Raw genomic sequence first — 115,343 nt, forward strand, 5'->3', positions numbered from 1 at the left:
AACGGTGATCATCCCTTTCAGCTTAAAGGCATCATCCACCACCAACAAACGCTCCAAACGGTGTTCGTGCAACAGTTCCAGCACCACCTCACGTTTTTCCTTTTCCTTCACCGTCACCAAACGGTCCTTCGGCGTCATAATTTGCGAAACCGACTGGGAAACATCGTCCACATAACGTAAATCACGGCTGGTGACGATGCCGACCAGATCATCGCCATCCATCACCGGCGCCGAAGACACGCGGTTTTCTAGTGTTTTGTCTAATACGGTCTGCACGGTATCGTTCACCTGTACGGTAATCGGTTCCAAAATCACACCATGCTCGTACTTCTTCACTTTGGTGACCACATGCGCCTGTTCGGCAATCGTCATATTCTTATGCACGATCCCGATTCCGCCTTCCTGTGCCATCGAAATAGCCAACCGCGCTTCGGTGACGGTGTCCATAGCCGCAGACACGAATGGAATATTCAATTCAATATTACGTGACAATCGTGTTTTCAACGACACGTCGGATGGCAACACATTCGAATGAGCGGGTACCAATAAAACGTCATCAAAAGTGAGGGCTTCTTGCAGGATGCGCATATATCTATCTACCTTTATAAATTTTATAGGCCAATTAGTATTTTTTGCGTAACCCCGGCCAAACGGGCAAAAACACCAATTTAACTATTTATTTCAACAACTTAAATGAAATAACCAGTTAAAAAACCTAAATAAAACATGAATTTTAGCTGAATAGTGTACATTATAAGGATTGACAGTGTCGGGGTAAACTTAATAAGTTATACACCCATACGAAAAATGTAAAAAAACGGGGCTGATTCAACGTTTTTTCGCTTTTATTCGTTCAGATTTGTGATTAGAATAATACCGAGCTTAGAAATCTTACAAAAACAAGCTTATTTTCGAACTTGGAGGATATACATGAAAAAATTATTTGTGAGTGCTGCTGTTGTTGCAACCATGTCGCTAGCCGCGTGTTCAACTAACCAGACGAAAGACCTTTCTTCTTACGACGACATCATCGGAGAAGCCGCTTCCATTCATGCCGAAGCTGCTAAAGACGGTTATGTCTGGAAACAGAAAGCCATGAAAAAAGCGTATGTTGATCACTACATCGCACTAGCTGAAGAAGCCAAGAAAAAAGGCGACGACGCGACGGCCATGAAATATGCGAAAGAAGCACTTAAATCCGCTAACGCTGAAATGAACCAAGAAGTGAAGTACGCGGACATCCAACCAGGTTGGATTAAAAAATAAGCTTGGCACTCAGCCGAACTGAATAAAAAAACCGCCAGGCCTGGCGGTTTTTTTATGTCTGAAGTAAATAATTGGCATAATATTTCTACCCACTATTTTCCATTCAAATATTGCTCATCGGTAAAGCAGCTCACCCATTCGGGCTTCATCAATACCAGCGCCAGAATCAACATGCCGTTCACAAACCCTTCCGGTATCGCCATTAAGGGGATATATGGGATAAACGAGCGTTCCAACGTCTCCAAACTCTGTACCCCGCTGAACCCCATCACCGCGGCGGCCACCAACAACGATACCACCGAGCTGATACCCGCTGCGAAAAAACCGTTCAACAACACAAACACAAAGAAATTACGATCCAGATATTTGTACGCCAGAATGGCAATCCACCACACAATCAAAATCGGCACCACCCCCATCATGACCATATTCAGTCCGTAAGCCATCCAACCGGCATTCCCGAGAATCGTCACGCCCAGTAATGCCACGCTCATGCATAAAATGGCGAACTGCGCACCGAACATCAAGGTTGTCAGAGCCGCCAGTAACAGATGAAAAGTGATGCCACCACCGAGCGAAGCTCCGGAATTCCACAACAACAAGACGATGACCGTCATCCCCAAAAAGACATGCTGTGCTTCCTTGTCTTGAATTTTGTACCAAGGCGCGGTACGCACCGCCCAAAACAAAGCCGCCGCGCACAACAAGCCGCCACCGGCCAGCCAACCCCACGCCAATCCCGCATCTTGCAGATTCATATCGCCCCCTGTACCACCTTCGGTCGTTTCCGGCCATCCGGCCTCTTTTCAACAATCTTTACTGAGAAAAGTCGTCAAATCGATTATTATTTTACCCTCGCAGAATCAACCTGGGGTCAAAATGCGTCCTTTTAAAATCATTTTTGCCTTTTTATACGACTTACTGTTACTGTGCGCCGTCTGGTTTGTCGCCGCCATTCCGTTCGTTATCTGGCAAGGGCCGGGCTTTGAAAAAGAGACGGTCAAACTCGTGGCCTTTCAAGTGTACTTACTGGCCATCACCTATGTCTACCTCAGTTATTTCTGGGTGCTCAACGGCCAAACGCCCGGCTTACGCGTCTGGCACCTGCAAATCTTACGTCAGGACGGTTACATCATGACCCGCCACAATGCCAATCTGCGTTTTTTAACCGGCATACTGCTGTTTCCCATCGGCTGGCTGGGGCTATTCATCGGGCCCCAAAAGCAAACTTTGCAGGATTTACTCGCACAGACTAAAATAGTGCCCACTCAAAAAACGGAACCCAATCAATGACGATCATCATTCATGAAAACGCACTCACTTACGAGCAAAGTAAAGAGCTGTCCCGCACCTTCGGCACACCGGAAAAAAACCAGAATCATTTCAGAATCCACGCCGAGCAAGTCGACCTGGATAAACTAAAAAGCCTTTCCGACAAATGGCAGATTGACATGAATATCCTGCCGGAAACATTCGATCCAACCAACGTCAAACTGGTCATCAGTGACATGGATTCCACCTTGATCGGCATCGAGTGCGTCGACGAAATCGCCGACATGATGAACATCAAACCACAGGTTGCGGAAATCACCGAAGCGGCCATGCGCGGTGAATTGAACTTCGAGGCCTCATTGACGCAACGCGTTCAATTACTGGCGGGACTGGAAACCGACGCCTTGCAAAAAGTATACGATGAACGCCTCCTCCTGAATTCCGGCGCCGAAACCTGGCTCAGCGGATTGAAAGAGCAAAAAATCGCTTTTGCCTTGGTTTCGGGCGGTTTCACCTTTTTCACGGAACGGCTACAAAAAGAACTCGATATCGATTTCACCCGCGCCAATGTTTTGGAGGAGGAAAACGGCCGTTTGACAGGCAAAGTCAAAGGCAGCATCGTCGGCGCGCAAGCCAAAGCCGATTTTTTACAGGAGCTGTGTGACCAGCTCGACATCTCGTTAAATCAAACCATCGCCATTGGCGACGGGGCCAATGATTTGTTGATGATGACCGAAGCGGGCCTCAGCATCGCTTATCACGCCAAACCGAAAGTGCAAGCCCAATCCAACGTGGCACTGAACTACGGCGGGCTAGACAAAGTCCTGGACTTTATTGGTTAAGCTTTCGTTCACATCACCAAACCGGGTGAAAGGCAATAAAAAAGCCCAACATGTGTTGGGCTTTTTTATGTTAAGTTGAAAGCCGTTAAAAATCAGAACATGTTCTTTTCATATTCTTGAACCGCGACAACGACATATTTCCCAAGCGTGGATTCATAGCCCGGCCATTGACTGGCAGTATCCTTCATGAACGGCTCTTCCATCAGCTTCGGTTTGATTTCGAAATCCGACATTCCTTCATCGTAGTATTCGCCCGTCTTGTTATAAACCACTTCACAGAAGGTTTTAAAATCCGTAATCAGCTTCTGTCCGTCGTGTTTGCCATGCCCGGGAATGAATTGCTTCGCCGGCAACGCCGCCAATTGATCCATCGCGTCAATCGAGCCCAAGTAAGAACCGTCCGCCATATTGGCGATACGGCGCATCATCATGTCGCCGGAATAAACCGTCTGGTCCTCGACCACTTCCACGGCCAAATCGGCCACGGTGTGCACTCGCCCAAAATGATGGATTTTCAAAGTCGTATCACCGACTTTCATCACTTCACCACCCTTCAACACTTTTGTCGGACTGGTCGCGACCGTACCGCTGATGGCATTATCGGTATTACGCTGCATGAAACCGATCCAGAATTCTCCGGAACCGTTCTTAATCTGATCGATCACTTCCTGATGAGAGTAAATTTCCACGTCTGGATTAGCTTTTACGAACGCATGATTCCCTAACCAGTGATCGCCATGGAAGTGAGTGTTAATGACCTTGATGACCGGCTTATCCGTAACGGTTTTGATCTGACGCAAAATCATCTCACCGATCTGTACCGAACCACCGGTATCGATCACAACCACCCCTTCCGACGTCACAATAAAGCCCGGATTACTGAAAAAACCAAAGTTTTGCGGTGAGGGTTCCGGGTCTTGAGCCAACAGGTAATAACACCGATCCGATACTTTCGTCACCGGCACATCCGGAACGTCAGGGCCACGGATAATCATTTCATCACTGGCATACAGAGGCTTCAGCGCGGACATTCCGACCAAACCGGCCGTCAGACCAAAAGCCCTTTTGAATAAATCACGACGTCCCATTGAACTCATATCGTCTTCCTTTTTGTTCTTTTACAATTCGATTTTCGAAGGTTCGCTATTATAATCAATGCTTTCCGCAACCGCCATTGATGTTTTTTATCACGGTTCCGGCAGGGTCAACAACCTTCGGATAGATACAGCCTGCCACCGGCATTCAAGGTTTCTTAAAAATCTTCGATGGCTTATCTTATATAATGCTTGCGTTAAAGAATTCAACCTTACTCGAAAAATTGGCAAATATTATGGAACTACTGAAATCCTACCTTGATATCACCGTATTCAGCTTACTGGGGCTGATGAGCTTTATCATGGTATGGCTCACCATCGAACGTAAACTGTTTTTTTCCCGCTTAGACCTTTCCCAGTTTGACAGTTTGGAAGCGCTTAAAATCGCCACCACCAATAACCTCACCACCATCGCCAGTATCGGCTCCAATGCGCCTTATGTCGGTTTATTGGGCACTGTCCTCGGCATTCTGGTCACGTTTTATGAACTGGGCCTCAATAATCAAATCGAAACCGGCCAGATCATGATGGGCTTGGCGCTGGCTTTAAAAGCCACCGCGGGCGGTATTGCCCTGGCGATTCCCAGCATCATTATCTACAACGGGTTACTCCGCAAAGTGGATACGATTGAACTGGAATACCTGGCGATGCAAAAGCGCCAAACCCAAGCTTAAACTGCTGGAGCTGAGGCCATGAAACGATTCGACCAAATCAATGTCATCCCGATGATTGACGTCATGCTGGTACTGCTGGCGATCGTGCTGACCTCGGCCAGCTTCATCGTACAGGACAAGCTGGGCATTGACCTGCCCGAAACCCAGGAAACCCAAAGCTATCAACCGCCTGAAACCATCGACATCCGCCTGGCCATTGATGCCGACAACCAATTTTATCTGAACGACAACGCCATTACGCTGGCTGAGCTGGAAAACGCGTTGTTGTCGGCCAACCCGGACAAGCCTATTGAAATCCGAGTCGATCGCGCCACCGATTTCGGTTACTTCACCCAGTTAATCGACCTGCTGAAAAAGCACCAGCTACACAACCTGAACATTCTGACAAGGAAGCAGAATGGCTAAACCGGGCCGCTTGGCATTTTTCATCACCTTTACCCTTTACGCGGTGCTCGGTACCTTTTTATGGAAATCATTGAAAGTCCCGGCATTGGAAACGCAACTGGCACCGGTGGAAGTGACCACCGCCATGTTCCAATCCTTGCCGGAGCCGGAACCTAAGCCGGAACCTAAGCCGGAACCTAAGCCGGAACCTAAGCCGGAACCAAAGCCGGAACCAAAGCCGGAACCAAAGCCGGAACCAAAGCCGGAACCAAAGCCGGAACCAAAGCCGGAACCAAAGCCGGAACCTAAACCGGAACCTAAACCGGAACCTAAACCGGAACCTAAACCGGAACCTAAACCGGAACCTAAACCGGAACCTAAACCGGAACCTAAACCGGAACCTAAACCGGAACCTAAACCGGAACCTAAACCGGAACCTAAACCGGAACCTAAACCGGAACCTAAACCGGAACCTAAACCGGAACCTAAACCGGAACCTAAACCGGAACCTAAACCGGAACCTAAACCGGAACCTAAACCGGAACCTAAACCGGAACCTAAACCGGAACCTAAACCGGAACCTAAACCGGAACCTAAACCGGAACCTAAACCGGAACCTAAACCGGAACCTAAACCGGAACCTAAACCGGAACCGGAATCCAAAACCAGTCAAACGCCGCCGCCAACGTCTCCTCCGGCCAAAGAACTGGCGCCGCAACCGCCGAAATATTCGGTGGCCGAACGCATCAAAGCCGAAGAACGCTATATGGCGGAGCTCAATCAGCAACTGGCGATGCTGGCGCAAGAGCATTATCCACGTCGTGCCAAACGTCGCCATCAACAAGGCATGGTGACGCTGCGATTCACCTTGCATGCCGACGGACGCATTACTGAAGAATCCATCGCGACACCCAGCCACTACGGGCTTTTGAACGACGCCACCCTGGACATCATCCGAACGTCACTCAACCATCGCTACAAACCGTTTCCGGAAGAAATGGGCACCTCACCGAGAGTGATTGAAGTGCCGATTGAATACATTTTGCGTTAGCGTAAAGTAGTTCGCCGGCCAAGGCTGGTTTCAGTCGACATTTTTGATAAAATGGCGTTTCGCAAAAACTGAGTGGACACTATGAATTATCAACCCGCCGAAAAATCGATTGCCGACGTCCAAGCCGACTTGGTCAAACGCTTCACCCATTTCGACAACTGGAAAGACCGTTACAAATACCTGATCGACATGGGCAAAGTGTTACAAAAAATGCCGGACGAATACAAAACCGAAGACAATCGTATTCACGGCTGCCAATCGCAAGTCTGGATTCACATTGAAGAGAAAGATGGCGTGCTTTATATGGAAGCCATGTCCGATGCCGCCATCGTTTCCGGGCTCATTGCCTTGTTGTTGAAAATTTATAACGGCCGCACACCTAAAGAAATCAAAGAAGCGCCGCTCGACTTCCTGGCCGACATCGGGCTACTACAACATTTGTCCGCCAACCGCTCCACTGGTTTGTATCACATGATCAAACGCATCCAATCGGAAGCCTCGGCTCGCCTGTAATCTCAAAGAGTACTTCTCACCAGGCCTGGCCATTTTCAGCAAAACCAGCGGATAATAAAAAAGGGCTCTGAGAGCCCTTTTTTAATGCCTTGACGCTTAATCTTTCAACCCATCAACTCAGTCATTGATATTTTCATCGTAATTGTCAATGAAATCGGCTTTCGAGACATCATTAATCATGATCTCAATCTCCTGACCGTTTTTGGTATTGGAAGCATCAATCGTCACTTTCAGGTCGTTTCCATCGCCTTCGCCGTCGGAGAAGTTCAAGTAGGTCTCCAAGTTCGCGGCATCCAAGTCAATGGAATCTTTCAAAACTTCCGACAAATCCAGAACGTCCACACCATCTTCAAAGTCGGTGATAGTGTCCATACTGTCTTCGTCCTGAGCGATTCGGAAGGTATCGGCACCCGCGCCACCCGTCAACTCATCGCTGCCGGTTCCGCCGACAAGGACATCATCCCCTTCACCGCCGAACAAGAAGTCCGCACCGCCGAGACCGTAAATCACATCATTACCGTCGCCTCCGACCAGTGTTTCACCATCGGCCGAACCATCAATGGAACCGCTTGAATCCACCGTCACATCCGGAGTGACCGTTGTGGAGGACACAGTGGAAGTCTCTTCCGTATCGGTCAAGATGGAATACGCTTCCACCGTCACCGTTGGGAAATTGCCATCCACCGAACCGGTCACCAGAGAAATACCGGACGATTGCAGATTGGCAATCGCCGTCGTGTAGTCCGGAGTGGTCGGTTCGGCCAACGTAATCACCCAATCGGTTCCATCCTGTTCCAGCGTCGCGCCCGGCAAATTGGAAATATCCACCGTCGAAACACTCGAGCCCATGCCGGATAACTTGATGGCCAGGGCTTCCGAACCGTCATTATCCAACAAATCCAATCCGGCCAACAACACCGGAATACTGTAACCCGAACCGACAACCGTTTTATCGGCAACCGAGGTTACCGACGTCGGGCCGGTCACACCACTGGCTTTAGACTCCAAACGCATTTCGAAAGTACCGTTCGTAGAGCTGACACTTCCATCGGCATTGTGGTTATTGGACGATTCCACCGTCCAGGCGGTGACATCGATATCATGCGAACCTTTAAAGCCAACCGGCGGCGTAACGGCAATATCGTTGACTTTGTCATAAGCCACACCCGTCACCGTGTAAACGCCCGAATCATAAGTCACGTTGCCGTAAGCCACGCCATCCACCGTAAAGACCATACCATCCGGCAAAGTCTCGCCATTACCGGTTAAGGTAAAGCTCACGGTTTCCGAACCGTCGACATCGTCCAGGTTCATATTCAAGTTGATGGCGACCTCACCACTTTCGTCTCCAAAGGTAGCGGTTGGGTTCATGCTGATGATATCGTCGGCCTGGGCAATGAACTCGACAGCCACATCGATTGTCTGAGTATTACCGGAACCGCCTTCACCGCTGGAAACGCTGAGCGTAATGTCTTCCAACGTTTCGCTGACATGTTCGACCGTTGGTTGAATGCCGATTTTTTCCAGGTCTGCCACATCCGATACATTAAAACTGTAATCGTAAATGAAATTACCATCCGCATCTTTTCCGGAAACTTGACCGGTTTGTTTCACACCTTCATAGTAAACTTCATAACCAAACGGAACCCCACTGAGCGTTGCACTGGAAACCGATTCCGTTGCATCTACCATAGTACCGCTGGTAACCGACAGCATCGCCATCTGGTCTTCCAAACCGGACATTTCGGCCGTAAAACCACTGATTCCATCATCGACCGGTGTGACATTGACGACTTGTGTAATACTGGTCGTTTCCGGGCTGGTCGTATAGCCGGAAGTCCCAGCGTCTTCCTGAGTCGTTACCTTGGCGTCAATGGTCAAGGAACCGTAATGATTCGCCGGTGGTGTATATTCAAAGACCACATCCGTATCCAAGTCATTGATATCGATGATTTCGATGTAACCGTCGCCATTCACCGACAAGGTCGAAACATCCACGCCGTCATAAGTAATCGTACCGTGCGTAGAAGGATCGCCATCGGTATAGCTTTCGGCAAACTTCACATAAACTTTACCATCCTGAATAATAGTGCGTGCACCGTCCGCGGCATTGTTCAAGTCCAACGTAATGGTTTGCGCAACTGGGGTAGCGCTTTCCGCGACATTCGTCGCATCGACCGAAATGGTCGTCGCATCGGAAACCGGCGCCAGCTCGGCATCGAATCCACCAGCACCGCCATCCACGCTGTAGGCGTTTTGACCGCTTGGGTCCTCGCTGACATACGTTACCACTTCGATATCAAAATCGACTTTTTCGACATCCAGAGTATTTTCATTACCACTTGGCGACACCGTCACTGAGGCCAACAAATTGTTGATGTCTGTCACATCCCCTTCGCCGTAAATGACGTAATAGGTTTCGCCATCCACCACTTGCGTTTCGGTGGTGCCAGAAACACTGTAACCACTCGGCAGATTCGAGACCAGAATCGCAAACTTTGAACTGTCGCCTGTTGTAGCGCCATCGGTCGCCACCACCAAATCACTCAAGTTAAAGCCCGTGTCTTCCGTCAACTGAACGGTTTTCGGCGTGAGCGCCAAGTCCATCGGAGTGCCTGTCTCGTTTTGAACGCCGCCGGCGCCCGTTCCATCAAAAGCAGGATCCGCAATCAGTTCGAACGTTTCCGAATTCGTTAAGGTCGTCGAGCTACCATCCTGATGCGACACCGTAATGGTGATCTCGCCATTGGTGGTAATGTTATTAAAATGAACCGCTTCACCATTGACTAGGAACTGAATCGTGTTTAAAGCACCATCCGCATCCAGCGCCAAGTCGGAGGCATTGACGGTCCAATTACCGGAATTAACAATGATTTTATTGCTCGAACCGTCATCCACGAGCGTATCACCGGAATAAGTTCCGCCGACCACTTCAACACCTTCCGGAACACCGCTAATGGTAATGGCCGTAATTTGTTCACTGCCGTCATCATCGGCACCATTATCTTCACTGGCCATGTCGTCCGGAATCAAACTGAAGGGTACATCAATCGTGGTATTCGTTTGATCGACAGTGACGGAGTAACCATTGACATCATCACTGGAAACCGACAAGTGTGCATCGGCATCGTTCGCACTGATACCGCTGATCGAAGATGTCGCCATATCGGTCACACCATTGACAGTCACATTATAAGTGGCCGTAATATAGCCGGTATCGGCATCGTCATATCCGCTTGCGCCGGATGTATCCAGATAACTCGTACCATCGGCCGTTTCATCAACCGTTTTATAACGTACGTCAAAGCTGTAATCATCGTCTGAATCGGCCGGAATGGAAGCCGTCACACTATCCGTGACATTTCCGGACGCATCCACAGAAAGCGACACCCAACCGCTGCCGATTGGGGTACCGTTAATGGCCAAACCAACACCGGCCGGAATCGTATCCGCATTGATCCAAACCTCCGTCAACAGTTCATCGGAATCCGAACTGGTAAACGAAAAGTCCAGAGGTTGCACCGTGTCTTCATTTTGGGTCGCTGACGTATTCAAGGAACCGTCGCCACTCAACTCCGGTGTAATCAGTAAATTAAACGGAATCGTATCCACGGCGGATTTGTCACCGTCGTTTTCATACGTTTGCACTTGCAACTCAAAATCCACTTCACCACTGTAATGGGTCGGTGCCGTCATCGACACACCGGACAATTCACTGGACTCCACCACCCACTCACGGGCTTCGCCGGTGGCCGATGCGTCCAACAAGGTGGCGCCGGTAATAGAGAATCCATCCGGGACATGGGTAATGGTGACAAAGACGGTTTCGGAGCCGTCACCATCGACCGATTGAATCGGATTGACGACCTGGTCTTTCAGTAAGCCACTGAGAGAAATCGCGCCCGAATCCTCTTGGACGATGGCATGATAATCATGCGTTACGCCGTCGGTATCCTCAATGGATGTGGTATCAACCGGATCTTTATTGATGGCTTCATCCGCATCACCGGTGACTTTGATGGTCATATCCAATGGACTCGACCAACTACCGGTATCGGTCACACTCGAACCATTCACCATCGCCGTATCATTGGAGCGCCCTTCAATTTGAATATCGACGTCTTCATTCAAGTCGTGCACCGGAATGAATTTAAAGTCCGTTGCATTCGAGTAATCATCGATTTGAAGAGACCATTCCGCGCCATTCTGAACAAGGGTGAAATTGCCCAACGAATCACCGGAAGCCATGGCTGTGACAGCACCACCTGGTGCGGTGATTTGGCCGTATTCGATTAGATAACCATCATAATAAATCGCTGCATCTTGTGGCAAAACGGACAGTTTGACATCAAAACTTTCGGAACCGTCTTTATCAGACGTGGTGATGGACCCGGACAAGTCGATGCCATTGGCTGCGGAAGCCAGCGTGATGCTGCCGTCGGCTTCCCGGCCATCGTCTTCATAACCGAATGGTTGTTTGATGGCAATGGTCACATCGTCGGCCACCGGGTTCACATAGACATTGAAGACATCGTATTCCGTCGATTCGATTGTCGACTCGGAATTGTCGGCGGCATCGTCATCGACATCGGTTGAAATCACCGTCATATTAATCGCGATATCACCACTGAAACCATCCGGCGCTTTGAATTCGACCGTCGCCAAATCCGCCGCATCAATGGTCACGCCTTTGGTGGCGTCGGTCACCGTCAGAACGGTTGCACCACCATCCACGGTAAACGTCGAACCGACCGGGGCGTTCCACAATTTTACCTGCAGAGATTCATTGCTGTCTTCGTTCGTCACCGACAAGGCGCCGGCACTGTTTAGATCCAACCAACCGCTGTCTTCATCAATGGCGGCAAAGGTTTTATCACCTTGCGTGACAATATCGTCATTACCGTCACCGTCCGTATCGTTATAGGCATTATTGTTGTCTTTGTCATACTGTTCAGCGACGGGTTTGACCACAATGGTATGGGTTTCAGTTACAAAACCGGTCTGACCTTGGTCATCGGTTTCGAAGACATAATCCAATTCCATATCCAAACTGCTGTGCGGCGGCGGCGTAATCAAAGCATTCGCGTAATCGTCAAACACATAATAGTCCTGACCGTTGAGCGTGGCCGTTGAATAGGTCGAACCGGAAATCACCGCGCCATCGGTCATCAAGGCATCCAGATCGGATTTCAGAATACCGGCACGCGTCAACGTTTCACCACCGGCATCCGCATCGGAAATGGTAATCGTCCCGAACAAGTGAATGGCAGAATCTTCCAGGCCTGGCGCCGGCGTCGACATGGACACGTCACCGCCCACGGGCGTCACGTGTAAATCCAAATAAACCTCGGTGGTTTCAACAGAAGCGGTTCCGACCGAATCCGAATCGGTATCCTGCACATTCAAGGTGATGACGACGTCTTCCATGTCCCCACTGTAGTTACCCGGCGGCGTAATTTTGAAGGTTGGGTTTTCCGACAGTTCATCAATGGTGATTTTATGACCGGAAGAACTGATATTGCCCGACGCATCCGCCGTATAGGTGTGCGAACCGATTTGAACCTGTGTGCCCTCTTCCAAACCGGAAATGGCGTACCACATTTTTTCCGAACCATCGGCATCGACAAAGCTTTCCTGTAAGGTTGATGTCAGGTCAAAGGTTTGATCTTCTTCAATCCTCAAATCAATAGTATCGTCTGCACTATATGTCTCTTCCAACGTCACTTCCGTCGCCGAACCATCCAACGTCAAGGTTGGTGTATCGGTTACGGCTTGCACATCCACTGTGACGCTGGTCGAATTATCCACGCCGCTGACACCGGATAAAGGCGCTCCGGAGGCATCCACTTCATATTCTGTCACGCTCATGGTCACATCGAAGTTATCACCGGAGTTGGCTGGCGCCTGCACTTTAAGCCCTTCAAAGTCGGTACTGGACATGGACACATCCGCTGACACGGTGGAAATGTGCTCACCATCGGTCAATTCGATGGTAAATTCATCACTTTCGCCGGAAGAGGTGAACAGAACCACACCTGTGGCGCTCATAATCACCGCGCCATCCGGCAAACCGCTCAAGGTAATTGGCCCCAGTTTTTCGGCATAATCCTCGGCGCCGGTGCTCAAATCAGTGTCATCCGACACCTGCGGCGCATTCAAGCCCAACGCAATGGACTCATCTTCATTGACCAACACCGTATCCGCATCCACGCTGAGCGTGGCCGCGTCAGAAATCGGCGTCACCGTGATGTCCAATGTACTGGTAGCCGTATCGCCATCCACATCCGTCACACTGTAGGCAATCGGTGGAATCGTGCCGCTGAAATCGGCTGCCGGTACAAAGGTGAAGGTACCGTCACCATTATCAACAATGCGTCCTAAAGCCTCATCCACCGCATTAGTGCTCAAAGAACCGTCCGCTTGGATGTATGCCTTGCCGTTATCGAAACTGGCAACGGCAACCCCGCCCAGCGTCGAAGCCGACGAATCGACATTTTCACCGGCCAATTCAAACACGGTTCCAGCACTGTCTTCATCCACCGTCAAGGAGACGCCATCCACATCCGGGACGGAATCCTCCACATTGACCGTGACAGAACTGGTGGTCGAAGCACCACTGTCGGTATCAGTAAGCTCGAAACCGAACGTCAATTGCTCAATGTTTTGACCATTGCCAGCAATATGATCAATTGGCTGGTGCAGTACGAATTCATAGGTTTGAGTGGCTTTATCAATCGTCACAACAAACACGGTCTCGGAAGTGTTTGGCACAGCTCCAGCCGTACCGGTATGCCCGGTCAGCGTCATACCATCGGCTGACAAGGTGTAATTCACAGGCGTGCCATCGGCCGTTGTCACCAAAGGATAAGGTGTATCCGTATTTTCAAACGTCAAGGTATAATTTGGCGTACCCGCAACGGTTACACCCAACGATTTAGGGCCGTCGGTATCGGTCGAGTCATTGCCGGACGCATCTCTTAAATCATCTTCCTGGACATTGGAAGCCGTGCTGGCACCCACCGACAAATCATCGTAAATGGTGGTGGCCACCGAATCGTCTGTTCCAATGGCCACCGCTTCAAATTCACCATCCGTATCGGTGATTCCGTTCAGAGTGACGGTATAGACTTCGCCAGCCGCCCCTTCGTCGGTAAAATCATCCAACGTATCCACCGAAAATGTCGATTGACTGGTACCTCCGGCAATGATAACCGTCGTCGTGGAAGTGTTTTGATTGTAATCGACGCCGTCCGTAGCATCATTTGTTCCGGCGTCTGTATCCACGCCATACACAACGGTCACGGCGACACTGCTGCCTGTCGGAACGGTCACCGGATTGCCATCACTGTCGACCAGTTTAACGGTATAACCGGCCTGCTCGCCTTCCGTTACCGTCGCATCGCCGGTAATGATGGCGTACACCGTATCTTCGGTGCCCACAGATGTATCGTCTTGAATGGTTGCTGTGCCCACCGCCGGAGTGGTATTGGTCACCGTGCCCGAAGTCACATCCGCTTGTAACGTGATCGTTTCATCGCTTTCGTCCAAGTAGTCGTCCACCAGTTCGGTACGGATTTGAACACTGGTCTCGCCGGCTGGAATCTCAACCCCGGCCGCCGGAACACTGACCCAGTTGGTGCCGTCATAGTATTCCAATTGCGCCGTGGTTCCGGTATCGGCTCCGACCGTACCGCTTCCATCGTGCAAAGTAGGGGTAAAGACGACGGTTTCATCACTTGGATTACTGAGACTAACGGTGAATTCAATATAGCCGTCAGTGCCTTCGGTCACGGTTTCGTCACTGACACTTAAGGTTGGTCTGTCGTCGTTGTTGTTGCCTTGGTCATCGTTCGTGCCGTCATCGAGAATGGTACCGACACCGGTTGCATCGGCAATGGTCGCCGAATTGGTTGGGTTTGATAAGGTCACCGTAAAGGTTTCAGGGCCTTCGTAAACCGTATCCTGTGTGGTTTGTACCGTAAAGGTTTTTGTGGTCTCGCCTTGGGCAAAACTCAAAGTCCCACTCGCTGGAGTAAAGTCGGTCGTTTCCGCTGTATCTCCTGTCAAAATCCCCGTTGTAAAATCAACGCTCTGAGTGGCTTGTGCATCCCCAGTACGTGTCACCGTAAAGGTCATTAAGCCACCTTCATGAATGGTGACATCACCCACGCTGAATTCAGTCGGCGCATCATTGTCTTGAATGGTTGCTGTGCCCACCGCCGGAGTGGTATTGGTCACCGTGCCGGAGGTCACATCGGCTTGCAAGGTGATCGTTTCATCGCTTTCGTCCAGGTAGTCGTCTACCAGTTCGGTACGGATTTTTACACTGGTCTGACCCGCTGAAATTTCCACACCAGCCGCCGGAACTGGAAGCCAGTTGCTGCCGTCATAGTATTCCAGTTGCGCTGTGGTTCCGGTATCGGTTCCGACTGTACCGCTGCCATCCTGTAAAGTTGGGGTAAAAACGACGGTTTCATCACTTGGATTACTGAGACTAACGGTGAATTCAATATAGCCGTCAGTGCCTTCGGTCACGGTTTCGTCACTGACACTTAAGGTTGGTCTGTCGTCGTTGTTGTTGCCTTGGTCATCGTTCGTGCCGTTATCCAGAATCGTGGCGGTGCCGCTGGCATCGGCTAGGGTAATGGTAGTGCCACTATTGTCAACCAAACTACCGCCGGCGGTCAGAATCACCGTTTCTGGTCCTTCGTAGACGGTGTCGTCGGTGGTGTCGATGGTGACATTTAGCTCGGTGATGCCGGCTGGTACGGTGACGTCTCCGCTGCCGTTTGGGGTTAGGGTTTGGGTAACACCACTACCGTCAACATAGGTGACGACCATGTTGCTGTAGTCGTTGCTTTCGGCGGTGTCGTTGCTTAATGCTAAATTAATGGTGACGTCGTTTTCCGTGGCGTTGGATAGACTGACTTCATAGGAGGCTTGATTGCCTTCGGCGACGGTGACATCACTGACGCTTAAGGTTGGTCTGTCGTCGTTGCTGCGACCGGCGTCATCGATTGTGCCGTTATCCAGAATCGTACCCGTTCCAGTATCAGTTACCAGAACACCATCAACTGTGGTCCCTGCAACAATATCAAATGTTTCCGGGCCTTCGTAAATCGTATCTTGATTCGTGGAAACCGCGACATCCAAGTCGGTAACACCCGCAGGAACGGTAACATTTCCGGAAGCATCGACCGGCAAGGTCTGAGTTACGCCCGAACCATCAACATAGGTCACAACCATATTGCCATAGTCTGCCGATTCAGCCGTTCCATTACCCGGTTTTAAGTTAACAACCACATCAATTTCGGCCGCTTGGCTTAGGCTGGCTGTAAAGTGAGCGGTCTCCCCCTCTGCAACGATAACATCATCAATCGTGATGGTAGGGGTGTCATCTACACTGCCATGGGTACCATCATCGTAAATTGTCGTGGTAACAGGCGTAGAATCGAACACTGTGTTTTCGAACTGACCATTATCATTCAAGGCGGAAATTGCAATCGAAAAATCTTCAGGACCTTCCAAAACCGTATCATTAACAGTAGGAACAGCGAAACTATAGACAGATTGTCCCGGAGAAAAAGTCTGAGTCACGACTTCGGTAATATCCGCACCCTCTGCCGTTTGATAGGTATAGGAAAATGTTACCGTGGCAGGCTGCGCTAAAACAAGGGGAGAGCCATTACCATCGGTGACTGTGACACTGTAAACAGCATTCTGGCCTTCTGCTACTGAAGCATCCCCCGTTAAGGCAAAATGCGCCGTATCCGCAGGACCTGTACCGGAATCGTCTTCCGAGCTTCCATCGGTAATGGTGGTCGAGACAGGCAAAGGCAAGTCTGGCTGAATTGAATACCCGCCACCTTCCGTAGAGACGACAGAAACTTGATAGGTTTCGTCACCTTCTGCGAAAGCGTCATCATTGGTATTAACGACAAACGTCGCTGTCGTTTGACCTGCTTCAAAAGTGACTGTTTGAGTCGATGCTTGATAGTCTGAATCGGATGCCGTTCCGTTAGTGAAAGCCAGCACAACGGTAAAAGGTTCCAGTGGCGGAGTATCCAATGTCAGTGTATAGGTGGCCACGCCTCCCTCTGTTACCACGGACAAGCCGGTCAATTCAAGATTCGTAAAGTAACCATCCTCATCTTTTCGACCATCCTCTTCTGTTTCATCCTCAATAAGCGTGGCTGATGTAGTTGTATCATACCCTGCAGTCACTTCACCTTCTGCCGCCGTTCGAGCATAAGTTTCCGCTTCATCATTAGACGAGCTGATCGGTTCTTGCTCTTCTTTTTCACTCAGTGACTTGGAGCGGTCTTCCAGGATTTTGGCAATTTCCGGTGGTAATTCATCACCAGCTTGCTGAAGTTCATCGAAATTCCCTTCCTCAACGGCACGTTGCAAGGTTTCAAAACTGGTGGCCTGGTCTTGTGTCATGGAGTTGATGGAACTAGCCGGAATGACATCATTATCAAGCACCATACGACTATCACGTCCCAAAGCGATGACATTTCCATCGATCAACTGAACCGATACCGAAGCATTGTCCGACGTCACAATGATTTCATTCGGATACAGCTTTCCTTGCGGCCCTAACCCACGCGTTTGTCCAGTTTCCGTATCAACGACCTGAACATTACCTTCCACACCAATTACTTCACCAACTGCAATCGCCATAATGGTTCTCCTGAGTGCATACTGTTGTTTTCTATGTGAAGCTAACTATAGTGAGATATGAAAATAATTCCTATTGTCCCTAGGGTCACTTTTTACGTGTTTTTGATAAAAAATAATCGGAAATAAAAAAGCCCTCAAAACGAGGGCTTTCAGAAAAGAAGATTTGTGATTGAAAAATCAGGCGATTTTCAATTGTTCTTGACTGGTCGCACGCAAAGCTGCGATACGATCTTCCAAAGGCGGATGCGAACGGAACAGATCACCGAAGCTGGACGCTTTCGCAGAAATCCCGAACGCCGCCATTTGATCCGGCAATTCACCCGGCTGCATGGTTTGCAAACGTTGCAGGGCTGCAATCATATTTTCTTTACCGGCCAAATAAGCACCACCGTTGTCGGCATGGAATTCACGCTTACGCGAGAACCACATAGTAATCATACTGGCCAGAATACCGAACAGGATTTGCGCCACGATGTCTACCACGATGAACACAAAGCTATGACCTTCGTTTTCGTTCTTCAGCACCACTCGATCCACAACGTAGGCTACGATCTTAGCGAAGAAAATAACAAAGGTGTTCACCACGCCTTGCAACAACGCCATGGTGACCATGTCACCGTTAGCGATGTGCGCGACTTCGTGCCCCAATACCGCTTCGACTTCGTTTTGACGCATATTGCGCAACAACCCGGTCGATACCGCAACCAAAGCGGAATTTTTAGTCATCCCGGTGGCAAAAGCGTTTGGCTCCGGCGAGTCGTAAATCGCGACTTCCGGCATGCCGATACCGGCTTTTTCCGCTTGACGACGCACGGTTTCCATCAACCATTGCTCATCGGCATTACGAGGTTGCTCGATAACTTGCGCCCCTACCGACATTTTCGCCAGCCACTTCGACATGGCAAGAGAGATAAACGAACCTGCAAAACCGAAAATGGCCGCGAAGGCAAACAGGTTACCCAGGTCCAGATTCGTGCCCTGCATATAGTTGCCGACACCTAACAAATTCATCGTAATCATGGCCACAGCCAAAACCGCGATGTTTGTTAATAAAAATAAACCGATTCGTTTCATTCAAAACCTCCAATGGTTACCAAATCGTCTGTTGTTGAGAGTCCAGTCACTGTTTTAACACATTAACTGTAGATAATGACTAATATAAGGTTTTTTTATAGAGTTTCAAGCGAATTTTAGACAAGATTCAAACTGCCTTAATCTTTTCACATTTCCGCCCACCTAAAATAAAAAACCGCCAGGCCTGGCGGTTTTGATGATTTAAGACTGTAGCTTCTCTTTCAGTATCTGATTGACCTGAGCCGGATTGGCTTGGCCTTGCGAAGCTTTCATCACCTGCCCGACAAAGAAACCGAACATCTTTTCCTGGCCGCCTTTATAGGCTTCCACTTGAGATGGGTTGTTCGCCAAGACGTCATCAACCATCGCCTCAATCGCTGAGGAATCGGTGATTTGCTTAAGGCCTTTCTGCTCGATAATCGCATCGGCGTCGCCTTCGCCCGCCCAAATGGCGTCGAACACCTGCTTGGCAATCTTACCGGAAATGGTCTGATCCTGAATACGAGCAATCAAACCGGCCAACTGCGCCGCGGAAACCGGGGAATCGGCAATATCCATGTCGTTTTGGTTCAACGCTTTCGACAGCTCCCCCATCACCCAGTTGGCAGACACTTTGGGTTCATTGGTTTCCGCCAACACGGCTTCAAAGTATTCCGCCATGGCACGAGAACCGGTTAAGAACGCCGCATCGTAATCCGACAACCCGAAGTCCGCGACGTACCGTTGACGCTTAGCCTCTGGCAACTCCGGCATATCGGCCCGAATCGCTTCAATGTCTTCGTCGGTAATCACCACTGGCAACAAGTCCGGGCATGGAAAGTAACGGTAATCGTTCGCTTCTTCCTTTTCACGCATGGAACGGGTTTCGTTTTTATCAGCATCGTACAAACGGGTTTCCTGCACGACTTGGCCGCCGGATTCCAAAATATCGATCTGGCGCTGAATTTCATACTCGATGGCTTGCTCAATGAACTTAAACGAGTTGATGTTTTTCAACTCGGCACGTGTTCCAAACGGAGTACCCGGCTTATGAATCGAGACATTGGAATCCACCCGGAAAGAACCTTCCTGCATATTGCCGTCGCAAATCCCCAAGTACTGCACCAGCTCATGCATTTTCTTGGCATAAGCCACCGCTTCCTGAGCCGAACGCATGTCCGGTTCGGACACGATTTCCAACAGCGGCGTCCCGGCACGGTTCAAATCCACCCCGGTTTGCCCTGGAAAAGCATCGTGAATCGATTTACCGGCGTCTTCTTCCAAATGAGCGCGCGTGACACCGATTCGCTTGGTTTCACCGTCCACCTCAATATCCAAAAAACCACCTTTATCAACGATGGGATACGAAAACTGCGAGGTCTGATACCCTTTCGGCAAATCCGGATAAAAATAGTTTTTACGGTCAAAGACCGAGCGTTTACCGATTTCGGCACTCAAGGCCAAGCCCAAGCGAATCGCTTTCGGAATCACCGCTTTATTCAAGACCGGTAATTGCCCCGGCATCCCCAAGTCCAACAAGTTGGCCTGGGTGTTCGGCTCCGCACCATAAGCAATGGATGAGCCGGAAAAAATCTTTGTTTTGGTGGTTAATTGAGCGTGAATCTCTAAACCAATCACAACTTCCCAAGTCATTGTCCATTCCTTCCTTATTGATAATCCGCAGGCATTTGTTGATGCCAATCGGTATTTTGTTGATATTGGTGTGCCACTTTCAAGAGCGTCGGCTCGCTGTGATACGGACCGACCAAGTGCAGGCCAACCGGCAAACCATCGGCAAAACCGGCGGGAACGGACATGGCCGGCAAGCCGGCCAAGTTGACAGGAATGGTGTAAAGATCCGCCAGATACATACTGACCGGATCATCGGATTTTTCACCGATCTTAAAGGCCGGTGACGGCGCAACCGGCCCGACAATCACGTCACATTGCTCAAACGCTTTGACGAAATCGTCACGCACAATGCGGCGCAGTTTCTGGGCTGTCAAGTAATAGGCATCGTAATAACCGGCCGACAAGGCGTAAGCGCCCACCATGATACGGCGCTTCACTTCGGCACCGAAACCTTCGGAACGGGAACGCATATACAGGTCCTGTAAATCCTGCGGGTTGTCGCAACGATAGCCATAACGCACACCGTCGAAACGCGACAAATTGGACGAGGCTTCCGCCGGGGCCAGCACATAATAAGACGGTACCGCCAAATCCTTGTTCGGCAAACTGACTTCGACGATTTCCGCCCCCAACGCTTCCAACTGGGCAATCGCGTCGCGAACCGCTTTTTCGACGCCTTCATCCAGGCCGTCACCGAAATATTCTGCCGGAACACCGACTTTCAGACCTTTGATGTCTTGGCCTAATTCGGCCTCAAAATCAGGCCTGGTCATTTCGATACTAGTGGAGTCTTTTTCGTCAAACCCGGCCATGACATTCAACAACCAAGCCGTTTCTTCGGCCGAACGCGCCATTGGACCGGCCTGATCAAAACTGGATGCATAAGCAATCATCCCGTAACGCGAAACCGCACCATAGGTCGGTTTAATCCCAGTCACGCCGCAAAAAGACGCCGGTTGACGAATCGACCCACCGGTATCGGAACCGGTCGCCAAAGGCGCCAGGCCTGCCGCGACCACCGCCGCGGAACCGCCCGATGACCCCCCCGGTACGGTTTGCAAATTCCAAGGGTTTTTCGTCGGCCCGAAGTAACTGCTTTCGGAAGACGAGCCCATGGCAAACTCGTCCATATTGGTTTTACCCAAAATCGGCATACCGGCTGCTTTGATTTTTTCCACAATGGTGGCATCGTAAGGCGCAATAAAGTTATACAGCATTTTCGAGCCGCACGTCGTTTTGACGCCGTCGGTACAAAAAATATCTTTATGGGCCACCGGAATACCGGTCAAAGGCCCGCCTTTCCCTTCGTCCAGCATCGCGTCGGCCGCTTTGGCCATTTCCATCGCCAATTCCGGCGTCACCGTCACATAGGCATTCAACTCCGCATCGTAGCGTTCAATACGGTCCAAATAATGCTGCGTCAGCGCAACGCTGGTAATTTCACGTTTTTTGAGCTTGTCGCTCATTTCTTTAACAGATAAAGTGTGCATCTGAAGTCTGTCTCTTTTAGTCAATTACTTGCGGCACAAGGTACATGCCATTTTCCGCGGCCGGGGCCAGCTTTTGATACTTTTCATGCTGATCCACCTCGGTGACCACATCGTCACGCAAACGCTGCACCTGATCCAACGGATGCGACATCGGCTCGACCCCCTCCGTATCCACGGCCTGCATTTGCGTGAAGATATCCAGAATACTGGACAATTTATCCGCCAAAGGCTCGACTTCGGACGCTTCCACCGAAATGGCCGCCAAGCGCGAAATTGACTCGACGTCAGTTTTATTCAAGGACACTTCGACTCTCCATTAAACCAAAAATTAAAACCTTATTAAGTTACCACATTTCGAACTTTTCAAAAAGAGACAAACCGGAAAAAGGCCGACAAAAACCCGGAATAAAATCACAAACAAAACACTCGTTTCCGGGCGAAAAGCCCATAAACGGAAATTTAAGGTTTTATACGAATTTCTATGACAAATAAATGACTTTTCATAGCGAGTTTGATATAAAATGTTTGGGTTATTTCTGGGTTCATTTTCCAGCTCAATCAAAGACGATTGAAAAAGTGGCTTTCACCAACACCAATCACTTTGACAAAGCGCCCATTCGGCGACGAAAAACCCATTAATTGAAACCAACGAAACAAGCTATTTTAAGGATTTGCCTCAATGTTGCGTAAAATCATCGGACTCTTTTCTAACGACCTTTCCATCGACCTCGGTACCGCCAACACCCTAATTTATGTCAGAGGAAAAGGCATGGTTCTGAATGAACCATCCGTCGTGGCGATCATGAACAACCGTCAGGGTTCCAACTCCCGTTCGATTGTGGCCGTCGGTGAAGGCGCGAAACAGATGCTTGGGAAAGAGAACCAGAAAATTCAAACGGTTCGTCCGATGAAAGACGGCGTCATCGCCGACTTCGAAGTCACCGAAAAAATGTTGCAATCCTTTATCCGAAAAGTACACGAAGCCCGCTTCTTCCAACCCAGCCCTCGTGTTTTGGTGTGTGTGCCTTGCGGCTCCACTCAAGTCGAGCGCCGCGCGATCCGTGAATCCGCTGCCGGTGCCGGCGCGCGTGAAGTCTATCTGATTGAAGAACCGATGGCCGCCGCCATCGGTGCCGGCATGCCGGTCAGTGAAGCCACCGGCTCCATGGTCGTTGATATCGGCGGGGGCACCACCGAAGTCGCCACCTTATCTTTGAACGGTATTGTTTGGTCGGATTCAGTTAAAGTGGGCGGCGACCGCTTCGATGATGCCATTATCAAATACGTGCGTCGCAATTACGGCATGGTCATCGGTGAAGCCACCGCCGAGAAAATCAAAAAAGAAATCGGCACCGCTTATCACGAAATCGAGCCGGACACACTGGAAGTCCACGGTGCCAACATTGCCGAATCGGTACCACGACGTTTTACGTTGAACAGTAATGAAATTCTGGAAGCCCTTCAAGAACCGCTTTCTGCGATTGTCAGTGCGGTTCGTACCGCTTTGGAACACACGCCACCAGAACTCGGTGCCGACATTGCCGAGCACGGTATCGTACTGACTGGTGGTGGCGCTTTGCTTCGCAATATCAACACCATGCTATCTGAAGAGACCGGCGTCCCAGTCATTATTGCCGATGATCCGTTAACGTGTGTGGCGCGCGGCGGCGGCCGAGCGTTGGAATTGATGGATGAAAAAGGAATTGACGTTTTTTCATTTGACTGAGATGTTTTTTACACACTCTAACCGCTTTTCGATTTCATCCGGCCTTCTTGTCGTAAGGAGGCTACCATCAACCTGAGCTCCACCTCGCCCCAAAAAGAAGGCACTCAGTTCGTCGCTTTTTTCATTCTCTGTATCGCTTTGATGGTCATGGACCATTACAGCCACCTATTGTCCAATTTCCGCAACCTGCTGCTGACCACCATCGAACCGATTGAGCGCACCGCCACCCTGCCGCTCGACATCTATAACTGGATGCAGAAAGACTACACCACCATCAACCAGTTGCGTTTACAGAACCAGCAACTGCAGACGGAAAACCTGTTACTCAAGGCCCAACAGCAACAAATGGCCAAGCTCAAACTAGAAATCGATCGTTTGAACCGTTTGCTCGGCACCGCCAGCCAATTGGATGCTTCAAAAATCCAAATCGCCACCGTGACCGCTTACAGCCAAACCCCATATGCCCAGTTCTATACACTGAATAAAGGTGCTCTCGACGATGTCGACATCAACCAAACCGTCATCGACGCCAAAGGACTCATCGGCCTGATCACCTATATGACACCGACCTCCAGCCGAGTGCAACTCATCACCGATCCCGATATTCAGGTGCCCGTACGCATCCAACGAACCGGACAGCGCGGCATTCTCAGCGGCCTGGGGCACGACCAGCTGTCCCTGATGTTCATTCCCAATTCCAGCTCGGTACAAGAAGGCGATTTACTGGAAACATCAGGCCTGGGCAATATTTTCCCTGAAGGCTACCCGGTGGCGAAAATCTCTCAGGTCAGTAACCTGAAAGACGAGCCTTACTATGAAATTTCCGCTGAACCCATGGCAGATTTGAACCGTTCGCAAAAAGTGCTGATCCTTTCAAACCAGATTGGAGAAATCGATGTCCGATAAAGTGTTTTCCCTTCGGGTATCCGACATCAAATGGCTACTGCTGTTCAGCTATCTGCTGAGCATGGTGCTCGACAACATGATGATTTTGAGCTTCAAAATCAACTTCATCCCATATTTGACCGTCTTAATGTTATTGTTTTGGACTACCCAAATCCTCGACAAAACCCATTTGTTGTCGGCGTTTTTGCTCGGCCTGATCTTCGATGCCTCGCTCAACACCCCCTTGGGCTCTCACAGCTTGATTTTTATCACCTTGACGTTTCTGATGCTGCGCTCCCGCTTACGATTCAAGGGTTATCCGCTCTGGCAACAATCCTTAATTATCGGCACTTACATTGCGCTGTTTCAAGTCATGAACTGGTTTTTATTTCATCCGGTTCTTGTCGGGCATGACCTTTTCTACTTCTGGGCCGAACCGTTCATTGCCGCACTCATCTGGCCGTTTTTCTCAACGATCATGCAGCGCCTGACGCAACGATTCGTATTCAGCTAAATGCCATGAGACATCACCACCACCTGTACCAAACGGAAAACGAAATCAGCCAACAGAAACGACTTTTCCGTGCCCGCATCTACTTTGCCCTGGCCTTTGCCATCCTTTTCTTTTTGGTACTGTTGGGGCGCATGACTTACCTGCAGTGGATTGGCTACAATCATTATCATTCCATGGCGGAAGGCAACCGGATATCCGTGGAACCCATTCCGGCGGTGCGTGGCCGTATCTACGACCGTAACCACATTCTACTGGCGGACAACCAACCTGTTTTCGTCCTGAAGTTTTCCAAAGATAAAATCGAAGACATCACCGAAACCATCAACCGGTTACACGAGATTCTGCCAGACCTGCCCGAGCAAAAACTCAACAAGTTTGAAGAACGCTTGAAAGTTTCGAGCAAGTATCGGCCAATCTATTTACCTTATACCCTTTCGGAAAATGAAGCCGCACGCTTTGCCGGTAACAGCTACCAATTCCCTGGCATCACACTGGTCGCAAAACTCAAACGCACCTATCCTTTCGGCTCCGCGGCGGTGCATGCGCTGGGCTATGTCGGTAAAATCAATCAGCAGGAATACGACGGCCTGAACGAATCCCGTTACGCGGGTACCGACGTCATCGGGAAACTAGGCGTGGAAAAATTCTATGAACCCGTTCTCCACGGCTTTCCCGGTCTGCAGCAAGTGGAAACCAATGCACGAGGTCGCGTCATTCGAAAACTGGAAACCATTCCGGCCAAACCGGGTAAAGACATTCAGCTCACCATCGACATCCGCTTACAGGAATACATCGAAAAATACCTGGACGGTAAAAAAGCCGCCGTCGTGGTCACCGACCCGAAAACCGGCGACATCCTCGCGTACATCAGTTCGCCCGGTTACGACCCGAACCTATTTGTGGACGGCATCAGCCAGACCAACTATAAAAAACTGCTGTCCAACCACAACCGCCCCCTCATCAACCGAGTTTTGAACGGTCAATACCCACCCGGCTCCACCATCAAGCCGTTTGTGGCCCTGGCTGCCATTGAAAACAACATCATCTCACCGCAAAAACAAATCTACGACCCTGGCTTTTTCGAGTTCAAAGACCACCGCTATCGCGACTGGAAGCGCCAAGGTCACGGCTTGGTCGACATGAACGATGCCATCGCACAATCCTGCGATACCTACTTCTATGAACTCAGCCTGGATATGGGCATCGACCTGATCCACGACTCGCTATACCCTTTTGGTTTCGGACACCACACCGGAATTGACCTTTTCAACGAATCCGTCGGCATCCTGCCCTCCAAGGCCTGGAAGAAAAACACCAAAGGCGAGTCCTGGTATAAAGGTGAAACCATCATCGCCGCCATCGGACAAGGCTATTTCCTCGCCACGCCACTGCAATTGGCCAAGGCCGCGTCCATTATGGCCAACCGCGGCGAAGTAGTGGAACCGCATCTTTTAAAAGGCATGGACGAACCGGAAAAAGAACAGATTCCGATTCAAAAAATCCGCAACTGGGAAGAAGTCATCCAAGCCATGGTCGACGTCATGCATGGTTCACGCGGCACCGCACGGCAATATGCCCGCGACCTGCCATTTAAAATGGCCGGAAAGACTGGTACCGCTCAAGTTTTCAGCTTGAATGAAGCCGAATACGATGAAGAAAACATCAAAAAAAGCCTGCGTGATCACTCGCTGTTTATCGGCTTTGCGCCGGTGGAAAAACCGAAAATCGCCATCAGTGTTATCATAGAAAACTCCACGCTCAAGGCTGCTCCCGTCGCCGTGGACATCATCAAATATTACCTGACCGAGTTGCACGATGAGAATTGATTTACCCGCCAAGGAAAAAGTCTACCGCCAGAACAAAGGGCTCTTGGTGTCGCTGCACATCGATGCATGGCTTCTGTTGGGCATTCTCGGGTTAATCGTCATCGGCAGTCTGATTGTATTCAGCGCTTCCGGCGCCGACCCCGAAGTCTTATCACGCCACCTGCTCCGTGTCGGGTTCGCGTTTGCCTTGATGATACTGTTCGCGCAAATCCCACCCAATTTGATGATGGTTTACACCCCCTGGATTTTTGCCATCGGCACCATCATGCTCGCCAGTGTCCTGCTGTTTGGCGACATCGGTAAAGGCGCCAAACGCTGGCTGGATCTGGGCTTTTTCCGCTTTCAGCCATCGGAGATCATGAAACTGGCCTTGCCGATGATGATTGCCTGGCTATTCGCACACGACACCTTACCGCCCTCCAATAAAAAAATGCTGGTCGGGATTGGCCTGGTTGGCTTGATTTCGGGCTTGATTATCGTTCAACCGGACTTAGGTACCTCTATCCTGATTGCCATGAGCGGACTCTTTGTGCTGTTTTTCGCCGGCTTGTCCTGGAAGTTTATCCTATCAGCCATGGCGGTGGTCGCCGCCAGCCTACCGATTATCTGGAATTTCTACATGTATGATTATCAGAAACAACGTGTTCTGACTTTCCTCAACCCGGAATCCGACCCGCTCGGTACCGGCTACCACATCATTCAATCCAAAATTGCCATTGGCTCGGGCGGCATTGAAGGCAAAGGCTTTATGGGCAGCACCCAAGCGCACTTGGAATTCCTCCCGGAAAGCACCACCGACTTCATCTTTTCGGTACTGGCCGAAGAATTCGGTTTGATTGGGGTCGCAATCCTCTTACTGCTTTATTTACTGGTCATAGCGCGCGGTCTCTACATCGCCTACCAAGCCCAGGAAAATTTCGCTCGCCTGACCGCGGCCAGCCTTGTGATGACGCTCTTCGTGTACGTATTCGTCAACATCGGCATGGTCAGTGGCTTACTGCCGGTTGTCGGCTTGCCTTTACCCTTATTGAGCTATGGAGGAAGTTCACTGGTCACCCTGATGGTCAGCTTCGGCATTCTCATGTCGATCCACACCCACAAACGACTACTTACCTCTTAACAAAACTTGAAAAAACCGGTTTTACCTCCATTATCTTTCCATTGTTTCAATCAAGATAACACTCGGGGTTCCCTTTCGGTTTCACCCCGTTTGTGTTAAATTATCAAAATTATTAATTGCTAAAAAAGATACTGATATCTCATGGTTAAGACGCTTGGTTTTATTTTCACTTTCTTTGCATTTCTCAGCCCGGTTTGGGCCGACAGCATTCAAACTCCGCCTCCGGCCCAACCGGTTCCGCACGTTGTTCCATCACCGCCAAAAACAGCGGCCGAAGCCTATATCCTGATCGATTACAACAGTGGCAAAATCATTGCCAGCCAAAACGCTGACATGCGCGTCGAACCGGCCAGCTTAACCAAAATCATGACCGGTTACGTCGTCATCAACGAATTGAGCAACGGCAATATCAGCCTGGACGACATGGTGACGATTTCACCGAAAGCCTGGAAAATGCCCGGCTCCAAAATGTTCATCGAAGTCGGTAAAAAAGTCTCTGTCCACGACTTGATCAAAGGCATGGTCATCCAATCCGGTAACGATGCCAGTGTGGCGCTGGCTGAGCACATTGCCGGCAGCGAAGAAGTCTTTGCCGAACTGATGAACAAATACGCCGAATCTCTGGGAATGACGCACACTCATTACATGAACGCCACCGGCTTGCCCAACCCGGATCATTACACAACCGCGGAGGACCTGTCTATTTTGGCCCGCGCACTCATCAACAAGTTCCCGGAAGAATATGAGTGGTATGCCCAGAAAAAATTCACGTTCAATGGCATCACCCAATACAACCGCAACAAATTGCTTTGGCAAGACCCTTCCGTGGACGGTTTAAAAACCGGGCACACCGAATCGGCTGGCTATTGCTTGGTAACATCGGCCAAACGTGATGACATGCGCTTGATTTCCGTCGTACTGGGAACGGACAGCGCCAAACAACGCATTCAAGAAAGCCAAAAACTGCTGAATTACGGCTTCCGTTTCTTCGAAACCCACAAACTGTACCAAGCCGGTCAACGCTTGAATGACGCACGGATTTGGGAAGGACAACAAGACACTGTCGGACTGGGCCTGGAAAACGACCTTTACGTCACCATTCCGCGTGGCCAATACAAAAACTTGAAAATCGAATCCACCATCGACCCGAAAATCACGGCCCCGGTAAATGCCGATCAGCCACTGGGTGAATTGACCGTTTCACTGAACGATGAGACCATCTCCCAGAAGCAGCTGGTCAGCTTATCTCCAGTCGAAGAAGGTTCTTTCTTTAAGAAAATCCTGGACCAAATCAAACTGTTATTCAAAAGTTTGCTGGGGTTCCTGGGCCTTTAATTGAGGACAGCCTATGGGAAAATCCGGACAAATCGCCTACCTGAACGGCGACTTCATTCCCATTGAAAAAGCCCAAATCTCCCCCCAGGACAGGGGGTTTTTATTTGGTGACGGGGTTTATGAAGTCATCCCCGTTTACAGCAAACGGCTGTTCACTTTCGAACCGCACCTGAAACGCCTCAAAAACAGTCTCGCCGCCACGGACATTATGAATCCCCTGGACGACGCCGGTTGGCGCAAACTTCTGCAGAAACTGGTCGATATGCATCCCTGGCCAGACCAATTCATCTACCTTCAAGTCACACGCGGCGTTCAAATGCAGCGCGACCATTTGCCCGCCGACAACTTGACCCCGACGCTCTACGCCTACACCAATGAATTAAAACCGGTTTCGGATGACATTCAAATCCATGGCATCAAAGCCGTCACACTGGACGATTTACGCTGGCAGCATTGCGACATCAAAGCCATTACACTGCTGCCCAATATCCTGATGAAGATGACCGCCAAACAACAAGGCGCCGACGATGCCATTCTCCTTGACCGAGGCGGTTTCGTGACTGAAGGCACTTCCAGTAATGTGTTCATTGTCCGGGATGGACAACTGCAAACCCCGCCGCAAAGCACCGCACTGCTGTCTGGCATCACCCGCCAAGTCATTCTGGAACTGGCTGAACAACACAATATGCCTTTTAGCGAAACCCCATTGACCTTGCCCGACTTGCAAGCCGCCGATGAAATCTGGCTGACCAGTTCCACCAAATACGCCCTCCCCGTTACCCAACTCAACGGACAGCCGGTCGGAAACGGTCAACCCGGCCAGGCCTGGCAAAAAATGCAACAACACTTTGAAAACGCCAAACAAGCCCATATAAACAAAGCATTAAACCAATAAAGCCTAAACCGAGAACACACATTATGACGGTCGATTTACACACTCCCGATAACGAATCGTTGATCGATTTTCCATGCGATTTTGAACTGAAAGCCATGGGTCGAAACAACGGAACCCTGGTGGAAACCGTATATGAAATCACCCAAAAATACGCGCCGGATGCCTCCCGCGACAACATTCGCATCAAGGACTCGAAGGGCAGCCGCTTCATTTCCGTCAATATCACCTTCCACGCCACCAGCCTGGAACAGTTGCACAGCATCTATGGTGAACTGAAGCAACACCCCGAAATCCTGATGACACTGTAAGCAAACATGCCCGTTCACATTCGATCCCTCGGCCTGCAACCCTATGAGAACACCTGGCAGGCCATGCAAAACTTCACCAGCGAACGCTCCGACGAGACCGACGATCAAATTTGGCTGGTCACCCACCCGCCGGTCTTCACCCAGGGCTTGAATGGCGACGCCAAGCACCTGCTCGGCCCGGCACACCAGAACAACATCCCCATTATCCAAACCGATCGGGGCGGACAAGTCACCTACCACGGCCCAGGACAAGCCGTTGTGTATTTATTGCTGGATCTAAAACGGGCCAAAATCGGGGTTCGCGACCTGGTCAGTCGAATGGAAAACACCATTATCGACTACTTAAGCACCCTCAACATTGATGCCAGTGCCCGCAAAGAGGCACCGGGCGTGTACGTTAACGGTGACAAAATAGCCTCCCTAGGCTTAAAAATCCGAAAACAACGCACTTATCACGGCTTGGCACTCAATCTCGAAATGGACATGAGCCCTTTCCACTGGATCACCCCCTGCGGCTTGGAAGGTATTCAAATGACTCAGGTCGCCGATCAATTGGAAGACACAACGGCCGTTCCCGACATGGACACCTGCCTGACCGAATTGAGTCAAATTTTATTAACCCATCTGGAACCGGAAATCTCCGGCTAACACACGGCATTTCTTGAATAAAATCGCTTTGGCTCTATAATAACGTCTTTGTTTTATTGGGTTTTCCAGCTTATGACGTCACCACAAATGCACGAAATTTCTCTCGACGCCATCACCGGCTTGCAAAAAGACAGCCTGAAAGCGCGTAACGAACAGATGTCAAAAGGCGAATACAAAACCAAATCGCTGAAACACCGCCCGGACCCAAGCCAGCCCAAACTGAAAAAACCCAGTTGGATTAAAGCCAAATTACCGTCGGCCAAACACATTGGTCGAGTCAAGGAACTCAAACAAATTTTGCGCGAGCAAGGGTTAAACTCGGTGTGCGAAGAAGCTTCCTGCCCAAACCTGGGCGAGTGCTTCGGGCACGGCACGGCGACCTTTATGATTATGGGCCACATCTGCACACGCAAATGCCCTTTCTGCGATGTCACCCACGGCCGACCGAATGCATTGGACGACAATGAACCGCAACATTTGGCCGACACCATCGCCGCCATGCAGCTCAATTACGTGGTCATCACCTCCGTGGACCGAGACGACCTTCGAGACGGCGGCTCCGGTCACTTTTTGCAGTGCATTGATGCCATTCGCACCACCACACCGGACGTTAAAATCGAAACCCTCGTGCCCGATTTTCGCGGTCGATTGACCGTGGCTTTGGATACGCTCGCACAATCGCCCCCAGATGTGCTGAACCACAACTTGGAAACCATCCCACGTCTGTATGAAGAAGCGCGCCCAGGTGCGGATTACCAGGCCTCGTTAGACCTACTCAAACGCTTTAAAGCCATGCGCCCGGACACCACCACCAAATCCGGTCTGATGGTCGGATTAGGTGAAGAAATGGACGAAATTCTCGACGTCATGCGAGATTTACGCGCACACGATGTGGAAATGCTGACTGTCGGCCAGTACCTGCAACCGTCGGACTTCCACCTTGGCGTCAAACGCTACTGGACGCCGGACGAGTTCAAACAATTGGAACTGGCCGGCCTGGAAATGGGCTTCACCCACGTGGCGTCTGGCCCGATGGTTCGCTCTTCCTATCATGCCGACCTGCAAGCGCAAGGCCAATTTGCTTAACCGTCTTACACAGGACTCCCGACCATGAATAATTCGATTCAACGTTTTTTATTCAAACACCTTAATATCCGTGGCCAGCATCTGCAAATTGACCAGGCCTGGCAGGAAATGATAAAAGACCGCCACTATACCGCGCCGTTGACCAAGGTGTTGGGGGAACTAACCGCCATGGCTGTCATGCTTGCCAATGGCATGAAACACACCGGCAAAGTTTCCATTCAAGTGCAAGGCAAAGGGCCGGTGAACTTATTGGTGGTCGAATCGACACACGATTTGAAAATCCGCGGCGTCGCCAAAACCAATACCACCCTGTCCAACGAATCCACATTGGATGAATTGCTGGGCGACGGCCAGATACTGGTCACCATGGAAAACACCCAAACAAACGGTATTTTCCAATCCTATGTACCGCGCGAAGAAAACAGCATTGCCCAATCGTTTGAGGTATTTTTGAGCCAATCCGAACAGCAGCCATCCAAATTATGGCTGGCGGCCAATGAAACGGGCATTGGCGGCGTCATGATCCAAAAAATGCCTTCCACCGATGAGCATGACGAAGACGGTTGGGAACGCATTCATATGCTGACGGACACGATTAAAGACGACGAACTGATTGAACTGGATGCACAAACACTGTTGCACCGCCTGTTCCACGAAGAGACCATTGAATTGTTCGAGTCCCAAGACATTGCATATGAGTGCCCGCAAGATCGCAAACGCGTGGAAGAAATGCTGCTGTCACTGGGCGAAGCCGAAGCCCGAAAGATTTTGGAAGAGCACGGTGAAATCGTGGTACACAATGAAATCTGCAACTACCACATCCGTTTCACCAAAGAGGATGTGGATCAACTGTTTTCCAGCTCCGATTCGCAGCCGACATTGCAGTAAACCTGAAAGCCGGCATCAGGCCATAAAAAAACCGCCAGTCCCTTGTTTTTAAGCAATGAGGCCTGGCGGTTTTCTTATGCTGTTCATTCCGAAAATGTTAGTCAACTTGCTTTCGCGTAAACACCCAGTCTTTTTCGGATGATAAATCCGGCGCAAAGCGATAACCGTCATAATCGAAATACTTCAAATCCTCAACCTGTTCAACCTGATTAACGGCCGCATAACGCGCCATCAAACCACGGGCGCGCTTGGCGTAAAAACTGATCATTTTATACTGACCGTTTTTCCAGTCTTTGAACTGAGGAGTGATGATGTCCGCGTTCAATTCTTTTTTCTTAATCGCTTTGAAATACTCATTGGAGGCCAGGTTCACCACCAAACGACTGTCCTGTTCGGCCAACTGCCGATTCAAGGCTTCGGCCAACTGATTTCCCCAGAAAGCATACAAATCTTTCCCTTCCGCATTGGCGAATTTGGTACCCATTTCCAAACGATAAGGCAAAATCAAATCCAACGGCTTCAACAAACCATACAAGCCGGACAGAATACGCAAATGATTCTGTAGATACGACATTTGCGACTCATTAAGCGAAGACGCCTCCAGTCCTTGATACACGTCGCCTTTAAACAACAACACGGCTTGCTTGGCTTGATCGCCAAACGGCTGTTCCCATGCTTGGAAACGCTCATAGTTCAACTCGGCCAACTTGTCGCTCAAATGCATCAACCCGGCGACATCCACCGGCCCGAGTTGCTTCAAATCATCAATCAAGCGCTGAGACTGCGTCAGGAATTCGGCCTCGGAAGACGGAACCGACGCTGGGGCGGGCGTTTCATCCAACGCTTTGGCTGGCGAGACTAAAAACAACATATTCGCTCCTTGGAATTTTGGGTAGGGAAATTCAAATGAAACTTATTTTAGCGCCAAAACGCAAAAAGGGAAGCCACGCTTCCCTTTTCGGTTCAAAGTGCATCCGCTGTCCGTTTAAAGACCGTCCGGCGTCAGCCCTTGCTCTTCCAAGAAGTGGCGCAATTTGGTCACCTCTTCCTTATTGGCCAACTCATGGCCGTGATGTGGCAGCCCCAGCGTTAACTCGGCGTCATTCAATTTGATGTGCGCACGGTTGGCGTTGGACACATCAATCTCCGCACCGTAATGCTCCAAAGCCGAAGCCAGTTTCTTCCAGTCAATATTCGTCGCAATCGGGTGTGCAAACACTTTTTCAATCGTCACTTTATGTTTGTGGCTCATTTATTATCCTACTGATTTCAATCCATTCATCTGAGTGAGTAATCGGGCGTTATCCTTTGCCCCTTCTCAACTTTTAATATACTCTTATTGACGTAAAAGCCAACTTAAAAAATTCTATGAACGCGTGTTATTTTTGGTAATGGCGTCGAGCCGCTTCCAAACGCTCCACAGTCCCGATATCGTCCCACAACCCCGAGTAGACTTCACCGCTCACCTTTCCGGCCGCCATCGCTTGTCGTAACAACGGGGCTAAGGGTTCAACACCAGGAATCAGACCATCAAACAAACTCGGGTGCAACACACTGATGCCCGCAAATGTCCACTCCCCTTCCGCAACCACTCGGCCATTTTCCAAACCGAAATCACCTGTCGCTTTAAACGCCGGGGTCGGCACCAAGACCAAATGCGCCAACACATCGTCCGGCAAGACCATTTTGGCCAGGCCTGCAAAATTGTAGTCGGTCAGCACATCGCCGTTCACCACCAGAAACGGGGCGGAATGGTCGCTTAACTTCGGCAACGCTTGTAATATCCCGCCTGCCGTCTCCAGTCCACCTTCCGGCTCCGCAGAATACTGAATGTGTACGCCGTAAGCATCCCCGTTCCCCAGTTTGGTTTCAATTTTTTCGCCGAGCCAAGCATGGTTCACCACCACGTCCGTCACCCCTGCGCTGGCCAGAGCCAAAAGATGGTGTTCAATCAGGGCCTGTCCACCGACTTCCATCAGGGGTTTCGGTAAGACATCGGTCAACGGCCGCAACCGGTTGCCGCGCCCAGCGGCTAAAATCATCGCTTTGTGAGGAGTGGAAACAGCCATCACACCGCCTTGCCCGACATCGGCAAAACCGGTAACACTTTGCTTTCCAGTAAGCTCGCCAGGGCACGGGTTTCAGCGTATTTGGGCGCCATATCGTAGATATACTGCACCGTGTTCGGAATGTCGTTCAAGTAACCTTCCTTGCCGTCACGATGATACAAACGAGCAAAAATACCGGAGGCTTTCAGGTGGCGCTGGATGCCCATCAAATCCATCGCTTTCACAAACCCTTTCCATTCGTCTTTCGCCAGCAATCTGGCTTGCACCAAACTCAGAAAATACTGTCGCTGCCATTCGGTCACCTGCTCGGACGGCCAAGAGATATAACAATCCCGTAATAAAGACACCGCATCGTAAGTTAACGGGCCTTTAACCGCATCCTGGAAGTCCAAAATGCCCGGGTTGTCTTTATCCAACACCATCAAATTCCGACTGTGATAATCTCGGTGCACATAGGTCTGCGGTTGACTCAACGCCGACTGCGCCAACAGGGCTGTCACTTCCCGCCAGACCTGGCGTTCGGTGGCGGAAAGAGTAATGTCCAAATGCGTGTTCAACAGCCAATCGGTAAACAACGCCATCTCATTATTCAGCAAGGTGGCATCGTATGGCGGTAAGCTTTCCGCAGCATTATGGCCCTCTGTTTGCAAGGTGACCAGAGCGTTCAAGGCATCGGTATACAAGGCCTCGGCGCTGGCTTCCGTCAACCGATGCAAATAGGTTTCGTTCCCCAGATCGGTCAATAACAGAAACCCCTGAGACAAATCTTGCTCCAACACTACCGGGACAGTTAGCCCCATTTGATTCAATTGCCCGGCAATGCGCACAAAGGGTTCGCAATCTTCATGTTCGGGCGGCGCATCCATAATGATACAGGTTGCCTCCGGTTCATGAGGACGGCGCACCTCAATTCGGTAATAGCGCCGAAAACTCGCGTCACTGGACGCGGCGACAGGCATTGAGAAATCGGTTTCTTTTAGAAAAGGACACTGGTCAAGCCAGTTTTGTAGTTGTTGAAAACGTTGTGACATCGAATCTATTTCGGCTCCTTTGCCCGACCGAAGAAAGGTTTATCGTGATTGACCGCCGCTCACCTTACCACTCGCGGTTTTATACCGCAGCCATGAGTATCGTAATCTCGTTTGCCTGCGTATTTTAACGCTTCAAAGGTAACGTCGGCGTTGTCTTTGCGGTAGAATACCTGAATTATTCATCATTTACGATTTAACGCTGGATGTCAATTCGAAGCCGCTCCATTTTATCAGGTTTTTTACTGCTACCGCTGTGGGCGCCGCCTATGGTGAAAGCGGCGGATGACAGCCCGATAAAAGCCGCTTCTCCGGTTTCCACCAACCCGGCCTGCTTACCGGCCTGGATTGCACCACCGATAACACCACCCGGTGTGCAAGCGGATCACTCCGCTGAAGCCGACAACATCTCTCAACCGGATGAACTCACTTACGACCTGACCGGGAATGTGGTATTAAAACGACCAGGCCTGGTGGTTTTGTCCGATCGTGTACAGCTCAACCGTCTGAACGAAGAAGCCAATGCGTTTGGTCAAGTCCAGTTCCAGCGAGACGGCTTGATTGTCACCAGCCAGAGTGCGCACCTTAACCATCAGAAGCAAACCGCGCAACTCAAAGACGCCCGTTACCAGTTCATCGACACTCGGGCGCACGGCACCGCCAAGCAAATTGATGTCGACCAAAAAACCAACCTGGCCGAACTCGAAAAAGCCTCTTTCACCACCTGCCCCTTAGTGCAGTACAGTTGGCAGGCTCGTAACGGCGACATCGAGACCTCGGAAAAATACGACTGGGAGCTGGATTTCGGCCATTTGCAAATCAACAACAACAAACGCCGCATTTACGGCTACAACACTTGGCTGTACTTCCAAACCGTGCCGGTGTTTTATACGCCTTACATCGACTTCCCGATGGATGACCGGGCTAGCGGCTTCCTATTCCCGACCATCGGAAGCTACCGCCCTCTGACGCGTGATACGGCGGAGAACTATGTCGCCGTCCCTTATTATTTCAATCTCGCCCCCAATTACGACGATACGTTGACCGTCATGAAAATGCAGGATCGCGGCTGGGTCGTGGACAATGAATTCCGCTACCTGCTCCCAAACAGCAGCGCTCAACTGAGTTTGACCGGTTTGAACGATCAGGTTACCTCAAAAGAAGGCTTAAGCTATATCGACGAAAACGGCGATCCCGCTTACGGCGAAAAGATTGAACAACGGTGGCGTGCTAAATTAATTGCCCAACAACAATGGGCGCCGGGCTTGAACAGCAATATTCTCTGGCACGAATTATCCGACAAATATTTCTATACCGATATTCCGGTGGAAAGCGCACTGGACAGCGCCAGTTATACCCAACGCTACATCAACCTTAATTACAATAAGGACAATTTGCAAGCCGGCGTTCACATATTAAATTATTTACGCTTACGCGATGATGCAGCCTACAACTATGAAAAACGCCCGGAAGTCACGCTCAATTATTTTCACCCTTTCGAAACGGAAGGTCTGCGCAATGTCAGCATCAATCTGCCGATCACTTCCACCGAATTCCAAATCGCACCCCAAGCGCATAAACCGGAAGCCCAACGAAACGTCTTCTCGCCGTCCGCTCAATATCAGTATTACAAACCATACGGGAGTTTCAAAGCCGAGGCCGTGGCGAATAAAGTCCATTATTATATGGAAGACAATGGTTATAACACATCCGGGCAGAACCAACTCGATATCACCGTTCCGCAGTATGCGCTCCACGGTAAACTGATTTTCGAACGCGACTTTTCGCTCGCCGGATTCGACATGGTGCAAACCCTGGAACCGGAAGTGCAATACCTCTATGTCCCTTACCAGGATCAATCGCGCATTCCGCTATTTGACACCACCGCTCGCAGCTTGGACTTCACCAACCTGTTCAGCTACAACCGTTTTTCAGGCTCCGACCGTATCGGCGATACCAACCAAGTCTCAGCCGCTCTGACCACCCGCTTCCTGAAACGCGACGGCACGCCTCTGGCCGAAGCCGGTTTAGGGCAAATTTTTTACTTCGCCGACCGCCAGGTCACGCTCAACAGTACGGCCACCGACACAGAACTGGCGCAAAACACCCAAAACGTTTCAGACTATTACGTCAAGCTGGGCTTTACCGCCGGGCCGGTTTACTTTGCCTCCACCAGCCAGTACGATAACCGTAACTATGAACTGACCAACAGCAACAGTCGCTTGAAATTTGGCCTGTCGTCAGACTTTAACCTGTTGATGACGCACCTTATCACCAACCAGAACCAACCAGGTGAACAGGAAGACCTCGCTGCGGGCCTGACTTGGCAACTGACGTCGAAATGGGGTGTCGGCGGTTACATCAATTACGACTTCACCAAAGAACGAAAAACCGAAGTCCAAAGCGCCATCCGTTACGACAGCTGTTGCTGGGCCTCGGAACTGTCACTTAAGGAAACACAACTGGACAATGGGCTGTATAATTACAGCATCCAATACGTCATCGAGTTCAAAGGACTTAGCACCGTCGGCACGCCGTTCAAGGAATACTTAAACGACAAACTGAATTTTTAAACCGAAACCGAAACATCACGCTTAGAGACTTGCATGAAACCAACATTATTGACCCGTTTTTTCACATGGCTGCCCCTTCTTATGATGCTCCATTCCGCCCAGGCCTGGTCGGAATCACAACCGCAACTGCTTGACCGCGTAGTCGCCGTGGTGAACGACGACATCATTCTCAAAAGCCAACTGGACCGCGAAGCGGAGCTGGCGCGCCAAGAGCTGCAAACACGCAACATCAATGTCAGCAACATGGACGAACTGAACATGAAAGTGCTGGATCGCATGATTTTGGAAAAGCTGCAACTGCAAGAAATCAAACGCATGGGGCTGAAAGTACCGGATGAGGAGCTGCTGGGACAAATTCAACAAATTGCCGAGCAAAACAACCTTTCAGTGCTGCAATTACGTGATCGTCTCAATTATGCACGTCCGAACGGATTTCAGGAATTCCGTGAACGCATTCGCCAGCAGATGTTGTTTCAAAAACTGCGTGAAGCCGAAGTACTTTCCAAGACCCAAGTAACCGAAGATGAGATCAATAACTTCATCCAGCGCCAAAACCTGATTGAAAACAGCGATGAATACCACCTGAAGCACATTCTGATCGGTTTACCGGAATCCGCGACACCGACACAACGTGATGCCGCTCGCAAGAAAGCCGAAGAGGTTTTACAGAAGTTGCGTGAAGGTGAAGACTTCAGTCAAATGGCCGTGCGCTATTCCGATGGCAGCAAGGCATTGCAAGGCGGCGATTTAGGCTGGTTATCCAATGACCAGATTCCAACGTTCTTCGCCAAAGCATTCAGTCAACTTAAACCCGGCCAGTTCAGCGACATCATCCGCAGCCCGGTCGGCTTTCACATCATTGAACTCGACGGCCAGCGCAATAAAAACAGTCAACTGGTCAAGCAATATCATGTCTACCGTTTCATCCTCTTATCGGACGATGCCAAACACTTGAAACAACCCAGCAATACACTTATCAGCCTGGCTGACAGCATCGATAGTTTGGAAAAATTCAAGCAGCTCAATGAACAATATTCCGATATTCCCGCGTCCGTCAACGCCAACGGTAACCTGGGCTGGCAAACCGCCCGTGACTTACCGGCCGAATATTTCGCGGCCATCGCCGACCTCGATCCCGGTCAAGCCGCACGGCCATTCGCCACCGATGAAGGTTGGGTTATCCTCTATCTGGATGGCATTCGTCAACAGGATGTGACGTTAAAGGATAAACGGGAACAGGCCATGCAAACCCTGCGCATGAAAAAAGCCAATGAAACCTATGAAATCTGGCTTCGCCGTTTGCGTGACGAAGCTTTGGTCGATATCCGATACCATGATCCGGAAATCATGCAGCCTTTACCGAAGCATGACGAGGGTAACGGAGAATAAATGACTGCGACACAACACCGACTCGTCATTACCTCTGGAGAACCGGCCGGCATCGGCCCGGAACAAGTCGTTCAACTGGCTCAACAAGACTGGCCGTTTGAATGGGTCGTCATCGCCGATGCCGACCTGCTCAAAGAAAGAGCCAAACGCATCGGCCTGCCGATTCACATCGAAATGTTTGATGCGTCTCGGTCAGCCACGCCAAATTTAGCCGGAACCATCAAACTGTTGCCAATTAACCTAGCGGTGCCCTCTATTCCGGGGCAACTGGCGATTGAAAATGCCGATTACGTGCTCAAAATGCTTCACACCGCCATTAAGGGCTGCCTCGACGGCACCTTCGACGCCATGATTACCGGACCGATTCATAAAGGCATTATCAATGACGCCGGTTTGAAGTTCACCGGCCATACCGAACTCTTGGCCGAAGCCTCGGGAACCGAACGCGTGGTGATGATGCTGGCCACACCTGGCCTACGGGTTCCGCTGGTCACCACTCATTTGCCGCTTTCAGAGGTGCCGCAAGCCATTACACCCAAATTATTGGAAGAAGTCATCGGCATCCTGCACCAATCCCTGCAAACCCAATTCAAAATTCCCGAACCGAAAATCTATGTGATGGGCCTCAACCCACATGCTGGAGAAGATGGACATCTTGGCCGCGAAGAGCTCGATGTCATCATTCCAACATTGGATCGTTTACGCGCAAAAGGCATGGACTTGGTCGGTCCGCTTCCGGCCGACACCATCTTTAGCCCCGGCAACCTCAAGCAAGCCGATGCCTTTTTAGCCATGTACCACGACCAAGGCCTGCCGGTTCTGAAATACGTCGGCTTCGGGCACGCGGTGAACGTCACTCTCGGCCTTCCCTTCGTCCGCACCTCGGTGGATCATGGCACCGCCTTGGACTTGGCCGGAAAAGGGCAAGCCGACATCAACAGCTTCCGCTACGCACTGGAAGTCGCCATCGATATGATACCGTCGCAGGGGAAAGCTTGATGACACAAAAAAACAAACCCCACCAGCACAAAAAACGCTTCGGCCAAAACTTTCTCAATAACGACCGAGTTATCCAGCAAATCGTCATGGCCATTCAGCCAAAGCCCGATCAGCATCTGGTCGAAATCGGCCCGGGTGAAGCGGCATTGACTCAGCCATTACTGGAAGTCGTAAAGATTCTCGACATCATCGAAATCGATAACGATTTGATTGGTCCTTTGACACAAAAACTCGGTCACTATCCAGCCTTTCATTTACATCACACCGATGCACTGACTTTCGATTACCATCAACTGCTGAAAGATGAAAACGACCGCCTGCGCGTGGTCGGCAACTTACCGTATAACATTTCCAGCCCACTCTTGTTTCATCTAATGCAATACGGGAATCGTATTACTGATATGCACTTCATGTTGCAAAAAGAAGTCGTGGAACGCATCACGGCCGAACCGGGCAGTAAAACCTATGGCCGTTTAAGTGTCATGTTGCAATACGCTTGTGCCACCGAGTATCTGTTCACGGTTGGTCCGGAAAACTTCACGCCACCGCCAAAAGTGGATTCCGCCATTATCCGTTTAACGCCCTACCAAACCAAGCCTTATTCGGCGACATCCGAAAGCGACCTTTCCGACTTGGTGCGCCAGTCCTTCTCGCAAAAACGCAAAACCTTACGCAACAACTTGAAAGGTTGGCTGACGGACGATGACATTGAGGCCTGCGGCGTCCGACCATCCGATCGCGCGGAAACTTTGTCCGTCGCCGACTTTGTCGCACTGGCGGACTGTTACACGGCCAAAGGAGCCATTTGATGGCGACCTATGTCATTGGCGACTTGCAGGGTTGCTTCGACGAACTGTTGGAACTGCTGGCGGCCATTGAATATGACGAACAGCACGATGTGCTTTGGTTCGCCGGAGACATTGTCAATCGAGGCCCGAAATCTCTGGAGTGCCTGACTTTCGTGAAATCGATCGAAGAATCCGGCCGGGGCAAAACGGTCTTGGGCAACCATGATTTTCACTTGCTGGCGGCCTACTCAGGCCTCGAAAAATACGTCTCAAAATCGGATACTTTGACGGAGATTCTCCAATCCGAAGACGCACCGGAATTGCTTGACTGGTTACGCCGCCAACCGCTGGTCGTGAAGCACGACTACCTTCCCGTCGCGATGGTGCATGCAGGAATCCCCCCGCAATGGACAATCGCGGAAGCCTTAACCCACAGCCGTGAAGTCGAGCAGCACTTACAATCCGATGCCTGGCAAACCTTTATCCGTGAACACCTCTTCGGTTCCGAACCGAGAGAATGGCAAGAAACACTCACCGGCTGGGAACGCATTCGCTATATCGTCAATGCATTTGCTCGAATGCGTTATTGTGACGACAAAGGCAAACTCGAATTCAAACAAAAAATGTCACCGAATCAAGCCGACTCATTGAAAAAACATTATCAGCCTTGGTTTGCACACGGCAACCGCAAAAACAAAGACCATGAAATCTTTTTCGGACACTGGTCCACCCTCGGTGCCGTCGATGCCTACAACATCCACTCCACCGACACCGGCTGTTTATGGGGCGGAGAATTAACCGCCTATTGCCTTGAGACCCACACTCGGCATACAATAAAATGCAAAATGCAGTGCAAACCCAAAAAGAAACCCTGAACGAAATCTAAACGCCAGAGCCATTACCCCTTATGGAAACAACTGAAAACGATTTGCCGGACGGCTCTCAGGAAGACATGGTGCTCGAACCGCGCACCCCGACGGCGGAAGAAATGCTGGAACGCCTGCATGCCGTGAATTTGGACGATTTCAATATGCAGGAAATCACCGATGAGCTGAAAGGCAACAATGCTTGGTTATTCGTACTGACCATGCCGATTACCGCGATTCTGTTGGTCGTATTCACTTTGGTAGGCACCTTTGCGACCGGTTACTTTATCCTAAGCTTCATCGTCTCGGCCGGTATTTTATTCGTTGTCGGCAAGATGATTGACCAATACGAACAGAAGTTCCGCTACCAAGCACGCCTGGAAGTCATGCGGCGCATCAAGGAAGCCGAAACGGAAGACGGCTTGATTCCGCACTTCAAAGACTTTCTGCCCAAAAAATACCGCCATCTTTGGCAAAGCTTGAAAAAACAGAATTACATCTACATCGATCAATACATTGCCGCCATAACCCTCTTGCAACAGCGCTTGGACAGTGATAAATTCATTCGTATATGGCGGCTAAAACACCCGGAAACCGCTCCCGACGCCGAGGAAATGGAAGAAGAGTACGCCGATTATCAGGGACAGCAACGCGCTTAACTGGATAACACATAAGAGATTACAATGCACTTACCCACTCGCCCCATCCAACCGGAAGATCACGTTCTCATTGCACTCGGTCCGAACGGCCACCCGACATTCAAAACCATCCACCCCAGCGAGCATTATCTCGATCATTTGGGTCAACACATGGTCGGCTGCAAAAAGTCCCAGTACGAAACCCACATGGTGGTCTCATCCCACAACGTCTTCACTTTGACGAACCCGGATTACCGTTTCGACGAAGCGCTGGATCAGATTATTCGAAATTTGATTTTGGATCGATACCCGAAAAGTATCTAGTATTTAAATATCTGCTGCCGACGCTTAATAGCGCTGGCTGAGGTAGCGTTGGAATTCTTTCAATTCCGAACGCATCTGTTGAAGCAACCCCATCGCATTCTCCGCTTCCCCTTTCAAGTCGGCTTCCAACACATCGGATTTGCTTAATCGGGCCTTGGCGCCCGGAATGGTAAATCCCTGCTCGTGTAGCAACGATTTGATTTCAATGACCATTTCGACATCGCGTCGTTGATAATAACGCCGACCACGGCGTTTGCTGGGTTGCAGCTGTGGAAACACCTGCTCCCAATAACGCAAAACATGCGATTTCAACTGGCAGAACTCACTGACTTCCCCGATGGTGAAGTACTTCTTATCGGGTAAATCGATTTCCAGTTGCTTCGGTTTGTCCGTCGATTTAGGCTTTACCATAGTTATCTATCTGAGCTCGCAATTTCTGACCGGGCTTGAAGGTGACCACACGGCGTGCCGAAATCGGTACATCTTCACCCGTTCTTGGATTTCGACCAGGCCTGGCACTTTTGTCCTTCAGTTCAAAGTTGCCAAAGCCCGAAAGCTTGATCTGTTCACCCTTGACCAGAATATCCGACATCTCATCGTAAAACTGTTCCACCAACTCTTTGGATTCACGCTTATTGAAACCGAACTTTTCCGATAGGGTTTCCGCAAGGTCTGCTTTGGTCAATGCCATGTCTTTTCCTCTCAATACAATACGTCAATTAAACCTTTTCAAGGCAGTTAATTCAACTTTTATTCAATCCGTCATCCATTATTGCCGCAACTCGGCCTGGACTTTTTCTTTTGCCATATCAATCACTTGTGACACCAGCGCGTCAACCTCTTCATCCTGAAGCGTGCGCTCTTGGTGTTGTATTTTCAGGGCCAAGGCCACACTTTTACGCCCTTCCCCGACACCTTGGCCGCGATAAATATCAAAGACCTCCACACCTTGCAAAATATCCGATTCAACCTGCTGAATGGCATCCAATAAATCATGCATCGGCAAGCTTTCCGACACGACAAACGCCAAATCACGCTGTACTTCCGGGAACTTGGAAATCGGCTTGGCCTGTGGCACCTGCGCTTTGGAGATCGCATCCAAGCGCAACTCGAACACATACACCTTGCCGGATACACCGGTAGTCTTCACCAAGCTTGGATGCAATTGCCCCATTACCCCAACCGTACGACCGTCTTTAACAATCGCGGCCGACTGCCCTGGATGCAACATCGGATATTCTCGCGCTTCAAAACGTACCTGACCCAGTACATGACTCATTTCCAGCAACGTCTCTACATCCCCCTTCAAATCGAAGAAATCAGCGGCACGGTTATCCCCCGCCCAATTTTGCGGATGCAGATCGCCCACAATCGCGCCACCAATCATCGGTGTTTGCAAGGTTTTACCGTCCTGAATATTGAACACCAAACCGGATTCGAAAATGCGAATACGGCTTTGTTGACGTTTCTGGTTATAAGAGACCGTTTGCAACAACCCGGGGAACAAGGTAGTGCGCATCGCCTTCATATCATCGGAAATCGGATTTTTTAGACAGATGGCCGGACTGTCGGGTACCAGCTTAGCCTGCAAGTCCTCTTCGACAAACGAATACGTTACCACTTCGAAATAACCGCGATTGACCAAGGCTTTACGGATGACATACAACTCCTGCTCCGACTCCGGCAAAGTCGGCAATCTCATAGGGGCTTGTACCTCGGTATCCGGTAAATTGTTATAACCGTATACTCGGCCGACTTCTTCAATCAAATCGGCTTCGATTTCCATGTCGAAGCGATAAGTTGGTGCCGTCATTTCCCAGCCGCCGTCAATCGCTTTCACATCAAAATTCAAGCGTTCGAAAATGGCTTCGATTTCCGCGTTCAACAAATCGACACCCAACAATTTCGCCACGCGCTCCGGGCGCAGGACAATCGTCTTCGCCGTCGGCAAATTTTCCATCGAAACCGTCGACGACACTTCGGAGACCTGACCGCCGGCAATATCGGTAATCAGCTGTAACGCTCGTTCCAGAGCGCGCTCCGGTAAGTACGCGTCCACCCCACGTTCGAAACGGTGTGACGAATCGGTATGCAAACCGTACTGACGCGCTTTACCGGTAATCGCCAATGGCGAAAAGTGCGCACATTCCAGGAAAATACGTTGCGTTGCATCGGACACGGCCGTCGCCAGACCGCCCATGATTCCGGCCAACGCAATGGCACCGGAATCGTCGGCAATCACTAAGGTGTCGTCTTGCAGCGTTAGTTCTTTCTCGTCCAGCGTGACCAGAGTTTCACCCGATTGCGCATAACGGATTTGGATATCCCCTTGCAACTTATCCGCATCAAACGCATGCATCGGCTGCCCCAGCTCCAACAGCACGTAATTGGTCACATCCACCAAGAAGGTTTTCGGCGAAATACCGCCACGTTCCAAGCGCTGCTTCATCCAAAGGGGTGTTTCGGCTTGCGGGTTCAGTCCTTCGACCACACAGCCAAGATATTTCGGGCAAGCCTGTGGTTGTTCAACCGCAACGTTTTGCGGACAAGCACCGTTTTTCGCCACTTCCTGACTTTCATACGGAACCTTGAAAGGCGCATTGCTGATGGCCGCGATATCGCGCGCCACACCTTCCACACTCAAACAATCGGCGCGGTTTGGCGTTAAGTCAACATCGATGACTTGATCGTTTAAGTTTAAATATTCACGAACATCCTGACCGACCGATGCCTCATCCGGCAACACATACAAACCGTCCACACCATCATCCGGCAGGCCGATTTCGGTTGCGCCGCACAACATACCGTGCGATGGCACGCCGCGTAACTTGGCTTTTTTGATTTTGAAATCGCCCGGCAATACCGCACCGACTTTCGCGCAGCAGGCTTTCATACCGGCCACCACATTCGGTGCACCGCAAACGATTTGCAGATTCTCTTCTTCACCGACATCCACTTGGGTAACGTTCAGCTTATCGGCGTCCGGATGCTTCTCCACCGACACCACCTGGCCAACAACGACATTCGAAAAGGCGGGAGCCACCGGCTCCACGCCATCCACTTCCAGGCCGGCCAAACTCAATTCTTCCGCTAAGGTTTGAGAATCCCATTCCGGATTCGTCCACTCTCTTAACCAACTTTCACTTACTTTCATAATGCTTATCTTCTCGTCAGGCCTGGTGATTATTTAAACTGTTTCAAAAAGCGTAGGTCGTTCTCAAAGAACTGGCGCAAATCGGTTACGCCATAACGCAACATCGCCAAACGTTCCACACCCAATCCGAACGCAAAACCGGAGTACTGCTCCGCGTCCACTTCTACATTTTTCAGAACGTTCGGGTGAACCATACCGCACCCCAGTACTTCGATCCAACGCCCGTCACCGAATAAATCCGTGGCGATATCCACTTCCGCAGACGGCTCGGTAAACGGGAAATACGATGGGCGGAAACGCACTTTCAGGTTTTCGTCTTCAAAGAACTGACGCAGGAATTCGATAATCAAGGTGCGTAATTGCGCGAAACTGGCGTTTTCCTCGATGACCAAGCCTTCCACCTGGTGGAACATCGGCGTGTGAGTCTGGTCGGAGTCGCAACGATACACCCGCCCCGGTGCAATAATACGCATCGGCACGTCTTTATTTTCCATGGTTCGAATTTGCACCCCGGAAGTATGGGTTCTGAGAACGGTTTGCTCGTCGAAATAAAAGGTGTCGTGCATGGCTCGAGCCGGATGGGTTTCCGGAATATTCAGGGCTTCAAAGTTGTGCCAATCGTCTTCGATTTCCGGACCGGTTTCGACATCAAACCCGGCCTTGGCAAAAATCATCTCAATGCGGCGCAACGTGCGTGTGACCGGGTGCAAGCCACCCACATCCAAACCGCGGCCAGGCAAGGAAACGTCGATGGTTTCACTGGCCAACTGAGCATCCAAGATCGCTTTTTCCAATTCGGCCTTCTTTTCGTTCAAAAAGCCTTGTACCGCTTGTTTGGCTTCGTTAATCACCTGACCTGCTTTCGGTCTTTCCTCGGCGGAAAGTTGCCCCAGCGTTTTCATCATGGCGGTCAGTTCACCTTTTTTCCCGAGGTATTGGACTCGAATTTCGTCCAAGTGCATCAATTCGGAAACGGAATGAATCGTTTCCTTGGCTTGCGACACTATCTGCTGCAGTTTTTCTTGCATGATCTAAACGACCTTTAAAATAAAAATGAGGAATATCTTGTTTTATACGCGCCGAACATTATGGGCAGTAAAAGCTTCGCATTGATTTTGACACCTGCAATCAATGCGTGTGTTTGTTTATTTTTAAACCCAGTCATCTCCCACAAGGGAGCCGAAAAACTGGGCTTAAAAATAAAAAAGGAGCTTATTAAAAGCCCCTTTAAATTGGTTCCGTAGGAACCTCTATCGTTATGCCAAGGCCGCTTTTGCTTTTTCAACAATGGCGGAAAACGCTTCTGCGTCATGGATAGCGATATCGGATAGCACTTTACGATCCACTTCGATTCCCGCTTTATTCAAACCGGAAATGAAACGGCTGTAAGTCATACCATTCATACGTGTCGCAGCATTGATACGTGCAATCCACAAACGACGGAATTGACGTTTCTTTTGACGACGGTCACGATAAGCATATTGACCCGCTTTGATTACAGCCTGCTTGGCCACACGGAAAATCTTTTTACGAGCTCCGTAATAACCTTTTGCTTGCTTTAATACTTTATTGTGTCTTCTGCGTGCAATCACGCCTCTTTTAACTCTTGCCATGGGTCAACCTCCTTACGCGTATGGTAGCATGCGGCGAACCATTGCCACATCGTTATCATGAATCATGCTTGCAGCACGCAAGTGACGTTTACGCTTAGTCGACTTCTTGGTCAAGATATGACGAAGATGCGATTGTTTGCACTTAAAACGGCCGGAGCCGGTTTTCTTAAAGCGCTTTTGAGCACTTTTATTTGTTTTCATCTTAGGCATGGCTAAAACTCCAATTGCCGATATTCCAGCGAACCGGAATACCATCAGTTTTGAGGATGTTCGATGCTTTTCGGCACCCAACGCTTAACAATAAACAGCACTGAAGAGCTGCACCGGTAACGACGTTTAAAACGCCAGTCCCAGTTATTGTTTTTATGATTCCCTTTTTCGACTTGTGGGAGCAAGTTTTCTATCGAAAGCCACCCGACCAATGGCCGGGTGTTTTCCATAAACCGTTACCGAATTATTTTTTGATCGGCGCGACCATCATTTGCAATTGGCGCCCTTCCATCTTCGGCATTTGTTCGACGGTGGCGATTTCCTGAATATCATCGCGCACACGTTCCAACATTCGCATGCCCAGCTCTTTATGGGTAATTTCGCGTCCGCGGAACCAGATGGTGACCTTCACGCGGTCACCTTTTTCCAGGAACTTCGTCAGGTTACGCATTTTCACCTGATAATCCCCTTCTTCCGTTCCAGGACGGAATTTCACTTCCTTGACCTGAACCTGCTTTTGTTTTTTCTTAGCTTCGTGCTTTTTTTTCTGCTGTTGATAAACGTATTTACCATAGTCCATGATTCGGCAAACCGGCGGGCTGGATTTTGCAGAGATTTCCACCAGGTCCATTTCTGCATCACGCGCGGCTTCTAAAGCCTCTTCAATTGAGACGACACCTTTCTGCTCTCCATCCGCATCGATCAAGCGGACTTCTTTTGCCGTAATTCTGTCGTTAATGTTGTCTTTAGGCGCTTCCGGTTGCTGCGGCCTACCACGACCTCTTCTAACTGCGATAGTAATATCTCCTCAATAAACTATTTCTGTAAAACTTAGGATTCAACAACTCGCCCAAGGTGCGAAATATCGTCTACAAGTAGATTGAGCAGCTCTTCAAACGAGAAGCTTCCCAGATTTTCTCCACCACGGGCACGCACGTTTACGGTACCGTTTTCCATTTCCTGATCCCCAACAACGAGGATATACGGCACACGTTGCAAAGTGTGTTCGCGAATTTTAAACCCAACCTTCTCATTTCTCAAGTCTGTTTCGACTCTAAACCCATGTTTTTTCAATTTTTTAGCAAATTCGGCCACATAATCGTTATGGACTTCCGCAATGGAGGCCATCACCATTTGCACCGGTGCCAGCCAGGTTGGGAACTTACCTTCATAGTGTTCAACCAAAATACCGACAAAACGTTCCAGCGACCCGAGAATCGCGCGGTGAATCATGACCGGGTGATGCTTTTCGTTGTCTGGACCAATGTAAACGGCATTCAGACGTTCGGCCTGCGTCATCGAGAAATCCAGCTGAATGGTGCCGCACTGCCAGACTCGACCGATACAATCTTTTAACTGAAATTCGATCTTAGGACCATAAAAAGCACCTTCACCCGGCTGCAAAGCATATTCCAAACCAGCGTCTTTAAGGGTCTGTTCCAAGGCTTCCTCGGCCGCATCCCAAACCTCATCGGACCCCACGCGCTGCTCAGGACGCGTCGAAAACTTCACTTGAATATTATCAAACCCAAAATCCGCATAAGTCGTAAAGACCAAATCAATACAGGCCTGCACTTCTTGTTTGATTTGCTCCGGCATACAGAAAATATGCGCATCATCCTGGGTAAAAGAGCGCACACGCATCAACCCGTGCAAGGTGCCAGACGGCTCATTACGATGCACCAAACCAAACTCCGCCAAACGAATCGGCAAGTCACGGTAACTGCTCAAATTATGATTGTACACCTGAATGTGTCCCGGACAGTTCATCGGCTTAACGGCATAATCACGGTTTTCGGTTTCCGTAGTGAACATATTGTCCTTAAATTTGTCCCAGTGGCCGGATTTTTCCCACAAGGAGCGGTCCATAATTAATGGCGTTCGGATTTCATGGTAATCGTTTTCACGAAGCTGTTCACGCATATAATCTTCCACGATGCGGTACAGGGTCGAACCTTTCGGGTGCCAGAACGCCATGCCCGGTGCCAACTCATCCACATGGAATAAATCCAACTGTTTCCCCAACTTACGATGATCGCGCTTTTCGGCTTCTTCCATCATCGTCAGGTAGTCGCTCAACTCTTTCTTATCGGCAAACGCCACGCCGTAAATACGTTGCAACATTTTATTATCGGAATCGCCGCGCCAGTAAGCACCGGCCACATGCGTCAACTTAAACGCTTTAATGAACCCCATGTTCGGTACGTGCGGCCCACGACACATGTCAATGTATTCCTGGTGATAGTAAAAACCGAACTCCGTCTCAGCCGGCATATCTTCAATCAGTTCGACTTTGTAGTCTTCACCACGTTCCTTGAAAATCGCTAACGCCTCATCACGTGGCGTCATCTTTTTAATGACTTCGTACTTGGTTTTCGCCAATTCCGTCATACGCTTTTCAATTTTCGACAGATCTTCGGGCGTGATTTTTTCTTCCAGATCAATGTCGTAATAAAAGCCGTTTTCAATGACCGGGCCAATCGCCATCTTCGCCGACGGATACAATTGCTTCAAGGCGTGCCCCAACAAATGGGCACAGGAATGTCGCATGATGTGCAAACCATCTTCATCTTTCAGAGTGATAATCTGCAGTTCGGCATCTTCCGTGATCAAATCACACGCATCTTTCAATTGACCGTTCACACGACCGGCAATCGTCGCTTTGGCCAACCCCGTCCCGATATCGGACGCAACTTGCATGACAGTAACGGCATCTTCAAACGCTCTTTTCGAGCCATCCGGCAAGGTAATGATAGGCATGATTTAATCTCTTTAAATTTTATTCAACTATTTCAATTCAAATTATTTTTAAATTTACTTCTTAAAATGCACTGACGACAAAGATGGGAGCAGGTTTCCCGAAGAAAAGTCAATCCGCGGCAAAGCGGACGATTATAACACGAAGGATTACGTTTTAGCAGATTAAAATGAAAAATAACCACTGGTGTGTAATCGAGGCAAACAATGCGTTCACCCCGATAAATCAATGCCTTATAAGCATTGAGGTTATTCAAATAGAGAGCTTTGCATGAGTGGGGCGCGAGGCAAAAATGAGATAAAATTTTTCTGAATTAGGCGGAAAACGAAGCTAATAGCGGGCTATTAACGAGTTTTTCAACGAAACATAGAACTCGACGCCCGAAGGGGTAAGTCGAGACATTCAGGAAGATTTTAGCCATTTTAGCCGTGAATCCTTCTCGTGTGAAGCTCTCAAATATTAAGGCGAGGTCGTCGTGGTGAGACCCAAAGCATTCCAGGCCTGCATGCCACCGCGGTACCAATAGATTTTATCCGCCGGGTAGCCCATATTCACCAACGCTTTGATATTGGTCGGCGACTGACCACACCAAGGGCCGTTACAGAACATCACCAAGGTTTTCGCATTGGAAAAATCCCAGATACCGTCATCGACTTTGGCGCCAAACCGGCTGGTCAACAAATCTTCCACAACGAAGGGTTGATAAGAAGAAGATTCCGGATACAACTGCGTCCACGGGATATTAATGGCACTTGGAATCGAACCTTTTCGAACCCAGTCCGGGGTACGTGAATCAATAATCATAATGCTTTTATCGCCATCGGAGCGGGCTTTCAAAAACTTCAACATCTCAATTTCACCAATCGTATGCACGCCGGGCAATAACTGCATCGGTTGCACACAAAACGGCGGACAAGCCCGAGACGTTAATGCATAATCCTCATTAATCGTATTTTTGACGTTTTGATTACGTTTGATGACATACTTTTTGCCATTGTCCATCACTGTGATGGAGGCCAAATCTTTGGTGATGTTCACCTTCTGTTCGGCCGCATACACCGACGACGTCCCGAACAGCGCGCCCAAAGGCCCGCTCAGCATCAGCACCAACACAAAGCTCAAAAATGATTTAATCGCCATGACACACCTCCTTTCGAAAAAAATCGAAAACCGACTAGCGGGTTACGACCTCAACGATAGCAATCCATCGACCGACTGTCAAAAAAACCTAGTCACCAGAAAGGTTATTCCACAATCTTTTCACAAAGAATTGCCAGGCCTGGGCATTTTGCGGATTTCATACAACCTGCCACAATCCACCTTAAATGGATTCGCTGTTTTTTCAAAAAAATTCCGCTATAATTAAGCGCCCATTTTGAGACGGCCGAATTACCCCAAAGCGAAAAAAGCGGGTAAAGACAATGAATAAAAACCTCGTACTCAACGGAACCAGAACAAAAGGAACACCCCCAATGAACTTCGAACAAGCGCGCTTTAACATGGTCGAACAACAAATCCGCCCTTGGGATGTGCTCGACCCGAAAATACTGGATTTGTTCATGTCAACACCACGTCACGAGTTCGTGGCCGAGTCGCAACAAGCGCTGGCTTACAGCGACATCGAATTGCCGATTGGCGAAGATCAATCCATGTTGCCGCCACGTGTCGAGGCCCGCTTACTGCAAGCGCTTGACCCGGCCGAAGACGAAACCGTACTGGAAATTGGAACCGGTTCCGGCTACACCACAGCCCTGCTGGCTAAAGCAGCAAAAAGCGTCACCACCGTAGAGCTTTTCCCAAGCTTACAAGAAACGGCCCAGCAACGTTTGACCGAATTCGACAACATTACCTTCAAACAAGGCGACGCCAGCCAAGGTTGGGATGATGGTCAAACCTACGACGTCATCTTCCTGACCGGCGCCGTGGCCGAACTGCCCGACAGTTACAAGCAACAACTGAACCTGGGCGGCCGACTGGTCGCCATCCAGGGCGAAAAACCGACTATGACCGCAGAGGTCTTGACCCGCATCAGTGACACCGAATGGGAAACGGAAGTCTTGTTTGAAACCGTCTTGCCTTACCTGGTCAATGCCGAACCGAAATCGCATTTTTCCCTTTAATCAAACACGTTTAGCCAGGCCACCTTTTACTGCAACCCCTGGTCGGTGCGGACACGCAAAAAGACCGGGAACCGCGGTTTCCCTTTCTGAGTCAAACCATAATACTTAAACGTCACCCAGGTATTAAGCGTTGGCGGATTTTTACGCTCCGCAGCACTTAAGCCCGAACCCAGTTTAATCCGCTGCCCTTGCCAATCACATACCAAAGAACCGACCAAACCGTCAAAACGGCCTTTGCCTGGCGTATAGCCAACCACTCGACACTCATCATCCCAATAGGTTTTCACTTTCAAGGCCGTTTGCGTTCGGCCAGTCACATAGGGTTGTGAAGCCTGTCGTAAAATTAGCCCTTCGGCGCCCTTTTCAACCAGCCGGTCAAGCGTTTCTTGAACCTGATCCGTCGTTTCAACCGGTATTTGCGGAATCAACTTCACCTGTGGTAAAGACTGTTTTTTCAAATAGGTTTCCAACACCGCAAGCCGCTCCAACAATCCTCCAGATTGGTTCGGCACGTCAAATACCCGGTAAGAGATTTGGTTCCACCGGTTATCCGGTTCCTGCTGGCGCACAATGGAAACGATGTTTTCAAAGTCTTGGCGTCTGGTCCAAAGCTCACCGTCCAACTCAAACTTCGGAAAGCCTTTCAAAAACCAAGCTGGAGCATGAATAATCTGGCCACCACGTGATAACAACTGCTGACCATCCCAGTAAGCTCGAACGCCATCCAGCTTTTCACTCATCAACCAACCTCGAACGTCGACTTTACCCGGTTCATACACCTTTGGTAAAAAAAGGTCAGGACTGTCTTCTGAGTTGGCCGTTGGGAAAGCCACCAAGCCGCCGCACAAACAAAAAAGGAGGCCAAGCCTCCTAACTATTAGATTCATTTGCTGTCTCGATTATTTCTTATCCGACAACAAAATATCGCTCTTGTTCTTCTCAAGCGTCTTGACGCCAATGCCTTTGACATTCGCCAGCTCATCTACGGACTTAAATCCGCCGTGCGCTTTACGGTACTCAACAATCGCCTGCGCCTTTACTTCACCCACACCACTCAAAGCATCGGCAATTTCACTCGCCGAAGCGCTGTTTACATTGACTGGTGCCGCCATAACGTAGGAAGCGAAAAACAAACTAAAAACAAGTGCAACTAATCTAATCATCGTTATCATCCTTTAACTTTTAATATTAAAAATTACGCACTAAAGCGTAACAAAATGATAACGCAAAAACATTAGAAACACAAAACCCCGCTATGCAGGGTCTTTAATGTAGCTCTGGGGTCAAGCAAACCCGCTAATAAAAACTAACTCACCGTCATTTCCGCTCGGCGCTTTTTAACCGCACGACGAATCAACGCCACAAAGACGCCCAACATTAAACCCAGAACACCAGCGACCGCTAAAATTAACGCTTTTTTAGGCTTTATTTTTTCTCCTAGGGTCGGGGCTTGGTCAACCTTAACGACACTGACATTATTCAAGTTCACTTGAACGGCATTCAATAACGCCAAGCGCTCTTCCAAATCTCTTAATCTCTCAATAAAAGGGTCATCGGACTTTCTTTCTAGCAATGCACTCTTTTCGGCTTCCAGCAATTTATACCCAAGGTAATACAAAGGCAGGCCCTGTGCTTGTACTCCTTGAATCCCTACCTCGGGCCCCACAGCCTTCGGCTCCGCCAAATTTAGCTTACGGGCAATGACAATCGCCTCTCCAAGTCGTGCAATCCGATCCATTCGTTTAGCCTTTGCGATTAAACGCGCCGAATCAATCTCTTTCTGAGTTTGATCCATCAACGTCTGACGTTCAAACAACACCTCTCCACTTAACTCTTTTGTGGTTTTTTCGATGGCTTGATTCACAATTTTCGACAACAAACGCTGCACATCCTGCTCACTTACTTGCAGAGCAAGATTAGCTGAAACCGCACTGGTATTCGCATTCTTTCTCGGAAAGTTAACCGAATAATCACTCAAAAAACGTTCAAACGCTTTATTAAACGCTTCTTGATAGTCTGCCCCAACCAACTCGCTAGAACCCGAGTCGAACACTTCCATTAAATTATTTTCTTTAAAAACGTCATTCAAAATACTTCGAGAGGTTAAGTTCTTAGTAAATGCGTTCATCACGCCTAAGGGAACGTAAGACCCATTCCGTCCCAATTGAATATCCAAGCGGTTTAATTCTTGTATGGCATCCTTTTCTGGCGGCAAAAAATACGCACTCGACTGATAAGTCGGCTTCACCCAAAACGCATAAACAGTTGCAATTGCAATCACCGCTATAAAGCTCACCAGAATCAGCTTTTTTTCCTCAACCAACCCATTCCATAGCTCAAATAAATCAATTTCATCTTCCCCTGCGTAACGAGCGCTTTCAGGCAAATTACCAAGCTGTTTTTCCATATTCACTAAACCTTGAATTGTTTTATTTTATCATGCAAAAGTATAACCAATTTTCACCAGACGAGGTAATCATTCACCCGTAACACCTGCTATATACACGGCAATAGGTTTACGAAATAATCCTCAGTTTTTTAAAGCCTATTCACGCTATAATACAAAGTAATAATAAACGATTAGAAACAACGATAGAGTCAACTCTTCATTGACTCTATCGTAATGCCATAACAGGGTACTTAATTTTATGCTTAATGCCATCAAGCCTGACCATTCCGGTTTTGTTTGGATTCACCGCGTCATTGACGCTCTCCTCCCTATTCTCTTACTTCTAAGCCTTACTCAACTTCAAAATATTCCTTGGCACGACCGATACTTAACCATGGGGTTATTAGGCGGGTTCGTTTTTGTCATCGCCAGCCAAATGGTCGGCGTTTATCGCAGCTGGCGAGGCCGGTCCCTGTTTGCCAGCGCCAAACTCATTCTAAACGCTTGGCTGCTCACTTGGGCCACACTGATCGTTATTGCTTTTTTGTATAAAGACAGTGAAAATTTCTCACGCTTGGCCGTCACCCTTTGGGCCATCATCACGCCGATCATTTTAATCGGCTACCGCGTCACATTACGAACTGTCTTGGCCAAATACCGTATGCACGGTAATAACACCAAAACCATTGCCATTATCGGCGCAGGTAAAGTTGGCCAACATATTGCCAATATCATCCAAAACAACCCCTGGTTGGGCTACCGTGTCTGTGCTTTTTATGACGACAACACAGAGCTTCACAACACTCAGATAAACGACATTCCAGTCAAGGGATGCACCAATCAAATCGGTGACATCGTTAACCAAAATCACTACAGTGAAATTTATATTTGCCTACCCTTACGAGCCGAGCAAAAAATCAAACAAATCCTTAACGAACTCACCGACACCACCAGCGTCGTGAAATTCGTACCAGACCTATTTAGCTTCGATCTCATGCATGCCAAAACCAGTGAACTCAAAGGGATTCCCGTTTTCAGTGTGTACGACACGCCTCTCAGCTCGACCAGCAATCAAATCATTAAAAGGCTAGAGGACGTTGTCTTCTCGTCCATCATATTAGTACTCATCAGCCCAATACTTTTATGGATTGCCTTCATGGTCAAAAAAAGTTCTCCCGGCCCAGTTTTATTCAAACAAAAGCGCTATGGGCTTAATGGAAAAGAAATTAAGGTTTACAAATTTCGCTCTATGACCGCTCAGGACAACGGAGCCGTTATTAAGCAAGCCACACAAAACGACCCTAGAGTCACGCCTTTTGGTGCTTTTATTCGCCGCACAAGCTTAGACGAACTTCCTCAATTTATTAATGTATTGCAAGGCAAAATGAGCATTGTCGGCCCCAGACCTCATGCCGTAGCTCATAACGAAGAGTATCGGAAGCTTGTCCCCAAATATATGCAGCGTCACTTAGTGAAGCCAGGCATCACAGGCTGGGCACAAATCAACGGCTGGCGAGGTGAAACAGACACATTGGAAAAAATGGAAAAACGAGTGCAATTTGATTTGCACTACATTAACAACTGGTCATTATGGCTGGATATCAGAATTATCATTTTGACTATTTTCAAAGGGTTCATCAATAAAAACGCTTATTAATCCTTTTCTATGTAACGAACTAACAAATCTTCATATTGTTTCAGTACCGTTTTCCAAGTAAACAGCTCATTGAACCGTTTTTGAGAATCATCGGACATTTCCGACAACTTGGCGCCATCATTCAATAGACTATCCAAAGCAGCTGAACACTCTTCAACACTGTTAAAATATTCGGATTTTCCTCCGGCGACCCAACGATTGAATTGATTATCGTGTGCTAAAACCGGTTGCGAAGCTCCCAGCGCTTCGATTAACGAAGGGTTCGTTCCTCCAACCGTATGGCCGTGAATGTAAAGCGATGCAAAGAACCTTAAAGCATCCAGTGTCGAATGTTCATAAACCGCGCCAATAAACTTAACCTCATCACTCGCGACCGCGAGCACTTTCGAATGATACTCATTAGACGCTTCATAGCGCCCTAGCACAACTAAATAATGATTACGTTTCTTAGCCGAAAAAGCTTGAACCACTTCCAAAATACTGTTTTCCGGCTCCGGCCTGGCAATCAGCAGGGCATATCGTTTCGATTGAATACCATACGGTGACAGGCAACTCTCATCCGCCGTCAAAACAGCTCGTGCACCATAAGGAATCATTGTAATTTTTTCGTCTGAAACACGTGTTTTCAAATGATTTTTAATCTCTGGGTGATCGGCAATCAGATGATTCCCAACCAAACACCCCATTCTTTCATTAAAATACAGCCAAACTCTTTCATACCAAGCCCATTTATCGCGTTTCCACTCAATTCCATCCATATTAATGAGGTTTTTTTTGCCTTTCAGGCGGAACCATAAATTAAATAATGCCGTGTTGTAACCCAATGTTAATACCAGGCCTGGTTGGTTTAGAGCATTTCTAACGGAAAGATAATCAAAAACGACGGTGGCTTTCGCACCACTGCCCTTCACCGGGATATGGATGCGGCGAACTCCCTCCCACTCGGATTCCGTGACTTCACCAAAATTTTCATACGACTCCTGACAATAAACCGTTACATCCCACCCTTGTTTCACAAGATATACGGCTAAATTTTCGGCAAAGGTCTCAAAGCCCCCGTGAGATGCAGGAACGCCTCGCGTACCGAGTATTAATAACGTCTTATTCATATATATAATTCTTTTTGTGCCTTTTCATAGTCGAATGGAACACCTATGTCTAAAAAATAACCATCTACTTGAAAGTGGCACTTGATTAATTCTAATGTTCTGTTGGCAAGAACATCCTCCTCAAATGAATAAGGAATTTCCACAATTTTATCCAACACCCTCCTCATAATCACTTTATTGAGCAAGTAAACCCCTCCATTTATCAACCCTTCAGGCTTCTTTCCTTTCTCTTCAAAAGATATAACCTGACGTTCATCATTTACTTGCATCACACCATATCTATCCGCAGGGCGAACGAAGCAGCTTGCAATTGTTATGTCACAATTAGCCTTCTCATGCTGGTCTTTCATGTCCTGAAAGCTTAAATCCAAATAAGAATCACCATTTAAAACAAACACACTATCAGACTCCGTTTGCATTAAAGCTTGGCAAATAGCTCCTCCTGTTCCAAGAGGCTTATCTTCAACAGAAAAAACTATTTGGGGTAAATCTCTGTCATTTGTATCAAAGTAGGACTGCACAACTTCTTTCTGATACCCAACTGCTAAGACAACCCTATCAATTCCCTTTTTTTTAACACTCTTCAAAAGTAACTCCAAAAAAGGCTTATTGCGAATTGGTAGCATTGGCTTTGGAGTTAGCTTTGTCAAATACCCTAGCCTAGTGCCAAGCCCCCCAACTAAAACAACTGCTTCCATACCCTTATTTCCTAAAAATCGAATCTTCAACAAAACCACAAATAATATGGCCTAGCATGATATGTGATTCCTGAATAAATGCCGTTGAGTTACTTGGAACACATAAACAATGATCAGCCAAATCAACTAAAAGCCCTCCCCCCTGGCCGGTAAACCCGACAGAAGTAATGCCAAGCTCAGGACAGACTTTCATGGCTTCAACAACATTCTTTGATGTACCGGAAGTACTGATTCCGATGAATACATCACCTTCACGCCCATTTGCTTGTAACTGACGCGCAAACAATTTTTCATACCCGTAATCATTACCGATTGCAGTCAACATTGAGGTGTCAGTAGACAAAGACAGAGAAGGCAACCCAGGACGGTCAAATCGGAAGCGACTGACAAACTCTGCTGCAATATGCTGGGCATCCGCAGCACTACCACCATTACCAGCTAAAATGACCTTATTACCGGCTCGAAAAGCTTCAACACACAAAACTGAGACATCATACAAGGTGCTCAAAAGAAGAGAGTCTTCTAGAATTGATTGTTTTACATAAATTGAATCTTCAATATGTTTTTTTAAATACTGGTGGCTTAGTGATTGACTACCCACGATTCAGCCCCTGTGTTCGTAAAATGAAAATTAAAAAACCGCCCCTCATATTGCCTTAACTTATTTTGAATATGATGACGGTTGTCAGGATCACAAAAAATCATCATAAACCCACCCCCACCAGCACCAGATACTTTCAAACTTTTAGCTCCTGCACCGATAACCGTTTCAGAAATTTTTTCAATTAAAGGGTTAGAAATTAGAGCCGAAGTTACCTTCTTCGCTTGCCAAGCACTTGTTTGCTGCTCAATCAAACGGCAGATATCAGATTTCAATATAAACTCCTTCATCACAGCAGCACTTTGCTTTACTTTATGTAAACCTTCTAATTTCTGTAAATCTTCAACGGCATGAATTTGGTCATTGATAATATTCGCTGAATCCCTCGAGACGCCTGTAAAGAATAATAATGTGCTAGCCTCAAGTTCATTTAAAGTATGCTGCTTAATTCTCAGAGGGTTAACGATGACTCTGTCGTCGGAAAAAAATTCCATATAATTAACCCCACCAAAAGCGGCACAATATTGATCTTGCTTCCCTCCTGACAGGCCACAATCAATTCGCTCTATGTCATATGCTAAATGAGCTAAATCATATTCACCTAATGGTAAATTCAATAACTCTTGAAAAGCTTTTAAAATTGCCACCACTAATGTCGAAGATGATCCAAGACCACTTCCCGCCGGAGCGTCAGAATAGGTGGTGATTTTTATTGATAAATAATTTCCATCATTAAAATCTTCCATAACTCGATTGTATATTGCTTTATGTAAAACCAAGTCTCCAGCAATATCTTGCATACCAGGAATACCAGAAAAAGACTTACCTATATCTTGAGCCTCAAACTCAACCTTCCCCTCACACTGATCTATAATTGTGCAATATGCATACATATCAATCGTAGCATTTAGCACTGCTCCACCAAATTCATCACAGTACGGCGAAACATCTGTCCCGCCTCCAGCAATACCTAAGCGCAATGGCGCGCGCGATCTAACTTTCATAAAATTCTCAGCAGACTATATTATCTATTTAATGGAACCTTTCCTTTTTTAATTTCATCACGCCAGTGATCTAATAGGTCTTTAAACATTTTTGAAGTTGGAATCTCGGGCTCCCAATCAATAAATGATTTGATTTTTGTGTTATCAAACATTTGATAATCTGCATCAATTGGCCTTAATCTTTCTGAGTCCGTCTCTACTTTAATGTCATGCCTACTGCTAAAGCTTAGCAACAAGTCTATAACCTCTGGCAACTTATATGCATCCTCTCCAGCAATATTAAATGTTTCACCACAAGGTACATTTCCTTTATAGCTCTCTTGCGAAAGAAGATAATAGGCCCTTACCGCATCTCTGGCATCTTGAAATGTCCTAACACTCGACAGGTTCCCAACTTTAATGATTGGCTCTTGAAACCCTGCCTCAATTAAAGCAATTTGTTTAGCAACAGTACTTTCAAAAAATACATCACTCCTTTTAGGCCCAGAGTGAGTCCCCATACGGGTAACAAATGTTTTTATACCATAAGCCTCACCATAGAACTGTCCAAGATAATCTGTTCCAATTTTACTAATACTATATGGACTGGCTCCATGAAACTTAGTATCTTCATTTAGAACCTCCCCTGGCTTTGCCCTGCCATATACTTCACTTGATGAACAGACATGTACAACTGGATCAAAACCATTTTTCTCTTTTAATTGTCTAATCCCTTCAAGTAAATTGGCTGTTCCAATAATATTTGTTTGGAGAGTTTCAATCGGAATATTAAATGAAGTTTTTGGGTAAGACTGGGCCGCTAAATGATAAATAAAATCGGGCCTTACCTCTTCAAGCATTCTGGCAATCGCCGAAAAATCATTCAAATCAGCATAAAATACACTGACCCTCTCTTTATTATTAATTCGGCCAGTCAAATCATATAGATTATCCATCGGTTCTTGCCAACGCATCATTCCCACTACTTCATAATCAGTTTGATCTAATAGAAAATCTGCTAACTGAGACCCCACCTGGCCTGTAAATCCTGTAATTAAAACTTTTTTGGTCATACTTAGGGCTCCAAATATTCTTTAAAACTAATTTTCATTGCCTCTTTCATACAATAAGGCTTTCTTTTTAAAACACTAGACAGATACACACTGGTCATAAAAATGTGATCTGGTCGATACTTAAAAAAATTCTCATCAGGGTGAACGACAGTGTAAGAAAAAGACACGAAACGTGAAATTTCTTTAGCCAGCTGCACACGGGAAATAAACTCAGGGCCAGACAGATTTACAAGCCGAGGGAATTGATCTTTAGCTACAACAAAAGAATCAATAAAGTCGATTACATCTCTTAAAAAAACAACTGAACGGACAAAAGGATCAAATACCTCAACATTACTTTCATTTTTACTGCTCTCCAATAAAAATTTTGTAAACTTGTCACCTATCGACCAAACATAAGAAAGGCGCATAACAGAAAAATAGTTATTTTGCAAAAATCGTTTCTCAACTTCTGCTTTCATTTCTGCATATGCAAACCCAGGATTAATGGGACTGTTCTCATCAACAGGTGCTTCTGTGCGCCCATAGACGACATCCGAGGAACTAAATAAGACATGGACACTTTTATTCAAAAGATATTCGATAACATTAGAAGTATGAGCAACATTTATTTTATAAGAATAACTATAGTTATTAGCGCACTCTTCAGGAGAAGATATCGCTGCCAGAAAGACAAACTTATCACCTGCCGCCACCTCGTCCAACGCCAAAAGATTACATGTTTCAAGATCAAATATACAGTCGCTACTAGAATTCCTTCCCACCTTTACAACTGGCTCACCCTGTTCTTCTAATCTTTTGCACAAAGCCTGCCCAATGTAACCACTCCACCCCAGTATAAAAATCTTTCCATTGACGTTTGGTTTCATTCCACCTCACCTTTAAAGATTGAGAGCATTTTTTTTCCAACAGCATCCCATGAATATTTATTCTCCATTAATTTAGAAGCGTTAAACGTGAGGTTCTTTTGCAAATCCGGGTTCTTTATCACCTCTACAATTTTCTCCGAAAGGTCTACAACGTCCTCAGTCACAAAAACCAAACCGGTTAGGTTATGCTCTACGATTTCGGTAAAGGCTGGCTGATCAGAAACAATAACTGGCTTGCCATAACCCATGGCTCTCAATAGCACCCCACTAGAATAAATTCGAGTATATGGCAATACAACAACTTCAGCTAACGAAAAATAGCTGGGGACGTCTTCATCTGGCACATAGCCCTTTTTCCAAACAACATGCCTTCCAATTCCCAGCTTATTGATCAACTCATCATAAATGGAACAATCATTCTGCCAGCAGCGACCAACAATTAACAATTTCAATTCAGGGCATCTTTTGATAACCATAGGCCATGCTTTTAACAAAGTTTCCAGCCCTTTAGTTTTTTTTATTTGTCCAAAAAATAAAACAAAATTATCGCTTTTTTCTAATCCATACTTCGTTTTAACCTCCTGAGGAAAGCTGTCGTACTCATGAATAAAATCAATATCTGAATGCGGCATCAAAACTACTTCTTTTCCAGGTAGCATCTCTTTTAAAATACTTTTTGAATAATTCGTATGAGTTGTAACAACTATTTTGGAAAAGGATAATAACTTGATAAAAATTAGCTTAATCAAACGGTTTGATTTTCGACCAAATGAAATTGGGTCATGTATATTGACAAACACTCTTGTCTTATAGAATAACGAAGATATCAATAAAAACAGTTCGACCAGTGAAAATGTAAATATATGTAGTTGCGCAACATCATAATCATGCTTACGAATATACCTTACACTATTCATTCCGCCCTTCAAAAACGATAGAAATCTTAACAAAGGACTTCTGTGGCGATCATACATCGAACCAAAAAATTTCTTAACGGTAATATTATACCTACTGCCCAAATCTCTAGTTTTATCACATGTAATATAGGTAACCTCGCAACCATGCTCAGCAAGACTTTTAGCTATCCCGTAGTCATATATTTCCATGCCACCATGACCACCTATAGGTTCAACCAACACAATTTTCATTAAACAGCCTTTTTATCTTTTAGCCGAAGAAAGCCACCGACAAATATCATCAAAAGAAAAACACTCATGAAATTAAACGCATTTTCGGAAAGAGCACTCACTAGTAACTGGGACATCAATAACCATGACAAGTAATGCGTCAACCCCAGTCTAGCAATAATCCACAGAAATGTTAAAAACCAAATTATAAAACCTAAAAAGCCAAACTGCCCCATAACCGCAGCCCAATATGAATCTCCAACTCCAGTTACAGTCGAGTTTGAAAACATGGCCGTATAATTACCAAAACTTCCTAAACCGCCCCCTAAAATTGTTAAATGGTGAAAAATTTCAACAAAACCAATCAAGTGTGCTTCAAAACCTGCGTGATATAATACAAATGCATAAACAAAAGGACTGCAAGCCAACACAACAAAAATTTTCCAAGGCAATGGGACCCGCGTATTAAAAATGAATACTGTTAAAATGAGCTGTAACCAAGCGCCTTTTGAAAAGGTTAAAAAAATACCCACCAACAACCCAACCAAATATATCTTTCGAAAAAAACTACTAAAAAAAGCCTTTCCTTCAAATAGCAACAACGTATATGCAAACACAAATATCGCGCCTAAGTTTATAGGGTCAAATACTGTTGAAACCATTCTTGGAACCCCTGCATCGAACGGTCGAAACCCCAGTAACGATATTGGTTCAATCCAAAATACAGGGTAACCCGTGACAAAAACGGGAATATTTTTCGCTGTAAAAAAAGCTTCTACAGGAACCAATTGCCAAAAATAGGTGAAACGCTCAAAAAAACCAAATATCAATATGACAAATACCACTAATAACGTTGCGTAACTAAGGCGTAAGTAATCACATTGAGACCGAACAACCAAATAACCAATCAAAACAAATTCAAACGGTACTAAAAATTGCCTCAGTGAAGCAACCTGTAAAAACAAGTTCGAATCACTAAAAAGCACTCCATAAGCTGACACAATTAAAACAGGAATCAAGAGATATAAAATATTCGCGTTAAGGGCTTGTGTTGAAATAGACAAGGCAAAAAGCAACATGACCACAACAGCTAAATCTTTAATCAAGTACCAATTTTGTCCGGGAGAAAAGTTATATAGTGAACTGATTACAGGAGCTGAAAATAAAACAAATGCAATAAAAAAATTTAAAAAATAAAGGTTAGAAATTTTCATTTATACCGATAACCTAAATTCATCGTCGAAAAACTGTTTCTGGCTTGTTTTTTACTTTAGAGCATATTGAAAATACTATATATACAAACAACGAGCGTATCCGAGCAGTTAACAATGAAGAAGCGCAATAACTTTCAAGTTTAATTTTTTTTATCTCTTGATATGAATTGAAGTCATCATTTAGGCTTTTCCAAAATACAGCATAATTTCCAGCTATAATTTTTATTAATTTAGAATAGAGCCATTTTCTTCTCTTTCCGATAGGATATTCTTCTAATATCTCATTTCGTAGCAAATATTCTTTAATTAAAAAATTCCTAAGAGTCTCTATTTTCAAGGACTCATTTTCAGAAATCCTATAGCTTGCCAATACCTCGTTAACTTTACATACTCCAAAGTTTTTCCAATATCTATAAAAAAACTCATAATCAGATATAGGAAAGTATGCTTCATCAAACCCACCAATTTTTTTCATATGACTTTTATTAAAAATCACACCCAATGTACCAGCAGTAGGACCATAAAATAAAATATCTTCATGCGCATATGAATAACACTTACCTTTTAAAAGTTTTTCTAAAAAAAGCTTAAATTTATCTAAGGCTTTCTTAATATTACCCTCTCTGTGCTTCGTTCCGAATTTCTTATGGTTACACACTACCAGCTCATTCTCATGCATATACAAAGACATTTGAGCGATAAACGATATGTCCAATAAATCATCATCATTCAAGATTATAACTTTCTCGGTTGGACATAATTCTATACATCTATTCCAATTACCAAACATACCAATATTTTGGTTATTTCGAAATAAATACAAGTTTTCGGCATTGAATGAACCCACTAACTCTTCTACGTCTTTCCAACTTTCTCCTATATCATCATTATCAACAACAATCACATTGTATTTTAAATCACAATTTTGATTTAAAGCAGATTCAATAGCCTCTCTAAGCAAATGGGGACGTTTAAAGGTAGGTATCATAATTGACACAATAGACCCGTCAAAATTAGGCACCCCATGAACCAACTCAGTTTTCACATGTGAATACACCGAAAAATTATCTTTATAATCTAAATCAAGTTCATTCACTCTTGTCTTCCTGTAATTTTTTATACACTACCAATGGCCACTTCCAATTGTTATAAGCTAATTGCACTAACCCTTGAATAAGAATAAGCCAGATCATACTATCCATCTTGAGATAAGAAAAAACAAAAACAATTAACCCAACTATCGCTGAACCAGATAAAACCGCCGACCAAACAAATGGAACCTCATTCAGAGTCGTAATATACATTCCTGCAAGACTATGATGCAATTCTAGAAAACCAAAAAACAATATTAATGACAGTAAAGAGATAGGTAACAGTACAATATCAGTACTCAATAGACTGAGGGCTAAATCACCAAATAACATTATTCCAAATGCAAAAAATGCATAGATTAAAAGTGATACCAACACTAACTTATAATAAAGTTTCTTTTTACTCGAAACTAATTCTAGCTGCATACCGCTTAATTGCGGAATATGCATTTGAAAATACACATTTGAGAGCGCCATAACAACTGATAACACTTGTAAGGTAATCATATAGGATGCCGACACATCAGCAGTAAAGTAGATCCCTGCAAAAAATATCGTCGCTTTATTAATTAAAAAAGCTCCGAGCATTACCACTCCTAATCGCCAAGCATTTGGTAGCAAAACCTTAAGCAACCGAGATTTTTTAAAAATAATAAAAACTATTTTTTGATTCAAAACAACATACGCATATATACGAGCAAAAAAAACCCCCAGTAAATATGCTATGGGCATTACCAAAATCGTCTCAAACCACCATAGCCCAACCAATGACAACAATAACCATAAACCTCGCATAATAATATTCGTCATATTAGCTTGGTATATGGAACCAATCCCCATTAATAATGGTTGGGTAAATAAAAAATATAAATTAAAAATAAATCCTATAAGAAAAATCAACCAAACCTGCCACCCATATACGATAGGGTTATTATCCAGAAACAAGTTCACATACCAGGTTCCAAAACAACCAAACACGATAAGCCCAATTAATGCAATATAAAAATATAACTTTTTAACTGTTTGATATAATTGTCCGAATAGTTTCCAGTTAGGCTCTCCACTATTATTAGTTGAGCAAACACCCTGTGCTTGGAGCGTTTGTGCTCCAGACATTACATAGGCAACATTACGAGTAATGGTAGGCGAAAAACCAAAATCAAAAACCATTACCAAACCTAAAAATGATAGTAAGACCAACCAGTAAGAAACTTCTGCTGGTGACAGAAAAACTAACATAAATGGCAGAATAAGAACCCCATAGCCAATATTTAATGCCTGCGCTACATACCCTGAAGTAATTGCCTTTTTAGATGGCTTCACAGAATAGCTCTAACGACTTAAACGATTTATCACGTTCTGAAACTAAAGATGTATCAATATGATAACCATGCCAATCAAATCCAAAACTATCCCACCGAATTCCAAAGTCGTGCTCCGGTGCATGAACGGTCGTCGTTAAGTAGGTCACTGTGGCAAAATTTGACAAGGTTAAAAAACCATGCGCAAACCCTTTACTCATATATAAGGACTTTGCATTGTCTGACGAAAGCTTTGTCGCAAAACACTCTCCAAAAGTCGGTGATTTTTTACGAATATCAACCGCAACATCCAAGATTTCACCATCTGTGACATAAACCAATTTAGCATGATCATGAGGGGGTAATTGAAAATGCATTCCTCGAAGAACGTTTTTTTTCGATACGGAATAAAAACTTTCCTTAAAATCACATTCTAAGCCGTGAGATTTGAAAACATCTTCATGAAAAGTTTTCACAAACTTTCCTCGACAATCCTCAAATACTTTATTTTCTATTTCAAATACGCCATCTAGTGGTGTTGATTTAACAATCATTTCATTCCTTCTTTCTGATAAAAGCTGACAGTGTTTTCAATACCTTGTAAAGCCGTATATTCAGGTTTCCAGTGTAAAATTCGTTCTAATTTTGTAATGTCTGCATAGGCAATGGGAATATCAATCTTCGAAGCCTCTCCCCACGTTTTCTTAAGCGGCTTACCGACTTTTTGTTCTACAATCGAAACAATATCTCTAATACTGAGCGGCACGCCCGAACCAAGGTTAAACACTTCATACTCAGGCGGGAAAGTACCTGACGAGATTCTCTCTACCGCTTTCATATAGGCCGAGACAATATCCTTTACATAAATCAAATCAATTTTCTGTAACCCTTCGGATAATTCAATTACCTCTCCCTCCAATGCTTTTTGGATAATCATGGGGACTAATTTTTGATTATCTTTTTCACCGTAAGGTGAAAATAACCTAAAGGTATTGACCATCATCTTATCTGAGTGTGTTTTTAAAATTGACTCGAAAGCAAGCTTGGTCTTGGCATAGAAATTAAAAGGGGCAATAGAAGTACTTTCATCAACCGGTTGTCTAGAACAATCATATTCAAAAAAAGTACCCGTATTAATAAACCCCTTAATGCCCTTACGGGAAGCAGCCTCCACGATTTCGGCCGGAAATGTCACGTTCGAGGCCAACATCTCCGACACCTCATTCCCATTGTCAAACTTCCGATACAAAGTTGCCATATGGATAACAATATCTATTATCTCATGCTCGAAAATTTTTGATATGGACTGAACGTCTACATCATAGCTTTTGTATTGCCCTGCCAAATGTTCAATTCGCCATAAGCTAGATGCCGTGCGTTTAAGCACCACTACTGAATAGCCTTGCTGAATTAAGGCTTCCAGTAAATGGCTTCCCAAAAAGCCGGTTGCGCCAGTAAGTAAAACCGTTGGTTTTGACATTAGAAGTTCACACCAAAGAATTCTTCTAGTTTTTCTGCAATATAATCCAAATGTTCTTTATCCAGGCCTGGGTAGATTCCCAACCAAAGGGTTTGGTTCATGGTGATATCGGTATTAGTTAAATCTCCAACCACCCGATACTCCACTCCTTCAAAATAAGGCTGTCGAATCAGGTTTCCAGCGAAGAGTAAACGTGTACCAATTTTGCATTGATCAAGATATTTGGTTAAATCCACACGACTAACACCTGCGGTTTCTTTTAAGGTAATTGGAAACCCAAACCAAGACGGTTTTGAGTTCTCTGTTGGATCAGTCAGTTCAATAAAATCGGTCACGGAATTTAAACGATTCTTCAGGTAATCGAAATTGGCATTACGTTTGTCAATAAACTCAGGTAGGCGTTTCAATTGCGCTAAACCACACGCAGCTTGCATATCAGTGATTTTTAAGTTGTAACCTAAATGCGAGTAGGTGTACTTGTGGTCATACCCCTCCGGTAGATCACCCAGTTTCATACTAAAGCGAGTGCCACATGTATTGTCGCATCCAGGCTTGCAATAGCAATCACGCCCCCAATCTCTAAAGGACTCGGCAATGGTTGCCAACTGTGCATCGTTGGTAAAAACGGCGCCACCTTCTCCCATAGTCATGTGATGCGCAGGATAAAAGCTCAAGGTTGCAATATCGCCCCACGTACCGACCTTTCTACCATCAAATTCAGCACCAAGAGCATCACAACAATCTTCAATTAGCCATAAATGATGCTTTTCACAAATGGCTTTAATTTTCGCAAGATTGAAAGGATTTCCTAAAGTATGCGCCAACATAATAGCTTTGGTTTTTGGCGTAATCGCGGCTTCAATCAAGTCGGCATCGATATTGTGCGTTTTTAAATCGACGTCAACAAACACCGGAACAGCACCAAATTGCACGATAGGATTCACAGTAGTCGGAAAACCTGCTGCCACGCCAATAACCTCATCTCCCTTTTTAATTGCACGCGGCCCTAACTTAGGAGACGTCAAAGCGCTAAAAGCAACCAAGTTTGCAGAGGAACCCGAGTTAACGGTAATTAAATGTTTAACACCGATAAATTCGGCAAGTTCTTTTTCAAACTGTTCGTTAAAGCGCCCTGTGGTCAACCAACCGTCTAAGGAAGCCTCAACCATATATTGAAGCTCTGTTTCGCCAATTACCTTACCTGATGGCGGAACAACCGATACTCCTGGCTCAAAAGGCTTTTCGCCATACTGCAGCTCAGCATACTTTTTGACCAGTTCGGAAATTTCTTGTCTAATCGATTCAGTGGTTTGCATTGTTAAAATCTCTCATAAATTCATTAATTTCTTCCAGACACACTTGTTGTATATCCGCGTTATTTAGCCAGGCCTGGTGCCATTTAATAATTTTGGCAAGTGTTTGCTCTAAACGCCAAGTGGGGTGCCATTTAAGCCTCGCTTTGGCTTTAGAGACATCCAACTTTAAATAACCCGCTTCATGAGGATGGGCGTTTTTATCCAGTTCCCAACTTGCCCCCGGCCAGTTAGCGACCATGTGATTTAAAATCCAATCCACAGGTTTAGCGTCGTCTTCATAAGGGCCGAAGTTCCATCCTTCTGCAAAATCCTTTGGGTTTTGGTATAGATGTTGGGCTAAAACCAAATAACCGGAAAGCGGCTCAAGTACGTGTTGCCAAGGGCGTGTTGAAGCGGGATTGCGAATAACAACTGGCTGATTTTTTTCAAACGCACGTAAAATATCTGGAACCAATCGATCACCCGCCCAGTCTCCACCACCAATCACATTACCGGCTCTGGCAGAAGCCAAACCAATACCTTGTTCTTGCATAAAAGACCGACGATAGGCTGAAGTCACCAACTCAGCACAGCCTTTTGAACTGGAGTAAGGGTCAAACCCTCCCATCGGTTCATCTTCTCGATACCCCCAGACCCATTCTTTGTTTTCATAACACTTATCAGTAGTAACACTGACAATTGCTTTTAAATTTGAACAGATTCTCGCCGCTTCAAGCACTTTAGCCGTTCCCATGACATTAGTGTCATAAGTTTCTAAAGGTTCTTTATAGGACAAGCGCACTAAAGGTTGTGCAGCCATATGAATCAGAATATCTGGGTTAAATTCAGACAGGCTTACTTTTAAAGCTTCAAAATCGCGAATATCACCAATCTGCGATTCAATTTTTTCAGCAACTTTAGCTTCTTCAAACAGGTTAGGTTTGGTCGGTGGAGTTAGGGCATAACCCTTCACGACAGCACCCATTTCGGTCAACCAAAGTGCTAACCAGCTACCTTTAAACCCCGTATGGCCAGTTAGATAAACCCGCTTCCCGCTCCAAAAACCAGAATCAATCATTAGTAATTATTCCCAGTTTTTCCAAGGCGCTTTGCCCGATTTCCACAATTCTTCTAAATAGTTTTTATCTCTCAAGGTATCCATTGGCTGCCAGAAACCGTGATGCTCGTAAGCCATTAGCTCCCCATCATCCGCCAACCCCACAAGTGGTTGTTGCTCCCACACACATGCATCTGAGTCAATTCGCTCCAAAACTTTCGGTGAGAGAACAAAAAAGCCACCGTTAATCATGGCACCATCACCTTTAGGTTTTTCTTTAAAGCTATTCACTTTACCTGCTTGTATATCTAATGCGCCAAAACGTCCAGGAGGATAAGTCGCAGTGAGAGTGGCTTGCTTGCCGTGTTGTTTGTGAAACTCTATTGTTTCTGCAATGTCAATATCACCAACCCCATCACCATAAGTAAAACAAAAGGCCTCTTCATTTTTAATATAATCAGCCACTCGTCCCAGACGTCCACCAGTCATAGATTCATCCCCTGTATCCACCAATGTCACTGTCCAGGGTTCAGCTCTCTTTTCATGCACATCCATGCTATTTTCTTTCATGCAGAAAGTAACATCCGATTGATGAAGAAAATAGTTAGCAAAATATTCTTTGATGACATACCCTTTATAACCACAACAAATTACAAAATCATTAATTCCGTGAGACGAGTACATTTTCATAATGTGCCACAAAATAGGCTTACCACCAATTTCAACCATTGGTTTTGGGCGAGTACTTGTTTCCTCACTTAAACGTGTACCAAGCCCTCCGGCCAAAATAACTGCTTTCATATTACTTCCTATTTTTTAATAACTTTGTACAAATGCATCTGAATAAAATTGTTTTTCTGGCAAGCTTCTTTCTGTCAAAAGTTGCTTAGCCGCTTGAATCATCGCGTTAGAGCCACAAGCATAAATCGCGCACTTTTCGACGTCCGGTTGTTTTTGCATAGCAATGTCTTGAACATAACCGACTTCACCCGTCCAACTTTGATCCGGCTTAGAACACACCTGAATAAAATCAACATTCAAGTTCTCAAACTTTGGCTGCCAAACAAATTCTTCTGGGTAACGATTACCCCAATAAACGGTAATAGAGTGCTGCTGTTGGTAATCTGGATTTTCATCTAAAATATTTAAAATCGACATAATGGGTGCAATGCCTGTGCCAGTCGCCAAAAACAATAAAGGTTTTAAATCATCTCTAAGGAAAAACGTACCTTTAGGCCCTTCAATTCTAAGCAAATCGTTTTCCTTGGCATGATTAAACCAATAGTCACTCATTTTGCCATTTTCAAAACGCTTAATTAACAAGGTAATTTCTTTTTGACTTGAAGTTGAAGCTATCGAGTAACTTCTACGAATTGAGTTTTGGATGACATCCAAGTACTGCCCTTCGAGAAATTTAAAATTAGCGGTCGGCGGCAATCTTAAAGTGACTTCGATAATATCGGCGGTATGCTTTTTAATTGTGTTAATTCTGGCTGGTAAAGTTTTGGTCTCAATACCATGAAGCGCACTTAAGTCCTCCGCATTAATTAAAACATTGGTTTTCGGTGCACAACAACAAGTAAGGATTTGATTGCTTTCTTTTTGAGAATCTGTCAGTGCAACCTGTGCCTGCAACTCAATCACTTCCCCCTCTAACAAAAAAGTTTTACAAACTCCACACTGTCCTGTTTTACAGCTATACTCAAAAATGTAACCATTTTTTACAGCTGCATCCAAGATAGATACATCGCCGCCACACTCAAACTCCGGGCCTTGATTTGACTTAACCACGAACTCAGACATTATGCACTCCTAACCTGCCACGCTGATAACTTCCATCCTGAACATGTTGGCACCACAATTGATTGTTTAAGTACCATTGCACAGTTTTACGAATCCCAGATTCAAATGTTTCCAGTGGTGCCCACCCGAGTTCACGTTGAATCTTACTAGCATCAATTGCATAACGCATATCATGCCCAGGACGGTCGGTGACATAAGTAATCTGCTCGGCATAAGAGCTTGTTTTCGGTTTGACTTCATCCAAAATGGCGCAAATGGTTTTCACCACTTCAATATTTTGCTTTTCATTATGCCCGCCGATATTATAGGTTTCACCGATGTTTCCTTGTGTTGCAACCAAAACCAAAGCTCGGGCATGATCTTCGACAAACAACCAGTCGCGAATTTGATTCCCCTTACCATAGACAGGTAGTGCCTTACCATCCAGTGCATTTAAGATCACCAGTGGTATAAGTTTTTCAGGAAAATGGAACGGGCCGTAATTATTGGAGCAGTTAGTTACGAGGCTTGGCAAACCAAACGTTCTTTGCCAAGCCCGGACAAGATGATCGCTACCGGCTTTCGAAGCAGAATAAGGTGAACTCGGCGCATAAGAAGTGTTTTCCGTAAACAAAGGTAATACTTTGCTCTCGATGCCTCCTTGATCATCCGGATGCGGTAAATCTCCATAGACTTCATCGGTTGAGATATGGTGAAAACGGAAGTTTGCTTTTTTATCACTTTCAAGCTGAGACCAATAAGCTCTTGCCTGCTCCAAAAGTGTATAGGTTCCAACAATATTGGTGTGAATAAACTCACCCGGCCCGTCGATAGAACGATCCACATGCGACTCTGCAGCTAAATGCATGATAATATCCGGCTGATACGTTTCAAAAACTTTTTTCAACGCCAAAGCATCACAAATATCAACTTGCTCAAAGGCGTATCTCGAACTATCGCTAACAGTTTTCAAGGATTCTAAATTACCAGCATAGGTGAGCTTATCTACATTAACAACAACATGCTGAGTATCATTAATTAAATGACGTACAACCGCACCTCCAATGAATCCGGCGCCACCTGTTACTAATATTCTCTTTGTTGTTTTGGACGTCATTTTATTTTTCAAGTTCCTTTAAACAGGTTTTTAAGGCATCCCGCCAATAGGGAATTTCCAAACCATATGACTGTTTGATTTCTGCTTTATTCATCAAACTATAATATGGACGGGCCGCTGGCGTCGGATAGTCTTTTGTTTCAATTGGCGAGACCTGGCAGGAATATTTTGAGAGTTCAAAGATGGCCTTTGCAAAATCAAACCAACTACAAACGCCTTCATTTGAATAATGAAATATCTGCGACTCCACCTTAGTCTTTTGGAGAGTTGGATGTGTCGCGATCTGTAAAATAGCATTTGCAAGATCCCTTGCATAAGTTGGGCTGCCAATCTGATCAAAGATAACATTGAGGTGCTCACGCTCTTTTCCCAAACGCAGCATGGTCTTGACAAAGTTATTTCCAAATTCCGAATACACCCAACTTGTACGGATCACAATTGCATTTTCAGGCATATGTTTCAATAAAACCTGTTCTCCCTTCAGCTTCGTAAAACCGTAAATATTTTGTGGGTCCGTTTTGTCTGTTTCTTGATAAGGTCTATAAGCTCGACCATTGAAAACATAATCGGTGGAAACATGAATGATTTTTGCGCCTTGCTGCTTTGTCGCCATGGCCAGCTCTTTGAGCGCTTGATGATTAATCCTATTGGCCAGCTCTTTTTCAGACTCGGCTTGATCGACGGCGGTATAGGCCGCACAGTTCAATAAAACATCAAACTCATAGCCCGACAAAACAGTTTGAATTGAGTCCAGTTGCGACAAGTCCAACTGACTCCGATCGAGAAAGACAAATGATAAATCCGAAAATTGGTTTTGTAGAACCTGCAGACTTTGCCCTAGCTGCCCATTTGAACCGGTTGCCAGCACCTTAATCATAGTAATTGATTCCATATTCAAAACAACTTGCTAAATCCACCAGGCCTGGCTGTTTTTGATCCTTATCAGACAGCTTCAGTTCTTCGGCAAGTAACATCCAGTCAATATTCAACGCTGGATCATTGTAGGCTAGGCCACGATCGCATTCAGGAGAATAGTAGTTATCCACCTTATAGGCAAAAATCGCCGTTTCACTCAGAACAACAAAGCCATGTGCAAACCCTCGTGGAATAAACAATTGATGCTTATTTTCATCATTCAAAATAGCCGTCACTACTTGCCCAAAAGTCGGGCTGCTCGCCCGAATATCAACCGCAACATCGAGCACTTCACCCTCGATCACACGCACTAGCTTGCTTTGTGCATAAGGCGGCAACTGAAAATGCAATCCCCTCAAAACGCCTTTTGTTGATTTTGATTCGTTATCTTGGCAAAAATGAACTCGATAACCAACGGCTTCCTCAAACTTGTCTTGACGAAATGTTTCTGAAAAATAGCCTCGGTGATCACCGTGAACTTGAGGTTTAATTAACACGACTTCGGGAATCGGTTGCTTAATAAATTGCATTAAACCCGCCCTTATTCCGCTCTTTTTAGGAGGTACTGCCCATATTGGTTTTTCTTTAACGGCTGGGCCAGATCAATTAACTGCTGTTTTGAAATATAGCCCATTTCATAAGCAATTTCTTCAATACAGGCCACTTTTAGCCCCTGGCGTTTTTCGATGGTTTCGATAAATTGCGAAGCCTCCAACAAACTTTCATGCGTTCCTGTATCCAACCAAGCATACCCCCTTCCCATGGTTTCTAACTTTAAACGGCGTTCTTCCAAGTACATTTGATTCACCGTGGTAATTTCTAACTCACCACGATGAGAAGGTTTCACTTGTTTTGCCTTTTGAACCACGTCATTTGGGTAAAAATAAAGCCCCGTGACGGCATAATTAGATTTTGGTACTTCCGGTTTTTCTTCCAAAGAAATGACGTTACCAGAATCGTCAAACTCCGCCACACCGTAACGCTCTGGGTCATGGACATGATAACCAAAAACCGTTGCTTTAGAATCTTGCTTAGCGTTTTGTACTGCATTGCCAAGTGTTGTTGTCAGGTCGTGACCATAATAGATATTATCGCCCAACACCAAACAGGCATCATCACCACCAATAAAATCCTCACCCAAAATAAACGCTTGGGCTAATCCGTCCGGTGTCGGCTGTACAACGTACTCAAAACGCATCCCCAACTCCGTTCCATCGCCTAGTAACTTTTGAAAATTTTCTTGGTCTTCCGGCGTTGTAATAATCAATACCTCTTGAATACCGGCCAGCATCAAAACGGACAGAGGATAATACACCATCGGTTTGTCATAAATCGGAACTAACTGTTTTGAAACACCTTTTGTAATAGGGTACAGCCTTGTACCCGAACCACCTGCTAAAATAATACCTTTCATATTTCCTTAAACGACTTTTATTCTACTGTTACTGACTTTGCCAAATTTCTAGGCTGATCCACATCCGTGCCTTTAATCAACGCCACGTGATAGCTCAACAACTGCAATGGCACATTAAACGTGATTGGCGCGGTAATGCGCCCAACATTCGTCGTAGCCTTCACCACTTTCATATTCCCTTGAGAATCGACATCTGCTTGCTCATCTTCGAACACAATCATTTGTCCGCCACGCGCTTTGACTTCCTGAAGGTTGGATTTCAACTTTTCCAACAAGTCATCGTGAGGCGCAATCGCAATCACCGGAATGTGTTCGTCAATCAACGCTAAGGGGCCATGCTTTAACTCTCCGGCCGGATAAGCCTCTGCATGAATGTAACTGATTTCTTTTAATTTTAGAGCTCCCTCCATGGCGATGGGATACATAGTCCCTCGCCCTAGGAACAAAGCACTTTCTTTATCCGCAAAACCTTGCGCAATGGCCTTAATATCGTTTTCATGAGTCAATGCTTTTTGCAGCAGGCCTGGCAGTTTCTGCAACCCGTGAATGATTTTGCGTTCCTGGGTTTCAGACATCAAATGCAACGCTTTACCAAGCGCCGTCACCAGCAAAGACAAGGCGACTAATTGAGTTGTAAAAGCCTTAGTAGAGGCAACACCAATTTCCGGCCCGGCATGGGTTAAGAAGGTTAAATCAGATTCACGCGTCAGGCTGGATTCTGGCACATTACAGATCGACAAGGTGGCAATCGTCTTATCCCCTTTCAGGGCTTTGATTTGTTGAAGGGCAGCAAGGGTATCAGCGGTTTCACCGGACTGACTAATGGTCACAAAAAGCGTATGATCGAGTAGCACCGGATTGCGGTAACGATATTCACTGGCGACTTCCACCTGACACGGCAAACCGATAATGTCTTCAAACCAATATTTCGCGACCAAACCGGCATGATAGCTTGTACCACAGGCAATAATTTGCACCTGCCGAACCGTTTGAAAAATGGCTTCCGCATCGTGCCCAAAAGCCGAAACCAGCATATGGTTTTGCGTAATCCGCCCTTCTAATGTGTCGATTACCGCTTGGGGCTGCTCAAAAATTTCTTTGTGCATGTAGTGACGATGCTCACCCAAATCCACGGAATGCATAGTCAAAGAAGACTGCTTGATTTCTCGAGCGACCTGATGACCATTCACATCATAAACATTGACACTTTCACGGGTAATTTCAGCGACATCCCCTTCTTCCAGAAAGATAAAGCTCTGCGTCACCGGTAATAAAGCAGACACATCCGAGGCAATAAAATGTTCTCCGATACCAACGCCAATCACTAAAGGACTTCCTTTGCGAGCTGCGATTAAAGTATTCGGATATTCAACCGACACTACCCCTAAGGCATAAGCGCCTTCAAAGTGGGTAATGGCTTTTTGCACGGCTTCAAGCAATGTTTGCGATGATTTCAATTGCTCGTGCACACAGTGCGCGACGACTTCCGTATCGGTATCGGAGGTAAAGCGATACCCTTCAGTCAGCTGATGCTTCTTAAGCGATTGATAATTTTCGATAATGCCGTTATGAACAACAGCGACTTGATTATTACAGATGTGAGGATGCGCGTTATTTTCGGCAGGAACACCATGCGTGGCCCAACGAGTATGCGCGATACCAATTTGACCGGAAAGAGGATGTTCGGCTTCTGCGATTTTCGCTTCTAGGCTTTTAATTTTACCCAGTGCACGAACGCGTTGAATAGTGTTTTCAGAATCCAAAACTGCGACACCGGAAGAATCATAACCACGATACTCCAGCCTTTTTAGACCTTCCAATAAAATCGGAACCAGATTCCGTTCGGCGATACCGCCCACAATTCCGCACATAAATTCGCTACTTTTTCTTTTTTATTTGCTCTAACAGGGTGTTACATTCACGTTTTTATTTAGTGGAACATAATACCTTATCCGAGCACTTTTATGGGCGATTTATGCGGTTTTTAACAGCTTCAATAAACATTTTTTATCCTAAAAGGTAATATGTTACACAGCTGTAAATAGTAAACAAAAATACGAAAAATTCTTATTCACCCTCTTTTGAAGAAAACATAAAGAAAAATACTAGTTTTTTAACTCTAAAACCGACTGATACACCACTTTCTTTTTCAAACCGTAAACATCCGCCACGATTTCCGAAATCTGTTTCACCGGCAACGATTGTCCCAGCAATATTTGAATCAAATTTTCCGCTTCCGAACTCAGCGCCGAGGCATCAACCTCCACCACCGCACGGCCCGACAAAATCAACACAAATTCACCACGAACTTTATCGGGATGTTGTTCAAAAAAGGATAAAACCGCTTCAACACCACCGGAAACAAACGTTTCGAACTGCTTCGTCAACTCCTTGGCAACGACCATTTCCCGGTCCGAACCAAACACGTTTTTGAAAGCTGCCAGACTTTCCAACAACCGGTGCGGCGATTCATAAAACACCATGGTTCTCGGTTCAGCCAACAACGCTTCTAACGTGTGTAAACGCTTCTGTTTTTTCGCTGGCAAAAATCCCTCAAACGTAAATCGGTTAGTCGGCATCCCCGCCGCACTCAAGGCCGCAATCATCGCGGACGCTCCCGGTACTGGCTCCACTCGCACCTGCGCGTCACGCAATAAGCTCACCAAATGATACCCCGGGTCACTGATCAACGGAGTCCCGGCATCGGAAATCAACGCGCCTGTTTCGCCTTTTTCCAAGCGCGCCAGCAATTCGTCCCGCCGTTCCAGTTCGTTATGGTCATGCAAACTGATCAAAGGCTTATTCACGCCATAATGCTGCAACAGCTTTTTGGAATGGCGCGTATCCTCCGCCGCCACCCAATCGACGGCTTCCAACACCTCCAACGCGCGCAACGTAATATCCTTCAAATTCCCGATCGGCGTCGCAACAATGTAAAGGCACCCCGACATCGCATCCTGGGATTCTGTCATTTTTTCAGTCATTCATTATTTACCTGTTTCGCCGTGACGTCTGCCGAACACATAAGACTTCATCATTCAATCCTTTCGTGACGGTCATGACATTATCAATCTCAACGTAATCCGTTATAATGGTTGCAATATTTCATCGCGACCATTTCATACAGACATTTAACTTGGGCCATTCTAACCAAAATGCTTAAACAAATCGCTTTCATCTCCGTCCTTTTCTTCCCAGTTTTATGGCTGTCGAGCTGTAGCACGCCGTCCAAAAAAATCGAAACCGTCGAAAAGGTCATGACCGACCCGAAAAGCAGCGCCGCCGAAAAGCAAGCCATTCTGCTTGAACTGGAAGACGCGATTCGCGATGCCAAAAAGCGCCAGGCCTGGCCAGATTATATTCAATTGAGCCAATCGCTATGGCAAAAAGTCGGCCCATCGGATCAACTCGCGATTGAATACCAAGTCTGGTCCACTTTGAAACAACTGCCGCCGAAAACCCTGGCCCAGTTACAAGCTCAGGCGGAAACCGACCAAAACATTGAAATGCTCGATTGGCTGGCGCTGGTGGAAGCCACGCAACAACGCCCGATTTGGCAAAAACAATCCCTGCAAGACCTGGCCGAGTTCAATACCGGCGCGTTTTACAACGAGCATTTGCTAGCCCAATTACAAACGCGCCTGGAACACCCGGTTCCCGTTAAACATGTTGCTGTGCTCCTGCCGTTCAGCGGGCAGTACGCCAACATCAGCGAACAGATTCGTGACGGCATCCTGAAAAACCACTTCGCGCACCAGCGCGACACCATCATTCGTTTTTACGACAGTTCGGACTTGAACAATCTCCAACAAACCTATTTAAACGCCGTTCACCAAGGTGCCGAATGGGTCATCGGCCCGCTCACCAAGGAAGCCGTGGAAACCTTAGCCGCCTTGAAACCAAACAACCTTATCGCCTTGAATCACGTCGACCAAAGCCACGTCAGACAATTCAATTTCAAATCGGAATCCGAAGCGTATCAAATCAACCAGAAACTGCAATATAACAATATGAAGCGCATCGGCATCCTCACCAGCACGGCCAATTCCGACGCCGCTCTGGCATCGCAAATTGCCGGGCACTGGAAGCAAACCGACGGCCATGTCGCGGTGCTCAAAAGTTACCCGACCAAGAACCCGAATCTGCGTAAAGCTCTCGGCAGCGTCATCAACGAAACCAACAGCCAGGCTCGCAAAAACAACCTCTACTGGCTGTTCCGGGAAAAAATCGAATTCACGCCGCGTACCCGCCAGGATTTGGATGCCATCGTATTGGTCGGCAACACGCGCCGCCTGGGCGTTTTCAAACCGCAGTTCAAATTTTTCGAACTGAACCTGCCAATTTATGGCACCTCGAAAATCACCCCGGCTCAGCTGGATAAAACCCCGGCCAATCGCGACCTCAGTGATTTGATTTTCCCAACCATGCCCGCCGCACTTAAACCGACGCCGCTCAACACACCGTTTGAGGCCTTCGGTTGGGACAGCCTGACCATTGTCATGAATCAAGACAACCTCGCGCCCGGCGTCTGTTTAAACAACGGCATGACGGGAAGACTCTCCATTCAGGAAAACGAAATCGACCACGACTATGTCTGGGGAAAATACAGTTCGGCCGGCCTGGCTGAAAAAGCGCCCGATATCCGACCGTCCAATACTCCGGAAACACCGCTGGAAGAAACCGGCTCCGACACATTGGAAACGGCACAGAACTGATGGGCTGGTTCAGCCAGAACAAAGGACGGCAAGCGGAACAAAACGCCAAACATTGGCTGAACCAACACGGTATTCAAATCCTCGCCGAAAACCATCGCTGCAAAGGCGGTGAAATCGACCTCATTGGACTGGATACCGACAACACCTTGATTTTCATTGAGGTCAAAGCGCGTCAGAACCGCAATTATGGCCACGCCACCGAGTTTGTCGACACCCGAAAACAACAGCGCATCCGGCGCTGCGCTGAAGCCTTCCTGCTTCAACACAGCGATTACCAAAACCACGCCATGCGCTTTGACGTCCTCGCCTTTCACGACAACGCGTCAGACGCGCCGGAATGGCTGCAAAACGCTTTTTAGCGACGGCTTTTTGTAGAGCAAGTTAGGTTACTTTTCCACCACCAAACGCACAAAACGGTCATTGCGATAGCTCAAACGGTCCACCAACTTGAAACCGCCGAGTTCCAACATATACACTATGTCATCCGGGTGATAACGATTGTGCTCCTGAAAATGCTCGAACGCATCTTCCAAGTCCGCCACAGTGGTGTCATCACCCCAAACTTGGGTTTCAGTATAACGGTGCTCCAAATAGTCTTCGAGTGCAGTGAACAAAACGGTATGCTGCTTTAGAAGCGGCCCAAATTTCACAAGTCAAGGCAAGGTTTGCAGGTAATGGCTAGTCCTTGGCAAAAACCGTAACGCAGAATTGTGGGATTTGGGCGCTTCCCTTCGGGCGAGCCAGGAAAACGCTCTCTGCGTTGTTACGCCCCTTATAAAGGGCATGCCATTCACTGCGGCGCGTGCCTAGCAGAAAACATTTTCCTGACTCGCTAAAGTGCCATACCGTTTTGATCACTGCACTGGCGGCTGTCGCACCACATCCACCACACACAAGCGACCGCCCGGTTTCAACCAATCGTAAGCCGCTTTGAACATCTTGATCGGCTGCGTCAATTCATGCACCACCATATTCGCCATCACCATCGACACGGAACCCGGCGCAATGTCCGCCTGCGGAAGATTCAAATCGTCTTGGACGAACCGGGCATTGTTCGGCAACTCAACGGTATGCTCCAGCATATAAGGCGCCGCTTCCAACCCAATGACCACCGAATCGGGATAACGCAACGCACAATCCCGCACGAACTGCCCGATGCCCGCGCCCATATCGACAATGCCATCGCTAGATTGATGGTTCGCGGCCACCGTCGCTTGCCAAAATTGCCAGAAATCGTCATCATGACGTCGGTCATAACTGTTGGCAATGGCCTGCCGGGCTTGAGAACCATTGCCACCATGATGTTTTAAAATTTGTTGTTGCGTTTTTTCAATGGACACACTCATCTCATTTTCACTCTTCCGGTTTGACTTCCACCCAGGCATCCAGCACGGTGAAATACAAAATCCACTTCTGCGGCCGCTCTTCCATGGCCTTAAACAAATCGCCGTACCGAGCCAATTGCGGTCGGTAAACGGCCACCTGCTCTTCAATAAACACTTTTCGATACGCTTCGGACGCCTCGGCTTCCAACCAGCTGGTTTTATAATCCACAATCCAGCGAACACCTTGGTCATCGACAAAGGTGCGGTCGACAATGTGGTTCGCCTGCCCGGCCTCGCTGATCGAACTCAACGCCAGCTCCACCGCCGACTCGACATGCGACGGATTCAAAGCCCAAATCAGCGATTCGTTGTGGACGGCATTTTGCAATGAGCGCATGACTCGAACCATAGCCGTTTCCAGCAATTCGCCGTTCAACCCATCTTGCGACAGCTGGTGCCGATACAAGGCGTCATAGCCGGTTAATTCCAACTCTGTCGGTACGCCCTGGGCCACCCAAATTTCCAGCATTTTATGCACAAAGTTGCCGACGCTTTTCGCCAACAAAGCGGCTTGCCAGTTCATGCGTTCCGCGGCGGCGTTAGAAGTGGCATTCGCCAAGACTGAAGCCTGTTCATGCTCGCCCGTTTCATCGTCCTGCAACAACGGTTCCGTCGCGCCGCGCTTCAACCAATCCGGCATCGCCACCGCGGATGAGGCAAACCCCGTTCGCATCAACGGCAATCGGCTCACCTTCGGAATAATCGCGCACTCTTCAACGGCTTCCTCCGAGGGCGCATAGCTCGACAACAACGTCTCAAATTCGGCCTGTACCTGCGGCCACAAACAATTCAATAAGCTTTTGCCCGGCGGTGCCAAGGGCTGGTCACCATCCAATTGTTTGGCCGACACCATTACCGACCCCAGCAAATGCAAACGGCGCTTGGCCCGCGTGGCCGCCACATAGAACAAACGTCCCAATTCGTAATCCTGTTTCACGCTGTCGGTGCGTTTAATCAAATTCACCAGGCCGGGTGAATTGCTGGCTTGCGCGGCCTTGCCTTTTTGCTCAAAGGGCGCAATCACCAAGCGGTTATCATCACCGTCCGTGCCTTTAAACGACAGCCAGGACAGCAAAGTGTTGTCGTCCGAACGCGGCTTACGCCCCAGGCCTGGCAGAATCACGGTATCGAATTCCAGCCCTTTGGATTTATGCATGGTCATCAACTCCACCCGGCCGCTTTCCGGCGAAGCATCCGGCAGGGCAAACAGTTTTTCCAGCGTGTCCGCCAATCCGGCCGCAGTCAACGCCTGGGCGTCATTTTGCGTTTGCAAGGCATTGAGCATCATCCAAAACGCCTCGACATTCTGCAACGCCAGTTCCGATTCCACCGTCTGAGCACCGTCCAATTCCAACCAGGCCTGACGCACCACCTGCTCCAACCGGAAGGACCCCATCGACTTCAAGGCTTTATCCAAAACCGGCCAGGCCTGCGCCAAACGAGCCTGACCGGGTTTCGACAATTTCGACCAGGCCTTTATGCCCTTTAGGGTGTGGTTGTTTTCGTCACTGACCGCCGCTTGCAGACTTTGCCAAACCGGAGTCTGATAATAATCGCCGTTTTCGCCCAACAGCGCATACAAATCGGCCAGTGACAAACCGACCAGCGGCGAACGCAGCAATGCAATCCAAGCCGGGCGGTCGCCCAAGTGCAGCAATGCACGTGTCAACGCTTCGCAATCCTGAATTTCCTGACGCTCTTTCAAGCCTTCTAATTCCAGCGCCCGGAAACGAATGCCCGCTTGTTTTAAACGCACCGCAATCGGCATCAGATGCGAACGACTCCGCCCCAGCACGCCAATGGCCGCACCCGGCTTCAAGTCCGGCAAGGTGGTTTGGATGATGTCGACCGCCGCATCGGCTTCCTCTCCGGCCGAACGCTCCAAGGCCCATTCCGCACGCACCGCCGGTTCGGCGCTATCGGAAAAGGCGGTCGCCGGGGAATAACACACGGCGCCCTGCTCGATGACGCTGTGTTTCGGAAACACCTCGGCAAAGGTTTGATTGACCCAATCCACCACGCCCTGAGTGGAACGGAAGTTCACCGTCAGACTCAACGGCGTCAGCGCCACCTGCCCCAAACGCCCTTGCCAGGCCTGGAGGAAATTGCCCACTTCCGCCTCACGGAAACGGTAAATCGACTGCATCGGGTCACCGACGATAAACAGGCTGTGATTGTCTTCGGCAGTCCAACCGGCCACCAGTTTTTTCACCAATTCATACTGCGCCACACTGGTGTCTTGGAATTCGTCGATAAGCAAATGCTTCAAGGTGTAATCCAGCCGTTCGGCCAAATCGGTCGGTTCCAATTCGGTACCGAGCGCTTGCGACGCCGCCTGCGCCACTTCAATGAAATCCGCTTCGCCCTGTTGCTGGAACGCCAGCTTCAAGTGCGCCACCGCACGGCGTAGCAACGCAATCAAATGCCGCAGGCTTTGCCATTGGTCATCGTTATAGCGCCCGTCCGGCAGTTGCCGCAACTCATGCAACGCTAGTGCCATATCGCCGCGCAAATCGGCCAGGACAAAATCCGACAAGGCGTCCAGAAACCCGTCTTTATTGGCTTTGTTTTCGCCTTTTCCGGCCGGAAAGCCCTGCGCTTTATTAACCGTTTTTCGGCAAGCCGGGTCGCTTTTCGTGAGAATCCAATCGCCCAGTGTGCGCCAAACCGATAAATCCGTTTCCGACGATAAAACAACCCCGGCCAAACGTTGCAATTGTGGCTGCTCATTGCCCGCGGCAAATTCGGCGTAATCGCATAATGCCTGCAATTTTCCCAGGCCTGACGACAGTCGCTGCACCGCTTGTTGTTGCTCCTGCGCCACCAACAAGGCCAAGGCATTTTCCAATTCGGCCCGCTCCGCAGCTTCATCCTCGGAACCGTATTGCAAGAGTGCGCCCATCCATTGGTCGCGCTTGGCCAACATCCCCACCAACAGGTTTTCCGCGGTGCGGAAAGAGCCGTTCACCAGCCGCAACAAGCTCGCCACCGCTTCGCTGGTCTGACTGTCTTTCAACGCCTGTCGCGCGGCGTGCAAATACAGGGTTTCCGGCGACGCCGCCATCTGCGGCTGAGTGCCGAGTCGCGACAACAGCGGCATTTGTTGCACCAGATAACCGTTCATGGAGTCGATGGTGCGAATCCGCAAGCGATTCGGATTATCCAGCAATTGCCAACCACGCTGTGCGGCATTCCGCAAAGCGGCTTGCGCCAATTGCCAAGTATTGTGATCGTAAAGCGAGGCCGTTTCCGGCAGAGGTTTCTGGCCGTCGGCCAAAGCTTCGAAAATCCGCTCGCGCATTTCGGCGGCGGCTTTTTTGGTAAAGGTCATAGCGACAATCTGTTCCGGCGCCTCCACCTGTGAGAGCAACGCCAAAAAGCGCTGGGTCAGCAAAGCGGTTTTCCCGGAACCGGCCGGTGCCTGCACAATAAAAGAACCTTGCGGGTGAATCGCTTGATAACGGGCTTCGCCATCCGGCAAGGCCGTGTCCAATTGCACCTGCGCCAAAGGGTTGATTGGTGTGTTTAACGACGCGCTCGACAATGCGTTCATGCATCCTCCTCCGAGCCTTGCCAGCCGGCTTTCGCCAACTGACTTTTCACTTCCGGCAGTCGCAACGCCAAAGCGCCGGCGGCATAAGCCAAATCCTTTTCATCGCGGAAGGTCATTTCCGCACGGCCCTGCTGAATCGATTCGGCCAAGGCTTCGACTTCATCCCGTAAGCCGTTCAGGAAATCGGTCCAGGTGACACCTTCATAATCGCCGCCCTCTTTTCCCGATTCTTTGGCAAAGACCAACTGCGAGCGGTCTTTCAACATGACGCCGTCATCGGCCACCAAAGTATTGAACCGAACCCCGTCGTCACTGTGGAGGATGCCATAGCCCAAACCGGCCACCGCATCCCGGTAAGCGTGCAGATACACCGCCAGCTGCGGCGCTTCAATCGGCTCTTTCAATAGGTCTTTGACGGAGGCTTTGCCGGTTTTGTAATCGAGAATGACCGACACGGCTTCGCCGCTGTTTTCGCCTTCCTCGGCCAGCACCGCATCCACCCGGTCGATTTTGATTTTGAATTCAATGCCGGCAATCGTCGGCGTATGGACTTCTTCAAACGCCACTACCTTAAAGCTGGGCCGCTGTTTTTCCAACGCCAGCCAATTCATCAGCAGCTCGGTAATGCGTTCTTTTTCCAAGGCCAGATAATGGTCGTCGAACTGTTGCATCAGCGGCTGCATCGCCTCATCCAAAAACGTGTGCAACTTGGCGACAAGGTTGTCGTCGTCCAAGGCCAGCAAGGTGTTTTGGGTTTGCACGTCACGCCAAAAAGCTTCCAATACCTCATGCACCAAGGTCCCGAGATGGTTGGCGCGCATGCCCTCGGCCACGTCTTCCAATTGCTGACGCGCACCCAGCCGGAAATCGATAAACGCCATCAGCGGGCACTTGTTCTGCGCCGTCAAAATCCCGGAACCGCCCGGCGCACGTTCGCCCAATGGAACCGGCGGCGCTTGCGCGTCCTCTTCCCATTCAATCGGAGCGGCTTGTTGATATTGCGCAACGGCCAGGCTGCGATAGTCGCGCGCCGGATACGGTTCCGCCATCGCCAGCGACGGCAAATTCAACAACGGCGATGGCAAAGCGACACGATCTTCCAATTGCGTGGCATAAGACCAGACGACCTGCTCGGCCGATGCCGCCAAACGACGGGTGATTTTTTGGGCGTACTGCAACTCGCGCTGGGCATCGGCGCGCGGCACGGCCCGTTCGCGTTGCATCGGCATCGGTAGGAAGGGATTCGGGCTGGGCGGTCGCGGCCAGGCTTCGTCGGTCAAGCCCAAAACCCACAAGGCATCAAAGGTTTGCCCGCCGGCTTCGAGCATCCCCACCACCTGAATGGGGACAACATCTTTGGTCTGGGGTTGATGCACGGTTTCGGCGACAAAGCGTTTCAGCAAATTCAGCCAGGCCTGGGCGTTTTGCGCTTCGTCGCCCAAATGCAGTTGCGAAAAGCGGCCGAGACATTCCAAAAACGCTTCTTTCTGCTGGGTTTCAATACTGGTTAAGGCGCGCTCCGGGCGTGAACCGCCCCATTGGAATTGCTGCAACACCCGTTCTACCCGCTCCAGAAAAGCGTGCAATGACAGGCGCCCGGTGTATTTTCGGTCAGAAGACTTGGCAGATATTTTTTGCAGCACCGTCATCAACGGCTTGGGCAAAAGGGTCGGCCAGTGGTTTTCCTGCTGTTCCAGCCAGGTCACCAAATTCGGCCATTTGAAACTGGCCCATTGCAGTCGCCGCAATTGGGCATCGGCTTTCTGTCGCTGAGGTAAGGCCCCCAGGGTATAGGGCGACACCAGCCAGGCCGACCAGTCGGCGTAGCTTAAGCGTTTATCCGGCAAAAGCGCCAGGTTCAACGTTTGCAAGGCATTTTGCACAATCGGCGTGTTCGCCAAGGATTCGCCGAGCGAGACGTTATACAACACACGGCGCCCGGTTTTTAACGGCAATGCTTGGCCGAAGCGTTGAAACAACACCTCATCCAATAACGCACTGAACCCTTGTTGAATGTCGTTGAGGTTCGGCGCCACCACGCCGATGCGAATATCTTTGGCCGCTTTGGTTTCACCGAGGCGTTGCAGGGTTTCCGCGCACCAAAGCGCCGCTTGTTGCATTTCGTCCTGGGGGTTCATGGCGGCGTAACGCCTCTGCTGCCGGGCCGGAGCCTCATCCGCTTCCGCGATCATGACCTCATTGCCGGCTTCTCGCAGTCGGTTCATCCATTGCTGCATAAACGGCGTGATTTCGTCAAAGCCATGCAAAACAAAGCGCGCCGATGTCACCGGACGTTCCTGTAACCAACGCAAGCGCCATTGCATGGTCAAGACATCGTCTTGCCAGTTCTGTTCTTTCAGCCGCTTCTGGTAATCGTCTTTCAGAGCCAAAAACAAACGCACTTCATCGGTTTGGAAAATTGTTTGTTCGTCCTGGTCATCGAAGTATTCCGACCAAAAGCACCAGGCCTGGTAGAGTTGTTTGGCGGTGGCCGTTTCGTTCAGCAACGCCAATTGCGGCTCGGCTTGAATCTTGTCGTCCACCAGGGACTCCCAAATCAATTGAGCCTCAAACGCCGACAAGCGTTTGGACGGCCAAGCGTTCAGCGCCAAGCGCCCGCTCAACAAAGCCTCTTGCTCCCATTCCTGCCACCATTGGTTCCAGGTCATCACCGCCGGGGTCTTCGCCACGGATTGCGTCGCCCACTGGTCGGCCAGCAAGGCTTGCTTCAAAAAGCCGGTCAAACGGCTGTTGGCGGTAATGTGAACAGTTGGCATCATGAAGAGATCGATATCGCTTTTCAGTCAATTGGAATCAAACCCAAAGGATACCAAAAATTACGATGGGAGGCGGTCTTTTGGCGGCAGATTACTGTCGATTTTAGCCCGAAACAAACGACACCCAACTCCAATAAAGCGCGATATTGAGCGGCATCAACCAGACGGCCGGCCATTGCCATTTGAACAGCAATACCAGATTCAGCGCCACCAGCACGCCGCTGGCCCAGTCCACTAATGCATGCGGTAGAATCGGCACCACCAACGCAAACAGCAGAAAACCGACCACCCCGGCTTGCACCGCCACCAAACCGGCTTGCACCCGTTCCGAGGAAGTGAACGCTTGGTAAAACGGCAAAATGCCGATAATCAATAACAAACCGGGCAGGAAAATCGCCAGCGTCGCCACGACCGCGCCGAGCCAACCGGCCATGACACCGCCCAAATAGGTCGCAAAGGTAAACAGGGGGCCCGGCAAGGCTTGCGCCAAACTGTAACCGGCCAGAAATTGCGATTCGGTCACGCGCCCGGTTTGCACCCACTCCAATTCCAACATGGGCAGGACCACATGTCCGCCGCCGAACACCAGTGCACCGGCACGATAAAAGCCATCTCCGATCGACCAAATACGCTCGTCCGTCCATGCCAATAATGGCAAAATTCCCAATAAGCCAATCGCTAACACGATCAAGCTCCAGCCGGTCTTGATGGATAGCCTGCGCGATTCAAACGCGGGTGTCCGTTCGCCCGAATCCACCGAGTTATGAGAGGTCGCCACCGCCGCTAGAAAACCGAAACGGTGTTTGAAAAGCGTGCCGATGATGCCCAATCCTAACAATAAAACCACCGGTGCCCACACCGACGGCCAAAGCATCAGTCCGAGCGCTGTCAGCAACGCCAGGAGCCTAAGTGACCAGGCCTGGCAGAATTGCCGACTCATCTGCCAAGTGACCTGAATGACAATGGCGGCGGCCACCAGCACCAACGCATGCCAAACCGGCTGCCAGGTGTCATCCAGCCAGAACCAGCCGTACGCCAAACCCAACATGATCATGGCCGAAGGCAAGGTAAAACCGACAAACGCGGCGACGGCACCGGGCCAACCACCGCGTTGATAACCGATTAAAAACCCCAATTGCGAACTGGAAGGCCCGGGCAAAAGATGACACAAGGCAATCCAACGCGCAAAAGAGCCGTCATCAAACCAACGCTGTCGAACCACAAACGCTTGATGAAAAAAACCGATATGAGCCGCCGGGCCACCAAAACTGGTCAAGCCGAGCTTTAGAAACTGTGTAAAGATGGAAACTGTAACGGCCCAACGGGCCAAAAAGACAGGCAATGACATGCCGGGCAAATCCTCAACGACAACATAAACGATTCATTTAAGCGATTCAGTTTACCGGCCGCTGAGACAGTTTGGATGACAGTTTTATGAGGATGCGGACTTCAAAGGCCCCGCAGGTTTATCCAATGCCGGTTTTTCATCCATATCCAATTCCAGGTATTGGTCGCCATGAGCTTGCAAGAACTTCAGGAATTCTTCCGCCAATAACGACAGTGACTTGGTTTTCGGATAAACGATATTCCATTCCTTGTGAATCGGAAAACCTTCCACATCCAGCTTGGCGATTCTCGCGCCCGGGCTAAGCAGGTCCAATGCATGCTCGGACACACAAGCCACGCCCAGTTCTCCCATGACACAATGCTTGATGGCTTCGTTGGTTTCCAGCATCATGCGCTCTTTCACCGTCAAACCGTGTTGCGCGAACAGGTCTTCCACCGCCGAGCGAATGCCGGATCCTTTTTCACGCATGATGAAAGGTTCCTTTGCCAAACGCTTCAAACTGACCTTGGTGCCCACCAATTCATGGTTGGCGTGCGCGATAATGACCAACGGGTTGGGCGCGAACGGAATCGCCTCCAGATCCATGTCCATGCTCGGTACCTGACCGAGTATGTATAAATCGTCCAGATTACGATCAATACGTTTCAGAATGGTATTACGGTTGCCGACCTTGAGGCTCAGTTCGATGTCGGGATATTTTTTGCAAAACTTACCCAGCGCGACCGGCGCGAAATATTTGGCGGTGGTAATAACCGCAACGCGCAGACGCCCCCGTTTCAACCCACGGAAATCGTCCAGCATGATTTCCAGATTGGATAACTGATCGATGATACCACGACAGCTACACGCCACCTCTTCACCGATTTCGGTCAGGAAAATCTGCCGCCCCACCTGCTCGTAAAGCGGCATATCGATGGCTTCCGCCAGACTTTTAACCTGCGAGGAAACCGTCGGTTGCGTCAAATACAACTCTTCGGCGGCACGCGTAAAACTGAGATTTCTCGCCACACACTCAAACACTTGAATTTGCCGAAGGGAAGCATGCCGAATCAAAAAATTTGACGTGGCCTTATTTAAATGTTCACTCATTCCCACCCCCAATATCACCCCAAACGATTTAAACCCTATCCTAAAAACGGATTCAAAAAACTAATTTATTGTTATGAATAACATAACGTTACGATTATTACCGGTTATCCGGCCGGCACTGTAAACCTTCCAAAGCCCGCGTTGCGGCACGGGCGGCTTCATTGATATCCGCTTCCTTACCACACATGATCAGACGACCATAAGCCCCGACCGCACGCGCCTCGACCAAGGTCACATTGGACGCCTTTTCCGCTTCGTTGGCCGCATAAACGATGTACCCGGCCGGTTCGGTTTCCATAATGAACATGCTTTGTCCGGCCAACGCCATCGACCCGCGACGGTTATCCCGGTTAATCAAGGTCGCATGGTCGGCGGTAATGCAGCGTATGGTTTCATTCCACATCACCAGACATTGCTGGCGATCAAATTCATGTGTTTGTAAATGCTGCAGAATCCGCTCGCCGGATTCCAGCACATCGCTTTGCGTGCGATGGTGAATCACCATCGAACCGTAAGCCCGCTCCACTACCTGCTGCGCCAAACGTACATTGGAGGCTTTCAAGGCAATGTCGGACAAGCGGTGCACCGCCATCCCCGGTGCCACTTCCACCCACAGGCACGCATCGCCTTCAACCGGCAGAAAGCCCATGGAAGCCGTGGCCATATACGAAGCCAACTGCGGCTGCAAGGCGTCCAAAAAAACATAAGTTCTGAGCTTAATCATAAAAAGCGTTCGTCTCCAATTGCGTCATCACCGAATGAATCGCTTGCGTGCGATGACTCAAACGTATCTTTTCGTCCAGCGGCAGTTCCGACACCGTTTTCACCAACGCCGGAATCCACATGACATCGTCATAGCCGATACCCTGCCCCGTTCGTGGCGATTTCAATATCTCGCCGTACCAATGACCGATGCCAATCACCGGCATGGGATCGCACTCATGCGATACATACACTACGGCACAGGAATAACGGGCCTTGCGTTCGCTGAAGTCCCTTCCATCCAAATCGTCCAATAACTGACGGACATTCTCTGCTTCCGTCGGTTTATGGCTCCCTTGCGAGGCATAACGCGCGGAAATAATACCGGGGAGCCCTCCCAAGGACGCCACCTCCAAACCCGAATCGTCCGCCAGAGCCGGTAATCCGCTTTTTGCACTGGCAAAACGGGCTTTTTTCAAGGCATTCTCCACAAAGCTCAAACCGTCTTCCTCGACCTCTCCGTCAAAAAAAGTACTTTGTGCCAGCGGCTCCACACCGTATTGCCTCAATACCGGTGCCATTTCCGCGACTTTATATGGGTTGCCCGTGGCTAAAACCAAACGTTCCATAAATTCGCCCTAGGCAAAATAACTCGGCGTCAACACGTCCACATTCGCTGTGAACACCGTCAATTGATGACTGCCGTCCAAATACACATTCAATTCGTTATACAGTCGGTTCAGCCGTTCTTCGGCCACCACCACCAAAAACAATATTTGCCCGGTGGTTTCATTTTGTGCGGGTTTGACATCAAACGCCGTCACTCGGCTCACAGATACCTGTTCAAACAAGGCGCGCAAATCGTTTTCCAATTCGCCGTTCGCCACGATGTGCACCAGTTTTTCGCAACAGGTTTCCACCATATTCAATCCTCCGTCGAATTCCTGAGAAGGATTGCCATGGCTCGGACAACTCCAGGACTCTGCATTTGCTTCATGCCATTTCATATCTGTTCGCCATCTCTTTTGTTCGTACTCAATCCGATCCACCGACCAAAGGCCACATCGTGAATCCTCTTCATCGCGACGTCATGTATTCCATTACGATGACGGACGCTTTTTTCCTGAACTCCATGCTAGTGAAATCCACTCGACATGAAAAATTGATTTTTCAACTTGCAGCCATAGACTCGAATCAATGAATGCCTGGCCGACACATGCACCCCCGGCTTAAGTTTTCCGATCGCACATAAAAAAACGGGCAGAAAAATCTGCCCAAACGACTAAGACTAACTAACTTAACGAAATACTTAAAACGTGATACGTGACACTAGTCCGGCCACACGCGTCGACTCGGAAAACGTTTGACGGCTTCCGCAATGTGCTCCTGCCCGGCATTGCCGGAACCACTGGATTTTGCAGGTGGTTCCTTCTTCCGTGCAGGCGTCGACTTAGCGGCCGGCTTAGAAGCCGTCTTCTTACTCGTGGTTGCCGGCGTCGATTTTTGAGATGCCGTCGCAGATTTTGGGGCCGCTTTAGGCGTCGGTTTTGAAACCGGTTTTTCCGCCGTGTCCGTTGACGTCGGTTGAGCCGCCGTCGACGGCTTGGTTTTGTCTGATGGGGTCGTCATAAGACTCTCCTTTTAATGCAGATTAACGCGACTGAAACCTTCATCAATGCCATCCGCCAGCGCAAAATCGACATCCTGCAACTCTTGCGCTTGGGAATAGATGATGACCGACACATGCTCACGACCAAAACTGATGTTCGGGTGGTGATTCAGATGCTCGGCTTTTTCCGCCATATCGTCGAGAAAGGTCCGTAGGGTTTCGAAATCCTCGAATTCAAAACGGGCCTCTAAACTGGCGGGTTTCTTTTTGAGCTTCCATCGTTGTTCGTTCATACAAAACTCCTATTGGGCTGTTGCTGCATCATCAAAGATCCATAATATTCTTCCAACCAGGACTGCACTCTCACAAGCTGAGATTGCTCTTCTTCCAAAAGCCGGTTAAACAGCATCAAATCTTCTTGAGCACCAAAATTGGCGCAATATTGTGAAGCTTCCGAATAAAGCTGAATAAGAGCCATTTCCCTTTCTTCACAACTTCTCAGAGCTTCAACCATATTGGTTGCCGGTCCAGCCGGACGTAAGACACTCCCCGCAGGAAGGGCTCCTTGTGCAACCATACGATCCGTAATCAAGTTCGCATGTTGGAACTCTTCATTTGCCAGGGTCACAAACCCTTCGGCATATGAAATTTCTTGGCGAAATTTCGCCAGCGAAGCCTGTGCGAGGTAATGCTGACCGGCCGAAAATTCCAGGCTCAACGCTCGCCCCAAATACCCCAGGATTTGACTGTTTGCAACAGCCGTCTGTGCCTGGGGGATTTGTGGGTATGCGCCTGCTCCTGGCATTACGGAACCGGGCATTCTTTGTGAATAACGCATTTTTCCCTCCTAACTTCCAAATGAGGGTTAAAGACTAACCCTCGACATTCAATCAGCTACGGGTTGCACCGTTACCAATTGTCAAAACAGGTTCCACTTCTTTGTGTGGACGAGCAATGATGTGCGCGGCTACCAGACCGTCACCAACACGTTCACAAGCGTCTGCTCCGGCACGAACCGCAGCGTTAACCGCACCGGTTTCACCACGAACCATTACCGTGACATAACCGCCGCCAACAAACTCACGACTGACCAGGCGTACTTCCGCCGCTTTCGTCATCGCATCTGCTGCTTCAATCGCTGGCACCAAACCACGGGTTTCAATCATGCCCAGTGCAATTCCATATTCCGTACTCATAGCCTTTCTCCTTAGAGGTAAAAAGAATTGTTCCCGCATCAAGCCCCTAAACATTAAGTGTTTCGGGGTACTTTCTGTTTAGAGACTTTTAGCGAAAGACAAATTACTTACTTTCAATTGTTAAAACAGGTTCCACTTCTTTGTGTGGACGAGCAATGATGTGCGCGGCTACCAGACCGTCACCAACACGTTCACAAGCGTCTGCTCCGGCACGAACTGCGGCGTTAACCGCACCGGTTTCACCACGAACCATTACCGTTACATAACCGCCGCCAACAAACTCACGACTGACCAGGCGTACTTCCGCCGCTTTCGTCATCGCATCCGCTGCTTCGATCGCTGGCACCAAGCCACGGGTTTCAATCATGCCCAGTGCAATTCCATATTCCGTACTCATAGCCTTTCTCCTTTAATAAAGAACTAAATTACTTTTGATCAATTGTTAAAACAGGTTCCACTTCTTTGTGTGGGCGAGCAATGATGTGCGCGGCTACCAGACCGTCACCAACACGTTCACAAGCGTCTGCTCCGGCACGAACCGCAGCGTTAACCGCACCGGTTTCACCACGGACCATTACCGTTACATAACCGCCGCCAACAAACTCACGACTGACCAGGCGTACTTCCGCCGCTTTCGTCATCGCATCCGCTGCTTCAATCGCTGGCACCAAACCACGGGTTTCAATCATGCCTAACGCAATACCGTAATCACTCATAACTTTCTCCTTTGAGTTGCTCACTTTAAAACTTACTTCTGTTCTGGTTGCCAATCATCGATGATGCCGCCAACCGTTAAATCCGTTAATAATCGTTTGTCTCCTGCCGCGTCTCTCGCCGCAGAATTGGCGATGGTAAACACCCAGTCACCCAACTTTGTTCCAACGGGATCCATCGCCACAAGTACTTCGCCTGTCTGGCTAACCAGCGCTTTGATCGGAAGATGACCTAACCCTTCCAAGCGACTGGTCAGAACCAGCTCTTTTTTAACTTGTAGTATCTGCATCCTCTGGCACTTCCCATTTATCGATAATTCCAACGATGGTTAAATCACTTGGATATCCTTTTACACCTGTCGCATCTCGGGCCGCCGAGCTACCACAACAAATAACCCAATCTCCCGGCTTGCACCCCACCGGATCAACCGCTACTTGAGGGGTACCGCCATCTTTTTCTCGCACCACCAGCAGAGGCTTGTGCTCCATCATGGCGATGCGATTGGTCGAAACGAGTGTCTTATCGACTTTATAAATTTTCACCTTCTACTCCTTTCTAAGCAGTGCTTCTCAAGCTGAAAAATCTGCCAGGCTGGGTAGTCTTTCCGCTGGCTGACAGCCGGTAAAATCTCTTAAGGTCGGCATGGTTTGCAACAAACCGGATGCCGACAATTCCTGATAACGGTTGTGCAATGCCTTTTCGATTCTCACCGCTTTGGCTTGCGCTCTATCTTTAGAGCCTGGAACGCGTCCGTCGTAATCGCAACGGATGATGATCGGAATCGGTCGCCCTTTTTTAACGTTCAGACCTTTAAAAATCTTGATACCGACATCCACATCGTTCACACCTTCTTCCACCGTATCGAGGAAGCTGTAATAACTCAGATTGCGAAGTTGCACTTCTTCGAAGCCGTTACCGACGCCGATAAACCTTTCCGCATGACCGATATCGCTATAGCAACCGTTTTCATATCGGTTGACATAGGCCAGTTGCGAGAAATTGTTCGCAATCAACCAGGCAATCAGGGTATTCACCCCTGGCTGAGGTGCGGTAGAGCTTCGATTCAAATTGCAATCGTCGATTGCGTGCTCAATCGCTTGCTTCGCCTGGTCTGCCGACAGGTCAGCGGTTTGCTGATATAACTGGTCGGTTTCCACAAAACGCTGCAAACACACCTTGCCTTGCTCGTTAGGGATATGGATTTTCAAACTGTCGTCGTCGGTATTCATTCCGATCAACAAGGTTTGAACACTGGCACCACACCCGAAACGGTTTTCAATTGCCTGCCTAAAATCCTTGAGCTTTGTCAATGCAGCCTCCGCTGCTTTTTGGTCATCACTCCCGTGTGCGGCACAACCTTGATGGGTCGGGTCGGCTTTCGAAAAGTGATATACCGCAATCTTTAAATAACGCGTCGGTTCTTCAGCCGCATTTGGCTTACCTTCTCTGAACCGCGTGTGTTCAATAAACACCCAGTTTCTGACACTTTCACTGATATCGAATAATGAACCCGCATGGGCCTTTCTTCTCACAGCGTCATAAGGCAGTCTGAGTACATAACTGACTACATGAGCAAGACGTCCATCCGCACAAGGCGCAATGCCTACTGCGTGAAACCCTGCTTCTTTAAAAATACGTTCGGCTTCTTGTTTTCGCTGGCCCATTAATGGGTCATTGATATAGAAGTCTTCCGACATTCGAATAAATTGTGCAAAGAGGATTTTGGCGTACAGTTTCTGAAACGCTTTCTGAGATTGAAAATTCAATTCAGATTGCCAATCGTCTTCTGTCAGCTTTACACCCAACTTTGCAAACAACGTTTGGTTAGCCCAAGCCACAAAGCCCGGTTTGCCCTGCTGCGTCAAAATGTCTTTCAAAACGGCTTCGATATCATCAAAACGTGCCTTGATATCCATTTCATAGCGACGCAACAATTCATTTTGAGCCTCGTTAACCAAAACATGAGTGCCGGTCATTGCCAGAGTTGTATCAACTCTGTCCTGTCTTCCGATTTCATCCATCGTATCCGCTACAACCGTTGAACCATGAGCAGTCGGCTTCTGTTGTTGCCACAAAGGATTCGATGGAATCGGCTTCCAGAACAATGACTTTTGACGATAGTTCTTTTTTGTAGAATTCATCTAACACTCACACTTTCGTTACACAATCATTAAGCTCTAGCACCGCCCGACAAAGTCACTTTCGCGCCCGTGTCGGTATTACCGGATGACCCCGTAATCGGACTCATAGGTACTTCGGCATTGGCCCCTGGCGTAAACTGCGCAGCCGCCATAGGAGACTGTTTAGCTGTACCACGAACCGACGCATTACGCTGTGCCGCCCAAGGTCCATCCGTACCGGTTACTTTGGAACCTCTGTCCCATCCGTCACCGGTAATTCTCGACCCTTGTTCCGGCGCTGGCTCAGCCATGGCCACCGGAGCGGCTTGTGCTTGTGCTTGCCCCAGCATCATCGGAAAATCCGACTCGCCCGGTGCGGCGGCATTGTTAGAGTCACATACCATGGCCGTTTGATCCTTGCCTTGATAATGCGTCCCGGAAACCAATTCACAAGCACCTTTTTGTGCACCTGTTAGTCCCTGAGGCCCCGGTTGAACACCTGAAATGGATGGGTTAGCGCCTTGACGCTGCCGAACCTTTATTTCAGTTTGCTGATCAACCGAACACAATTGTGTTTGCTCAGCGCCCGTATAAGGTGTGCCGGTTACCGCTTGACAATCACCCGTTTCCGCGCCGGTCATACCGTAGTAAGCACCGCTGCGTTCCCCTGTGACCTTTTGACCACGGCTGGTTCCAGAAGCCGTTACCTTAGTTGCGGTATCCGTTGCCGGCATTTGACATAAAGTCTCAGCTTCTTCGGCACTTTGATAACCGGTTCCTGTAACAGACTTACAAGTTCCTGCGTCACCGCCAGTCACCGCTTGCAAACGACCAACCTGCGTTCCTGTCGTGGTATTGCCTTTTGCAGTTTGCGAAGGCATTACCTTTTGAGGTGCTTTCGCTGGTGTTTTTGGCTTGATCGTTGTCGATTGAGACCGACGATTGTCGCCACCGGTGATTTTTTCACCACTTTTCTGCGCCGGCTGAGACATCACCGAAAATCCGGTTGCCTTAGCTTTTGCAGGGGTTGCACCACAGTACATTTGGCTTTGGTCTGCCGGTAAGTACTCGGTCCCTGTAATGGATGAACAAGTCCCTGTTTCGTTACCCGTCATCTTCTCGGCACGTCCGACTTCCGTTCCGCTGACACTTTGACCACGAGTGGTTTGTGTCTGCGTGACTTTTGCAGGCTTCGCCTCCGGTTGAGAACCACAGTTTGTATGGAACTCTTCCGAACCCAAATACTCCGTGCCACTCACCAATTGACATGCACCGGTTTCGGCACCTGTCATTTTCTTTTCACCTTGACCGACTTGCGTACCGGAAACAGCTTGACCGCTTAAGGTTTGTGACTCGCCTACTTTTTGTGGCAAAGACTCGCTATTTCTCGGTTGGCGCATGGGGCGTGAACCACCAGTTGAACAGGTTTTGCCTTTAGCGCATTTTTCTGCACGAACTTGTTTTGCAATTTCGCGTGTCGATGCATCCGGGTTCGCCAACTTGGCTTTCGCACCAGATTGACTTGTTCCTTTGGATTTAAAGGCCTCCTGTCCAGCTTTGCCTTTAGCTTGTGCCTGACGGTATGCCTTCGATTGAAGGCGTCCGCTCGGTTGCACGGCCACTTCAGGTTTTACCGCTTTACGGCGTTCTGAGCGAGCTGCAGGCTTAGGTGTCTTAGACTGACGAGGTTCCACAATCGGCTCTTCCGGTTTTTGCTTGGCTTTCGCCTTCTGACCAGGGCGAGACGTTGACTTAGCCGCATCTGCCGCACTTTTCCCGTGCTTCTGTTGCTGTCTTTTCTGCTTCGCCGCTTCACGACCTGCCGCGGACGCCGGAGTTGGCGCTGCAGCAGAGACTTGACGACGAGAGCGAGACGGCTTAGAAGCAACCGGAGTAGGTGCAGGCGCCGCCGTTGTCGCAACCGGCTCGGGTGTGGATGGACGCTGACGAGTCGCTGTCGAAGCCGACGACTGTCCTCCCTTCCCTTTTACCTGTGATTTTCGGCGTGCAATCGCTGCGGCTCGACCGCTTTGAGCATTGTTACTCATGCTAAAGCCTCCTTTTCGTCTTGATGACTCGTTTAATCTCGTTATTCGTTCCGTGCGAATTACATTCCGCGAGGACGGTAAACTACAAAGTTGTGCCCTTGGCACTGAGTGTAGTTGTCATATCCGATCAAACGAATCAAGTGGTTTGGGTAAGCGGCGCGACAAGCGTCCAACTCAACCAACACTTCATTTGGATCACGTGTACCAAACAATGGCAACTTCCACATTCCCCAGTAATGCGCTGAGGCATTGGCCGGATCTTCATGCTCTAGAGCTGGCGTCCAACCCTGGTTGATGATGTAAACAATCTGATCGTAAACTTCATCCGCATTGAACTCCGGTAAAAACGAGAAGGTTTCCAACGTGTACTGAGTACGGTAATCATCTGTTTGCATTGACATTTTTATCTCCTTGTATTGTTAGGATTCATTCAAATAAGATGCGGCTTAGCCCACATCCAATTTGTCAACGGTATCGAACTCGAACTTGATTTCTTTCCAAGTCTCCAGAGCGACTGCCAATTCTTTACTCGTACGAGCCGCGTCTCTCAAGATGTCTCCACCCTCTCTTTCCAGGTCACGCCCTTCGTTACGTGCTTTAACACAAGCTTCCAACGCCACACGGTTAGCTGCCGCACCGGCTGCGTTACCGCCTGGGTGACCTTGCGTACCGCCACCGAACTGAAGAACGGAATCGTCACCGAAGATATTCACCAATGCCGGCATATGCCATACGTGGATACCACCGGACGCCACGGCCATAACACCTGGCATGGAACCCCAATCCTGATCAAAGAACACACCACGTGAACGATCTTCCGGAACAAAGGCTTCACGAAGCTGATCAACGAAACCAAGCGTTGAAGCACGGTCACCTTCCAACTTACCAACAACCGTACCGGTATGTAGGTGGTCACCACCTGACAAACGTAGACACTTAGCCAATACACGGAAGTGGATACCATGGTTCGGGTTACGGTCGATTACGGCGTGCATCGCACGGTGAATGTGCAACAACATGCCATTCTCACGGCACCAGTTCGCCAACGTCGTATTGGCCGTGAAACCTGCAGTCAAGAAGTCATGCATAATGATTGGCTGACCCAGTTCTTTAGCGAACTCGGCACGCTTCATCATTTCTTCAACGGTACCGGCGGTAACGTTCAAGTAGTGACCTTTACGCTCACCGGTTTCCGCAGTCGCTTTATCAACCGCTTCGGCGACGAATTCAAAACGATCTCTCCAACGCTGGAATGGTTGTGAGTTGATGTTTTCGTCATCCTTGGTCAAATCCAGACCACCGCGCAAACATTCATACACGGCACGTCCGTAGTTCTTAGCGGAAAGACCTAGTTTTGGCTTGATGGTACAACCCAACATAGGACGACCGTATTTGTTCAACTTGTCACGCTCAACTTGAATCCCGGATGGTGGTCCACCACACGTTTTGATGAATGCCATTGGGAAACGTAGATCTTCCAAACGAAGTGAACGTACGGCTTTAAACCCGAATACGTTACCTACCAATGAAGTCAATACGTTTACAACAGACCCTTCTTCGAAAAGATCCAACGGGTAAGCGATGAATGCATAGAATGCGTTCTTGTCACCAGGTACATCTTCGATTCTGTACGCACGACCTTTGTAGAACTCCATGTCTGTCAACAAATCCGTCCAAACTGTCGTCCAAGTACCCGTTGATGATTCTGCCGCTACAGCTGCTGCTGCCTCTTCACGCGGTACACCTTCTTGAGGGACAACTTTGAAACAAGCCAATAGATCTGTATCCAGAGGCGTATAATCTGGTGTCCAATAAGTCAGCTGGTAATCCTGTACACCAGCGTCAAACGTTTTACTCGCCATAAATGCTCTCCTTGTTTTTGGAGTTGAAATAAATTCAAGTGCAATATTAGTGCGCCAACCTATAGGTGACTAATTGAAAGGCATGATGATTAGAATTGACGATAATCAATGCTTTGAAAATATATCCTTACTTTTCAATCACTTAAAAACCATTGATTTTTCTTAAAATTCAAAATGAAAGGGCTTTTTTTTTAATTGAAGGGTTTGACGGCCACATAAAATCCATCCCAATGAGGGTGAATCCCCATCCAAAAAGCGACCAGGCCTGGTCAAAAATGACCCTATCGAAAAGCGGTTCATCCCGATAGGAAAGCTTGGAACAAAATGCGGTAAAACACCATTCCAAGATGGCTGGTATACAGTCCTATACGGAGGCTGTAAATAAAAAAGGCCCCATCATGGAGATGGAGCCTTGAAAGGTTAGTCACGGTTCACCCTAAATCCGACTGTCGGTGCGGATGAACCAACCTCTTGACGTTACTCGAAGTTTTCACCTAAATCACCGCCGGTCATCTCTCGGTAAATATGACTGGCGTTGTTTCGATGGGTCTGCTCGAAGACCGGACGATCTTGGTACATTGACTGGTCGATTTCCAAAGCGTCCTCTTCCACACCATCCCGGTCGATGATTTTCTGCACTTCGGTTTGCATATAGGTCAAATAATCATACGTATCGCGTTTGATGGTCGCCATATCAGTCGGCGCACCGTGCCCCGGAATCACTTTGACATCGTTGGGCATCGCGGCCATCATCCGGTCGAACGACTCCACCCAATGCAAGGTGTTGGTGTAGGAGAACAATGCCAGCATCCGGCTATTATAAGCCAAATCCCCGGTAAGCAACAGTTTTCGACTCGGCACATACACCAATGTCGACCCCGGCGTGTGTCCCGGCCCGAAGTTCAGCACCTCGACGGTTTCTCGGCCGCCGACATCCACGGTCAGCTTATCTTCAAAGGTGGTGAATTGATCCGACACGTCACGTGCCGAATGGGTGATTTCCCTTCCCACACGAGTGGACCAATGTTCTTTGATATGGGCAAATCCTTTATGGAAATCGTCATTGGCGCGTTTGTGCGAATACAGGTTCTTCACGCCCACATCCACCCAATAACTCGCTCCGAGGTAAGCATGTCCCTGGCTGTTTTCCACGGCCACCCATTTCACCGGCTTATCGGTATAGGAGCGGATCATTTTATGAAACGCCGCGGCCACCGCAGGGTTCGGCCCGGCATTGAAGACAAAAACGCCGTCTTCAAAAATCATAAACGTCAGATTGTTGTTCAACCCGTAATTGGATGGATTATGCCAAATCAGACTGCCGACCACGGTATACACTCCGTCCATGACTTTCACCGGCTTCGGTAAATACACCGTCGGACCAATGTAACCGGCCTTGCGTTCGGTTTTGACCACTTCTTGTGCATAGCCGCTGTAAGTGGCGTCTCCGCCCATTTCCTTGGCATAGATTTCAAACCCCATCACATACGGGTCTCCGGTTTTATCCCCTGCGGCCAGGGCCGCACAGGACATGAAACCAGACGACAAAATCAACGTTGATAATAAGTGTCGCATAATATTTTCCTTTCAAATACGTTCAATCAATTCACTCTTTAAAATCCGTTTTATTCAGGCTTTCTGCACCGAGCCGTCCACCGGTTTGGAAAAGAAGGTGGAGCGAATCAATCCCCAGCTGAAGCGCTCGGAGTGATTCCACGGCATCAGCGACATGAAACGCGCCAGGAAGCAATAGTCGAAGAATACCATCGCGGAAGTGCCCAAAATAATGAGGTAATACAGGAAGAACAACGGCGGATACAACGCGACCAGCAACAGTGCCAGATAGGCCAAACGCACTTGCACGGGGAAGGCTTTTACATCCGGAGTACGGGCATAGAAATGCACCACCTGTATCACGTTGAAGACAATCGCCGCCTCAATGCCATAAGACACACCCGCCACACCGGCAATCAACAGCGCATCCGTAATGGCCCAATACCACCAAATCAAATCCATCTTTAAAGTCATTTTCGCTCCTTGAGGTTTATTGTGAGAGCTTTGCACGAGATGGATGCACGGCTAAAAATGGCTAAAATCTTCCTGAATGTCGTTGAAAAACTCGTTAATAGCCAGCTATTAACTTCATTTTCCGTCTAATTCAGAAAAACTTTATCTCATTTTTTACTCGCGCCCCACTCGTGCAAAACTCTCATTGTAAAAATATGTTCATCGAACTGACGCCATCATTCCGCCGCCAAAGCCCGCCAAGCCGCCTCGGTCAGCTCGTCGAAATGCGTCATCAACGGTGTGCTCAAGACACCGTCCAAATACAGTTGAATCAAACGCAAAACGCTGCCATAGGCAATGGACGATGCCACCATCACATCCATTTGTCGCAATACACCGGTTTCCTGTCCTTCCAGAATGACGTCCCGTAATGTCATAAAAGGTTTCGCCGAGCAGATCGGTTTCACCGACGGCATGAATTCCTTGTGGCGCGCATACAAAATAAACTGCTCCACATCCGGATAGGCTTCCGCAAAACGCAACATCCACTCCACCAAGGCGAAATAACGCGCTTTAACCGTTTGGTGCCGCGCCAAAATATCGGCCTGCTCCGCTTCGATGGTGGCCAGCAAATGGTGCATCAACTCCGTGGCCAGCGCTTCCTTGTCTTTAAAGGCATGGTAAATCGAACCGGTGCTGACACCGGAGTGCTCCACCAGGTCCGGAATCGAGGTATTGAAAAACCCTTTTTCCACGAACAAGGTCAATGCACTTTGCAAAATACGTTTCTTAGACGGACTGATATCGGAAGCATCGAAAAAATTCGCCATGCATTCCTCCTTGAATTAATTTAGAATAATTATTCTAGAACATTCATTCTAGTTCCAATCAAAAAAACTGATTGGGGTAAAAAAGAAGTCTGCGTTTTGATTCCAAAAACGGTAAAAACCTTACAAAACAAGAGGTTTAAAAATAGACTTAATGCAAGAAAAGGGTTTTATTGTATGTACATTTACCTATAATGAATTTTGACCTTTTCATTGAAATGTGAAAAAACCATGGAGGCTTTGATTCAAGTGTGACGCTAGTCTTTCCATAACCGATTGATTCTTAGCGCATTTCACTTATCATTAAAATTTATACACCCATAAATATAAATATTTTCTAATTCCATAAACCACGTTGAATATTTAAGATTGCCGCAAAGCCATAACTTAGGCTTATATAAGATAAAAGATATTAATATCGAGGAATAGCAAGATGGATTTAATCAGCTTATATCCAACCTGGTACGAACCAATCGTCGGTTCGGGCTGGGTGGTTGCGCTTATCGCAACCTTTCATGTGTTAGCCTCCCACACTTCCGTGGGGGCCGCACTTCTCTTTGCCTACCTGTCTCACAAAGCCTACAAAGAAGACCGTGAAGACTTGCTGGATTTCATCAAGAAATACGGCCTTTTCCTATTGGTCTTCACCTATGTGGCCGGTTCCATAACCGGTCCGGGCATCTGGTATTCGACCACCGTCGCCAGCCCGAATGGGATCGGCGCGCTGATTCACTCCTTCGTATGGAAGTGGGCCACCGAATGGGTCTTCTTCGTGATCGAAGTGGTCGGTGTATATATGATTGTGTATCTGGTCGGCAAAGTGGATAAGAAAACCCACATGAAGATTTCGCTGATTTTCGGGATTGCCTCTCTGGCCACCATGGTCATCATCGTCGGGATTCTGTCGTTCATGATGGTTCCGGGAAAAGAGATGTGGTTTGAAGAAGGCGGTTACCTGAACGGTTTCTACGGCACCAACACCTTTGCTCAACTGGGTATGCGTATGGCGTTCATGTTCACCATGACCGCGGTGGTCGGCGGTATCATCATCTCCGGCATCAAAGACCCGGCCTTCAAAAAGGAAATGGCGCGTAAATTGGGTTGGCTGGGGATTATCTCCACCTTGATCGGTGCGGCCATGTTCCAATGGTATATGACCTCCGTTCCAGGCCAAGCGATTCTGGTCATGGAAAACCGTTTGCCGGATTACTTCCAGGCCAGCATCATGGCGGTCTTGGCAGGTACCCTGGCGTATTTCATCATCACCATGCTACGTCCTCAAGTATTGGTTCAAGGCTTTGCCGGTGCCATGGCGGTCATCATTCTGGTGGCCGGTCTGTGGCCGGAGGAAACCGCACGTGAATCCATGCGTAAACCCTGGGTCGCCGGTCAATACGTTTACTCCAACCAGGTCGTTGGACGCGACGTCCCGGGTATGGACATCAAATCGCAACTGCCAACCATCGAAAAAGTCGGTATCCTCAAGGCGCACCCTTTTACGCCTGAACACCTGAAAGAAGTCAATAACGGCAATATGATCCAAGCCGGTGAATTCATCGCCATGACCTATTGTTCAAACTGTCACTCGCCAAGTGAAAGCGGCATTCGTCCGCTACACCGTTACTTCCCGGACGGCATCACGCAAGCACGCATGGAAGAGTATGTACGGGGTGTCCTCACCACCGGCAACATCGCTTACATGCCGAAAATGCCGATGCTGGAGTCGGAAGTCAAAGCCTTGTCGGCCTTCTTGGTCATGAACAAGGAAGGCGGACAAGCCGCCGTCACTGCGGCGATTGACAAAGAAATTTCAGACCGTGACCGTGCGTTGGCCATTAAACAAGCCGACGACAAAGTTGCACGTCTGACCGTTGAACAGGAGGGCAAATAATGGATGCTGCTCAAGTTGCTCAGGTTACTGAGATGATGTATGCCCTGCGTAACCCCGCAGGGATTCCAACCTATCCGATTGTTTTCATTGCGTTAGGGGTATTGACCTTCGCCATGCACATTTTCTTTGTGCAGTTGATGCTGGGCACCTCTTTGATTACGCTCATCGGCGCTTTCAGCCAGAACGCTTACTGGCGTCGCCTGGGCGCCGCCATGCTGGAAATCGCCAAGGTGTCCGTTTCGGTCGCCATTGTAATCGGGGTCGCTCCGTTGCTGTTCGTGCAGGTCACCTATGATCCGCACTGGTACACGTCCAACGTGCTGTCCGCCGACTGGGTCATCTCCTTTATCGTCCTTCTGATTCTGGCGTATTGGGCGATGTACTTCTATTACTTCCGCAACAACAAAGAAAAAGACAAAACTCTTCAGCCGAAATCACGCTGGTCGATGGTTGTCAGCTTGGCGTTGATGTTGGTCGTCGGTTTCATCATGCACAGTTTGACCAAACAAATGTTGCACCCTGAACTGTGGCAAGAATGGTATATGCAGAACGGCACCCTGGACTATTCCGGTTCCCAACTGCATGCCTTCAGCCCTTGGCGCTTTGCGTTCTTCATCAGTTTGGCGATTCCGGTTGCCGGTGCGATGTTGGTCACCTACCGTCGCTTTAAGTCGGTGCGTGAAGATGCCGATCACGACTACTTGAACTGGGCGGCAAGCGTCGGCAAAAAATGGATGCTGGCCGGTTCGGTGATTTCAACCGTGCTGTACATCGGTTGGATGATGACCTTACCGGAAACTGCCGGCAATTTCGCCACGTCCTTCTGGGGTATCCTCGGTGGCGCCGCGGTTCTGTTCTACGGTATTTGGGGCTTGATTCGTCTCAGAGGCGAAGCCCGCATCTGCAGCTACATGGCCTTGCCAATGGGCCTAGTGGTCGGTTTGATTGTCGCCATCTCACGTGAAGTGTTGCGTTACGACATCCTGAACGGATTCTTCAACTACAGTTTCTTCGACTACAAAGTGATTACAGACTGGTATTCCACCGGCTTGTTCTTCCTGACCTTTGCGATTGTCGGCGGTAGCGTCTTGGCTTACTTCCTGACCATCGCTTGGAAAGCCGGGCAAACCGTCGGCGTTTACACGCCGGGCGAAACCGTCAATAAGATGGGCACCATCGCAATTTGGATCATGACCCTGTGGATGGTCCAGTTCTTTGCGGTTGGCTTCTATATCTGGTCACTGTAAGGAGAAGACAATGAAAAAACAATTATTAACCGTCTCATTCTGTGCCCTCACCCTGGCCGGAACGCACGCTGCGCAAGCGGATGTTAAAACACCAACGGCCTCCGGCCAGGCCATGGCTTGGCAATGTGCACCTTGCCACGGCACCAACGGGCAGGAACTGCAAGAAGCCATGCCGCCGTTGGCGGGCATGTCGGTCGAACAATTCACCGAAGCGATGATTGCTTATCGTGAAGGTACGCGCCCGGCGGTCATTATGGACCGAGTCGCGCGCGGCTTCACAGATGAAGAAATCAAAGCCATGGCGGAATGGTTCGTCAAACAACCGATGAAGCCTTGGGAAGAAACCAGTTTAAAAGAGTCGTTGGCGGCACAGAAAGCCGGTTCGACAGGAGGTCAAGAATGAGCCAATTAGAAAACATGACTTTCGATCGTAAAATCACACGACGCGATCTGATCAAAGTGTTCGGTGCCGCGGCTGTGGCCGGGACCGGCATTTTCGGCGCAAGTAATAAAGCCTACGCCAAGTCCGCGCCACACGTTGTGGTACTCGGCGGCGGTGTCGGTGGGTCCACTTTTTCAAAGTACCTGCGATTTGCCGATCCGGACGTCAAAATCACCATCATTGAACAGTATCCGGAATACATCACCTGCTTGCGAAGCAACGACGTCATCGTCGGTATGCACACTTTGGATGATTTGACGTTCAACCTGAACACCATCAAGTCAAAATACAACGTGAATGTGGTCATCGACAAAGTCGTCGGTGCCGACTTCGACAAGAAAACCGTGCGCACCGAAAAAGGCCACAGCTTCCAATACGACAAACTGGTGGTCTCACCGGGTATCGACTTCAAATTTGAAGATTACGAAGGCTATAACGCCGAGTTGGCCGCGGGCGATTTCCCGCACGCCTACAAAGCCGGCCCGCAAACCTTGAAGCTGCGCGATCAATTGTTCGGCATGCGTAAAGGCGGCGTCGCCATTATCGCACCACCGCAAAACCCGTTCCGTTGCCCGCCTGGGCCTTATGAACGCGCGTCCTTCTTTGCGGAGCACTTCAAGAACTTCAACCCGACAGCCAAGCTGATTGTGTTGGACCCGAAAGAACGCTTCACCAAAGACGTACCGTTCAAAAAAGCTTGGGAACGCCTCTACGGTTATAAAACCGATAACGCCCTTCTGGAATGGATACCGGGTTCCGATGGCGGTAAAGTCGTTGGGCTGGACGCCAAAAACAAAACCGTCCTCACCGAATTCGGCGAGTACAAAGCGGATGTCATCAACATTATCCCGAACCAACGTGCCGGTAAACTGGCGCAAAAACTCGGTTTGACGGATCGTTCCGGCTGGTGCCCGATTGACCGTAACTCGTTCGAATCCACGATTCACAAAGAAGTTTACGTTCTGGGCGACAGTAGCATTGCCGATGCGATGCCGAAATCCGGTTACTCCGCCAACTCGCAGGCCAAAGTCTGTGCGCAAGCGGTGGCCGATACGTTGAAAGGGAATCAACTGCAAAAAGCCATTTACTCCAACGTCTGTTACAGCTTGGCTGGTCAGAACTACGGGGTATCCATTGCCGCCATCTACGAGGTGCGTGACGGTTTGATTCAGCCAAAAGGCAAATCGGCCGGTGTTTCGCCGATTACCGACAAACCGGCTCAGCCGATTCTCGAAGCCGTTTATCAAAAGAACTGGCAACGTGAATTTGTGAAAGACGTATTCTCTTGATAAAGGTGTGAGGTAATGACAATGTTAAAACGAACTTTAATTTCCGCCTGCACGGCCGCCTTTATCGGACTCAGCGGTGCGGCGTTAGCCGGTGGTCACGGTGAAAAGCCAGAGGCCAACCCTTGGACCAACTTCGCGTTGCAGAACACGCTCAACAAAATGCCGGCTGGTAATGCTGCCAACGGCAAAGAATTGAGCGACCAATGGATGTGTGCCGCCTGTCACGGCGAAACGGGTAAATCCCCTTCCCGTAACTACGCGTCCATCAACGGGATGCCGAAAGAATACACCATCAAAATGATGTTGGATTATCGCGATGGGCGTCGCTGGGAAAACTACAAACAAGCCAATATTATGGTGAAACTGGCGCAAAGCATGAACGATCAGGAAATCGCCGATTTGGCGGCTTTCTATGCCGAGCAACCGCTGACCAACTGGACAGACAGCACCGATGTTGATCCTAAAATTGACCGTTTGGTACGTAAAGGTGACGTCAATCGTATGATTACGCCTTGTGCGTCCTGCCACGGTGTACACGGTGAAGGCCACGGTGTCGTACCGTCCTTGGCCGGTCAGGTACCGGAGTACTTTGTCCGCACCATGAAAGCCTATCAGGACGGCCAACGCCATAACGACGTCAACCAAGGGATGTCGCAATTCACTCATGACCTGACCGACGAAGAAATTCAAGGTCTGGCGGATTACTACGCAGCCATGCCGGCTGTTAAGGAGTAATATTATGAATGGCATTAAAGCAATTATCTGGGGCTTGATCCTGACCTTTGGTTCAGTCGCACTGATGTGGTGGCTGAGTACCATCACCGTCGTCGCGGTTTAAGCCCAACCCACTCTCCTCAGCCGACCTCCCTTTTCAGGATGAAAATGGGAGGTTTTTTTATTTCTGACCCACGCACATTAATGGCCCGACAAGCCCCTCTTCAAGTTTCGTCCTCCGTCTGAACGCGTTACAATAAATGCTTTCAAATTAAACACGAACCGACCAAATCCATGCCATCCCTTTCATCGTCCAACCCTTCGGCCGCCAATCTGTCACCGATGTTCTTAATCGTGGTCGTCGCCATGATTGGCATGCTCGCGCCTTTCACCATCGACACCTATTTGCCCTCTTTTCCGGCCATTGAAGCCGAGCTGTCCGCGAATCGGGATTTACTCTCGCAAACGCTGGCCATTTACCTCATCAGTTTCGCCTTGGCAACACTGTTTTGGGGGCCGATGGCCGACCGTTGGGGACGCAAACCGATTATTCTCATCAGCTTGGTTGGGTATTTGGCCGCCTCCATTCTCAGCGCCTTGGCACAGAACATCGAAACCCTGTTGCTGGGTCGCGCCTTGCAAGGCACGATGTTGGCGGGCAGTCTGGTCGCGAGCCGCGCCATGTTGCGCGATTTCTTTCAGGGCGACGAAGCGCAAAAAGCCATGGCGTTGATGATGATGCTGTTCACCGCGGCCCCGGCATTGGCCCCGATTATCGGCGGTTGGTTGGAAATGCACCTGGGCTGGCGCTCGGTGTTTTATTTTCTGGCGATTTACAGCGTCATCATCATTATGCTGTTTTCCCTGCGGGTGAAAGAGTCCCAATCCCCCGAACACGTACAATCCATTCACCCGCTTCGCATCCTCAAAGGCTACTGGCAAAGTCTGGTGCATCCGCAGTTTTTGCGGCTGGTGGCCGCCCAAGGGTTTATTATCGGCGGATTCTTTGTCTATGTGGCCGGTGCCGCCAGCGTGGTGTTCGACCACCTGAAACTCGGTGAACGGGATTTCTGGATACTGTTTGTGCCGGTGGTGTCCGGCGTGCTGGTCGGTTCCATTCTGATTCACCGCCTCACCCACCGATTCAAAGCCACCACCTTAATCAATGTTGCTTTTGCGCTGGCAAGTTTGGCGGTCATCATCAATCTCATCTTTGAAAGCTTCTTGCCGGTTCAGGCCTGGCTGGTCATTGCGCCGCTGGTGCTCTATTCGTTTGCGTTTGCCATGGCGAACCCCGGCCTCAGTTTGGTGGCACTGGATTGCTTGCCGAGCCAACGCGGTCTGGCCAGTTCGGTGCAAAGTCTCTTTCAAATGGGGATGGCGGGATTAGTCGCCGCGCTGGTGGTGCCGTATGTGCAGCACAGTCTGCAATGGATGGCGATATCGCAAGCGATACTGGTGATGCTGGCGCTGTTGCTCTGGCTGAGTGTGCGCCGTCAGATTCAAACCACGGCCTGAGCGGCGTCATACATTGTCAGAAACAAAAACGCCCAGGCCTGGTGAAAATAAAGATAAAACTTAACGTTGATTGACGACCAAAGTGCGCGCCAAAATATCGTGCAAGCCTTGTTTTCGGGCGGTGAAGGCAATCATCAGGAAACCGATCATCAACAAAATCGCCGACAGGTATTTTCCGAAAAAGCGCCCGGTAGCACGCAGAAACGAAATGCGCTGACCGTCGTAATCGGTAACTTTAATGCCCAGTGCCATCTTGCCCAACGTGCCTTGCTTCGACGACGATTCCATCAACGCAAAGTACCCCCAGGTAATCAGAATCGACCCCAAATCCACCGTATTGTCGTATTCCTCCATCGGCACTTCCTGATTCAAGTCCACCAACCCCATCAAGGCCAGGGCAAAACCGATGATGACAAACACAAACGAAATCACCACAAAGTCGATGATATACGCCGCCAAACGCTTCCAGAAACCGGCGTACCGGACTGGCGCTTCCGGTTCGGTCACGGGCGTGATTTCATTTTCCACAATGGGTTGAATGTCTTCCTGCTTCTTATCCATACTGCGTCCTTTCCTAGGGTTTGAATTTAGGTTTGAAATTTGGGTTTAAAACTTCCGTCTTCTAAAAGGCAATCAGTGCCGCGCCGTTATCTTTCAGCCACTGTTTATGGGTCTCGAAATCCGGGCAATGGCGCGCCACCAGCGCCCAGTAATCGGCGGAATGATTCGGATGAATCAAATGACACAACTCATGTTGAATCACATAATCCACCACCGCTTTCGGCGCCATCGCCAGCCGCCAGTTGAACTGCACTCGCCCGTCGGTGTAGCAACTGCCCCAACGGGATTTGTAATTGCGGATGGTCACTTCGGTGGGCTGCACCCCGATTTGCTCAGCAAACATCTGTAAGCGCGGTTCCAGATAAGTTTGCAGTTGCTCGCTGAAAAACTGCACCACTTTTTTGCGCTGTGTGGCTTGCGGGTCTTTCAAAGCGCGGGCGGTTTTCATATACGCCATCAAATGCGCGCCGTCCAGCGCCACCGACAGGGTTTTCACCGGGGTATGATGATCTTCTTTGAACAGGATTTTTTCGCCGAACAGCAACAGCTCGTGGCCGTTTTTCAACAGCAGGCGTTTCGGCATTTCCGCCTGATGCTGGCGGATTTGCTGCAACAACCAATCCCGCTCGTTTTCGATCAGGGATTCGATTGTCGCATCGGAAAATTGTTTCGGCACCATCAGGGCGATGCGGTCGGGTTCGACTTTCAGGGCAATCGAACCGCGGCGGGTGGTTTTAACCACCTCGATTGTTTCAGTATCCAGTTGTAATGTTTGCACTCGGCTGAACCATCTTTGATTGCAATGCGACAAATTGTACTGCAAAAACCGTCGATGCTCGACAATTTACCGATGAAGCCACCGCAAGTCATGAGAATCCCGTAAAATATTCCCATGACCACGACACCCGACATCGAAAAGACCACCGAAACACCGTTTGAATGCCACTTTACGCTGGCGCAGGAACAATCGCTTCTGGACGCCTTGCAAACGCATTTACCGGACGGCGTGACCTTTTCCAATCAAGCCTTAAAACGCTTTTGCCAACAAGGCGCGGTCTGGGTGGCCGAACCGTTAAAAAAAACTGACGCCAACAGCGACACCCCAAAATTAACCCGACCTGGCCGAATCCGCCGCGCCAAAAAAGTCCTGCCGGCCGGTAGCGAGGTGTCGTTTTACTACAATCCAACAGTGTTAAGCAGCGAGATTCCCTCGCCTGTATTGATTGCAGACGAACAGACATACAGCGTTTGGTACAAGCCCAAAGGCGTACTGTCGCAAGGTTCGAAATGGGGCGACCACACCACTTTGTACCGCTGGGTGGAAAGCGAATACCATTTCGAGCAACCGCCGCACCAACGCCCCTGCTGGCCGATTCACCGTCTCGACAAAGCCACCGACGGCCTGATGCTGTTGGCGCACAATAAGAAAACCGCCCAACAACTCGCGCAGCGTTTTGAGCGCACAAATGCCGAAGACGAGCCGGATGAGCCGCGACAACCGCACATTCGTAAAATCTACCAGGCCTGGGTAAAAGGGGAATTTCCGCCGGACACCGTCACATTGGATGCCCCGATTGACGGCAAAGCCGCGCGCAGTCATGTCACGCGGCTGGCCTATGATGCCGAGCGACATCAAAGTCGGGTGGAAGTGACCATCGACACCGGCCGTAAACACCAGATTCGCATTCATCTGGCGCAGGCCGGTTTTCCGATTATCGGCGACCGCCTGCACGGCGACGCTGACGAAAACGCGCCGGACTTACAGCTCACCGCCGTGCGTTTGACGCTGCTTTCCGAAAACGGTGAGATGGAACAGGACTACCGTTTGCCGGATGCACTCAATACGCTGATAGCTTAAAACGTCCGATTAAACGCCGACCTGAGCGAACCGTTATTCTTTAACTTTTTCCGCTTCGCGGCTCAGTTCCTGATGCGACTCCTTAGCCGCTTCCTTTTGATATTCTTTCTGATAGGCGCGTTCTTCCGCCGTCGAACAACCGTTCAACACAAACACCGCCCCCAACACCAAACTCAACCAAGCTAATTTCATCGCATTCTCCTTTCCGGCCCACCGTCGCGAAAACGTCATAATATTTGCAGATTCCCGACGCTTTCGGCGTGTATCCTAATTTCGATTGTTCCAACCCAAAAATTTCATAAATTTGCGCCAAGATCGCGCAGAAACTTGGTTTCACAAGGAAATTTTCGAAGAAATGTCGTATCCACGATTACGACCGACTGAGAAAATATTTCTTGTGGAATCAAGTAGCAAGCTAGATGGTGTCTAATTTATGAATTTTTCGGGTTAAAATAGAAACATTCATTCCGGTCAAATATACCCGATAAAACCACACATGCAAAGGAGCTTTCATGTCGGACAACGCCTCGTCTTCGTCGCCGCCCCAAGCCTCAATCGAACCGCGCAACACCTTGGCGGTGTCCATTTCCGGCTCCGGCGGCACCGGCGCCGTCACCGTCGGGTTGATTCTGCTGGACGCGGTGGCCAAGGCGGGCTTTTACGGCGTAATGAACCGCTCCTTCGGTCCACAGATTCGCGGCGGAGAATCGGCCGTGATGCTGCATTTTTCCGACCGGCCCATCGAAACCCTTGCCGAATTCTCTCACCTGCATCTGGCATTGGATTGGTTAAAGTTCGAACGTTTCCACGATGAAATCCCGCTGACCTCGGACAGTCTGGTGATTTACGACAACAGCCGTGAAAAACCGCCAGGCCTGGTGGAAAACACCGGTGCCACCTTGATTGGCGTCGCCTTGCAAGAAGCGGTGCGTAACCTCAAAGGTAGCCGCATCAACATGTTCGCGCTCGGCATTCTCGCCCAACA

The 115,343-nt window shown here is 48.5% G+C and carries 111 protein-coding genes (2 of these 111 cut by a window edge); 37 read left to right on the top strand and 74 right to left on the bottom strand.

The features are described from left to right. Positions 1-588: the beginning of an IMP dehydrogenase gene (gene guaB / locus EPV75_RS08645; RefSeq protein ID WP_127119469.1), read on the bottom strand. 873 nt of this gene lie to the left of the window's left edge; 588 of the gene's 1,461 nt are visible here — the first part of the coding sequence; the start codon lies at positions 586-588; its stop codon lies beyond the left edge, outside the window. Positions 589-930: 342 nt separating this feature from the next. Between guaB and EPV75_RS08650 the strand changes: the two genes are divergently transcribed. Beyond that, a complete protein-coding gene (locus EPV75_RS08650) occupies positions 931-1,266 on the top strand; it encodes a putative periplasmic lipoprotein (RefSeq protein ID WP_127119468.1) in 336 nt (111 codons plus the stop codon). Positions 1,267-1,358: 92 nt separating this feature from the next. Here EPV75_RS08650 and EPV75_RS08655 read toward each other — a convergent pair whose 3' ends face one another. Then, the gene (locus EPV75_RS08655) at positions 1,359-2,024 is read right to left on the bottom strand and encodes an energy-coupling factor ABC transporter permease (protein WP_128385115.1); all 666 of its coding nucleotides are present in this window, start codon (positions 2,022-2,024) and stop codon (positions 1,359-1,361) included. Positions 2,025-2,145: 121 nt separating this feature from the next. Here EPV75_RS08655 and EPV75_RS08660 point away from each other — a divergent pair, with 121 nt between their 5' ends. Beyond that, complete coding sequence (locus EPV75_RS08660) at positions 2,146-2,559, top strand: RDD family protein (RefSeq protein WP_029938500.1); 414 nt, start codon at positions 2,146-2,148, stop codon at positions 2,557-2,559. Then, positions 2,556-3,380 carry a phosphoserine phosphatase SerB gene (serB, locus tag EPV75_RS08665; protein ID WP_128385116.1) on the top strand — a complete coding sequence of 275 codons (825 nt, stop codon included), beginning with the start codon at positions 2,556-2,558 and terminating at the stop codon, positions 3,378-3,380. The genes EPV75_RS08660 and serB overlap by 4 nt, the downstream gene beginning before the upstream one ends. A gap of 92 nt (positions 3,381-3,472) precedes the next feature. Here the strand turns inward: serB and EPV75_RS08670 are convergent, their stop codons facing one another. Beyond that, positions 3,473-4,477 (bottom strand): MBL fold metallo-hydrolase, encoded by a 1,005-nt coding sequence (locus EPV75_RS08670; RefSeq protein ID WP_029938502.1) that lies wholly within the window; start codon positions 4,475-4,477, stop codon positions 3,473-3,475. 233 nt (positions 4,478-4,710) lie between these two features. Here EPV75_RS08670 and exbB point away from each other — a divergent pair, with 233 nt between their 5' ends. Together exbB and EPV75_RS08680 are read left to right on the top strand one after the other, a co-directional pair. Further along, a complete protein-coding gene (gene exbB / locus EPV75_RS08675) occupies positions 4,711-5,148 on the top strand; it encodes a TonB-system energizer ExbB (protein ID WP_029938503.1) in 438 nt (145 codons plus the stop codon). 18 nt (positions 5,149-5,166) lie between these two features. Then, a complete protein-coding gene (locus EPV75_RS08680; protein ID WP_029938504.1) occupies positions 5,167-5,553 on the top strand; it encodes an ExbD/TolR family protein in 387 nt (128 codons plus the stop codon). Positions 5,554-5,589: 36 nt separating this feature from the next. On the opposite strand, the gene EPV75_RS12260 is transcribed toward EPV75_RS08680, so the two are convergent. Further along, on the bottom strand, positions 5,590-6,195 hold the full coding sequence (locus EPV75_RS12260) for a hypothetical protein (protein ID WP_192893975.1): 606 nt from the start codon (positions 6,193-6,195) through the stop codon (positions 5,590-5,592). A gap of 70 nt (positions 6,196-6,265) precedes the next feature. Between EPV75_RS12260 and EPV75_RS12265 the strand changes: the two genes are divergently transcribed. Both EPV75_RS12265 and EPV75_RS08690 read left to right on the top strand, forming a co-directional pair. Then, on the top strand, positions 6,266-6,583 hold the full coding sequence (locus EPV75_RS12265) for an energy transducer TonB (protein WP_127119463.1): 318 nt from the start codon (positions 6,266-6,268) through the stop codon (positions 6,581-6,583). 81 nt (positions 6,584-6,664) lie between these two features. Then, positions 6,665-7,096 (top strand): SufE family protein, encoded by a 432-nt coding sequence (locus EPV75_RS08690; RefSeq protein ID WP_029938506.1) that lies wholly within the window; start codon positions 6,665-6,667, stop codon positions 7,094-7,096. A 117-nt stretch (positions 7,097-7,213) separates the two neighbouring features. Here EPV75_RS08690 and EPV75_RS08695 read toward each other — a convergent pair whose 3' ends face one another. From EPV75_RS08695 to gatC, 5 genes are all read right to left on the bottom strand, one after another. Next, positions 7,214-17,779 (bottom strand): Calx-beta domain-containing protein, encoded by a 10,566-nt coding sequence (locus tag EPV75_RS08695; protein ID WP_128385118.1) that lies wholly within the window; start codon positions 17,777-17,779, stop codon positions 7,214-7,216. Positions 17,780-17,956: 177 nt separating this feature from the next. Next, positions 17,957-18,853 carry a protease HtpX gene (gene htpX / locus EPV75_RS08700; RefSeq protein WP_128385119.1) on the bottom strand — a complete coding sequence of 299 codons (897 nt, stop codon included), beginning with the start codon at positions 18,851-18,853 and terminating at the stop codon, positions 17,957-17,959. A gap of 201 nt (positions 18,854-19,054) precedes the next feature. Further along, complete coding sequence (gatB, locus tag EPV75_RS08705) at positions 19,055-20,485, bottom strand: Asp-tRNA(Asn)/Glu-tRNA(Gln) amidotransferase subunit GatB (RefSeq protein WP_127119461.1); 1,431 nt, start codon at positions 20,483-20,485, stop codon at positions 19,055-19,057. Positions 20,486-20,499: 14 nt separating this feature from the next. Next, positions 20,500-21,954, bottom strand: coding sequence for an Asp-tRNA(Asn)/Glu-tRNA(Gln) amidotransferase subunit GatA (gene gatA, locus EPV75_RS08710; RefSeq protein ID WP_128385120.1), 1,455 nt, complete (start codon positions 21,952-21,954; stop codon positions 20,500-20,502). 16 nt (positions 21,955-21,970) lie between these two features. Next, complete coding sequence (gene gatC, locus EPV75_RS08715; RefSeq protein ID WP_029938511.1) at positions 21,971-22,258, bottom strand: Asp-tRNA(Asn)/Glu-tRNA(Gln) amidotransferase subunit GatC; 288 nt, start codon at positions 22,256-22,258, stop codon at positions 21,971-21,973. Positions 22,259-22,633: 375 nt separating this feature from the next. Between gatC and EPV75_RS08720 the strand changes: the two genes are divergently transcribed. From EPV75_RS08720 to hslO, 11 genes are all read left to right on the top strand, one after another. Further along, positions 22,634-23,680 carry a rod shape-determining protein gene (locus EPV75_RS08720; RefSeq protein WP_029938512.1) on the top strand — a complete coding sequence of 349 codons (1,047 nt, stop codon included), beginning with the start codon at positions 22,634-22,636 and terminating at the stop codon, positions 23,678-23,680. Positions 23,681-23,812: 132 nt separating this feature from the next. Then, positions 23,813-24,586, top strand: a complete 774-nt coding sequence (gene mreC, locus EPV75_RS08725) for a rod shape-determining protein MreC (RefSeq protein ID WP_225972430.1) — start codon at positions 23,813-23,815, stop codon at positions 24,584-24,586. Further along, on the top strand, positions 24,576-25,079 hold the full coding sequence (gene mreD, locus EPV75_RS08730; protein ID WP_029938514.1) for a rod shape-determining protein MreD: 504 nt from the start codon (positions 24,576-24,578) through the stop codon (positions 25,077-25,079). The genes mreC and mreD overlap by 11 nt, the downstream gene beginning before the upstream one ends. A 5-nt stretch (positions 25,080-25,084) precedes the next feature. Next, positions 25,085-26,905 (top strand): penicillin-binding protein 2, encoded by a 1,821-nt coding sequence (gene mrdA / locus EPV75_RS08735; RefSeq protein WP_128385121.1) that lies wholly within the window; start codon positions 25,085-25,087, stop codon positions 26,903-26,905. Continuing rightward, complete coding sequence (gene rodA, locus EPV75_RS08740) at positions 26,895-28,025, top strand: rod shape-determining protein RodA (protein WP_029938516.1); 1,131 nt, start codon at positions 26,895-26,897, stop codon at positions 28,023-28,025. Before mrdA ends, rodA begins: the two co-directional genes overlap by 11 nt. A gap of 141 nt (positions 28,026-28,166) precedes the next feature. After that, the gene (locus EPV75_RS08745; RefSeq protein ID WP_128385122.1) at positions 28,167-29,360 is read left to right on the top strand and encodes a D-alanyl-D-alanine carboxypeptidase family protein; all 1,194 of its coding nucleotides are present in this window, start codon (positions 28,167-28,169) and stop codon (positions 29,358-29,360) included. A 13-nt stretch (positions 29,361-29,373) separates the two neighbouring features. Then, a complete protein-coding gene (locus EPV75_RS08750) occupies positions 29,374-30,255 on the top strand; it encodes a D-amino acid aminotransferase (RefSeq protein WP_128385123.1) in 882 nt (293 codons plus the stop codon). Positions 30,256-30,278: 23 nt separating this feature from the next. Next, positions 30,279-30,563 (top strand): YbeD family protein, encoded by a 285-nt coding sequence (locus EPV75_RS08755; RefSeq protein ID WP_029938519.1) that lies wholly within the window; start codon positions 30,279-30,281, stop codon positions 30,561-30,563. Positions 30,564-30,569: 6 nt separating this feature from the next. Beyond that, positions 30,570-31,211 (top strand): lipoyl(octanoyl) transferase LipB, encoded by a 642-nt coding sequence (gene lipB, locus EPV75_RS08760; protein ID WP_128385124.1) that lies wholly within the window; start codon positions 30,570-30,572, stop codon positions 31,209-31,211. A gap of 72 nt (positions 31,212-31,283) precedes the next feature. Further along, positions 31,284-32,297, top strand: coding sequence for a lipoyl synthase (gene lipA, locus EPV75_RS08765; RefSeq protein WP_192893976.1), 1,014 nt, complete (start codon positions 31,284-31,286; stop codon positions 32,295-32,297). Positions 32,298-32,321: 24 nt separating this feature from the next. Beyond that, positions 32,322-33,185 (top strand): Hsp33 family molecular chaperone HslO, encoded by an 864-nt coding sequence (hslO, locus tag EPV75_RS08770; protein ID WP_128385125.1) that lies wholly within the window; start codon positions 32,322-32,324, stop codon positions 33,183-33,185. A gap of 97 nt (positions 33,186-33,282) precedes the next feature. On the opposite strand, the gene yaaA is transcribed toward hslO, so the two are convergent. From yaaA to EPV75_RS08790, 4 genes are all read right to left on the bottom strand, one after another. Further along, positions 33,283-34,056, bottom strand: coding sequence for a peroxide stress protein YaaA (gene yaaA / locus EPV75_RS08775; RefSeq protein WP_128385126.1), 774 nt, complete (start codon positions 34,054-34,056; stop codon positions 33,283-33,285). 114 nt (positions 34,057-34,170) lie between these two features. Continuing rightward, positions 34,171-34,437 carry a hypothetical protein gene (locus EPV75_RS08780; protein ID WP_128385127.1) on the bottom strand — a complete coding sequence of 89 codons (267 nt, stop codon included), beginning with the start codon at positions 34,435-34,437 and terminating at the stop codon, positions 34,171-34,173. Between the two features lie 127 nt (positions 34,438-34,564). Then, the gene (gene murU / locus EPV75_RS08785; protein ID WP_128385128.1) at positions 34,565-35,254 is read right to left on the bottom strand and encodes an N-acetylmuramate alpha-1-phosphate uridylyltransferase MurU; all 690 of its coding nucleotides are present in this window, start codon (positions 35,252-35,254) and stop codon (positions 34,565-34,567) included. Further along, positions 35,254-36,285 (bottom strand): aminoglycoside phosphotransferase family protein, encoded by a 1,032-nt coding sequence (locus EPV75_RS08790; RefSeq protein WP_128385129.1) that lies wholly within the window; start codon positions 36,283-36,285, stop codon positions 35,254-35,256. The genes murU and EPV75_RS08790 overlap by 1 nt, the downstream gene beginning before the upstream one ends. A 203-nt stretch (positions 36,286-36,488) precedes the next feature. Here EPV75_RS08790 and EPV75_RS08795 point away from each other — a divergent pair, with 203 nt between their 5' ends. The 7 genes from EPV75_RS08795 to EPV75_RS08825 all read left to right on the top strand — a co-directional run bounded on the left by EPV75_RS08795 (position 36,489) and on the right by EPV75_RS08825 (position 43,859). After that, the gene (locus EPV75_RS08795; protein WP_128385130.1) at positions 36,489-38,855 is read left to right on the top strand and encodes an LPS-assembly protein LptD; all 2,367 of its coding nucleotides are present in this window, start codon (positions 36,489-36,491) and stop codon (positions 38,853-38,855) included. A gap of 81 nt (positions 38,856-38,936) precedes the next feature. Beyond that, positions 38,937-40,244, top strand: coding sequence for a peptidylprolyl isomerase (locus EPV75_RS08800; protein WP_225972299.1), 1,308 nt, complete (start codon positions 38,937-38,939; stop codon positions 40,242-40,244). Continuing rightward, the gene (pdxA, locus tag EPV75_RS08805) at positions 40,245-41,243 is read left to right on the top strand and encodes a 4-hydroxythreonine-4-phosphate dehydrogenase PdxA (RefSeq protein ID WP_128385132.1); all 999 of its coding nucleotides are present in this window, start codon (positions 40,245-40,247) and stop codon (positions 41,241-41,243) included. Then, on the top strand, positions 41,243-42,052 hold the full coding sequence (rsmA, locus tag EPV75_RS08810) for a 16S rRNA (adenine(1518)-N(6)/adenine(1519)-N(6))-dimethyltransferase RsmA (RefSeq protein ID WP_128385133.1): 810 nt from the start codon (positions 41,243-41,245) through the stop codon (positions 42,050-42,052). The genes pdxA and rsmA overlap by 1 nt, the downstream gene beginning before the upstream one ends. Beyond that, on the top strand, positions 42,052-42,906 hold the full coding sequence (locus EPV75_RS08815; protein WP_128385134.1) for a symmetrical bis(5'-nucleosyl)-tetraphosphatase: 855 nt from the start codon (positions 42,052-42,054) through the stop codon (positions 42,904-42,906). The genes rsmA and EPV75_RS08815 overlap by 1 nt, the downstream gene beginning before the upstream one ends. Positions 42,907-42,938: 32 nt before the next feature. Continuing rightward, the gene (locus EPV75_RS08820) at positions 42,939-43,556 is read left to right on the top strand and encodes a hypothetical protein (RefSeq protein ID WP_029938532.1); all 618 of its coding nucleotides are present in this window, start codon (positions 42,939-42,941) and stop codon (positions 43,554-43,556) included. A gap of 24 nt (positions 43,557-43,580) precedes the next feature. Next, the gene (locus EPV75_RS08825) at positions 43,581-43,859 is read left to right on the top strand and encodes a hypothetical protein (RefSeq protein ID WP_128385135.1); all 279 of its coding nucleotides are present in this window, start codon (positions 43,581-43,583) and stop codon (positions 43,857-43,859) included. A 24-nt stretch (positions 43,860-43,883) separates the two neighbouring features. On the opposite strand, the gene EPV75_RS08830 is transcribed toward EPV75_RS08825, so the two are convergent. The 9 genes from EPV75_RS08830 to EPV75_RS08870 form a co-directional block, all read right to left on the bottom strand. Then, the gene (locus EPV75_RS08830) at positions 43,884-44,270 is read right to left on the bottom strand and encodes a MerR family transcriptional regulator (RefSeq protein WP_127119441.1); all 387 of its coding nucleotides are present in this window, start codon (positions 44,268-44,270) and stop codon (positions 43,884-43,886) included. Next, positions 44,257-44,550, bottom strand: a complete 294-nt coding sequence (locus EPV75_RS08835; protein ID WP_127119440.1) for an integration host factor subunit alpha — start codon at positions 44,548-44,550, stop codon at positions 44,257-44,259. Before EPV75_RS08835 ends, EPV75_RS08830 begins: the two co-directional genes overlap by 14 nt. Before the next feature lie 78 nt (positions 44,551-44,628). Continuing rightward, the gene (gene pheT / locus EPV75_RS08840) at positions 44,629-47,013 is read right to left on the bottom strand and encodes a phenylalanine--tRNA ligase subunit beta (protein WP_128385136.1); all 2,385 of its coding nucleotides are present in this window, start codon (positions 47,011-47,013) and stop codon (positions 44,629-44,631) included. Positions 47,014-47,042: 29 nt separating this feature from the next. Then, positions 47,043-48,041, bottom strand: coding sequence for a phenylalanine--tRNA ligase subunit alpha (gene pheS, locus EPV75_RS08845; RefSeq protein ID WP_127119438.1), 999 nt, complete (start codon positions 48,039-48,041; stop codon positions 47,043-47,045). 228 nt (positions 48,042-48,269) lie between these two features. Then, positions 48,270-48,626, bottom strand: coding sequence for a 50S ribosomal protein L20 (rplT, locus tag EPV75_RS08850; protein ID WP_029938538.1), 357 nt, complete (start codon positions 48,624-48,626; stop codon positions 48,270-48,272). Positions 48,627-48,638: 12 nt separating this feature from the next. Beyond that, the gene (rpmI, locus tag EPV75_RS08855; RefSeq protein WP_011371086.1) at positions 48,639-48,836 is read right to left on the bottom strand and encodes a 50S ribosomal protein L35; all 198 of its coding nucleotides are present in this window, start codon (positions 48,834-48,836) and stop codon (positions 48,639-48,641) included. Positions 48,837-49,080: 244 nt separating this feature from the next. Then, entirely contained in the window at positions 49,081-49,632 is a 552-nt protein-coding gene (gene infC / locus EPV75_RS08860) for a translation initiation factor IF-3 (RefSeq protein WP_081836819.1), read from the bottom strand. Between the two features lie 35 nt (positions 49,633-49,667). Then, positions 49,668-51,596 carry a threonine--tRNA ligase gene (thrS, locus tag EPV75_RS08865; RefSeq protein ID WP_128385137.1) on the bottom strand — a complete coding sequence of 643 codons (1,929 nt, stop codon included), beginning with the start codon at positions 51,594-51,596 and terminating at the stop codon, positions 49,668-49,670. Between the two features lie 457 nt (positions 51,597-52,053). Then, a complete protein-coding gene (locus tag EPV75_RS08870; RefSeq protein WP_225972300.1) occupies positions 52,054-52,734 on the bottom strand; it encodes a rhodanese-like domain-containing protein in 681 nt (226 codons plus the stop codon). 332 nt (positions 52,735-53,066) lie between these two features. Here EPV75_RS08870 and EPV75_RS08875 point away from each other — a divergent pair, with 332 nt between their 5' ends. After that, the gene (locus EPV75_RS08875; RefSeq protein ID WP_128385138.1) at positions 53,067-53,714 is read left to right on the top strand and encodes a protein-L-isoaspartate O-methyltransferase family protein; all 648 of its coding nucleotides are present in this window, start codon (positions 53,067-53,069) and stop codon (positions 53,712-53,714) included. Between the two features lie 26 nt (positions 53,715-53,740). Here the strand turns inward: EPV75_RS08875 and EPV75_RS08880 are convergent, their stop codons facing one another. The 3 genes from EPV75_RS08880 to EPV75_RS08890 form a co-directional block, all read right to left on the bottom strand. Further along, positions 53,741-54,601, bottom strand: coding sequence for a DNA ligase (locus tag EPV75_RS08880; protein ID WP_128385139.1), 861 nt, complete (start codon positions 54,599-54,601; stop codon positions 53,741-53,743). A 12-nt stretch (positions 54,602-54,613) separates the two neighbouring features. Next, a complete protein-coding gene (locus EPV75_RS08885; protein ID WP_068649923.1) occupies positions 54,614-54,877 on the bottom strand; it encodes a ComEA family DNA-binding protein in 264 nt (87 codons plus the stop codon). 143 nt (positions 54,878-55,020) lie between these two features. Next, positions 55,021-56,121: an LPS O-antigen chain length determinant protein WzzB gene (locus EPV75_RS08890; RefSeq protein ID WP_128385140.1), complete on the bottom strand. Its 1,101-nt coding sequence runs from the start codon at positions 56,119-56,121 to the stop codon at positions 55,021-55,023. A gap of 241 nt (positions 56,122-56,362) precedes the next feature. On the opposite strand from EPV75_RS08890, the gene EPV75_RS08895 reads away from it, so the two are divergent. After that, entirely contained in the window at positions 56,363-57,760 is a 1,398-nt protein-coding gene (locus tag EPV75_RS08895) for an undecaprenyl-phosphate glucose phosphotransferase (RefSeq protein WP_128385141.1), read from the top strand. Here the strand turns inward: EPV75_RS08895 and EPV75_RS08900 are convergent. From EPV75_RS08900 to rsmI, 22 genes are all read right to left on the bottom strand, one after another. Next, on the bottom strand, positions 57,757-58,869 hold the full coding sequence (locus EPV75_RS08900; protein ID WP_128385142.1) for a DUF1972 domain-containing protein: 1,113 nt from the start codon (positions 58,867-58,869) through the stop codon (positions 57,757-57,759). The genes EPV75_RS08895 and EPV75_RS08900 overlap by 4 nt on opposite strands. Continuing rightward, positions 58,866-59,567: a nucleotidyltransferase family protein gene (locus tag EPV75_RS08905; RefSeq protein WP_128385143.1), complete on the bottom strand. Its 702-nt coding sequence runs from the start codon at positions 59,565-59,567 to the stop codon at positions 58,866-58,868. Before EPV75_RS08905 ends, EPV75_RS08900 begins: the two co-directional genes overlap by 4 nt. Positions 59,568-59,571: 4 nt before the next feature. Continuing rightward, positions 59,572-60,168: a D-sedoheptulose 7-phosphate isomerase gene (locus EPV75_RS08910; RefSeq protein WP_128385144.1), complete on the bottom strand. Its 597-nt coding sequence runs from the start codon at positions 60,166-60,168 to the stop codon at positions 59,572-59,574. Continuing rightward, on the bottom strand, positions 60,150-61,172 hold the full coding sequence (locus EPV75_RS08915) for a GHMP family kinase ATP-binding protein (protein ID WP_128385145.1): 1,023 nt from the start codon (positions 61,170-61,172) through the stop codon (positions 60,150-60,152). The genes EPV75_RS08910 and EPV75_RS08915 overlap by 19 nt, the downstream gene beginning before the upstream one ends. A gap of 20 nt (positions 61,173-61,192) precedes the next feature. Continuing rightward, positions 61,193-62,224 (bottom strand): GDP-mannose 4,6-dehydratase, encoded by a 1,032-nt coding sequence (locus tag EPV75_RS08920; protein ID WP_128385146.1) that lies wholly within the window; start codon positions 62,222-62,224, stop codon positions 61,193-61,195. A 2-nt stretch (positions 62,225-62,226) separates the two neighbouring features. Continuing rightward, complete coding sequence (locus EPV75_RS08925) at positions 62,227-63,093, bottom strand: NAD-dependent epimerase/dehydratase family protein (protein ID WP_128385147.1); 867 nt, start codon at positions 63,091-63,093, stop codon at positions 62,227-62,229. Beyond that, positions 63,090-64,241 carry a glycosyltransferase family 4 protein gene (locus EPV75_RS08930; RefSeq protein ID WP_128385148.1) on the bottom strand — a complete coding sequence of 384 codons (1,152 nt, stop codon included), beginning with the start codon at positions 64,239-64,241 and terminating at the stop codon, positions 63,090-63,092. Before EPV75_RS08930 ends, EPV75_RS08925 begins: the two co-directional genes overlap by 4 nt. Continuing rightward, positions 64,241-65,434, bottom strand: a complete 1,194-nt coding sequence (locus EPV75_RS08935) for a hypothetical protein (protein ID WP_128385149.1) — start codon at positions 65,432-65,434, stop codon at positions 64,241-64,243. Before EPV75_RS08935 ends, EPV75_RS08930 begins: the two co-directional genes overlap by 1 nt. A gap of 19 nt (positions 65,435-65,453) precedes the next feature. Next, positions 65,454-66,530, bottom strand: coding sequence for a glycosyltransferase family 2 protein (locus EPV75_RS08940; RefSeq protein ID WP_128385150.1), 1,077 nt, complete (start codon positions 66,528-66,530; stop codon positions 65,454-65,456). Beyond that, complete coding sequence (wzx, locus tag EPV75_RS08945) at positions 66,523-67,848, bottom strand: O-unit flippase-like protein (RefSeq protein WP_128385151.1); 1,326 nt, start codon at positions 67,846-67,848, stop codon at positions 66,523-66,525. Before wzx ends, EPV75_RS08940 begins: the two co-directional genes overlap by 8 nt. Continuing rightward, the gene (gene rfbC / locus EPV75_RS08950; RefSeq protein WP_128385152.1) at positions 67,835-68,380 is read right to left on the bottom strand and encodes a dTDP-4-dehydrorhamnose 3,5-epimerase; all 546 of its coding nucleotides are present in this window, start codon (positions 68,378-68,380) and stop codon (positions 67,835-67,837) included. Before rfbC (EPV75_RS08950) ends, wzx begins: the two co-directional genes overlap by 14 nt. Beyond that, entirely contained in the window at positions 68,377-69,306 is a 930-nt protein-coding gene (locus tag EPV75_RS08955) for an NAD-dependent epimerase/dehydratase family protein (RefSeq protein ID WP_128385153.1), read from the bottom strand. Before EPV75_RS08955 ends, rfbC (EPV75_RS08950) begins: the two co-directional genes overlap by 4 nt. After that, a complete protein-coding gene (rfbH, locus tag EPV75_RS08960) occupies positions 69,306-70,622 on the bottom strand; it encodes a lipopolysaccharide biosynthesis protein RfbH (RefSeq protein ID WP_128385154.1) in 1,317 nt (438 codons plus the stop codon). Before rfbH ends, EPV75_RS08955 begins: the two co-directional genes overlap by 1 nt. Beyond that, positions 70,609-71,679, bottom strand: a complete 1,071-nt coding sequence (gene rfbG, locus EPV75_RS08965) for a CDP-glucose 4,6-dehydratase (RefSeq protein ID WP_128385155.1) — start codon at positions 71,677-71,679, stop codon at positions 70,609-70,611. The genes rfbH and rfbG overlap by 14 nt, the downstream gene beginning before the upstream one ends. Before the next feature lie 6 nt (positions 71,680-71,685). Then, entirely contained in the window at positions 71,686-72,459 is a 774-nt protein-coding gene (gene rfbF / locus EPV75_RS08970) for a glucose-1-phosphate cytidylyltransferase (protein WP_128385156.1), read from the bottom strand. 15 nt (positions 72,460-72,474) lie between these two features. Further along, positions 72,475-73,461 carry a 2Fe-2S iron-sulfur cluster-binding protein gene (locus EPV75_RS08975; RefSeq protein ID WP_128385157.1) on the bottom strand — a complete coding sequence of 329 codons (987 nt, stop codon included), beginning with the start codon at positions 73,459-73,461 and terminating at the stop codon, positions 72,475-72,477. Next, positions 73,454-74,557, bottom strand: a complete 1,104-nt coding sequence (rfbB, locus tag EPV75_RS08980; RefSeq protein ID WP_128385158.1) for a dTDP-glucose 4,6-dehydratase — start codon at positions 74,555-74,557, stop codon at positions 73,454-73,456. The genes EPV75_RS08975 and rfbB overlap by 8 nt, the downstream gene beginning before the upstream one ends. Position 74,558: 1 nt before the next feature. After that, positions 74,559-75,434, bottom strand: a complete 876-nt coding sequence (gene rfbD, locus EPV75_RS08985; RefSeq protein WP_128385159.1) for a dTDP-4-dehydrorhamnose reductase — start codon at positions 75,432-75,434, stop codon at positions 74,559-74,561. Next, positions 75,427-76,002, bottom strand: coding sequence for a dTDP-4-dehydrorhamnose 3,5-epimerase (gene rfbC / locus EPV75_RS08990; protein WP_128385160.1), 576 nt, complete (start codon positions 76,000-76,002; stop codon positions 75,427-75,429). Before rfbC (EPV75_RS08990) ends, rfbD begins: the two co-directional genes overlap by 8 nt. An 11-nt stretch (positions 76,003-76,013) precedes the next feature. After that, entirely contained in the window at positions 76,014-76,886 is an 873-nt protein-coding gene (rfbA, locus tag EPV75_RS08995) for a glucose-1-phosphate thymidylyltransferase RfbA (protein ID WP_127119414.1), read from the bottom strand. 17 nt (positions 76,887-76,903) lie between these two features. Next, the gene (glmS, locus tag EPV75_RS09000; protein WP_127119413.1) at positions 76,904-78,757 is read right to left on the bottom strand and encodes a glutamine--fructose-6-phosphate transaminase (isomerizing); all 1,854 of its coding nucleotides are present in this window, start codon (positions 78,755-78,757) and stop codon (positions 76,904-76,906) included. 234 nt (positions 78,758-78,991) lie between these two features. After that, entirely contained in the window at positions 78,992-79,870 is an 879-nt protein-coding gene (gene rsmI / locus EPV75_RS09005; RefSeq protein ID WP_225972301.1) for a 16S rRNA (cytidine(1402)-2'-O)-methyltransferase, read from the bottom strand. Between the two features lie 171 nt (positions 79,871-80,041). Here rsmI and EPV75_RS09010 point away from each other — a divergent pair, with 171 nt between their 5' ends. Both EPV75_RS09010 and EPV75_RS09015 read left to right on the top strand, forming a co-directional pair. Further along, entirely contained in the window at positions 80,042-81,601 is a 1,560-nt protein-coding gene (locus EPV75_RS09010; protein ID WP_128385161.1) for a penicillin-binding protein activator, read from the top strand. Further along, positions 81,601-81,960: a YraN family protein gene (locus EPV75_RS09015; RefSeq protein ID WP_128385162.1), complete on the top strand. Its 360-nt coding sequence runs from the start codon at positions 81,601-81,603 to the stop codon at positions 81,958-81,960. Before EPV75_RS09010 ends, EPV75_RS09015 begins: the two co-directional genes overlap by 1 nt. Before the next feature lie 27 nt (positions 81,961-81,987). On the opposite strand, the gene EPV75_RS09020 is transcribed toward EPV75_RS09015, so the two are convergent. The 24 genes from EPV75_RS09020 to EPV75_RS09135 all read right to left on the bottom strand — a co-directional run bounded on the left by EPV75_RS09020 (position 81,988) and on the right by EPV75_RS09135 (position 104,841). Next, positions 81,988-82,215 (bottom strand): hypothetical protein, encoded by a 228-nt coding sequence (locus EPV75_RS09020; protein ID WP_192893977.1) that lies wholly within the window; start codon positions 82,213-82,215, stop codon positions 81,988-81,990. 240 nt (positions 82,216-82,455) lie between these two features. Continuing rightward, positions 82,456-82,947, bottom strand: a complete 492-nt coding sequence (locus tag EPV75_RS09025; protein ID WP_128385163.1) for a class I SAM-dependent methyltransferase — start codon at positions 82,945-82,947, stop codon at positions 82,456-82,458. Positions 82,948-82,954: 7 nt separating this feature from the next. Then, on the bottom strand, positions 82,955-86,539 hold the full coding sequence (locus EPV75_RS09030; RefSeq protein ID WP_128385164.1) for a UvrD-helicase domain-containing protein: 3,585 nt from the start codon (positions 86,537-86,539) through the stop codon (positions 82,955-82,957). Continuing rightward, positions 86,536-89,319, bottom strand: coding sequence for a PD-(D/E)XK nuclease family protein (locus EPV75_RS09035; protein ID WP_128385165.1), 2,784 nt, complete (start codon positions 89,317-89,319; stop codon positions 86,536-86,538). The genes EPV75_RS09030 and EPV75_RS09035 overlap by 4 nt, the downstream gene beginning before the upstream one ends. A gap of 100 nt (positions 89,320-89,419) precedes the next feature. Next, positions 89,420-90,664, bottom strand: a complete 1,245-nt coding sequence (gene chrA, locus EPV75_RS09040) for a chromate efflux transporter (RefSeq protein ID WP_128385166.1) — start codon at positions 90,662-90,664, stop codon at positions 89,420-89,422. Positions 90,665-90,748: 84 nt separating this feature from the next. Further along, the gene (locus tag EPV75_RS09045) at positions 90,749-91,753 is read right to left on the bottom strand and encodes a LysR family transcriptional regulator (RefSeq protein WP_128385167.1); all 1,005 of its coding nucleotides are present in this window, start codon (positions 91,751-91,753) and stop codon (positions 90,749-90,751) included. Between the two features lie 97 nt (positions 91,754-91,850). Beyond that, the gene (locus EPV75_RS09050) at positions 91,851-92,477 is read right to left on the bottom strand and encodes a BMC domain-containing protein (RefSeq protein WP_128385168.1); all 627 of its coding nucleotides are present in this window, start codon (positions 92,475-92,477) and stop codon (positions 91,851-91,853) included. After that, positions 92,470-93,084, bottom strand: coding sequence for an RdgB/HAM1 family non-canonical purine NTP pyrophosphatase (gene rdgB, locus EPV75_RS09055; RefSeq protein WP_127119405.1), 615 nt, complete (start codon positions 93,082-93,084; stop codon positions 92,470-92,472). The genes EPV75_RS09050 and rdgB overlap by 8 nt, the downstream gene beginning before the upstream one ends. Before the next feature lie 9 nt (positions 93,085-93,093). Continuing rightward, positions 93,094-93,462, bottom strand: a complete 369-nt coding sequence (locus tag EPV75_RS09060) for a hypothetical protein (protein ID WP_127119404.1) — start codon at positions 93,460-93,462, stop codon at positions 93,094-93,096. Positions 93,463-93,784: 322 nt separating this feature from the next. Further along, positions 93,785-94,084 carry a hypothetical protein gene (locus tag EPV75_RS09065; protein ID WP_127119403.1) on the bottom strand — a complete coding sequence of 100 codons (300 nt, stop codon included), beginning with the start codon at positions 94,082-94,084 and terminating at the stop codon, positions 93,785-93,787. A gap of 12 nt (positions 94,085-94,096) precedes the next feature. Beyond that, positions 94,097-94,357, bottom strand: a complete 261-nt coding sequence (locus EPV75_RS09070) for a 4a-hydroxytetrahydrobiopterin dehydratase (protein ID WP_029938601.1) — start codon at positions 94,355-94,357, stop codon at positions 94,097-94,099. Then, complete coding sequence (locus tag EPV75_RS09075) at positions 94,354-94,902, bottom strand: ferritin-like domain-containing protein (RefSeq protein WP_029938602.1); 549 nt, start codon at positions 94,900-94,902, stop codon at positions 94,354-94,356. The genes EPV75_RS09070 and EPV75_RS09075 overlap by 4 nt, the downstream gene beginning before the upstream one ends. A 52-nt stretch (positions 94,903-94,954) precedes the next feature. Next, positions 94,955-95,260, bottom strand: coding sequence for a BMC domain-containing protein (locus tag EPV75_RS09080; RefSeq protein ID WP_029938603.1), 306 nt, complete (start codon positions 95,258-95,260; stop codon positions 94,955-94,957). Positions 95,261-95,363: 103 nt separating this feature from the next. Then, the gene (locus EPV75_RS09085) at positions 95,364-95,657 is read right to left on the bottom strand and encodes a BMC domain-containing protein (protein ID WP_029910948.1); all 294 of its coding nucleotides are present in this window, start codon (positions 95,655-95,657) and stop codon (positions 95,364-95,366) included. A 28-nt stretch (positions 95,658-95,685) separates the two neighbouring features. Next, on the bottom strand, positions 95,686-95,976 hold the full coding sequence (locus EPV75_RS09090) for a BMC domain-containing protein (RefSeq protein WP_029938604.1): 291 nt from the start codon (positions 95,974-95,976) through the stop codon (positions 95,686-95,688). A 32-nt stretch (positions 95,977-96,008) separates the two neighbouring features. Beyond that, positions 96,009-96,263, bottom strand: coding sequence for a carboxysome peptide B (locus EPV75_RS09095; protein WP_029938605.1), 255 nt, complete (start codon positions 96,261-96,263; stop codon positions 96,009-96,011). After that, positions 96,244-96,516, bottom strand: a complete 273-nt coding sequence (locus EPV75_RS09100; RefSeq protein ID WP_029938606.1) for a carboxysome peptide A — start codon at positions 96,514-96,516, stop codon at positions 96,244-96,246. The genes EPV75_RS09095 and EPV75_RS09100 overlap by 20 nt, the downstream gene beginning before the upstream one ends. 27 nt (positions 96,517-96,543) lie before the next feature. Further along, positions 96,544-98,115, bottom strand: coding sequence for a carboxysome shell carbonic anhydrase (locus EPV75_RS09105; RefSeq protein ID WP_128385169.1), 1,572 nt, complete (start codon positions 98,113-98,115; stop codon positions 96,544-96,546). A gap of 29 nt (positions 98,116-98,144) precedes the next feature. Beyond that, positions 98,145-100,142, bottom strand: a complete 1,998-nt coding sequence (csoS2, locus tag EPV75_RS09110; RefSeq protein WP_128385170.1) for a carboxysome assembly protein CsoS2 — start codon at positions 100,140-100,142, stop codon at positions 98,145-98,147. Positions 100,143-100,201: 59 nt separating this feature from the next. After that, positions 100,202-100,543, bottom strand: coding sequence for a ribulose bisphosphate carboxylase small subunit (locus EPV75_RS09115; RefSeq protein ID WP_029938609.1), 342 nt, complete (start codon positions 100,541-100,543; stop codon positions 100,202-100,204). Between the two features lie 45 nt (positions 100,544-100,588). Next, positions 100,589-102,004 carry a form I ribulose bisphosphate carboxylase large subunit gene (locus tag EPV75_RS09120; protein ID WP_029938610.1) on the bottom strand — a complete coding sequence of 472 codons (1,416 nt, stop codon included), beginning with the start codon at positions 102,002-102,004 and terminating at the stop codon, positions 100,589-100,591. A 477-nt stretch (positions 102,005-102,481) separates the two neighbouring features. Next, the gene (locus EPV75_RS09125) at positions 102,482-103,579 is read right to left on the bottom strand and encodes an MBL fold metallo-hydrolase (RefSeq protein WP_128385171.1); all 1,098 of its coding nucleotides are present in this window, start codon (positions 103,577-103,579) and stop codon (positions 102,482-102,484) included. Between the two features lie 54 nt (positions 103,580-103,633). Further along, positions 103,634-104,032 carry a hypothetical protein gene (locus EPV75_RS09130; protein WP_128385172.1) on the bottom strand — a complete coding sequence of 133 codons (399 nt, stop codon included), beginning with the start codon at positions 104,030-104,032 and terminating at the stop codon, positions 103,634-103,636. Between the two features lie 215 nt (positions 104,033-104,247). After that, positions 104,248-104,841: a TetR/AcrR family transcriptional regulator gene (locus EPV75_RS09135; RefSeq protein ID WP_128385173.1), complete on the bottom strand. Its 594-nt coding sequence runs from the start codon at positions 104,839-104,841 to the stop codon at positions 104,248-104,250. Positions 104,842-105,271: 430 nt separating this feature from the next. Between EPV75_RS09135 and EPV75_RS09140 the strand changes: the two genes are divergently transcribed. From EPV75_RS09140 to EPV75_RS09165, 6 genes are all read left to right on the top strand, one after another. Continuing rightward, the gene (locus EPV75_RS09140) at positions 105,272-106,729 is read left to right on the top strand and encodes a cytochrome c (RefSeq protein ID WP_128385174.1); all 1,458 of its coding nucleotides are present in this window, start codon (positions 105,272-105,274) and stop codon (positions 106,727-106,729) included. Then, positions 106,729-107,976 (top strand): hypothetical protein, encoded by a 1,248-nt coding sequence (locus EPV75_RS09145; RefSeq protein WP_128385175.1) that lies wholly within the window; start codon positions 106,729-106,731, stop codon positions 107,974-107,976. The genes EPV75_RS09140 and EPV75_RS09145 overlap by 1 nt, the downstream gene beginning before the upstream one ends. A 10-nt stretch (positions 107,977-107,986) precedes the next feature. Continuing rightward, positions 107,987-108,379 carry a c-type cytochrome gene (locus EPV75_RS09150; RefSeq protein WP_127119396.1) on the top strand — a complete coding sequence of 131 codons (393 nt, stop codon included), beginning with the start codon at positions 107,987-107,989 and terminating at the stop codon, positions 108,377-108,379. Beyond that, the gene (locus EPV75_RS09155) at positions 108,376-109,707 is read left to right on the top strand and encodes an NAD(P)/FAD-dependent oxidoreductase (protein ID WP_128385176.1); all 1,332 of its coding nucleotides are present in this window, start codon (positions 108,376-108,378) and stop codon (positions 109,705-109,707) included. The genes EPV75_RS09150 and EPV75_RS09155 overlap by 4 nt, the downstream gene beginning before the upstream one ends. A gap of 21 nt (positions 109,708-109,728) precedes the next feature. Continuing rightward, positions 109,729-110,442 carry a c-type cytochrome gene (locus EPV75_RS09160; protein WP_128385177.1) on the top strand — a complete coding sequence of 238 codons (714 nt, stop codon included), beginning with the start codon at positions 109,729-109,731 and terminating at the stop codon, positions 110,440-110,442. 273 nt (positions 110,443-110,715) lie between these two features. Continuing rightward, on the top strand, positions 110,716-111,939 hold the full coding sequence (locus EPV75_RS09165; RefSeq protein ID WP_128385178.1) for a multidrug effflux MFS transporter: 1,224 nt from the start codon (positions 110,716-110,718) through the stop codon (positions 111,937-111,939). A 60-nt stretch (positions 111,940-111,999) separates the two neighbouring features. On the opposite strand, the gene EPV75_RS09170 is transcribed toward EPV75_RS09165, so the two are convergent. Together EPV75_RS09170 and EPV75_RS09175 are read right to left on the bottom strand one after the other, a co-directional pair. After that, on the bottom strand, positions 112,000-112,500 hold the full coding sequence (locus EPV75_RS09170) for an RDD family protein (protein WP_128385179.1): 501 nt from the start codon (positions 112,498-112,500) through the stop codon (positions 112,000-112,002). 61 nt (positions 112,501-112,561) lie between these two features. Continuing rightward, a complete protein-coding gene (locus EPV75_RS09175) occupies positions 112,562-113,278 on the bottom strand; it encodes a M48 family metallopeptidase (RefSeq protein ID WP_127119392.1) in 717 nt (238 codons plus the stop codon). A 114-nt stretch (positions 113,279-113,392) separates the two neighbouring features. Between EPV75_RS09175 and EPV75_RS09180 the strand changes: the two genes are divergently transcribed. Further along, complete coding sequence (locus tag EPV75_RS09180) at positions 113,393-114,358, top strand: pseudouridine synthase family protein (RefSeq protein WP_128385180.1); 966 nt, start codon at positions 113,393-113,395, stop codon at positions 114,356-114,358. Positions 114,359-114,391: 33 nt separating this feature from the next. Here EPV75_RS09180 and EPV75_RS12270 read toward each other — a convergent pair whose 3' ends face one another. Beyond that, positions 114,392-114,550, bottom strand: coding sequence for a hypothetical protein (locus EPV75_RS12270; protein WP_192893978.1), 159 nt, complete (start codon positions 114,548-114,550; stop codon positions 114,392-114,394). A 320-nt stretch (positions 114,551-114,870) separates the two neighbouring features. Here EPV75_RS12270 and EPV75_RS09185 point away from each other — a divergent pair, with 320 nt between their 5' ends. Continuing rightward, positions 114,871-115,343, top strand: the start of a protein-coding gene (locus EPV75_RS09185) for a 2-oxoacid:acceptor oxidoreductase subunit alpha (protein WP_128385181.1). Its footprint extends 1,300 nt past the window's final position; only the first 473 of its 1,773 coding nucleotides appear in the window; it begins with the start codon at positions 114,871-114,873; its stop codon lies off the right edge, out of view.

The organism is Hydrogenovibrio thermophilus (assembly GCF_004028275.1).
Taxonomy (GTDB): domain Bacteria; phylum Pseudomonadota; class Gammaproteobacteria; order Thiomicrospirales; family Thiomicrospiraceae; genus Hydrogenovibrio; species Hydrogenovibrio thermophilus.

What these genes read in the sequence shown, in the direction of transcription:
- EPV75_RS09105 (WP_128385169.1), bottom strand. Translation starts at nt 98,115, where the DNA reads ATGAATTCTACAAAAAAGAACTATCGTCAAAAGTCATTGTTCTGGAAG.
- EPV75_RS08820 (WP_029938532.1), top strand. Translation starts at nt 42,939, where the DNA reads ATGGAAACAACTGAAAACGATTTGCCGGACGGCTCTCAGGAAGACATG.
- rpmI (WP_011371086.1), bottom strand. Translation starts at nt 48,836, where the DNA reads ATGCCTAAGATGAAAACAAATAAAAGTGCTCAAAAGCGCTTTAAGAAA.
- EPV75_RS09010 (WP_128385161.1), top strand. Translation starts at nt 80,042, where the DNA reads ATGCTTAAACAAATCGCTTTCATCTCCGTCCTTTTCTTCCCAGTTTTA.
- rfbA (WP_127119414.1), bottom strand. Translation starts at nt 76,886, where the DNA reads ATGAAAGGTATTATTTTAGCAGGTGGTTCGGGTACAAGGCTGTACCCT.
- EPV75_RS08790 (WP_128385129.1), bottom strand. Translation starts at nt 36,285, where the DNA reads ATGTCACAACGTTTTCAACAACTACAAAACTGGCTTGACCAGTGTCCT.
- rodA (WP_029938516.1), top strand. Translation starts at nt 26,895, where the DNA reads ATGAGAATTGATTTACCCGCCAAGGAAAAAGTCTACCGCCAGAACAAA.
- EPV75_RS09165 (WP_128385178.1), top strand. Translation starts at nt 110,716, where the DNA reads ATGCCATCCCTTTCATCGTCCAACCCTTCGGCCGCCAATCTGTCACCG.
- EPV75_RS09090 (WP_029938604.1), bottom strand. Translation starts at nt 95,976, where the DNA reads ATGAGTGATTACGGTATTGCGTTAGGCATGATTGAAACCCGTGGTTTG.
- EPV75_RS08800 (WP_225972299.1), top strand. Translation starts at nt 38,937, where the DNA reads ATGATGCTCCATTCCGCCCAGGCCTGGTCGGAATCACAACCGCAACTG.
- mreD (WP_029938514.1), top strand. Translation starts at nt 24,576, where the DNA reads ATGTCCGATAAAGTGTTTTCCCTTCGGGTATCCGACATCAAATGGCTA.
- pheS (WP_127119438.1), bottom strand. Translation starts at nt 48,041, where the DNA reads ATGCAAGAAAAACTGCAGCAGATAGTGTCGCAAGCCAAGGAAACGATT.
- EPV75_RS09150 (WP_127119396.1), top strand. Translation starts at nt 107,987, where the DNA reads ATGAAAAAACAATTATTAACCGTCTCATTCTGTGCCCTCACCCTGGCC.
- EPV75_RS08955 (WP_128385153.1), bottom strand. Translation starts at nt 69,306, where the DNA reads ATGTCAAAACCAACGGTTTTACTTACTGGCGCAACCGGCTTTTTGGGA.
- EPV75_RS08925 (WP_128385147.1), bottom strand. Translation starts at nt 63,093, where the DNA reads ATGAAACCAAACGTCAATGGAAAGATTTTTATACTGGGGTGGAGTGGT.
- EPV75_RS09035 (WP_128385165.1), bottom strand. Translation starts at nt 89,319, where the DNA reads ATGATGCCAACTGTTCACATTACCGCCAACAGCCGTTTGACCGGCTTT.
- rfbD (WP_128385159.1), bottom strand. Translation starts at nt 75,434, where the DNA reads ATGATTAAGGTGCTGGCAACCGGTTCAAATGGGCAGCTAGGGCAAAGT.
- EPV75_RS09120 (WP_029938610.1), bottom strand. Translation starts at nt 102,004, where the DNA reads ATGGCGAGTAAAACGTTTGACGCTGGTGTACAGGATTACCAGCTGACT.
- rfbG (WP_128385155.1), bottom strand. Translation starts at nt 71,679, where the DNA reads ATGATTGATTCTGGTTTTTGGAGCGGGAAGCGGGTTTATCTAACTGGC.
- EPV75_RS09050 (WP_128385168.1), bottom strand. Translation starts at nt 92,477, where the DNA reads ATGATTAAGCTCAGAACTTATGTTTTTTTGGACGCCTTGCAGCCGCAG.
- lipA (WP_192893976.1), top strand. Translation starts at nt 31,284, where the DNA reads ATGACGTCACCACAAATGCACGAAATTTCTCTCGACGCCATCACCGGC.
- EPV75_RS08720 (WP_029938512.1), top strand. Translation starts at nt 22,634, where the DNA reads ATGTTGCGTAAAATCATCGGACTCTTTTCTAACGACCTTTCCATCGAC.
- EPV75_RS08745 (WP_128385122.1), top strand. Translation starts at nt 28,167, where the DNA reads ATGGTTAAGACGCTTGGTTTTATTTTCACTTTCTTTGCATTTCTCAGC.
- EPV75_RS08755 (WP_029938519.1), top strand. Translation starts at nt 30,279, where the DNA reads ATGACGGTCGATTTACACACTCCCGATAACGAATCGTTGATCGATTTT.
- EPV75_RS08680 (WP_029938504.1), top strand. Translation starts at nt 5,167, where the DNA reads ATGAAACGATTCGACCAAATCAATGTCATCCCGATGATTGACGTCATG.
- EPV75_RS09135 (WP_128385173.1), bottom strand. Translation starts at nt 104,841, where the DNA reads ATGGCGAATTTTTTCGATGCTTCCGATATCAGTCCGTCTAAGAAACGT.
- EPV75_RS09045 (WP_128385167.1), bottom strand. Translation starts at nt 91,753, where the DNA reads ATGAGTGAACATTTAAATAAGGCCACGTCAAATTTTTTGATTCGGCAT.
- EPV75_RS09015 (WP_128385162.1), top strand. Translation starts at nt 81,601, where the DNA reads ATGGGCTGGTTCAGCCAGAACAAAGGACGGCAAGCGGAACAAAACGCC.
- thrS (WP_128385137.1), bottom strand. Translation starts at nt 51,596, where the DNA reads ATGCCTATCATTACCTTGCCGGATGGCTCGAAAAGAGCGTTTGAAGAT.
- EPV75_RS09085 (WP_029910948.1), bottom strand. Translation starts at nt 95,657, where the DNA reads ATGAGTACGGAATATGGAATTGCACTGGGCATGATTGAAACCCGTGGC.
- EPV75_RS08975 (WP_128385157.1), bottom strand. Translation starts at nt 73,461, where the DNA reads ATGTCTGAGTTCGTGGTTAAGTCAAATCAAGGCCCGGAGTTTGAGTGT.
- EPV75_RS08930 (WP_128385148.1), bottom strand. Translation starts at nt 64,241, where the DNA reads ATGAAAATTGTGTTGGTTGAACCTATAGGTGGTCATGGTGGCATGGAA.
- exbB (WP_029938503.1), top strand. Translation starts at nt 4,711, where the DNA reads ATGGAACTACTGAAATCCTACCTTGATATCACCGTATTCAGCTTACTG.
- EPV75_RS12270 (WP_192893978.1), bottom strand. Translation starts at nt 114,550, where the DNA reads ATGAAATTAGCTTGGTTGAGTTTGGTGTTGGGGGCGGTGTTTGTGTTG.
- EPV75_RS09170 (WP_128385179.1), bottom strand. Translation starts at nt 112,500, where the DNA reads ATGGATAAGAAGCAGGAAGACATTCAACCCATTGTGGAAAATGAAATC.
- EPV75_RS09060 (WP_127119404.1), bottom strand. Translation starts at nt 93,462, where the DNA reads ATGAAATGGCATGAAGCAAATGCAGAGTCCTGGAGTTGTCCGAGCCAT.
- EPV75_RS08905 (WP_128385143.1), bottom strand. Translation starts at nt 59,567, where the DNA reads ATGGAAGCAGTTGTTTTAGTTGGGGGGCTTGGCACTAGGCTAGGGTAT.
- yaaA (WP_128385126.1), bottom strand. Translation starts at nt 34,056, where the DNA reads ATGTTGTTTTTAGTCTCGCCAGCCAAAGCGTTGGATGAAACGCCCGCC.
- EPV75_RS09025 (WP_128385163.1), bottom strand. Translation starts at nt 82,947, where the DNA reads ATGAGTGTGTCCATTGAAAAAACGCAACAACAAATTTTAAAACATCAT.
- EPV75_RS09145 (WP_128385175.1), top strand. Translation starts at nt 106,729, where the DNA reads ATGGATGCTGCTCAAGTTGCTCAGGTTACTGAGATGATGTATGCCCTG.
- EPV75_RS09140 (WP_128385174.1), top strand. Translation starts at nt 105,272, where the DNA reads ATGGATTTAATCAGCTTATATCCAACCTGGTACGAACCAATCGTCGGT.
- EPV75_RS08655 (WP_128385115.1), bottom strand. Translation starts at nt 2,024, where the DNA reads ATGAATCTGCAAGATGCGGGATTGGCGTGGGGTTGGCTGGCCGGTGGC.
- EPV75_RS08780 (WP_128385127.1), bottom strand. Translation starts at nt 34,437, where the DNA reads ATGAGCCACAAACATAAAGTGACGATTGAAAAAGTGTTTGCACACCCG.
- EPV75_RS09115 (WP_029938609.1), bottom strand. Translation starts at nt 100,543, where the DNA reads ATGTCAATGCAAACAGATGATTACCGTACTCAGTACACGTTGGAAACC.
- lipB (WP_128385124.1), top strand. Translation starts at nt 30,570, where the DNA reads ATGCCCGTTCACATTCGATCCCTCGGCCTGCAACCCTATGAGAACACC.
- EPV75_RS08880 (WP_128385139.1), bottom strand. Translation starts at nt 54,601, where the DNA reads ATGAATCTAATAGTTAGGAGGCTTGGCCTCCTTTTTTGTTTGTGCGGC.
- EPV75_RS08875 (WP_128385138.1), top strand. Translation starts at nt 53,067, where the DNA reads ATGAACTTCGAACAAGCGCGCTTTAACATGGTCGAACAACAAATCCGC.
- EPV75_RS09080 (WP_029938603.1), bottom strand. Translation starts at nt 95,260, where the DNA reads ATGAGTACGGAATATGGAATTGCACTGGGCATGATTGAAACCCGTGGT.
- gatB (WP_127119461.1), bottom strand. Translation starts at nt 20,485, where the DNA reads ATGACTTGGGAAGTTGTGATTGGTTTAGAGATTCACGCTCAATTAACC.
- EPV75_RS09065 (WP_127119403.1), bottom strand. Translation starts at nt 94,084, where the DNA reads ATGACGACCCCATCAGACAAAACCAAGCCGTCGACGGCGGCTCAACCG.
- EPV75_RS08815 (WP_128385134.1), top strand. Translation starts at nt 42,052, where the DNA reads ATGGCGACCTATGTCATTGGCGACTTGCAGGGTTGCTTCGACGAACTG.
- EPV75_RS09130 (WP_128385172.1), bottom strand. Translation starts at nt 104,032, where the DNA reads ATGACTTTAAAGATGGATTTGATTTGGTGGTATTGGGCCATTACGGAT.
- chrA (WP_128385166.1), bottom strand. Translation starts at nt 90,664, where the DNA reads ATGTCATTGCCTGTCTTTTTGGCCCGTTGGGCCGTTACAGTTTCCATC.
- pdxA (WP_128385132.1), top strand. Translation starts at nt 40,245, where the DNA reads ATGACTGCGACACAACACCGACTCGTCATTACCTCTGGAGAACCGGCC.
- rfbC (WP_128385160.1), bottom strand. Translation starts at nt 76,002, where the DNA reads ATGCAATTTATTAAGCAACCGATTCCCGAAGTCGTGTTAATTAAACCT.
- EPV75_RS08890 (WP_128385140.1), bottom strand. Translation starts at nt 56,121, where the DNA reads ATGGAAAAACAGCTTGGTAATTTGCCTGAAAGCGCTCGTTACGCAGGG.
- rfbF (WP_128385156.1), bottom strand. Translation starts at nt 72,459, where the DNA reads ATGAAAGCAGTTATTTTGGCCGGAGGGCTTGGTACACGTTTAAGTGAG.
- EPV75_RS08895 (WP_128385141.1), top strand. Translation starts at nt 56,363, where the DNA reads ATGCTTAATGCCATCAAGCCTGACCATTCCGGTTTTGTTTGGATTCAC.
- EPV75_RS08920 (WP_128385146.1), bottom strand. Translation starts at nt 62,224, where the DNA reads ATGACCAAAAAAGTTTTAATTACAGGATTTACAGGCCAGGTGGGGTCT.
- rplT (WP_029938538.1), bottom strand. Translation starts at nt 48,626, where the DNA reads ATGGCAAGAGTTAAAAGAGGCGTGATTGCACGCAGAAGACACAATAAA.
- EPV75_RS08690 (WP_029938506.1), top strand. Translation starts at nt 6,665, where the DNA reads ATGAATTATCAACCCGCCGAAAAATCGATTGCCGACGTCCAAGCCGAC.
- EPV75_RS08670 (WP_029938502.1), bottom strand. Translation starts at nt 4,477, where the DNA reads ATGAGTTCAATGGGACGTCGTGATTTATTCAAAAGGGCTTTTGGTCTG.
- murU (WP_128385128.1), bottom strand. Translation starts at nt 35,254, where the DNA reads ATGGCTGTTTCCACTCCTCACAAAGCGATGATTTTAGCCGCTGGGCGC.
- EPV75_RS08825 (WP_128385135.1), top strand. Translation starts at nt 43,581, where the DNA reads ATGCACTTACCCACTCGCCCCATCCAACCGGAAGATCACGTTCTCATT.
- rsmI (WP_225972301.1), bottom strand. Translation starts at nt 79,870, where the DNA reads ATGACTGAAAAAATGACAGAATCCCAGGATGCGATGTCGGGGTGCCTT.
- rdgB (WP_127119405.1), bottom strand. Translation starts at nt 93,084, where the DNA reads ATGGAACGTTTGGTTTTAGCCACGGGCAACCCATATAAAGTCGCGGAA.
- rsmA (WP_128385133.1), top strand. Translation starts at nt 41,243, where the DNA reads ATGACACAAAAAAACAAACCCCACCAGCACAAAAAACGCTTCGGCCAA.
- glmS (WP_127119413.1), bottom strand. Translation starts at nt 78,757, where the DNA reads ATGTGCGGAATTGTGGGCGGTATCGCCGAACGGAATCTGGTTCCGATT.
- EPV75_RS09030 (WP_128385164.1), bottom strand. Translation starts at nt 86,539, where the DNA reads ATGAACGCATTGTCGAGCGCGTCGTTAAACACACCAATCAACCCTTTG.
- EPV75_RS09180 (WP_128385180.1), top strand. Translation starts at nt 113,393, where the DNA reads ATGACCACGACACCCGACATCGAAAAGACCACCGAAACACCGTTTGAA.
- htpX (WP_128385119.1), bottom strand. Translation starts at nt 18,853, where the DNA reads ATGAAACGAATCGGTTTATTTTTATTAACAAACATCGCGGTTTTGGCT.
- EPV75_RS08915 (WP_128385145.1), bottom strand. Translation starts at nt 61,172, where the DNA reads ATGAAAGTTAGATCGCGCGCGCCATTGCGCTTAGGTATTGCTGGAGGC.
- EPV75_RS08935 (WP_128385149.1), bottom strand. Translation starts at nt 65,434, where the DNA reads ATGAAAATTTCTAACCTTTATTTTTTAAATTTTTTTATTGCATTTGTT.
- mrdA (WP_128385121.1), top strand. Translation starts at nt 25,085, where the DNA reads ATGAGACATCACCACCACCTGTACCAAACGGAAAACGAAATCAGCCAA.
- rfbC (WP_128385152.1), bottom strand. Translation starts at nt 68,380, where the DNA reads ATGATTGTTAAATCAACACCACTAGATGGCGTATTTGAAATAGAAAAT.
- csoS2 (WP_128385170.1), bottom strand. Translation starts at nt 100,142, where the DNA reads ATGAGTAACAATGCTCAAAGCGGTCGAGCCGCAGCGATTGCACGCCGA.
- EPV75_RS08650 (WP_127119468.1), top strand. Translation starts at nt 931, where the DNA reads ATGAAAAAATTATTTGTGAGTGCTGCTGTTGTTGCAACCATGTCGCTA.
- hslO (WP_128385125.1), top strand. Translation starts at nt 32,322, where the DNA reads ATGAATAATTCGATTCAACGTTTTTTATTCAAACACCTTAATATCCGT.
- EPV75_RS08870 (WP_225972300.1), bottom strand. Translation starts at nt 52,734, where the DNA reads ATGGCGATTAAATCATTTTTGAGCTTTGTGTTGGTGCTGATGCTGAGC.
- EPV75_RS08830 (WP_127119441.1), bottom strand. Translation starts at nt 44,270, where the DNA reads ATGGTAAAGCCTAAATCGACGGACAAACCGAAGCAACTGGAAATCGAT.
- EPV75_RS08900 (WP_128385142.1), bottom strand. Translation starts at nt 58,869, where the DNA reads ATGAATAAGACGTTATTAATACTCGGTACGCGAGGCGTTCCTGCATCT.
- EPV75_RS09155 (WP_128385176.1), top strand. Translation starts at nt 108,376, where the DNA reads ATGAGCCAATTAGAAAACATGACTTTCGATCGTAAAATCACACGACGC.
- EPV75_RS08750 (WP_128385123.1), top strand. Translation starts at nt 29,374, where the DNA reads ATGGGAAAATCCGGACAAATCGCCTACCTGAACGGCGACTTCATTCCC.
- serB (WP_128385116.1), top strand. Translation starts at nt 2,556, where the DNA reads ATGACGATCATCATTCATGAAAACGCACTCACTTACGAGCAAAGTAAA.
- rfbB (WP_128385158.1), bottom strand. Translation starts at nt 74,557, where the DNA reads ATGACGTCCAAAACAACAAAGAGAATATTAGTAACAGGTGGCGCCGGA.
- EPV75_RS08835 (WP_127119440.1), bottom strand. Translation starts at nt 44,550, where the DNA reads ATGGCATTGACCAAAGCAGACCTTGCGGAAACCCTATCGGAAAAGTTC.
- EPV75_RS08660 (WP_029938500.1), top strand. Translation starts at nt 2,146, where the DNA reads ATGCGTCCTTTTAAAATCATTTTTGCCTTTTTATACGACTTACTGTTA.
- gatA (WP_128385120.1), bottom strand. Translation starts at nt 21,954, where the DNA reads ATGCACACTTTATCTGTTAAAGAAATGAGCGACAAGCTCAAAAAACGT.
- rfbH (WP_128385154.1), bottom strand. Translation starts at nt 70,622, where the DNA reads ATGCAAACCACTGAATCGATTAGACAAGAAATTTCCGAACTGGTCAAA.
- EPV75_RS09160 (WP_128385177.1), top strand. Translation starts at nt 109,729, where the DNA reads ATGTTAAAACGAACTTTAATTTCCGCCTGCACGGCCGCCTTTATCGGA.
- EPV75_RS09075 (WP_029938602.1), bottom strand. Translation starts at nt 94,902, where the DNA reads ATGCGTTATTCACAAAGAATGCCCGGTTCCGTAATGCCAGGAGCAGGC.
- EPV75_RS08795 (WP_128385130.1), top strand. Translation starts at nt 36,489, where the DNA reads ATGTCAATTCGAAGCCGCTCCATTTTATCAGGTTTTTTACTGCTACCG.
- EPV75_RS09125 (WP_128385171.1), bottom strand. Translation starts at nt 103,579, where the DNA reads ATGCGACACTTATTATCAACGTTGATTTTGTCGTCTGGTTTCATGTCC.
- EPV75_RS08885 (WP_068649923.1), bottom strand. Translation starts at nt 54,877, where the DNA reads ATGATTAGATTAGTTGCACTTGTTTTTAGTTTGTTTTTCGCTTCCTAC.
- EPV75_RS09095 (WP_029938605.1), bottom strand. Translation starts at nt 96,263, where the DNA reads ATGCAGATACTACAAGTTAAAAAAGAGCTGGTTCTGACCAGTCGCTTG.
- EPV75_RS08695 (WP_128385118.1), bottom strand. Translation starts at nt 17,779, where the DNA reads ATGGCGATTGCAGTTGGTGAAGTAATTGGTGTGGAAGGTAATGTTCAG.
- EPV75_RS09070 (WP_029938601.1), bottom strand. Translation starts at nt 94,357, where the DNA reads ATGAACGAACAACGATGGAAGCTCAAAAAGAAACCCGCCAGTTTAGAG.
- pheT (WP_128385136.1), bottom strand. Translation starts at nt 47,013, where the DNA reads ATGAAAGTAAGTGAAAGTTGGTTAAGAGAGTGGACGAATCCGGAATGG.